This is a genomic window from Methanofollis sp. W23 (assembly GCF_017875325.1).
Lineage (GTDB): Archaea > Halobacteriota > Methanomicrobia > Methanomicrobiales > Methanofollaceae > Methanofollis.
In genome coordinates this window covers 173014-288356 of the sequence record NZ_JAGGMN010000001.1, presented here as the reverse complement: position 1 = coordinate 288356, position 115343 = coordinate 173014, and the positions used below count along the sequence as shown (strand labels likewise).

Annotated in this window: 87 protein-coding genes and 1 tRNA gene (1 of these 88 running past the window's edge); 40 read left to right on the top strand and 48 right to left on the bottom strand. The window is 59.2% G+C overall.

The window, feature by feature from the left end; all coding sequences use genetic code 11:
* Positions 1–159: 159 nt before the first annotated feature.
* Complete coding sequence (locus J2129_RS01175) at positions 160–3840, bottom strand: NosD domain-containing protein (protein ID WP_209628838.1); 3681 nt, start codon at positions 3838–3840, stop codon at positions 160–162.
* 717 nt (positions 3841–4557) lie between these two features.
* Here J2129_RS01175 and J2129_RS01170 point away from each other — a divergent pair.
* The 15 genes from J2129_RS01170 (at position 4558) to J2129_RS01090 (ending at position 25966) form a co-directional block, all read left to right on the top strand.
* Entirely contained in the window at positions 4558–5580 is a 1023-nt protein-coding gene (locus tag J2129_RS01170; protein WP_209628836.1) for an asparagine synthase-related protein, read from the top strand.
* 701 nt (positions 5581–6281) lie between these two features.
* Positions 6282–6554, top strand: coding sequence for an Asp-tRNA(Asn)/Glu-tRNA(Gln) amidotransferase subunit GatC (gatC, locus tag J2129_RS01165; RefSeq protein WP_209628834.1), 273 nt, complete (start codon positions 6282–6284; stop codon positions 6552–6554).
* Positions 6555–7853 (top strand): Asp-tRNA(Asn)/Glu-tRNA(Gln) amidotransferase subunit GatA, encoded by a 1299-nt coding sequence (gene gatA / locus J2129_RS01160; RefSeq protein WP_209628832.1) that lies wholly within the window; start codon positions 6555–6557, stop codon positions 7851–7853.
* Positions 7850–9292, top strand: coding sequence for an Asp-tRNA(Asn)/Glu-tRNA(Gln) amidotransferase subunit GatB (gene gatB / locus J2129_RS01155; protein ID WP_209628830.1), 1443 nt, complete (start codon positions 7850–7852; stop codon positions 9290–9292). Before gatA ends, gatB begins: the two co-directional genes overlap by 4 nt.
* Before the next feature lie 3 nt (positions 9293–9295).
* Positions 9296–12115: a DNA topoisomerase I gene (locus J2129_RS01150; RefSeq protein WP_209628828.1), complete on the top strand. Its 2820-nt coding sequence runs from the start codon at positions 9296–9298 to the stop codon at positions 12113–12115.
* Between the two features lie 12 nt (positions 12116–12127).
* Complete coding sequence (locus tag J2129_RS01145) at positions 12128–12817, top strand: phosphoglycerol geranylgeranyltransferase (RefSeq protein WP_209631211.1); 690 nt, start codon at positions 12128–12130, stop codon at positions 12815–12817.
* A gap of 14 nt (positions 12818–12831) precedes the next feature.
* Entirely contained in the window at positions 12832–13548 is a 717-nt protein-coding gene (locus J2129_RS01140; protein WP_209628826.1) for an RNA methyltransferase, read from the top strand.
* A gap of 28 nt (positions 13549–13576) precedes the next feature.
* Positions 13577–14146: a dCTP deaminase gene (gene dcd / locus J2129_RS01135; protein ID WP_209628824.1), complete on the top strand. Its 570-nt coding sequence runs from the start codon at positions 13577–13579 to the stop codon at positions 14144–14146.
* A gap of 53 nt (positions 14147–14199) precedes the next feature.
* A complete protein-coding gene (locus J2129_RS01130) occupies positions 14200–16032 on the top strand; it encodes a threonine--tRNA ligase (protein WP_209628822.1) in 1833 nt (610 codons plus the stop codon).
* 350 nt (positions 16033–16382) lie between these two features.
* The gene (locus J2129_RS01125) at positions 16383–18815 is read left to right on the top strand and encodes a S8 family serine peptidase (RefSeq protein WP_209628819.1); all 2433 of its coding nucleotides are present in this window, start codon (positions 16383–16385) and stop codon (positions 18813–18815) included.
* The gene (locus tag J2129_RS01120; protein ID WP_209628817.1) at positions 18812–19540 is read left to right on the top strand and encodes a hypothetical protein; all 729 of its coding nucleotides are present in this window, start codon (positions 18812–18814) and stop codon (positions 19538–19540) included. Before J2129_RS01125 ends, J2129_RS01120 begins: the two co-directional genes overlap by 4 nt.
* Positions 19541–19547: 7 nt before the next feature.
* Positions 19548–21467, top strand: a complete 1920-nt coding sequence (locus J2129_RS12965; RefSeq protein ID WP_245320536.1) for a PKD domain-containing protein — start codon at positions 19548–19550, stop codon at positions 21465–21467.
* A gap of 111 nt (positions 21468–21578) precedes the next feature.
* The gene (locus J2129_RS01100) at positions 21579–22721 is read left to right on the top strand and encodes a radical SAM protein (protein ID WP_209628814.1); all 1143 of its coding nucleotides are present in this window, start codon (positions 21579–21581) and stop codon (positions 22719–22721) included.
* 156 nt (positions 22722–22877) lie between these two features.
* Positions 22878–24767, top strand: coding sequence for a HAMP domain-containing sensor histidine kinase (locus J2129_RS01095; RefSeq protein WP_245320535.1), 1890 nt, complete (start codon positions 22878–22880; stop codon positions 24765–24767).
* A gap of 26 nt (positions 24768–24793) precedes the next feature.
* A complete protein-coding gene (locus J2129_RS01090; RefSeq protein ID WP_209628812.1) occupies positions 24794–25966 on the top strand; it encodes a cation:proton antiporter in 1173 nt (390 codons plus the stop codon).
* On the opposite strand, the gene J2129_RS01085 is transcribed toward J2129_RS01090, so the two are convergent.
* Both J2129_RS01085 and J2129_RS01080 read right to left on the bottom strand, forming a co-directional pair.
* Positions 25932–26378, bottom strand: coding sequence for a CBS domain-containing protein (locus tag J2129_RS01085; protein ID WP_209628810.1), 447 nt, complete (start codon positions 26376–26378; stop codon positions 25932–25934). The genes J2129_RS01090 and J2129_RS01085 overlap by 35 nt on opposite strands.
* Positions 26379–26383: 5 nt before the next feature.
* Complete coding sequence (locus tag J2129_RS01080) at positions 26384–27583, bottom strand: FkbM family methyltransferase (protein WP_209628807.1); 1200 nt, start codon at positions 27581–27583, stop codon at positions 26384–26386.
* Positions 27584–27739: 156 nt separating this feature from the next.
* On the opposite strand from J2129_RS01080, the gene J2129_RS01075 reads away from it, so the two are divergent.
* Complete coding sequence (locus tag J2129_RS01075) at positions 27740–28471, top strand: radical SAM protein (RefSeq protein ID WP_209628805.1); 732 nt, start codon at positions 27740–27742, stop codon at positions 28469–28471.
* Here the strand turns inward: J2129_RS01075 and tcmP are convergent.
* Complete coding sequence (gene tcmP, locus J2129_RS01070; protein ID WP_209628803.1) at positions 28468–29445, bottom strand: three-Cys-motif partner protein TcmP; 978 nt, start codon at positions 29443–29445, stop codon at positions 28468–28470. The two genes, J2129_RS01075 and tcmP, sit on opposite strands and share 4 nt — an antisense overlap.
* Before the next feature lie 627 nt (positions 29446–30072).
* Here tcmP and J2129_RS01065 point away from each other — a divergent pair.
* The 4 genes from J2129_RS01065 (at position 30073) to J2129_RS01050 (ending at position 32765) form a co-directional block, all read left to right on the top strand.
* On the top strand, positions 30073–30261 hold the full coding sequence (locus J2129_RS01065; RefSeq protein WP_209628801.1) for a type II toxin-antitoxin system HicA family toxin: 189 nt from the start codon (positions 30073–30075) through the stop codon (positions 30259–30261).
* Positions 30262–30266: 5 nt separating this feature from the next.
* Positions 30267–30479, top strand: coding sequence for a type II toxin-antitoxin system HicB family antitoxin (locus J2129_RS01060; protein ID WP_209628798.1), 213 nt, complete (start codon positions 30267–30269; stop codon positions 30477–30479).
* Between the two features lie 357 nt (positions 30480–30836).
* Entirely contained in the window at positions 30837–31355 is a 519-nt protein-coding gene (locus J2129_RS01055; RefSeq protein WP_209628796.1) for a winged helix-turn-helix domain-containing protein, read from the top strand.
* A gap of 198 nt (positions 31356–31553) precedes the next feature.
* Positions 31554–32765: a C39 family peptidase gene (locus J2129_RS01050; protein WP_209628794.1), complete on the top strand. Its 1212-nt coding sequence runs from the start codon at positions 31554–31556 to the stop codon at positions 32763–32765.
* 267 nt (positions 32766–33032) lie between these two features.
* Here the strand turns inward: J2129_RS01050 and J2129_RS13095 are convergent, their stop codons facing one another.
* On the bottom strand, positions 33033–33572 hold the full coding sequence (locus J2129_RS13095; protein ID WP_281069779.1) for a MarC family protein: 540 nt from the start codon (positions 33570–33572) through the stop codon (positions 33033–33035).
* A gap of 134 nt (positions 33573–33706) precedes the next feature.
* A tRNA-Gln gene (locus tag J2129_RS01040) sits at positions 33707–33779 on the bottom strand.
* Positions 33780–33880: 101 nt separating this feature from the next.
* On the opposite strand from J2129_RS01040, the gene J2129_RS01035 reads away from it, so the two are divergent.
* Positions 33881–34714, top strand: coding sequence for an MBL fold metallo-hydrolase (locus J2129_RS01035; RefSeq protein ID WP_209628792.1), 834 nt, complete (start codon positions 33881–33883; stop codon positions 34712–34714).
* Positions 34715–34735: 21 nt separating this feature from the next.
* Here the strand turns inward: J2129_RS01035 and J2129_RS01030 are convergent, their stop codons facing one another.
* Positions 34736–35266 (bottom strand): type 1 glutamine amidotransferase domain-containing protein, encoded by a 531-nt coding sequence (locus J2129_RS01030; RefSeq protein ID WP_245320532.1) that lies wholly within the window; start codon positions 35264–35266, stop codon positions 34736–34738.
* A gap of 86 nt (positions 35267–35352) precedes the next feature.
* Here J2129_RS01030 and J2129_RS01025 point away from each other — a divergent pair, with 86 nt between their 5' ends.
* Positions 35353–37797: a plasma-membrane proton-efflux P-type ATPase gene (locus J2129_RS01025; protein ID WP_209628791.1), complete on the top strand. Its 2445-nt coding sequence runs from the start codon at positions 35353–35355 to the stop codon at positions 37795–37797.
* Positions 37798–38220: 423 nt separating this feature from the next.
* On the opposite strand, the gene xerA is transcribed toward J2129_RS01025, so the two are convergent.
* Entirely contained in the window at positions 38221–39147 is a 927-nt protein-coding gene (xerA, locus tag J2129_RS01020; protein WP_209628790.1) for a site-specific tyrosine recombinase/integron integrase, read from the bottom strand.
* 2080 nt (positions 39148–41227) lie between these two features.
* Here xerA and J2129_RS01015 point away from each other — a divergent pair.
* The 5 genes from J2129_RS01015 to J2129_RS00995 all read left to right on the top strand — a co-directional run bounded on the left by J2129_RS01015 (position 41228) and on the right by J2129_RS00995 (position 47975).
* Positions 41228–41764, top strand: coding sequence for a DUF5806 family protein (locus J2129_RS01015; RefSeq protein WP_209628789.1), 537 nt, complete (start codon positions 41228–41230; stop codon positions 41762–41764).
* Between the two features lies 1 nt (position 41765).
* Positions 41766–42521, top strand: coding sequence for a molybdopterin-guanine dinucleotide biosynthesis protein B (mobB, locus tag J2129_RS01010; protein ID WP_209628787.1), 756 nt, complete (start codon positions 41766–41768; stop codon positions 42519–42521).
* Positions 42522–42539: 18 nt separating this feature from the next.
* Complete coding sequence (gene glmM, locus J2129_RS01005; protein WP_209628785.1) at positions 42540–43922, top strand: phosphoglucosamine mutase; 1383 nt, start codon at positions 42540–42542, stop codon at positions 43920–43922.
* 238 nt (positions 43923–44160) lie between these two features.
* Positions 44161–47697 carry a hypothetical protein gene (locus J2129_RS01000; RefSeq protein WP_209628783.1) on the top strand — a complete coding sequence of 1179 codons (3537 nt, stop codon included), beginning with the start codon at positions 44161–44163 and terminating at the stop codon, positions 47695–47697.
* Positions 47698–47702: 5 nt separating this feature from the next.
* Positions 47703–47975 carry an acylphosphatase gene (locus tag J2129_RS00995; protein ID WP_348632329.1) on the top strand — a complete coding sequence of 91 codons (273 nt, stop codon included), beginning with the start codon at positions 47703–47705 and terminating at the stop codon, positions 47973–47975.
* On the opposite strand, the gene cas1 is transcribed toward J2129_RS00995, so the two are convergent.
* Positions 47966–48907 (bottom strand): CRISPR-associated endonuclease Cas1, encoded by a 942-nt coding sequence (cas1, locus tag J2129_RS00990; RefSeq protein WP_209628779.1) that lies wholly within the window; start codon positions 48905–48907, stop codon positions 47966–47968. The genes J2129_RS00995 and cas1 overlap by 10 nt on opposite strands.
* Before the next feature lie 1913 nt (positions 48908–50820).
* Here cas1 and J2129_RS00985 point away from each other — a divergent pair.
* Positions 50821–51831: an arginine deiminase family protein gene (locus tag J2129_RS00985; protein WP_348632274.1), complete on the top strand. Its 1011-nt coding sequence runs from the start codon at positions 50821–50823 to the stop codon at positions 51829–51831.
* Here J2129_RS00985 and arcC read toward each other — a convergent pair.
* A complete protein-coding gene (gene arcC / locus J2129_RS00980) occupies positions 51818–52753 on the bottom strand; it encodes a carbamate kinase (RefSeq protein ID WP_209628775.1) in 936 nt (311 codons plus the stop codon). The two genes, J2129_RS00985 and arcC, sit on opposite strands and share 14 nt — an antisense overlap.
* A gap of 570 nt (positions 52754–53323) precedes the next feature.
* Complete coding sequence (lysS, locus tag J2129_RS00975) at positions 53324–54853, bottom strand: lysine--tRNA ligase (protein WP_209628773.1); 1530 nt, start codon at positions 54851–54853, stop codon at positions 53324–53326.
* Between the two features lie 79 nt (positions 54854–54932).
* Between lysS and uvsE the strand changes: the two genes are divergently transcribed.
* Positions 54933–55934 carry a UV DNA damage repair endonuclease UvsE gene (uvsE, locus tag J2129_RS00970; RefSeq protein WP_348632273.1) on the top strand — a complete coding sequence of 334 codons (1002 nt, stop codon included), beginning with the start codon at positions 54933–54935 and terminating at the stop codon, positions 55932–55934.
* Between the two features lie 438 nt (positions 55935–56372).
* Here uvsE and J2129_RS00965 read toward each other — a convergent pair whose 3' ends face one another.
* Both J2129_RS00965 and J2129_RS00960 read right to left on the bottom strand, forming a co-directional pair.
* Positions 56373–57161, bottom strand: a complete 789-nt coding sequence (locus J2129_RS00965) for an SdpI family protein (protein ID WP_209628771.1) — start codon at positions 57159–57161, stop codon at positions 56373–56375.
* Positions 57162–57170: 9 nt separating this feature from the next.
* Positions 57171–57431, bottom strand: coding sequence for a hypothetical protein (locus J2129_RS00960; protein WP_245320531.1), 261 nt, complete (start codon positions 57429–57431; stop codon positions 57171–57173).
* A gap of 303 nt (positions 57432–57734) precedes the next feature.
* Between J2129_RS00960 and J2129_RS00955 the strand changes: the two genes are divergently transcribed.
* From J2129_RS00955 to J2129_RS00945, 3 genes are read left to right on the top strand one after another with little or no spacing between them, the layout of a single operon-like run.
* Entirely contained in the window at positions 57735–59027 is a 1293-nt protein-coding gene (locus tag J2129_RS00955; RefSeq protein WP_209628766.1) for a phenylacetate--CoA ligase, read from the top strand.
* Positions 59028–59056: 29 nt separating this feature from the next.
* Positions 59057–60331, top strand: coding sequence for a phenylacetate--CoA ligase (locus J2129_RS00950; RefSeq protein ID WP_245320530.1), 1275 nt, complete (start codon positions 59057–59059; stop codon positions 60329–60331).
* A gap of 1 nt (position 60332) precedes the next feature.
* The gene (locus tag J2129_RS00945; protein WP_209628761.1) at positions 60333–60767 is read left to right on the top strand and encodes an ACT domain-containing protein; all 435 of its coding nucleotides are present in this window, start codon (positions 60333–60335) and stop codon (positions 60765–60767) included.
* A gap of 204 nt (positions 60768–60971) precedes the next feature.
* On the opposite strand, the gene J2129_RS00940 is transcribed toward J2129_RS00945, so the two are convergent.
* The 5 genes from J2129_RS00940 to hxlA all read right to left on the bottom strand — a co-directional run bounded on the left by J2129_RS00940 (position 60972) and on the right by hxlA (position 72692).
* A complete protein-coding gene (locus J2129_RS00940) occupies positions 60972–61769 on the bottom strand; it encodes a hypothetical protein (protein WP_209628759.1) in 798 nt (265 codons plus the stop codon).
* A 14-nt stretch (positions 61770–61783) separates the two neighbouring features.
* The gene (locus J2129_RS00935; RefSeq protein WP_209628757.1) at positions 61784–62716 is read right to left on the bottom strand and encodes a dockerin type I repeat-containing protein; all 933 of its coding nucleotides are present in this window, start codon (positions 62714–62716) and stop codon (positions 61784–61786) included.
* A gap of 91 nt (positions 62717–62807) precedes the next feature.
* Positions 62808–68267, bottom strand: coding sequence for a NosD domain-containing protein (locus tag J2129_RS00930; RefSeq protein ID WP_209628755.1), 5460 nt, complete (start codon positions 68265–68267; stop codon positions 62808–62810).
* Between the two features lie 548 nt (positions 68268–68815).
* Complete coding sequence (locus tag J2129_RS00925) at positions 68816–70891, bottom strand: S8 family peptidase (protein WP_209628751.1); 2076 nt, start codon at positions 70889–70891, stop codon at positions 68816–68818.
* Between the two features lie 514 nt (positions 70892–71405).
* On the bottom strand, positions 71406–72692 hold the full coding sequence (hxlA, locus tag J2129_RS00920; RefSeq protein ID WP_209628749.1) for a 3-hexulose-6-phosphate synthase: 1287 nt from the start codon (positions 72690–72692) through the stop codon (positions 71406–71408).
* A gap of 99 nt (positions 72693–72791) precedes the next feature.
* On the opposite strand from hxlA, the gene gpmA reads away from it, so the two are divergent.
* On the top strand, positions 72792–73541 hold the full coding sequence (gene gpmA / locus J2129_RS00915) for a 2,3-diphosphoglycerate-dependent phosphoglycerate mutase (protein WP_209628747.1): 750 nt from the start codon (positions 72792–72794) through the stop codon (positions 73539–73541).
* A 701-nt stretch (positions 73542–74242) separates the two neighbouring features.
* Here gpmA and J2129_RS00910 read toward each other — a convergent pair.
* From J2129_RS00910 to J2129_RS00870, 9 genes are all read right to left on the bottom strand, one after another.
* A complete protein-coding gene (locus J2129_RS00910) occupies positions 74243–76960 on the bottom strand; it encodes a DUF3344 domain-containing protein (RefSeq protein WP_209628745.1) in 2718 nt (905 codons plus the stop codon).
* Between the two features lie 741 nt (positions 76961–77701).
* A complete protein-coding gene (locus J2129_RS00905) occupies positions 77702–81331 on the bottom strand; it encodes a DUF3344 domain-containing protein (RefSeq protein WP_209628743.1) in 3630 nt (1209 codons plus the stop codon).
* Positions 81332–81351: 20 nt separating this feature from the next.
* On the bottom strand, positions 81352–82566 hold the full coding sequence (locus J2129_RS00900; protein ID WP_209628741.1) for an ABC transporter permease: 1215 nt from the start codon (positions 82564–82566) through the stop codon (positions 81352–81354).
* Complete coding sequence (locus J2129_RS00895) at positions 82563–83228, bottom strand: ABC transporter ATP-binding protein (protein ID WP_209628739.1); 666 nt, start codon at positions 83226–83228, stop codon at positions 82563–82565. The genes J2129_RS00900 and J2129_RS00895 overlap by 4 nt, the downstream gene beginning before the upstream one ends.
* Positions 83225–84184, bottom strand: a complete 960-nt coding sequence (locus J2129_RS00890; RefSeq protein ID WP_209628737.1) for a DUF3344 domain-containing protein — start codon at positions 84182–84184, stop codon at positions 83225–83227. Before J2129_RS00890 ends, J2129_RS00895 begins: the two co-directional genes overlap by 4 nt.
* Positions 84171–85946, bottom strand: a complete 1776-nt coding sequence (locus J2129_RS00885; protein ID WP_209628735.1) for a DUF3344 domain-containing protein — start codon at positions 85944–85946, stop codon at positions 84171–84173. Before J2129_RS00885 ends, J2129_RS00890 begins: the two co-directional genes overlap by 14 nt.
* Before the next feature lie 540 nt (positions 85947–86486).
* Positions 86487–87023: a hypothetical protein gene (locus J2129_RS00880; protein WP_209628733.1), complete on the bottom strand. Its 537-nt coding sequence runs from the start codon at positions 87021–87023 to the stop codon at positions 86487–86489.
* 132 nt (positions 87024–87155) lie between these two features.
* Complete coding sequence (locus J2129_RS00875; protein WP_209628731.1) at positions 87156–88112, bottom strand: nucleoside recognition protein; 957 nt, start codon at positions 88110–88112, stop codon at positions 87156–87158.
* A 1-nt stretch (position 88113) separates the two neighbouring features.
* The gene (locus J2129_RS00870; protein ID WP_209628729.1) at positions 88114–89436 is read right to left on the bottom strand and encodes a cobyrinate a,c-diamide synthase; all 1323 of its coding nucleotides are present in this window, start codon (positions 89434–89436) and stop codon (positions 88114–88116) included.
* Positions 89437–90242: 806 nt separating this feature from the next.
* Between J2129_RS00870 and J2129_RS00865 the strand changes: the two genes are divergently transcribed.
* Positions 90243–90443, top strand: a complete 201-nt coding sequence (locus tag J2129_RS00865; RefSeq protein ID WP_209628726.1) for a hypothetical protein — start codon at positions 90243–90245, stop codon at positions 90441–90443.
* Between the two features lie 541 nt (positions 90444–90984).
* Here J2129_RS00865 and J2129_RS00860 read toward each other — a convergent pair.
* The 13 genes from J2129_RS00860 to cobT all read right to left on the bottom strand — a co-directional run bounded on the left by J2129_RS00860 (position 90985) and on the right by cobT (position 102505).
* The gene (locus J2129_RS00860; protein ID WP_209628724.1) at positions 90985–91554 is read right to left on the bottom strand and encodes a cobalt-precorrin-7 (C(5))-methyltransferase; all 570 of its coding nucleotides are present in this window, start codon (positions 91552–91554) and stop codon (positions 90985–90987) included.
* Entirely contained in the window at positions 91551–92570 is a 1020-nt protein-coding gene (locus J2129_RS00855) for a cobalt-precorrin-5B (C(1))-methyltransferase (protein WP_348632272.1), read from the bottom strand. The genes J2129_RS00860 and J2129_RS00855 overlap by 4 nt, the downstream gene beginning before the upstream one ends.
* On the bottom strand, positions 92560–93186 hold the full coding sequence (locus J2129_RS00850; protein WP_209628722.1) for a precorrin-8X methylmutase: 627 nt from the start codon (positions 93184–93186) through the stop codon (positions 92560–92562). The genes J2129_RS00855 and J2129_RS00850 overlap by 11 nt, the downstream gene beginning before the upstream one ends.
* Positions 93176–93907 carry a precorrin-3B C(17)-methyltransferase gene (cobJ, locus tag J2129_RS00845; RefSeq protein ID WP_348632271.1) on the bottom strand — a complete coding sequence of 244 codons (732 nt, stop codon included), beginning with the start codon at positions 93905–93907 and terminating at the stop codon, positions 93176–93178. The genes J2129_RS00850 and cobJ overlap by 11 nt, the downstream gene beginning before the upstream one ends.
* 19 nt (positions 93908–93926) lie before the next feature.
* Positions 93927–94799, bottom strand: coding sequence for a cobalt-precorrin 5A hydrolase (cbiG, locus tag J2129_RS00840; protein ID WP_209628719.1), 873 nt, complete (start codon positions 94797–94799; stop codon positions 93927–93929).
* Complete coding sequence (gene cobM / locus J2129_RS00835; RefSeq protein ID WP_209628716.1) at positions 94796–95512, bottom strand: precorrin-4 C(11)-methyltransferase; 717 nt, start codon at positions 95510–95512, stop codon at positions 94796–94798. The genes cbiG and cobM overlap by 4 nt, the downstream gene beginning before the upstream one ends.
* Before the next feature lie 2 nt (positions 95513–95514).
* Positions 95515–96123 carry a cobalt-factor II C(20)-methyltransferase gene (locus tag J2129_RS00830; protein ID WP_209628715.1) on the bottom strand — a complete coding sequence of 203 codons (609 nt, stop codon included), beginning with the start codon at positions 96121–96123 and terminating at the stop codon, positions 95515–95517.
* Positions 96123–96653: a precorrin-6Y C5,15-methyltransferase (decarboxylating) subunit CbiT gene (cbiT, locus tag J2129_RS00825; RefSeq protein WP_209628713.1), complete on the bottom strand. Its 531-nt coding sequence runs from the start codon at positions 96651–96653 to the stop codon at positions 96123–96125. Before cbiT ends, J2129_RS00830 begins: the two co-directional genes overlap by 1 nt.
* An 808-nt stretch (positions 96654–97461) precedes the next feature.
* The gene (locus tag J2129_RS00820; protein ID WP_209628711.1) at positions 97462–97980 is read right to left on the bottom strand and encodes a nitroreductase family protein; all 519 of its coding nucleotides are present in this window, start codon (positions 97978–97980) and stop codon (positions 97462–97464) included.
* Positions 97981–98937: 957 nt separating this feature from the next.
* A complete protein-coding gene (locus tag J2129_RS00815) occupies positions 98938–100143 on the bottom strand; it encodes a TraB/GumN family protein (RefSeq protein ID WP_209628710.1) in 1206 nt (401 codons plus the stop codon).
* Positions 100136–100678 carry a YkgJ family cysteine cluster protein gene (locus J2129_RS00810; protein ID WP_209628709.1) on the bottom strand — a complete coding sequence of 181 codons (543 nt, stop codon included), beginning with the start codon at positions 100676–100678 and terminating at the stop codon, positions 100136–100138. Before J2129_RS00810 ends, J2129_RS00815 begins: the two co-directional genes overlap by 8 nt.
* Entirely contained in the window at positions 100666–101220 is a 555-nt protein-coding gene (locus J2129_RS00805; RefSeq protein WP_209628708.1) for a GMP synthase subunit A, read from the bottom strand. The genes J2129_RS00810 and J2129_RS00805 overlap by 13 nt, the downstream gene beginning before the upstream one ends.
* A gap of 274 nt (positions 101221–101494) precedes the next feature.
* Entirely contained in the window at positions 101495–102505 is a 1011-nt protein-coding gene (cobT, locus tag J2129_RS00800; protein ID WP_209628707.1) for a nicotinate mononucleotide-dependent phosphoribosyltransferase CobT, read from the bottom strand.
* 37 nt (positions 102506–102542) lie between these two features.
* Here cobT and J2129_RS00795 point away from each other — a divergent pair, with 37 nt between their 5' ends.
* From J2129_RS00795 to J2129_RS00785, 3 genes are all read left to right on the top strand, one after another.
* Positions 102543–102995, top strand: a complete 453-nt coding sequence (locus J2129_RS00795) for a phosphatidylglycerophosphatase A (RefSeq protein WP_209628706.1) — start codon at positions 102543–102545, stop codon at positions 102993–102995.
* A 570-nt stretch (positions 102996–103565) separates the two neighbouring features.
* A complete protein-coding gene (cobS, locus tag J2129_RS00790; protein ID WP_209628705.1) occupies positions 103566–104282 on the top strand; it encodes an adenosylcobinamide-GDP ribazoletransferase in 717 nt (238 codons plus the stop codon).
* A gap of 44 nt (positions 104283–104326) precedes the next feature.
* Positions 104327–105199, top strand: a complete 873-nt coding sequence (locus tag J2129_RS00785; protein ID WP_209628703.1) for a 4Fe-4S binding protein — start codon at positions 104327–104329, stop codon at positions 105197–105199.
* Here J2129_RS00785 and J2129_RS00780 read toward each other — a convergent pair.
* A complete protein-coding gene (locus J2129_RS00780) occupies positions 105177–105476 on the bottom strand; it encodes a hypothetical protein (RefSeq protein WP_209628701.1) in 300 nt (99 codons plus the stop codon). The two genes, J2129_RS00785 and J2129_RS00780, sit on opposite strands and share 23 nt — an antisense overlap.
* A 175-nt stretch (positions 105477–105651) precedes the next feature.
* Here J2129_RS00780 and tuf point away from each other — a divergent pair, with 175 nt between their 5' ends.
* The 3 genes from tuf to J2129_RS00765 are packed head-to-tail and all read left to right on the top strand — an operon-like array spanning position 105652 to position 108853.
* Positions 105652–106929 (top strand): translation elongation factor EF-1 subunit alpha, encoded by a 1278-nt coding sequence (gene tuf / locus J2129_RS00775; RefSeq protein ID WP_209628699.1) that lies wholly within the window; start codon positions 105652–105654, stop codon positions 106927–106929.
* A gap of 19 nt (positions 106930–106948) precedes the next feature.
* Complete coding sequence (gene rpsJ, locus J2129_RS00770; RefSeq protein WP_209628697.1) at positions 106949–107257, top strand: 30S ribosomal protein S10; 309 nt, start codon at positions 106949–106951, stop codon at positions 107255–107257.
* Between the two features lie 6 nt (positions 107258–107263).
* Positions 107264–108853 (top strand): flippase activity-associated protein Agl23, encoded by a 1590-nt coding sequence (locus J2129_RS00765; protein WP_209628695.1) that lies wholly within the window; start codon positions 107264–107266, stop codon positions 108851–108853.
* A 1753-nt stretch (positions 108854–110606) separates the two neighbouring features.
* On the opposite strand, the gene ndk is transcribed toward J2129_RS00765, so the two are convergent.
* The 7 genes from ndk to J2129_RS00730 all read right to left on the bottom strand — a co-directional run.
* Positions 110607–111056 carry a nucleoside-diphosphate kinase gene (gene ndk, locus J2129_RS00760; protein ID WP_209628693.1) on the bottom strand — a complete coding sequence of 150 codons (450 nt, stop codon included), beginning with the start codon at positions 111054–111056 and terminating at the stop codon, positions 110607–110609.
* 5 nt (positions 111057–111061) lie between these two features.
* Entirely contained in the window at positions 111062–111253 is a 192-nt protein-coding gene (locus tag J2129_RS00755; RefSeq protein ID WP_209628691.1) for a 50S ribosomal protein L24e, read from the bottom strand.
* A 5-nt stretch (positions 111254–111258) separates the two neighbouring features.
* Positions 111259–111465 carry a 30S ribosomal protein S28e gene (locus tag J2129_RS00750; protein WP_209628689.1) on the bottom strand — a complete coding sequence of 69 codons (207 nt, stop codon included), beginning with the start codon at positions 111463–111465 and terminating at the stop codon, positions 111259–111261.
* Between the two features lie 13 nt (positions 111466–111478).
* Positions 111479–111847: a 50S ribosomal protein L7Ae gene (gene rpl7ae / locus J2129_RS00745; protein WP_209628687.1), complete on the bottom strand. Its 369-nt coding sequence runs from the start codon at positions 111845–111847 to the stop codon at positions 111479–111481.
* Positions 111848–111947: 100 nt separating this feature from the next.
* Positions 111948–113921 (bottom strand): DUF2298 domain-containing protein, encoded by a 1974-nt coding sequence (locus J2129_RS00740; protein WP_209628685.1) that lies wholly within the window; start codon positions 113919–113921, stop codon positions 111948–111950.
* A complete protein-coding gene (locus tag J2129_RS00735) occupies positions 113911–114882 on the bottom strand; it encodes a lysylphosphatidylglycerol synthase transmembrane domain-containing protein (protein ID WP_209628683.1) in 972 nt (323 codons plus the stop codon). The genes J2129_RS00740 and J2129_RS00735 overlap by 11 nt, the downstream gene beginning before the upstream one ends.
* A protein-coding gene (locus J2129_RS00730) for a glycosyltransferase (protein ID WP_209628681.1) crosses the window boundary here: on the bottom strand, positions 114866–115343 show its 3' portion. The gene runs 239 nt beyond the window's last position; the window shows 478 of its 717 coding nt (coding positions 240–717); the start codon falls outside the window, past its right edge — the gene reads right to left on this strand; the stop codon is at positions 114866–114868. Before J2129_RS00730 ends, J2129_RS00735 begins: the two co-directional genes overlap by 17 nt.

Below are 115343 nucleotides of genomic sequence, written 5' to 3'. Positions count from 1 at the left end.
CCATATGCTTGAGCCAGAGGTTCATGCCCAATTCTACTCTCAATGCCACCAGGGTCCATCTTTCCATGTGAACTTCCAATCTTCAAACCATCATAGAGAGAACCAGCAATGTTGCCGGCGTCCCGGCACTGGCATCCTTTGCGTGCAGAAAAAATGAAGTTACCTTAGCCGCTGTGCCAGAATAAAAGCAGCACCTGTAGCGAAGAACACTATTCCAGAAGGCATGGGGGTCTGGTGCGGGGCGGTCGTCGGGGGGGCGGTCGTGGCCGGGACCGCGGTCACGGTCTCGGTCGGGGTCACGGTCGGCGCAGGCCCGGACTCATCAACCCCGATCGCGAAGAGCGAGAAGCCCGAACTCCTGGCAGTGAAAGAGTAGCAGAATTTGTCCTCGCCTGTCCTCTCTGTCAGGAGTGCGTGCCACGCCCCGTCGTGGTAGCGGTACAGCACCACGTCATCCGGCCTGGCGCCCTGCGCCTTGAGCCATGTCTTTGGAACGGTGAAGGCGAGGTCGGCGCTGGCGATCGCCTCGTCAGTGGTGTGGTAGAGCGTCACCTCGTCGTATTCATAGACCGCATCTGCCGGGGCCTTGATGTGGTTCGGCTTTGCGATCGGCTCGACGGTGACCAGGATGTGCGAGACCAGTTCGGCGGCCGTCACTTCCACCTCGGCGATCGCCGCGTCGCGGACTTCAAAGGAAGCGTGGCCGCTGGCGGGGATATGACTCGCCGCACCGGCCGACGCAGGGGATCGCCCGCCGCCCCCGCCGCTGCTCACGCCTGTCCCCTCCACCGTGATGCAGTTCTCCCGCACCGTCGTGTTCGAGGCGTACGGGTTGCTGACATTCAGGGAGACGGTGTAGGTGCCAGCCTTCGCGTAGACATGCGTGGGGGTGGCCTCGGTCGAGGTGGTGCCGTCGCCGAAGTCCCAGAGGCGGGTGGAAACGCAGCCCGTCGATGCATCGGTACACACCACCGTGAGGGGAGCCTTCCCCCCCGCTGGCGTCACGGTGAAGTTCGCCGTCGGCGGATCAAGGGTGGTCACCGTCTTTGTCACCGTGTCGCTCCCGAAGGCGTTCGTGACCGTCAGGCTCACCTGGTGGCTACCGTTGGTCGTGAAGGTGTGGGAGGGATGGACAAACTCGACCGCGGGAGTGTTGTCCCCGAAGTCCCAGTGATAGAGGCGGGGGTTGACCCCCGAGCAGATTTCGGTGAACTGCACTTCGAGCGGGGTGCTGCCGCCGGTCGGTGCAAAGGTGAAGTCTGCGGTCGGAAGGCAGGTGTGGAGCGGGAGGGAGTCGGTGCACCCGTTCCCGAGGTCGTAGCCCTCGTCGCAGATCCCGTCACCGTTGAGATCTTTGTGGGTCTCCGAGAACCCGGTGCCCTCAGGCGTCAGCCAGAGGTTGCCGCCAAGGAAGGGGCCGCCGCGGATATTTTTCCGGAAGGTCTTTGTGGTGTTCCAGCGGGTGCCGGTCAGACCGGTGTCTGACCAGATATTGATGTTCTTTGTGTTGTTGAAGAGATTGTTGGCGATCAGGGAGGAAGAGGCGGAGTTAACCTCAAGTCCGGACCCTGTAGTCCCGGTGAGGGTGCTGTTGGTGAGCGTGACCGTCTCGCTATTGGACAGCCTGAAGCCGCACTGGTTCTCGTGCACCGTGACATTCTCAATGACGACAGAACCGGAATTTGACACCACGATCCCGGGACCACTGTTTCCGAGGGCGGTGTTGTCCTTCAAGGTGGTCGTTGCACCCGTGCACCCTGAGACCACGAAACCAAACTCATTGTCAGAGCAGGTGTTGGCGACGACTTCGCTTCCCTGACTCCCCGCCCAGAGGGAAATGCCGGTATTACCACAGTCATGGACGATATTGCCAGAGATCACGCACTCAGGACAGATGTTATAGAGATGGATCCCGCTATCCCCACTTCCGGCCACCCGGTTATCCAGGATCCGGCACTGGCCCGACGAGTAGAGATTAATCCCGGTCGTCCCTCCAGAAACGGTACACCCCTCCACGGTGCAGTTCGTCGCATAAAAGAGAAAAATCCCTTCCGGCCCGCCGGAGACCGTGCACCCCCGCACCACAGCGTCGTCGGCACTGACCACGATAGGCGTGGTGTCTGCGGCGCCGTTCACGGTGAGGTGCTCGATCGTCGCACCGGCGGCGCCGGCGGTGAGGGAAATGCTGCCGTTCACCGTCGCGCCCTCGCTCCCCCTGAGGGTGAGGGTTTTGTTCACGTTCACGGTCTCGTCATAGGTGCCGGACGGGACGACGACGACGTCGCCTTTGGAGGCGGCGTCCACCGCGCCCTGGATGCTGAAGGGCTCGATGGTGACGGTGCGGGCCGTGGTGTTCGTGCCGAACTCGTTGGCGACGGTGAGGGTCGCCTGGTAGGTGCCCGCGGTATCGTAGATACGGGTGACGTTCCGGGTGGTCTCTGTCTCATCGCCGAAAGCCCATGACCACGAGGTCGGCGTGCCCACCGAGGTGTCGTTGAAGAAGACCGGTACGCCGATCATCACGCTCGACGGAATGATGGTGAAGTTCGCCGACGGCCCCCCGTTCTGGAGCGGGAGGGAGTCAGTGCCGACGACCATTCCATCTTTATCCGTGATCGCATACCCCTCCTCGCAGATCCCGTCGAGGTCGAAGTCGGCATGGGTCTGGGAGAAACCGGTGCCCTCGGGGGTCAGCCAGAGGTTGCCGCCGAGGAAAGAACCGCCGCGGATGTTTTCACCGGCGGCCTTCGTCGTGTTCCAGCGGGTGCCGGTCATGGTGATCCTGGCCCGGACCCCGATATTTTTCGTGTTGTTGAAGAGGTTGTTTGCGATGAGAGAGTCTGTTGTGGTACTCTCGACATACAGTCCGGTACCAGTTCCGGTGATGGTGCTGTTGGCGAGCGTGATATTCCCGACAGAGGAGAGGCAGACACCATATTCCCCGCCCCTCACCGTGACATTCTCAACGATGACAGAATCCGTACCGGTTAGATAGACTGCCCTATCTCTGTTTCCAAGGACGGTATTGTCTTTCAGGATGGTGGTCTGGCCGGTGCAATCCATGACCACGACACCATAGATGTTTTCGGAGAAGGTGTTGGCGACGACCACAGAGCCTTCGCAACCGCCCTGGATTTGAATGCCTGCATAACCACAGTCCTGGACGGTGTTCCCGGAGATGACGCAGTCGCGGCACTTGTTCAGGAGTGCGATCCCAAGACTTCCACACCCGGTCACCGTGTTGTCCAGGATCCGGCACTGGTCTGAGGATGAGTAGAGGTAGATGCCAGTGTCGGTGATGGTGTCGTCCAGGACGCATCTCTCCACGGTGCAGTTCGTCGCTGATTCGATATAGATCCCGGATCTCGCGCTGGAAATCGTGCACCCCCGCACCACGGCGTCGTCGGCCCTGTTGACATAGATGGCCATGGAGTCCGTGGCCCCGTTCACGGCGAGGTTCTCGACCGTTGCACCGTCGGCGATGATCGTGATCCCGCCGTTCACCGTCGCGCCCGCCTCGCCCCTGAGGGTGAGGCGTTTGCCCACGTTCACGGTCTCGTCATAGGTGCCCGGATGTATGAGGATGACGTCGCCCGCCGTCACCGAGGTGTTTGAGAGCGCCGCACCGATGGTGGTGAAATTGCAGCCGTCGCTTCCGACCGTCCAATCGGTCGCCGCCACCGGTGGGGAGGCGAGGGCGAGGGCGAGCAGGAGTATGCCGAAGAAAGGGGCGAGTGCGGTACGGTTGATTGTCTCTGAAAATCGTCTGAAAAAGTGTTGGTCATTCGTAGAGGTTCCCTCCTGGAAATGGTAGAATAGAGACAGATAATTATAAACCATATATCAAATATGAAGCTATCGATTTTTTCGGCACATAAAAACAAGTATCCACAATACTCGCCCCAGGATTATCCACCCAATATGCGCCACCCCTCGTTTCTAACGATATCCACTGATCCCCCCTATCACGGTCGCGCTCCAGGCAATAACTGATACCAAAACCTGGTTCTATGACAATTTCTACAAAACCAAAATAACGGCCCTGTAGAATCGAACATGAACCTGAGGCTCCCGCATATGGGATGAACATGATCGTGGGTCTCCAGGGTGTGTGGATTGTGGATCCGTGCCCGCCGCCTCAGTGCCGCCCCCGGCTCTCCTCTCTCCGTGAGGGGGGCCGATCATTCTGAGAGCGTTTCTGTAGTTCGTATATCAGGTATGGAGTATCCCGGAGAGGAGAGATCATCATACAGACCTCCCGGGTTCATCGTCAGGATCATTTTCATGGGAACCCTCTCCCTTTGTGTGGAGGGATGTGTGTCATCTACCTTCCCACCTCTTCAGGGGGCGAGTGCCGTCCTTGACCCATCATGTCGCGGGGGGTTCGGGGGGCGGCACGCCCCCCGACAGAGAGATATCCAGAGGATTTCTACAGCGCGGTTCGGTTCTACTCCTGGGGCACTCCCCCGATCACGAGCACCCAGGTCTTATTCTCTCTTCCATACCTCCGTCCCCATCCGCGGGTATCTTATCGGCCGGCGCCCAACCGTAGCGGCAATGAGTCGCAGAGGAGCGGATGGCAGGAACGGGTTTTCCCTCGACGGGTGGGTGGAGAGGGACGGGCACCGCCTCTCTGAAGATGAGGTGCGGGCGGCCGTCGGAGCCGACCCCTTCGCACCCACCTGCTTTGGCGGGGAGTTTTTCCTGAGGTACGGGGAGTGGGCGGCGCGGGACCACTTCGGGATCAGGGACGGCCCCGCACCGGCCGGCACGCTCACCTGCGGCGGCGAGGTCGTCGGTACCGTCGATCAGGTCCACCCCCCCGGCAACCTTGAGGCTGCGATCCTCACCGCCGTCGAACTCAGGGCGACCGACAGGACCGCCGTCGCCCTCTCCGGCGGGGTGGACTCCGCACTCGTCGCCGCCCTTGCAGAGAGACCGGCCGTCGTCGTCGGGCTTGAAGACTCTCACGACCACCGCCTGGCCCTCGAGCTTGCCAGTGCCTGCGGGATCGAGTGCGAGGCCGTGACCGTCACCATGCCCGAGGTCGAGGAGGCACTCCGCGAGGCCGTCGGTCTCCTCGGTGCCCCAAACCCGGTCGACGCCTCCATCGCCGCGACCGAGGTCTTCGTCGCGAGGTGGGCGCGGGACCAGGGGTACCCCCGGGTGCTCACCGGCCAGGGCGCCGACGAACTCTTCGGCGGGTATGCCCGCTACCTTGAAAGCCCTGACCTCGCCGCCGCACTCGAACACGACCGCCTCGACCTCCCCCGCCAGGTGGCCAGGGACCGGGCGGTGGCCTCCTCTTATGGTACTGCATTCTCGCCCCCGTACCTCGACCTGCGCGTGGTGGCGGCGGCCCGCGCCCTCCCTGTCTCCTCCCTCATCAAGGGAGAGGTGCGCAAGTTGCCCCTGAGAACGATCGCGGCAGAGCATATCCCTAGAGAATTCGCCATGGCAGAGAAGAAGGCGATGCAGTACGGCAGCGGGATCTGGAAGACGATCCAGAAACTTGCCCGCCGCAACGGCCACCGCCGGGTCGGTGACTACCTGAAAATGCTGGGTGGAGAGGAACGCTGAACAGAACAGGGTTTCCAAGAGGCCCTGCGGACTCGATATCCAGGTTGTGGAGATATCCCAAAACGGCCCTGTAGAAACCCTCAGAAACTCTTGGTGTGACCGTAACTCAATTGCCTTCCCCCATCTCTCGCGCCGGGGGCGAGTGCCGCCCGCACCCCGGGGACCACGATGGGGTCGGGAAGACAAAATCAACGACCAATGAGAGGGACGCTACCGTCCTCGACCTATCGTGGCGCAGCAAGCCCCCCGGAGAGATGGTTGTCCAGAGGGTTTCTACACAGTCGTATCACGAGATGCCCCCATCAGGATCTCAGTCGTTCGTTCCCTCACGCCTGGAGAGATTCACCCCCACGACACAATGATGAAGACAGGAGCGACAAGGCCAGGTGCCGGTCTCAGGTCTCCCTTGCGCGGGGGCGACCAGATGACAGTCCCTCCTCCGAAGATAAATCAGTCCCAGAGATTCAAACAAACTCATCAAATCCATTCATTTCCATGAGTGCATGCGGCACCGCACCTACCATTCGCATAGCGGGCACTTTTATTACCATGTGAGATTCAACCTTCAGAGTAAAAGGGAAATATCGGCTTGAACGTATTTGTTTTCCCCAGTACAAAAAATAAATCCGGCTGCTGGCCGTATCATAATGGTTATAAAAAGTCGGTACAAGGGTACTTATCTGACATGGGTAGGGACATGCATGGTTTCTGAAACAGAGGTAGCACATATCGCAATACTCGCAGATATCGGGATCTCGAAAGAAGAACTCTCCGAGTTTACCGGACAGTTCAACGCGATCCTGGAATATTTCGACCTCCTCGACCAGGTGGAGGTCGGTGAAAGACCTGAGGCAGGGACGACCAACGTCTTCAGGGAGGACGAGGTCGTCGCCTCTCTCCCCCTCGACGACGCCCTGAAGAGCGCCGGGGAGTCGGAAGACGGGTACATCAAGGCCCCACGGGTGGTGCTCTAAATGGGAGTCGTCACCTTCGACGCCGAAGACCGCTGGAACGCCTTCGTCACCGTCTGTCAGAAGGCAGACCACCAGGACGACGGACCCCTTGCCGGGGTCAGGGTCGCCGTCAAAGACAACATCTCCACCGCCGGGACACAGACCACCTGCGGTTCGGCGATCCTCAAGGGCTACATCCCCCCGTACGACGCCCACGTCGTCACCCTCCTCAAGGAGGCCGGGGCCGCCATCGTCGGCAAGACCAACATGGACGAGTTCGGGATGGGGACCACGACCGAGTCGAGCGCCTATGGTCCGACCACCAACCCGGTCGACGAGAGCAGGGTGCCTGGCGGGTCGTCGGGCGGGAGCGCCGCGGCCATCGCCGGCGGCCTCGTCGACATGGCCCTCGGCACCGACACCGGCGGGTCGATCCGGTGCCCGGCCGCCTTCTGTGGGATCGTCGGGCTCAAACCCACCTACGGCCGGACCTCCAGGTACGGGCTCATCGCCTATGCCAACTCGCTTGAAGGCGTCGGACCGATGGGGCGGACCGTCGGAGACGTTTCACGACTCTTCTCGGCCATCGCCGGCCACGACCCCCGCGACGCCACCTCCCTCGACCGCCCGTACGACCACACCCCCACCACTGAGGTGAAGGAGCTGCGGATCGGCGTGCCGGCCGAGTTCTTCGGCAAAGGCGTCGACCCGGCCGTCGCCGCACAGGTGCGAGCGGCCATCGAGAGGTTCACCGAACTCGGCGCCGAGGTCGTCGAGTGCACGATGCCGAGCATGCAACATGCCCTTGCCGCGTACTACGTCACCTGCACCTGCGAGGCCTCCTCGAACCTGGCCCGCTTCGACGGCGTCAGGTACGGCCCTGGTGTGGATACCATCCGCTCCTGGCACGACGCCTACCAGGACCACCGCAAAGAAGGCTTCGGCGCCGAGGTCCGCCGCCGGATCATGCTCGGAACCTTCGCCCTCTCTGCCGGATACTACGGCAAATACTACGGCAAGGCCCAGGCAGCCAGGAAGAACGTAAGAGACGACTTCGCCCGCCTCTTCGCCGACGTCGACGTCGTCGCCGGCCCGACCATGCCGACGACCGCCTTCAAACTCGGCGAGAAGAGTGACCCTCTCTCGATGTATCTCGCCGACATCCTCACCGTCCCGGCCAACCTCGCCGGCGTACCGGCGATCTCGGTCCCCTGCGGCACCGTCGACGGCCTTCCGGTCGGGCTGCAACTCATCGGACCACACTTCGAGGAGGAGCGGATCATCGATGCCGCCGCCGCCTTCGAGGAGGTGCAGGCATGAGCACGCAGCACACCGACGTCATCATCGGGCTCGAGATCCACTGCCAGTTGAACACGCAGACCAAACTCTTCTGCGGGTGCTCGACCGACTACAAAGAGGACGGCCCGAACACCCACGTCTGCCCGGTCTGCCTCGGGCTGCCAGGGGCAATGCCGATGGTCAACAAAAAGGCCATCGAGTATGCCCTCAGGGTCGCCAAGGCCCTCAACCTCGAAGTCCTCGAAGAGTCGGAGTTTGCCAGGAAGAACTACTTCTACCCCGACCTCCCGAAGGGCTACCAGATCACAATGTACGACCGCCCCCTCGCCGAGCGGGGCATCCTCGAGATGGAGGACGACGCAGGCAAGGAGAAGAAAGTGCGGATCACCAGGATCCACCTCGAAGAGGACCCTGGCAAACTCGTGCACATGGGCGGGGCAGGGCGTGCGAGGTACACCCTGGTCGACTACAACCGGAGCGGGATCCCGCTCATCGAGATCGTCACCGAACCTGACCTCAGGTCGCCGAAGGAAGCGCGCCGGTTCCTCACCAAACTCAGGGCCACCCTGGAGTACCTCGGCGTCTTCGACGGCGAGCGCGAAGGTGCCCTGCGTGTGGACGCCAACATTTCCATCAAAGGCTCTGAGCGGGTCGAGGTCAAGAACATCACCTCGTACAAGGGCGTAGAGAAGGCGCTCACCTTCGAGATCACCAGACAGAAGAGCCTCATCCGCCGCGGCGCCCGCGTCGAGCGCGAGACCCGCCACTTCCATGAAGGCCGCGGGATCACCACCTCGGCCAGGACCAAGGAGACCGAGACCGACTACCGCTACTTCCCTGAACCCGACCTCCGCCCGCTGCGGGTGCGGGACTGGGTCGCAGAGATCTCTCTCCCTGAACTCCCTGACGCCAGGCGCGACCGGTTCATGCACCAGTACGCCCTCTCCCTCAACCACGCAAAGACCCTCACCGGCGACCTCCGTCTTGCCGAGTTCTACGAAGGGCTGGCCGCAAAGGCCGACCCGGTGCTCGCCGCCACCTGGACCGCCGACACCCTGCTTGGCGAACTGAATTACCGGGACATGTCGGTCACGAAGGTGCCCCTCGACCACTTCGCCGACCTCGTCAACCTCGCTGGCGCAGAAGAAGTCACCGACCGGGTCGCCGTCGACGTCCTCAGAAAACTCCTCGACGCCGTCCTCGAAGCACGGAGCCCGAAGATGCCCTCTGAGTATGTCAGGGAACAGAACCTGGGCAAAGGCGACGCCTCAGCCTTCGCCGCCGTCGTCGACGAAGTGATCGCCGAGAACGAACAGGCGGTCGCTGACTACCAGGCCGGAAAGACCACCGCCCTCAACTTCCTGCTCGGGCAGGTGATGAAAAAGACCAGGGGCAAGGCCGACCCCAGAGAGATCACGCCGATGATCGCGGCCCGCATCTCCACCGAGGAGGGGAAGTAGGCCGTGCGCCTCATTGTCGCAGAGAAGAACATCTCGGCGCGGCGGGTCGCGGCCATCCTGGCAGAAGACCAGAAGGTCACCACCAAGAAACAGGGAGGAGTGGACACCTACTCCTTTGGCAACACCACCGTCGTCGGGCTGAAAGGGCACGTCGTCGAGGTCGACTTTGAACCAGGGTATGCGAACTGGCGTTCGAAAGAGCGCCCCCCAAGGAGCCTCATCGACGCCGGCACCGTCAAACGCCCGACCGAGAAGAAGATCGTCGCCCTCCTCCAGAAACTGGCGAAGAAGGCCGACCAGGTCATCATCGCCACCGACTTCGATACCGAGGGAGAACTGATCGGCAAGGAAGCCCTGGAACTGGTGCAGGCGGTCAACCCGAAAGTGCCGATCTTCAGGGCCAGGTTCTCGGCCATCACCCCGCAGGAGATCAGGCGGGCCTTTGCCGCCCCAACCGAACTCGACTTCGCCCTGGCCGCGGCCGGCGAGTCGCGCCAGATCATCGACCTGGTCTGGGGGGCCTCCCTCACCAGGTTCATCTCCATCGCCGCCAGGCGAGGAGGGGCCAATATCCTCTCGGTCGGCCGGGTCCAGAGCCCGACGCTCGCGATGATCGTCGACCGCGAACGAGAGATCGACGCCTTTGTCCCTGAGCCCTACTGGATGCTCACCCTCCAGACCGAGAAGGACGCCACCCCCCTCGAACTCCGTCACACCACCGGGCGGTTCACCGACCGCACCGAGGCGTTCAGGGCAAAAGAACAGACAAAAGAACCGCTCACCGTCACCGAGGTGAAAGAGGGGGTCAAACACGACCGGGCCCCGACGCCCTTCGACACGACCGCCCTCCTGGTCGCCGCCGGCAGGATCGGGATCTCCGCATCAAAGGCGATGCGGACCGCCGAGGACCTGTACATGAACGGGTTCATCTCGTACCCGAGGACCGACAACACCGTCTACCCCAAGACCCTCGATCTCGACGAGGTGCTCGGGATGCTCGCCAAAACGCCCTTCGCCAATGAGACAAGATGGGTAAAGCAGCACCGGCGCCCGATCCCGACGAGGGGCAAGAAGTCGAGCACCGACCACCCACCTATCCACCCGACCGGCGCGGCGACAAGAGATCAACTCGGAGAAGAACGGTGGAAACTCTATGAGCTCGTGGTACGACGGTTCCTTGCCACCCTCTCTCCGGACGCCGAATGGACCACCACGAAGGTGAACTTCGACGCCAGCGGCGAACCCTACACCGTCACCGGCGGACGGCTGAAAGAGGAAGGATGGCGGCGGGTCTACCCATACAGCAAGGCGACCGAACGGTTCATCCCGGCCTGCACGGTCGGCGAACGTCTTCCCATCCTCTCGATCGACCTCGAAGAGAAAGAGACCCAGCCTCCCCCACGCTACACCCAGAGCCGGCTCATCCAGAGCATGGAGGAACTCGGGCTCGGCACCAAGAGTACCCGCCACGAGGTGATCCAGAAACTCATCTCCCGCCGCTACGTCCAGGACGGGCCATTGCGCCCCACCCTCGTGGGCAAGGCGGTGATCGAGTCGCTGGAGGCCCATGCCGACACCATCACCAGGCCCGACATGACCAGGACGCTCGAGACGCACATGCAGCTGATCAAGGAGCGCAAAAAGAGCCGGGAAGATGTGGTCAACGAGTCCAGGAAGATGCTCAGTTCGGTCTTCGACGATCTCGAAGCGCACGAAGAGCAGATCGGTGAAGAGATCATCGGCCGCACCGTTGCAGAGCGGACCATCGGCCCATGTCCGGTCTGCGGCAGAGACCTCCAGCTCCGCCAGGCCCATGGAGCCTCGCAGTTCATCGGGTGTTCGGGCTACCCCGAGTGCACCTTCAACATCAGCCTCCCAGGCGTCATGTGGGGCAAGGCCATCAGAGTCGAGAAGGTCTGCGACCAACACGGCCTCAGCCATGTCAGGCTGATCCGAAAAGGCGCACGCCCCTGGGACATCGGGTGCCCGCTCTGCTCCCATATCGAGTCCAACGAAAAGACGCTGCGCCTGATGCCCTCAATGACCCCCGACCTCCTTGCCGGCCTCCAGGCCCAGCACATTTACACCGTGCCCGAGATCGCCAGGATGGCCGCAGACGACCTGGCAGGACGGCTCGGGATCAGGACCGACACCGCAGAGACCCTGGTCGCCGAGGCAAACGACGTCCTCGACCTCCTCCGCCGACGTTCAGAGATGAAGAAGTTCATCCGTGCCGAAGTCCCGCCGCGCCGCCGGCGGAGCCATGCAAAGATCACCAGGCAGTTGATCGAGGCCGGCATCGACGACATCCATGCCCTCGGATCGGCCGACCCCGCCCTCCTGAAGAAGGCCGGACTCTCCGACGAGGAGACTGACCACCTCCTCAGCACGGCACGGGCGGTCAGGAGCACGCGACGGCTGAAAGAGGCCGGTCTTCCGGCGGTCAGCGTCAAGAAATACGTCGCCGCCGGGATCACCGGCCCGGAGGACTTCGCCACTTTCCACCCGGCCTATATCAGCGCGGTCAGCGGGGTGCGGGTGGAGACCGTCTGGAAGCATGCCCGGGCCGCCTGCGACGCGGTCGGCCAGGCACCCCCTGAGAAGATCACCCAGAAAAAACTTGAAAACGGGAAGAAAGAACTCCTCCAGGTGCCGGGCATCGGCGAGGCGACGATCGAGAAACTCTACCTTGCCGGGGTCACCGACGCCGCCGCCCTCGCCGCCGCCGACCCGGAAGAGGTCGCCAAAAAGTCAGGGATCGCCCTCGAGAAGATCAGAGACTACGTGGCATCTATATCGAGAGAACGCAAAACAAAGAAGTAAGACGTGAACCGCATGCATATGGACTGGAAACACTGGAGACACGTAACCAAACTCGATCCCGACAAACACCTCGACCAGGCGGTCGTCGACGAGGTGGCGACCTCAGGGACCGACGCCATCCTCCTCTCAGGCACCCTCAACGTGACCCGCGAGAACCTCGCCGAACTCCGCGAGCAGGTGCAGGGCTACGGCATCCCCCTCATCGTCGAGCCCGCAGACCCCGAAGGCGCCGTCTTCGACGGGGTCGATATGCTCTTTGTCCCGAGCGTCCTCAATACCCCGGACGCCAGGTGGGTCGTCGGCAAACACCAGCAGTGGGCCCTCAAGGACCCGGCGATCCCCTGGGACCGGGTCGTGCCTGAGGCCTATATCGTCCTCAACCCGGCCTCGGCCGTCGGGCGGGTGACAAGGGCAGCCTGCGACCTCTCTCCAGAGGAGGTGGCGGCCTATGCCAGGTGCGCGGAGCACTATTTCCGTTTCCCGATCGTCTACATCGAGTACTCGGGCACCTACGGCGACCCGGCGGTCGTGCAGGCGGTCTCAGAGACGGTCGAGGACGCCGTCCTCTATTATGGCGGCGGGATCAACTCGGGCGAGCGGGCCGCGGAGATGGCGCAGTACGCCGACACCATCGTCATCGGCAACGCCGTCTACGAGAAGGGTGCCGACACCCTGAAGGCGACGGTGAAGGCCGTCCAGTAAGCAGGGGGCGGTCCATGCCAGAGGTCGAGATCGTTCTGGTCCAACCCCTCTACGAAGGGAATATCGGTTTTGCGGCGCGGGTGATGAAGAACTTCGGGTTCACCCGCCTCGTCCTCGTCGACCCCTGCGAGATCGGAGACGACGCCATCGCCCGCTCCTCGCATGCCCGCGACGTCCTGGAACACGCCGAAAGAAAGAGCCTGGAAGAAGTCTTTGCAGAGAGCGACCTGGTCGTGGCCACGACCGGCGAACTCTCCAAGTCGGTCTGCACCTCGATGCGGATGCCCTATTATGCGCCGAACGAACTACGCGAGATCCTCAGCGATGTCGACGGACGGGTGAGCATCCTCTTCGGGCGGGAAAACTGGGGACTGAACAACGAGGAGGTCTCACGCTGCGACCTCATCTGCACCATCCCGACCTCTGAGATCTACCCGATCATGAACCTCTCCCACGCCGTGGGTATCGTCTGCTATGAACTCGCCCACCTCCCCCGCGGCACCTACCGGGTCGCGGGCAAGACCGAGCGCGAGGCCCTCATCGATCACTTCGGGACATTTCTTGCGCGCATCGACCACCCAGACTTCAAACGACAGAACACCCTGCTGATGCTGCGCCGGATCTTCGGGCGGACGGCACTGACCACCCGTGAGGTCTCAACCCTCCACGGCATCCTCCGCAGGGCTGAGTGGCACATCGACCACGACATGCCCAGGCAGGGAACACCTTAATTCTCCCAGAGTGCGTACCTCTTACGCAATGATTCTTGTCGACTGGCAGATCGAGGACCGGATCAGACGGGGGCAGATTGGAATCGACCCCTATGAGCCCTCCCTCATCCAGCCCAACTCCCTGGACATCAGGCTCGGGGACCATTTTGTCTGGTACGAACCTGGAGACGACGTCATCGACCCCTACGAGAAGGGGAGTGTCACCGCACAGGTCCAGGAACAACACGCCGATTCGATCGTCATGCAGCCCGGCGCCTTCATCCTTGCCGAGACCCTTGAGGCGGTCGCCCTCCCCGACAATGTGGTCGCAAGCATCGAGGGCAAAAGTTCCATCGCGCGCCTCGGGATCGAACTCCACCAGACCGGCGGCTGGATCGACGCCGGGTTCAGGGGGTCGATCACCCTTGAGATGTGCAATGTAAACCAGCGCCCCGTCAAAATGTACGCCGGGATGCCGGTCGGACAACTCGTCTTCTACACCACCGAGCGGGCCGACAAACCCTACAACCTCAAGAAGGACGCCAAGTACATGGACCAGCGCCAGGCGACCCTCTCGCGCTATCACGAGAACGAGCGCAACGGGTGTTTGAAGGAATAAATAGTGGGACTGAAAAATATATACCGAGACCCAGAGACAAAAAGGGGAGTTATATGCGGCTTCTATTAATACACTCTGACCATATCGACTACAAGGCGCAGAAGAAGACGCCGGTCGCGGAAGAGGGCGCAGTCCTTGAGGACGCCCTTGACGAGGCCCTCGTCGCCTTCTGTGCAGTTGAATCAATTGATGAAGAGGACATCGAGGATGTCGTCGCCCAGGCGGTCGGGGAGATCACAAAGACCGCCGAGAACCTCAAGACCGAACGGGTGCTCGTCTACCCGTACGCCCACCTGAGCGCGGACCTCTCGAAGCCCGAGACTGCCAAGAAGGCCATGAAGGAGATCGAGGAGAGGCTGAAGGTCACCGGGCTTACCGTGAAGCGCGCCCCCTTCGGCTGGTACAAGGCCTTCACCCTCTCGTGCAAGGGCCACCCCCTCTCTGAACTCTCCAGGACCATCGTGCCCGGCGAGAGCGAAGAAGGAAAACCGGCCAAGAAAGAGGTTACCCACACCTTCTTCGTCCTCACTCCCGAGGGAGAGCGTCTGGACGCCGAGGCCTGCTGCGACGACTCGCCCTTCGGTGCGCTCGTCAAGAAAGAACTCGGCAAGTCTACTCCGGCCGGCGGCGAACCGATCCATATCGACCTGATGCGTTCCAAGGAACTCGTCGACTATGAGCCCGCCTCAGATGTCGGCCACTTCCGCTGGATGCCGAAAGGACGGCTCGTCCGCGACCTCCTCGGAGACTATGTGCTGGGGCTGGTCCTCGACTATGGCGGGATGCCGGTCGAGACCCCGGTAATGTACGACCTGGCCGACCCGGCCATCTCAGAGCATGCCGCCAAGTTCGGCGAGCGGCAGTACCGCTTCAAGAGCGGGAACCGCAACATGATGCTCAGGTTTGCCGCCTGTTTCGGGATGTTCTCCTTCATGCGGGACATGCACATCTCCCCCAACACCCTCCCCATGAAGATGTACGAGCTCTCCACCTACTCGTTCAGGCACGAACAGCGCGGCGAAGTGCTCGGGCTCAAGAGGCTGCGGGCCTTCACGATGCCGGACATGCACACCCTCTGCCTGGACATGGACAACGCCCTCGCGTGCTTCGAGGAGCAGCTCAAGATGGGCTGGCAGACCGGGCGCGACCTGGAGACTCCCCTTGTCGGGGCCTTCCGCTGCACCCAGGACTTCTGGGACGAGCACGAGGACTGGGTCAAGAGGATCGTGAAAGAGTCAGGCGTCAGGATGATCATCGAGATCCTCTCTGAGCGGGTCCACTACTGGATCGCCAAGGTCGACCTCGCTGCGATCGACGGGCAGGGGCGCCCTATCGAGAACCCGACCGTCCAGATCGATGTCGAGAGCGCAAAGCGCTTTGAGATCTCGTACCGCGCCGACAACGAAGACGTCCACCCCCCGATCCTCCACTGCTCCCCGACCGGTTCGATCGAGCGGGTGATCTGTGCCATGCTCGAAAACACCGCCTACCAGACAGTGCCCCGGCTCCCGACCTGGCTTTCCCCGACCCAGGTTCGCTTTGTGCCAGTGGCCGAGCGGCATGTGGCCTATGCCGAAGACCTCTGTCAGCAACTCACCGCCGCCGGGGTCAGGGCCGATGTCGACGACCGGGACGAGTCGATGAACAAGAAGGTCCGTGCCGCCGGGACTGAGTGGGTTCCCTATGTGGCGGTCATCGGCGACCGCGAAATGGAAGAGGGGAACCTCACCGTCACGGTCAGGGCACTCTCCGAGCCGAAGAAGCCGCATAAAGAGGGGATGACCGTGGAGGCACTCACCGCCGCGGTGAAGGAAGAGTGTGCCGGCAAGCCGTTCAGGCCGATCTATACCCCGAAAAAACTCTCCCAGAGACCACGGTTCATCTGAGGGCGTCTCTTCCTTGCGAAGGGATCAGCCCACCTTCATACTTTTTTTCAGAAAGACGGGTCGTTTATCAGGGTCATGACAAAAGAGAAATCTCTCTGTACGTCGCTGTCTCGAAATTTCCTGTGAAATACAAGCCCGTCTTCACACCTGGAGCGAGATAAACTATAAATAGTATTTCCTCTGGTATAGTCCTCACTGGATGGTAGGCCAGAGCACAACGCCTATTCAGTCGACACGGGGATCACGTAGTCCATACTGAGGTCACAGAGAGGGATCCCCATCAGCAGACCAGCAGTAGGTCACCTTCCAGTCCACGGAGAGGCCATGAAGGAAGGGGGTGGCCTGTGACCGTGAGGTATGCACGAGTGGGGGCATTCGTTGTCGCGATGCTACTCTTCTGCTGCCCGGTCCAGGCCCAGGGCACAGGCCTTCAGGAAGGGACTGTAGAGGAGACTGCGAGGGCTCCAGACGGAGACAGGAGTCTCCATCTCTTAATGAAAAACGAGAGCGGGACATTCAAGTCCGGACTCTCCTCTGCAGAGGAAAAACTCCCGACCGAACTCGTGCAGCATGCGCGGGCGGGATACGGGTCAGCCATGACCACGCGTGCCGCACCGCCCGCCAGGCCCACGACAGAGTTCGTCCCTGTACTCCCGCAGTCTTCAACCACCCGCGCCGACGACGGGGTGCTCCAGGTCTATCTCTATATCTGGCTCAAAGACGGGGTGTCGACCGAGGTCGTCGACCCCTATGTCAGGGAGGTCACCGACCGGGACGAGGACCGCCATGTCGCGGCGGCATGGGTGAGGGTCGACCGGCTCAAGGATCTTGCGTCCCTTGAAGACGTCAGACGGATCGAGAGCGTGACTCCTCCGGTGGTCTATACGGGACCGATCTCAGGTGAGAGCGATGCCGTCCTTGGGACCGCGGAGGTGCGTGCCGAGACCGGATACGGCGGCGAGGGGATGAAGGTCGGGATCATCTCGGACAGTGCCGACCAGTGGCAGGAGGCCGCGGCCTCTGGCGACCTCCCGCCCTCGGTCCGTGTCCTGTACGACATCGACGGTATCGACGAAGGTACGGCCATGCTCGAGGTCGTTCATGACACCGCACCAGGAGCAAGCCTCTATTTCCACAGCGGTCTGCCCAACAAGATCACCTTTGTCTCGGCGGTCGCGGCACTGGCCGAGGCCGGGTGCGATGTGGTCTGCGACGATATCGGGTGGTTCGACGAACCATACTTCGAAGACGGTTATGTCGCCTCGTACGTCCACGAGGCCGTCGAGAATGAGGACCTCGTCTATGTCTCGGCGGCAGGCAATGATGCGCTGGGGCACTATGAAGGGGATTTCAGGGATGATGGCCACGGCTATCACCTTTTCAGCGAAGAGAGCACCCTTATCAGGGCCGTGGTCGATCCGCCCATCGACGGGATGCAGACCACCCTGCTCCAGGTCGTGCTCCAGTGGGACGAACCCTGGGGGCATGCGTCAAGCGACTACGACCTCTTCCTGGTCACCAGAGAAGGAAACCGTTTTGTCGAGATCGCGAACAGTTCGAGAGTCCAGGACGGCGACGATGTCCCGATGGAGGAGATCATGGTCGAGTACTTCGGCGAAGCGCCGGGTGAGGTCTATCTATCGGTCGCCCTCCATGAAGGCGAACCGCGTACTCTTGAAATGTTCGTCCTGGGCGGCGGGTTCTTCGACGACCCTGCCGCCACACCTGGGGACTCCGTCTTCGGGCACCCGGCAGTGCCAGGGGTGGTCGCCGCTGGGGCGGTCAGGGCCGACGACCCGACCGAGATCGAGTTCTTCTCGTCTGAGGGACCGGCAACAGTGACCAGGCCCAGACGCGAGGTACGCTCAAAGCCCGATGTCTGCGGCGTCGGGATGGCGCGTGTCAGCGGCGCGGGCGGGTTTGGAAAAGCGTTCTATGGGACAAGCGCCTCGGCCCCTGCAGTTGCAGGAGCCGTCGCCACCGTATGGGGCATCCACAGGGACAGGACTCCTGCCGAGGTGCGCGAGGCACTTTATGAATCGGCCGTCGACCTGGGAGACCCTGGATGGGACCCGGTCTATGGCCATGGGAGGGTGGATGCACCCGCGATGCTCAACGCCCTCTCCACACCGTCGACCAACGTCTCGCTCTCTTTTGTCCCTGCCACTGCAGAGATCGGTGCAGGGGAAGAGACCGAGATCGACCTGACGATGGACCAGGTACCCGCTGCGCTCCTGGAGTACGCCATCACCCTGACCATCTCAGACCCGGCGGTCGGGGAGGTCACCGGCGTCTCGTTTCCTGCATGGATACAGGACAAGACACACACTCCTCTGCCCGACGACCGCGTCAGGATCAACGCGACCGGCAATCCACCGCGCGCCCAGACCGGCGGCGTCGCCCTCTGCACCCTGACAGTGCAGGGCGAGGAGGCCGGGACCACCGCCTTCACGGTTGGTCCGGACCCGGTGGTGACCGGGCCCGGCGGAGAGAGGTATGTGCTGGAGACCACTCCGGCACGCCTCACGGTGATGTCCGCCCATGTCAGGCCCTTCCCGCGGCCTGACGGCGGTACCTATCCTCCGCCCACCGACCAGGACGGCGACGGGCTCTACGAAGACCTCAACGGGGACGGCGTTCTCACGACCGAGGACGTCGAGGTCTATGCCGGGAACCTGCAGTTCATCAGGGACCGTCAGCCCATCGAAGCCTTCGACTTCGACAGAGACGGCCGGGTCGGGTTCAGTGACGTGAACACACTCTACAGAATGGTGCAACAATGAAGGGTCCAGGATATGTCATCTGGCTGATCGCGCTTGCCAGCCTTGTTGCGGCCTGCCAGGCCGCTCCCGTACTCAAAGTAGGAGAAATTGGAGAGATACCGGTAGGAGGGAGTGCCGAGGTTCCCATCACCCTGGAAGGGGTCGAGAACGGACTTTCAGGCTACAACCTCACGGTCACGCTCTCCAACCCCGAGTGCGCCGAGATCTCGGCGGTCTCGTACCCTGCATGGGCCTCACTCCACCGCGGTGGGGAGGTCCCTGCTGGAGAGACCTGGATCGAGGCGGTCGACGTGGGGGGCACGGCAGAGGGGAACCGCACCAATGTCGACCTTGGCAGGATCACGCTCAAGGGGGTCAAGAGGGGACCGACCGACCTGGTGATTGCCGCAGTCAGAGTCCAGGACGATACCGGGACCAGTTACGAGATCTCCGAGGTGAAAACCGGCCTTGTGGTCGGGTCTACGCCGGGAACGCAGGCAGGAAACTCCGGGCACTCGGGGAGTGCAAGCGGCAGTAGCAGCAGCGGTCCTGGCGCGGTGGCGACCTCGCCGGCGCCGACGCTACCTGAAGAGAGCACCCCGGCCGAAACAACGCCTGCAGTGTCGTCTCCCGTGCCCGCGGCCCCTGAAGAGACAGCCCCGGCACAGGGAAGTGCGCCTTTCCTGGCCGTCCTTACCATTGCGGCCCTGATTTTCGGATCCATATTGAGGGAGAAGAAGGAGTGAAGAAAAGATGAACGTGAAGCGTATTATGCCGCTTCTCGGCATCATGATCCTCTGTGCCTTCGGGACACAGGGAGCCCTGGCGCAGGACCAGGGGAATGAGAACGTCTCGATCATGCTCATGCCCGAGTCGGCCGAGGTGATGCTCAACGAGACGACAGATATTGCAGTGATCCTGGAGACGGCCCCGCAGGGACTGGCCGGTTTTAACCTCACCATCACCATTGAAGACCCAGCGATCGGCGAGATCGTCGACCTGAACTTTTCGGACTGGGCGTTCTCTCCAGAGAACGGTTCATTGCCTGCAGACTCTGTCTGGGCCCAGGCACTCGACCCCGAGGGGCTTGCAGGTGAATCGAACATCACGCTCTGCACCGCCACCGTGCGCGGAGACGCCGAAGGGATGAGTGCGATCACCGTTACGCCTGAAACGATCGAAGGCGTCAATGGCACACTCTACAATGCGACAGTCGTCCCTGGCGAACTGAATGTGACCGGTAAATCCCCGACGCCTGCCGGACTTGCGGCCGAGTTCGAGGCCGACATGACCGCCGGCGTCGTCCCGCTCAATGTCACCTTCACCGACCTTTCAACCGGGAACGTGACGACGTGGGCATGGGACTTTGGCGACGGCACCAACTCGACCGAGCAGGACCCGGTCCATACCTATGAGGAGGGCGGCATCTACACCGTCAGTCTCACTGTCTCTGACGAGACAAACGAGACCGACACCATGGTCAGGGAAGACTACATCATGGTCAGCGGCGGCCCGGCGCCGCCGGTCGGGCCTGCGGCCGAGTTCGAGGCCGACACCACTGAGGGCGAGGCGCCGCTCAATGTCACCTTCACCGACCTTTCAACCGGGAACGTGACCACATGGGCATGGGACTTTGGCGACGGCACCAACTCAACCGAGCAGAACCCGGTCCACACCTACGGGGATGACGGGGTCTACACGGTCAGTCTCACGATCTCGGACGAGACAAACGAGACCGACACCATGGTCAAGGAAGACTACATCAATGTCTCAGGCGTCGCACCGCCGCCGGTCGGACCTGCGGCCGAGTTCGAGGCCGACACCACTGAGGGCGAGGCGCCGCTCAATGTCACCTTCACCGACCTCTCGACCGGGAACGTGACCGCGTGGGCATGGGACTTTGGCGACGGCACCAACTCGACCGAGCAGAGCCCGGTCCATACCTACGATGAGGGCGGCATCTACACGGTCAGTCTCACCGTCTCTGACGAGATGAACGAGACCGACACCATGGTCAAAGAGGGCTACATCAACGTCAGCGAGGTAATGCCTGTCGGAATCTCGTTCAGGCCGTCCACTACCTCTGTCCGGGTCGGAAACACAACCGATCTTGACATCGTCCTCGCCTCGGCAGAGGAAGGGCTTGCCGGATACTCACTGAACCTGAGCGTCAGCGACCCGGCCGCCGCAAACATCACCGCGATCACCTTCCCTGACTGGGCAGGATTCAACGAGACTTCGTTGTTCCCGAACTCCACCGCATGGATGGAAGCCGTCGATCTCGATGACGCCGTCCGTGCAAACGCCACTGAAGTGGTACTCGGGACTGTGACCCTCGAAGGGGTGAGAGCAGGGACTGCCGAACTCCAGGTCGAGGTGCGGGTGATGGACGCGGACGGCGGCGCGGTACTTGACCCGCCGACCACACCGGCCAGCATCACCATCACCCCGCCGCCGCCGTTCCCAGGGTATGAAAACGCATCCACCGACCCGAATGGGGACGGGAAGTACGAAGACGTCAATGGGAATGGTATCATCGACTATGACGATGTCGTCGTGTTCTTTACCGACATGCAGTGGATCGAGGAGAACAACCTGGTTGCAATCTTCGACTTCAACAACAATGGCGAACTCGACTACGACGATGTGGCGACACTTGCCATGATGGTCTAAAAATACCACCATTTTTTCCAGAGCACAAAGAGGGTGCCGGAAAAAAAGGGGGGGGGGCGAACGCCCAGGAGCCTGGGCCATCGACCATGAAAAAAAAGAGGAGACTACAAAATGGTTCAGAAACGATGGATCAAAAGAACGGTGGGGAAATCTGAGATCTACTATGACCGGACGTCCGGGGCCATCCACACCTACCCGCCCCACGACATGGAGAGGGACGAGGTCTGGGTGCCGCCGGAAAGTCACCCGCTCGCCCCGCTCCGCCTGTATTATGACCCGACGTACCGGTGCAACCTCTCATGCCGGCATTGCATTACAAGGTCGTCGCCGACAGCAGACGCCTCTGGAGAACTCACTCTCAACCAGGCCTGTACGCTTCTTTCAGAATGTGCACGGGCGGGAATCCTTGACGTCGCAGTGACCGGGGGAGAGCCTTTTGTGTACCAGGAGATCTTCCCGCTCATCGCTCAGATCCGCAATTGCGGCATGAACGTGATGATCTCGACCAACGGGCTGCTCGTCTCAGAGAAGGTGGCGGCCAGACTGGCACGACTCGGCGTCCTCGACGTGCGGGTCAGTTTTGAGGGAGCGGAGGAGATCAACGACAATGTCAGGGGGAAAGGAACGTACCAGAAGGCATTACGCGCCGTGAACAACCTGATCAAGACCGGGAACCATACGGTGGTCAGGCTTACCCTCTCTGGCCGGAGCGAGGACCATCTCGAAGACCTTTTCGCCGACCTGGCCTCCGCCGGCGTGCATGAAGTGAAGGCGTCGGCGATCAAAGAGGTGGGCCGTGCCGCCGACCCTGAGAACGCCGATCTCCTCGGCTATACCGCCGACCTGGAGAGTGCACAGCGCCTCCAGGATCTTGGGGCGCTTTTTGGCATCGAAGTCCAGCTCTCCTCCGACGACTTCCCGCTCACGCCCAGAGAGGCCAACGATCATAAACTCAGATTTGACGAGGGTGCAAACTGCGGGGCCGGGTTTGCGACGGCATATGTCTCACCGTACGGGGAAGTGCTCCCCTGCTCCTCGATGCCGCACGTCTCCTTCGGGAATGTCGCCTCTGAACGGTTCATGGAGATCTGGACCGGGGAACGCGCGCGCCGCTTCAGGGAACTGGTCGCGACCTGCGGGACGCAGCTCATCTGCAAGGCCCCGTGCTTCTCGGCAGAAAACCTCGACCTGGCGATGCGCCCGAGATCAGGCACATTTTCTCAGAGTTCCAGCAAGATGGCGAACAAGCCATAGACCCCTTTTTTCAAAAAATAGAGGGACTATAGATCCCTATTCCATTTAAAAAGTGATTTATCATCAGATTGAGTACCCTCTTCTAGAAGTGCAGGGGTGCCGACCAGACGACCTGCAGGAGAGCCTGATGTCCAGATGAGGAGAGAGTTCCCTTCCTTGAAGTGTCGCAAAGAACGTCCATTCAACCAGTACCTGATGGCGTTCTTCATCCTCTTCATCGTCACCGTCATCGCGATCCTCTCCTCTGTCTCCTATATCGAGGCAAGAGACGAACTCGTCGAGAAGAACCTCCTTCTCCAGGAAGAGACTGAGAAGAGTATTCTCCAGTGGATGACTCTCGTCGACGCCGGCCTGAAAAAATACGACGACAGCCTCAACGAAAAGATGCGGAACGGCTTCAAGGGTTTCCTGGAAGAGTACGAGCGTTCTGGCCGCGACCCCTCACAAATGAACCTCTGGAAACTGAAAGAAGATCTCGGCGGAGAGATGGACCTCTACATTGTCAATGCCGACGGGGTCATCGAATACTCCACCTATGAAAAAGAGGTCGGCCTGGACTTCAAGGAGGTCCCATACTTCTACGAGTACATCACCGATCTTCGCGAGGCAGGCACCTTCTCGGCCGACCGGGTGGTACGTGAACAGTCCACCAGGAAAGTGCGGAAATTTGCCTACATGCCCACCCCCGACCACCGCTACCTCTTCGAACTTGGGTTGGTCACCGACATGCTCAAAGACCGCAGTCTTGACCTCTCCTATGTCGAAACCGGCGAGAACCTCAAGGAACTCAACCCCGACCTGACGACGGTCAGGTTCTTTGACACCATGGGCAATGTCGTCGGGAACAAGAGTTATGTGATGCCCCCGCTCCAGCAGGCGCGGGTGGAACGTGCGCTTGCAGAGCGGGCCGGGGCGACATACCAGGACTCCGCCCACCTGACCGAGGTCCATTACCTCTTCCTCGATCTCCAGGACCCCGACTATGCCTCTGACATGAGCGTGGTGATCGAACTCACCTATACGACCGCCCCTCTCCAGCAGAAACTCAACACCCTCTTCATCTCGCAACTGACGATCTCCCTCCTTGCCGTCCTCCTCAGCATCGTCCTTGCCTATGGCGGGAGTCGTTACATCTCCGGCCCGATCTCTGAGGTGGTCGAGGACATCGACCAGATCGCACACGGCGACCTCGACCACACGATCCGGCAGACCAAGGGGATCGAATTTTCCAGACTGGAGAACGCGATCAACGCGATGGTCCTGGTGCTTAAAGAGAATATCAGACGCACCCATGAATCTGAGGAGGCACTGAGACACTATTCCGAGAACCTGGAAACGATCGTCGACCAGAGGACGGCCGAACTCAAAGTGGCAAACGAAGAGGCGAACCTCTACCTGGACATCATGTCCCACGACATCAACAATGCCAACGCCGTATCAATGGGATATACCCAGCTCCTGCTCCTGAAACTTCCCCAGACAGAGAGAGAAGACGTGGAGCGGATCAGGCAGAGCATTCTCAGGAGTTCAGGGATCATCCAGAATGTCGCGACGATCCGGAGGATCCACCAGGAGGATATCCCGCTCAGGACCGTGGACCTGGACAGCGTGATCAGGGAAGAGGTGGGCCATCACCATGAGGAGCAGGTGAGATATGAGAGGCGCAAGAAGGTGCTGGTCCGGGCCGACGCCCTCCTCCCTGAGGTCTTCTCCAACCTCATCGGGAACGCCCTCAAGTTCATGGAAGAGGACGGCACGGTCTGCATCAGGGTCGAGGACAGGGAAGACGAGGTGCTGGTCTCGGTGGAGGACACCGGCCCTGGCATCCCTGACCCCATGAAGGAGTCGGTCTTCAACAGGTTCAAGAAGGGAGAGCACATGCAGAGTGGAAAGGGGCTCGGGCTCTATATCGTCAGGTCGCTGGTGGAGCGCTACGGCGGAACGGTCTGGGCCGACGACCGGGTGAAGGGTGCCCCTGAGAAGGGGGCGGCGGTGCGCTTCACCCTGCAGAAGGTCCAGGATAGGGAAGAGGGGCGGCAGGCATAAGGGAGGGGAGGGCGATCCCCTACCAGATGGACCCGCTGGCCCAGGTCATCCTCATCCTCGTCGCCGCAAAGGCTGGAGGCGAACTCCTTGAGCGGATGGGATATCCGGCGCAGGTCGGGGAGATCGCAGCCGGGATCATTCTCGGCCCCTCGGTGCTCGGGCTCGTGACCTTCGAGGAACCGCTTGCCTTCCTCTCTGAGATCGGGATCATCGCTCTCCTCTTTGTCAGCGGGGTGAGGCTGAGCCTGAAGTCGTTTGCCGCCTCTGAGAAGGCGGCGGTCTCGACGGCCTTCACCGGTGTCGTCCTTCCGTTCGCTCTCGGGTGGGGCCTGGGGGTCTTGATGGACTTTTCTTTTCTTGAGACCTTCTTCATCGGGACTGCCCTCTCCATCAGTTCGATCGGGATCTCGGTCAGGAGTCTTATCGACCTCCGTAGCCTGGAAACCCCCTCAGGGGCGACGATCGTGGGGGCGGCGGTCATCGACGATGTGCTCGGGGTCGTCCTTCTCGCCGCCCTCATCGCCGTCGCCTCAGGGAGCGAGGGGTCGTTGCTGTACACCCTCATCGGAGGGAGTGTCTTCATCGCGGGAAGTGTCGTGGTCGGGCGGCGGGTGCTCCCGGTGGTGCTTGCCAGGACACGGGGCGCCCGCACCCATGAACTGGCCTATACGGCGGCGATCGTCATTGCCCTGCTGATGGCCTGGCTCGCCGATTTTGCCGGGCTCCACTATTCTATCGGGGCGTTCATGGCCGGGATGATCCTGGGCGAGGAGATCAGGAGCGATCGGTCGCTCTTCGACGGGATCGCCGATTTCGCCTTCGGATTCTTTGTCACCATCTTCTTTGCGTCCATCGGGCTGTTAGTAGTGGTGACTCCCGAGACGCTCCTCTCCCCCTTTGTCCTCCCGCTCATCCTCCTCGCCTTTGTCGGCAAGGTGCTGGGGGGGTTCCTCGGCGCCGCACCCTTCATGGCAACCCGTGCCGAGGCACTGGTCGTCGGGTTCGGGCTCTTCCCGCGGGGCGAGATCGCCCTGGTCGTCTCTCAGATCGCCCTCGCCGCCGGGGTCATCGACCATAGCCTCTTCTCGGGGTTCACGGTGATGGTGGTCGTCTCGGTCCTCCTCACCCCCGTCCTGATGGCCTGGGGGTACAGCCGGGTGCCGTTCAGAGATGACCGGCCACCCGCAGGTGCGAGATGACCATGCAGGCCTCAAGGCGGCCGACGGCGACGCCGCGCTCGTCGACGACGACGAGGGCCGGGTAGCGGTAGCGTTCCATCGCCTCGATCGCGTGGCGAAGGGTGGCCGTCGCCGGGACCGAGATGTGGCGGCGGGTCATGATATCGGCGGCCACCGCCGTCTCCCGTCTGAGAAGACACTCGATACAGCGTTCACGCCCCCTGCTCCGCACGCCCACCACCGGGCCGACCGAGGCAAGGAGGTCGAGGGCGGTGATGAACCCGAGGAAGTGGCCCTCAGGTCCTGCAACGACGAGGTCGGTGCACCCGAGCCTGGAAAAGGTCTCGAAGACCTCAGGGAGGGGGGTGTCAGGGAGGACGGAGAGGATCTCCTCGTCCATCACCGTGGTGACCGGGACCTCGGCGGGGTGCATGCCCATCACCGCACCGTCGCATAGAGAACGCTCTCGTCAGGGCCGGGGGTGTAGTGGCGGAGGTACATCCTGTACTCAGGCACCAGGGAGGCGAGGTACATCGGAACCCCGGTGAGGTCGTCTGCCCGGTGGTAGACCGAGATGGCGAGGTCTGGCCGGAACTGTCTGATGCTCTTCTCGGCCCCGGCGAGGGCGGGGAGTTCGGCGCCCTCGATGTCCATCTTGATGAAGTCGACGCGGGCAAGTTCGGTCTCTTCGACATAACGGTCGAGGGTGGTCACCGGCACCTCGGCCCCGCCCCCGGCACTCTGCCGGAACATCCTCCCGCTCCCTGAGAAGGTGAGGGTCATCTCCTTATCCCAGAGTCCAAGGGGGACGGTGACAACCGAAGAGGAGAGATCGTTCTTCTCGACCACCCGCTCGATCACCTGCCTGTTCGCTTCTGCCGGTTCGAAGGCATGGACCTGGCCCGTGGAGCCGATGAACCTGGAGAACCAGACCGCGGTCTCCCCCCAGCATGCCCCGGCGTCGACGACGACGTCGCCTGGCTGCGGTTCGCAGACCCCTTCGACCCGGTACTGCTCCTGGAGCCAGATGGTGTTGAAGACGTAGGCGTCGGAGTGGACGATGCTCCCCTCGTAGTGGTAATACCGTCCTGAGCGGTAGCGTTCGGTCTCCCGCTGCAGCCGCCAGAACTCGTCGCGCGCGATCGGCGGCGGGCAGAGGTCGAGCGCCCCGTTACCAATGAGGGCGTAGGCGACGCGGTAGCCGACGAGCCAGTCGAAGATCTCTTTCGAGCGCTCGTCAGAGAGGAGCGCCCTGACTCGATCGTATTTCGCCGGGTCGCCGACCGCCCCGGCAAGCACCCCGACCGACTCCTTGAAGACTTCAGGGTGACGCTCCCTGAACCCGAGTTCGAGCGGCGTCCCGGCCCAGAGAAAGAGGGCGTTGATCTTTTCGACCGCCGCCAGGGCCAGGCGGTCGTCCTTCCCGTTCTCTGCCCGCTTCCGCTCCCAGACCTCGTCGAGGGTCCGGCGTACCAGTGCCTCGGTGCGGCTCTGCTGAATGGTGTGTGTCGGGATCTCGATCCCCCCGCGCCGGAGAGAGACGTGGGAGAGGATATAGATTGTGGCGGGGTGGGGATGGATAGTATTCCTTGCAGTTGGTGACTGCGGGATTGAAGAAGAGAATCTTCGTGAGATCAAGCAACGCCGTGGTTATTAATTCTCATACGAATACACTTTCACACCGCACGGAGCTTTTAATTTTATATGTAGAGCCGAGCATAAGATCAATAAAATATATACACAAACAATTCGGCTGACAGGTTAGGATGAGTAGTGTCTGATAGGTTAGGATGAATGACAACTATTATTTATGAAAGTAAAGGAAGAGCACGCGAATATTCAGAGTTAGCAGCAAACCTCTATCGCGGGTGTGATCATGGGTGTGTTTATTGTTATGCTCCTCGCGTAACCCGACAAAAAAAAGAAGCGTATATTAAACCAACAGTAAGGGAAGGTGTAATCAATAAATTTCTAAATGATGCAATTGAATTAGAAAATAAACACGAAAAAAGATATGTCCTTCTTTCTTTTACAACAGATCCCTATATGCATCTTGATGAGAGGTATCAACTTACCCGAAAAGCGATACAAATTCTGTTAAACCACAATCTCAAGGTTTCAATACTAACAAAGGGTGGGCTTAGATCTCAGAGAGACTTCGATCTTCTCGCATCTCAACCTGAAAATACAATGTATGGTGCCACACTTGTTTTTACTGATGAAAAAATGAGAGAGACCATTGAACCTTATGCTGCACCAACAGATGAGAGGATCATGATGCTGAAGGAAGCTCATGAAATGGGAATATTTACTTATGTCTCATTAGAGCCAGTATGGGATCCAAAGCAGAGTTTAAAATTAATAGACACTACTCATGAATATGTTGATTTGTTTAAAGTTGGTAAATTAAATTATCATCCACAGCAACAAAATATAGATTGGAAAGCGTTTCGTGAAAATATAATTCATAAAATGGAAGAATATGGAAATGATTACTATATAAAAAATGATTTAATGAAATACTAAAATAATTTGGTCTGCCCAGGAGGTAACCTCTCTTCTGCTACCATTCGTCTTGCATCTTGTTTCCATTGAAATAATCTCGCATTGTATTCCTTCATTCCATCTAACCGAGATAAATAGTATGCAGCATCATTATCTAAACATAAAAACAAACAAAATACAATGGCGGATTCATTTTTGGTATTTATCTCTACAATAATCGGAGGTTTCTGATAATATTGTGAAAGCCTTTGAGCATATATTTCTACAATTGCCTGACGATAATTCTTCCCTTGTTTTATTAATTCATCAAATTCAGGGCGCCATTCATATTCCTTCATACCGAAAGCAGCACTAACAATATGAGGATTAATATCTACATTCCTTTGAAGATCAGATGTCATCAAATTAATAATCAATTCGGGTTTTTTTATTTGCTGGCCCTTTGTTTTATGTGGATAAGGCCTCTGAAGTTTAGCGATTCTTTCAACCACCCCCCAGGGTAGATCCTTCGCTGCACATGGATCAAGAATCCATAATGTAGGATATCGAAAAATATTACACCTGTCTCCAAATTCTATTGCTTCTTCAACTGCTTCTTCGATCAGACATGATGTAATTATTGTTTTGCTATCATTTTCTCCTCGTATTTTTTTTGATAATTCCCTTAAATTGTTTTTTTGTTTTTCACAATATTCCTCAATTTGATTATAAGTATTTAAAAATAAATATCGCCCATTTTTATAATCTTCTAGACATTTCGCTGATAAAACTGATGAACCGTCCCAAGTTGACTCAGGAATATTATGTTTTTCAGCATCTTCACAATAACACATACCAGTACCGGCATAAAGATCAAATATGTCTAGGGAAGGAGGGTTATGTTTCACTTTTTCTTTCCAGATATTTAAATAAGATTCAATAAATGCATGTTTTTTCCAGGTATGCCATTTTACAGGATTATATAATATACCTTCATCATCTTGATAGAACTCCATGTTTCACCTCAGTTTCAACGCAAATATCTTCAATTATAATACATTCAGCCTTATCGATGTACAAATAATATAGATCTATAGAATTAAGATAATATTTTCGATTTGATTTTCATGAACGCCCTTTTCAAAGTTCCAATTCATTCGATCTATGAAACCCCACAATTTTATTGAAGTAGCACCTCTGTTCTCACCGGACGAGTATGAATGCAACGCTCTTCTTCTCATTAGTGGAGTTCCAACCCAAGATCCCCTCCTCAAGACAGAGATGACAGAACAATCACAATTCTCATACTCAACCCCATCATCATCACAATCAAGGTTGCTCAAAATCCAAATCGACTTCTATTCAAGACACGTGGTCTTCCAGCGGCTTCACACACCAGTAATAGATCTAACTGCAACGAATTCTCGAAGACATCAGGCGAAGGGGCATGATCGCTGTCCCTACTCTCACACGCCATCGATACTCTGGAACAGGATACTTCAGCCTCCAAGTGCAAAAAAGATCGAATCGACATTATATTCTACAAATAACCAGAGTGTATCTGGAATGCAGAATAGCAGATCATTCTGTTTGAAGAATCACAATCCAGCACCACGAATTGCCCCCGCATATGATGAACCCCCATGAGAGTACGAGAGGTCATTTCCCTGATAGAGGCAGACGGGTGGTACCTGGTCACTACCAGAGGGAGCCACCGCCAGTATAAACACCCAATAAAGCCGGGGCGGATCACCATCGCCGGTCATCCCTCAGAGAATCTTGCCCCGGGAACACTGAATAGTATTTTAAAACAGGCAGGACTAAAGGGGTGATGGAAATGTATCGATACCTCATCGTCATCGAAAAGACGGAAGGGAACTATTCGGCATATTCTCCCGACCTCCCCGGTTGCGTAGCGACAGGGAAGACGCGGGAGGAAGCAGAGGAGAAGATGCAGGTCGCCATCGAGATGCATGTCAGGGGACTGATCGAAGACGGTCTCCCGGTGCCTGAGCCGCAGTCCTTTGCATCCTATGTGACCGTGCAATAGCTCGCACGCAAAGACCCATTCAAACCAGACCCGGCGGTCACGTGAAAGGAAAGATCTCTTTTTTCAGGGCTGTTGTTTTGATCAGGAGAGAGTAGCCATCACCACCAATGACTGACTGGAACATAGTGATAATATGAGTATCATCCTTATTTTTGTGGAACTTCCCCTGGGTCTGCTCCACCGGGCCCTGTAATGATGTGGGGATTTTTTACCATCCACACCCAAATTGATTTTTCAACACAACCGTTCTGGTGGGAGTAAGTAGTGAAGATATTTCTGAGTCTGATCCATTCCTAATTATCGCCACCCTCCGCCAAATCAAAAACATTATGAGAAGCCATTACCTATACAGCATAAATGCTCCCGCAGAACATCTTGCTCAATAGAGAGACCCTTGAAGTCCTTGCATCTGAGCAGCGGGTGCAAATTATGAAACATCTCGATGAAAAACGGATGACATTGACCGAACTGTCACAGGAGATGCAGTGTGCCAAATCGACAGTTCATCACCATGTGGAAAAACTCATGGCTTCAGGGCTAATTACTGATATTGATGAAGGGCACCGGTGGATATACCTCGAACTGACGTTAAAGGGACGCATGATTCTGCATCCATCTGAGAAGACCAGGATCGTTCTTCTTCTTACTTCGATCCCGATCACATTCTCCGGAGGGATCGTTCTTCTTACAGTCTATCTAAACCAACCGGTGCGTTATACTGGGGATGTATTTCCGCTCTGGAATCTATCAGATCTCACCTTTTTGGTGGGGGGCATCGGACTCCTGGGATCAAGCATCCTTCTTGCCACATATATTATCTTCCGAAGAATAGCCATTTTAAAATCCTCAACAGAGAAAACACCCAACACCGACTGAACCATTATCGCAAGATATTTCATTTTAAGATATAGAAGCCAACGGTGTATTTCTTATATCTCCTTTGAGACTGTTCGATCAAAATCGAACCTATTTGATACCCTTTTCTAAAACCGGGTTGAAAGGCCCTGTTGAGTACTCTAGATGTGCTCACCAATGCCTGCTCACTGTTCTCAGGTGTGCAGGAGGATGTGTTTCATGAAAAAAGCCCTCTTCGTCTGTATCAGCATCATGCTGGTAGCATGGAGCTTTACCGCCCCTGTAACCGCAGTCGATGTCGAGAATGTAGTAAAGAATTATGTATCGATGGATCAGGCCAGAACAAACGCACATGGTGTTCTCCTCAATTTCGTCCCCATGGGGCCGCTCTCTGATAGCGAGGCGTGGAAAGAGGCCACGATCAATGAAACCCCCATCACGATCTATGATCCAAATGGCCTGAAACTTTACTACCTCTTCGCGGTAGAACAAGACAGAACACCGATCGGCGAGATCAAGGTTTCTGCAAGCAAAGTGCTCAGGTCACCAGTACCTTCAGTCAACCTCAAACCCCATACATGGGATTTTGACCAGGCCCAGGAGGTTGCAAAAAAAATTGCAGCAGAAAAGTATCCACATCATACAATCACGTCGATAAAACCTGTAGATTATGCACCCTCACGTATTGGAGCAATGGCTGAACTCTCCGGTCCAGCAAACGATTCATATGAGCGAGTCGTGGTTGATGCCCATACGTTCACTCTTGTTCCAGAAGATCTGCCTCCTGAAGCAGAAGGCCGTTATGGAGCGGTGTGCGTTGAGTCGCTCTATGATACCATCCCGGACAAGGTTGTGGATGAGTATGTCGCACAATGGGATGAACAACACGAGGCTATTCAATCAATGATAGCAGAAAACCATGAATACAACTCCTCTTGCGCTTATATCACTAGTGATGGCGCTGCATACAAGGAACTGAGTGGTTTCTCACTCTTTGGACAGGAAGAAACATACTACTGCGCGCCTGCAACAGGCCAGATGATAGCAGACTATTTTGGAGTGACCCACACTCAGGATCATATTGCTGGTGAGATGGGCACCACAACATCAGGAACACCACCTGGGAGGATGGTTGATTACTTCAGTGGTAGTGCTCCTGATGGATTGGACCGAACGGGATCCGAGGTTGATGGATCGCCCACATTTTCTGAGGTCTGGCAGGAAATATACCATTATGATAGACCTGTCGCAAGTGGAGCGAAACGGGGTTCTGTTGGACATATGCGTGCATGTGTAGGCTACCTTGTTACAAGCACACCGAGAGCAAATTGGCAGTACATCTTTGATCCCCTTCCTGTAAATGAGGGGAGTAAAGTCTGGGAGGATACTGCAAATGTAGAGTATCTTGATAATGTCTATGTAGGTTCATAAGATTTAGATCATAGGCACGGTTATTGTCATTTTCATCAATTAAAACTCCTTTTTTATTCTCTTCTCAGTTGCTCTGAGTGGATCGTTCAGGGTGTAAGGGGATCCTTGCCCTTTCTTGTCAAAACAGAGTGACAGGCAGAAACACAAAACTTCGCCGCCCCCACCCATCTCCGTCGTGGGGGTGCGGGCGACAGTGGTGCGCAGTCAGTACACACCAGTCGCATTCCAGAGAGCGATTTTAAAGATCCCAAATTCCCACCCCCAGGTTTAAAGCCCAAAATACCTCATAACCCCGCCAGGAAGAATCTGAACCCCGAGCGTGGCAAGAACAAGACCACCCGGGCGCAACAACAACTCCATCGTCCGGTCGCTCACCTCCGAGATCAACCCGCCGAGATAGTCCATGGAGACGAAGATGATGACGGCCACCACCCCGACGCCGATGAGCGTGGCGATGAGGGGATCGATCTGATCGCCCTGGTAGGCGAGGGTGATGGCCGTCGTGATCGCACCCGGGCCGGTGATGAGGGGTATCGAGAGCGGCATGATGAGGCTGCCTTCGTCCTCCGCGGTCCCTCGTCCCCGATGTCCTCCCCTGCGTCTTGGAGGGATAAGGTTTGTGGGGAGGATCAAATGGCTCACAAAGTTGGTCGTCGCCAAGACCTTCCGGGCCACCGAGGATTCTCCGAGGATATCAGGATAGGCCAACTTCTCCTCCCCGGAGGAGGTCAGAGAGGTGTTGAAAAAAACATGGATTCTTGCGAGTAGCAGAGGCCGCTCGACCACCTCATGAACCCCAGAGTTCATACCGGCCCATTATGAATCCCTGATTTCATAATCTTCGCCGCCGCCAGACTCCAGAAATTCAAAGATCCTTCGGACAACGACAACCGAACCGGACGACAACGCACCTGTTCAGATCCCCACCAAAAAAAGTCCAGTACCCCCGGGCGGATTCGAACCGCCGTCGCCGGATCCAAAGTCCTGCATGATTGACCACTACACTACGGGGGTCTGCTTCCGGTCGCACTGCTCCTGCTATCCAGATGGCAGGCCTTCTATTTATTGGACTGAATCCTATTTATGCTCGTTCATCCCCTGGCAGGTGCACCTCGATGCAAGTCCTCTTCCTCGGCGCTGAGTCCCTGGGTGCCCGTTCGATGGCGACCGTCGTCCTGACCGCCGAGCGGACGGTGCTCATCGACCCAGGCGTCGCTCTTGCCCCGAAACGCGGTGGCCTCCCGCCCCACCCCCTTGAGGCCGAGGCGGCCGAACGGGTGAGGGCGGCGGTGCTCGGGTGGCTCCCGCGGGCGACCGACGTCGTCGTCACCCACTTCCACGGCGACCACATGCCCCTCGCCGACGCCGACCCTTTTCAGATCCCTCTCGCCGCATTTACTCCGCCAGAGAGGTGCCGGGTCTGGGTGCCAGGCGAGAGCGGGCAGTCAGGACGGTCGCGGGGACGGCGGCGGGCTTTTGCAAAAGCCCTCGGTCGCGCTCTTCCGGCCGACGAGGGTGAGGACGACGGCGTCATCGCCTGCGCCGGACCCTTTCCCCATGGCGGAGGGAGCGGCCCGGTGATGATCGTCGCGGTGCAGGAGGGGAACGAATGTTTTGTCCACGCCTCCGACACCCAGCTCCTCTCTCCTGAAGCGGTCGCGAAGATCCTCACATGGCGGCCGACCGTCGTCTTCACCTCGGGCCCGCCCCTGTACCTCCCCTCGCTCACCTGGGAGGAGGCCGACCGCGCCCGCGCCCATGCCGCCCGCATCGCGAGCACCGCACGCACGCTCGTCATCGACCACCACCCTCTGAGAAGTGTCGAGGGGCGGCAATGGGCCGAAGACGCCGGCGGGATCTCGGCCGCCGCGTACATGGGGATACCCCCAAGGCTCCTGGAGGCGCGGCGCCTGGAACTCTGGGAGCACTCGCCTGCGGACCGGTATTGATCACCGCAGAGGCCCTGACAGTCAGGCAGATTGTGTGATCATCACCCCGACTATTTTCAGCGACTCTTCGATGAAGGCCGGGAGGTCTGAGGGCCGCCTGCTGGTGACAAGGTTCTCGTCCACCACCACCTCGGCGTCGACAAACTCTGCGCCTGCGTTCTTGAGGTCCTGCACGATCGAGCGCCACCCGGTCACCCGACGCCCCTCGATCACCTGAGCCGTGATGAGGAGTTGGGGTCCGTGGCAGATGGCAAAGACCGGTTTCTCACTCTCCATGAAGGCGCGGACAAACTCGACCGGGCCGTCGTAGGCCCGCAGGTGGTCCGGAGAATATCCTCCCGGGATGAGGAGGGCGTCGTAGTCGCCAGGGTCGGCGTCCGCGACCGCCCGCTCGATCCGCACCTTCGTCCCTTCTCTTTTTCCGGTGACCGCGCTCCCCTTCTTCAGCCCGAGGTGGACGACCTCGTGGCCCGCGGCACGGAAGGCCTTCACCGGTTCGGTATACTCGGAGTCCTCAAACCGCTCCCCGATCAGGACTGCAATACGACTCATGATGATCTCCTGCCCGACATGGCGGCGCCGTGCCGTGCAGACGAGGATGGGAGAGGTGATATATAACACATCGTTGAGGGGGGGACATGGGCAGGGGGAACGTCGCCGATATTGCAGACGACGAGGCCCGATCAGCGTCGGTGGAGGAACTCCAGAGGCGGTTGTCGACCAGGCCTGAGGGCCTCACAACAGAGGAGGCAGCGCGGCGCCTCGAACGCACCGGCTACAACGAGATCCCCGAGCATGAGGTCGGCCCTCTCCGCCGTTTCCTCGCCTACTTCTGGGGCCCGATCCCATGGATGATCGAGGCCGCCATCGTCCTCTCTGCATTGCTGGGTCGTCTGGATGATCTCCTGGTCATCCTGGTCCTTCTCCTCGTCAATGCAGGGATCGGGTTCTGGCAGGAGGGCAGGGCCGACAACGCCATCAGGCTTCTCAAGCAGAAACTTGCCCTCAAGGCGCGGGTGCTCAGGGACAGCGACTGGATGAACGTGCCTGCCCGCGAACTCGTTCCCGGCGATATGATACGGCTCAGGCTCGGCGACATCGTCCCGGCAGATGCAAAGATCGCCGGGCAGGGATATCTTGTCGTTGATGAATCGGCACTGACCGGCGAGTCGCTGCCGGTCACAAAAAAGCGCGGCGAAGTCGCCTATGCAGGGACCGTGATCAGACAGGGGGAGACTGAAGGATTGGTTTTTGCCACCGGGCTGAAGAGTTTCTTCGGGCGGACGACCGGTCTTGTCGGCGAGGAGGTGCCCCCGAGCCACTTCCAGAAGGCGGTGATCAAGATCGGGGACTACCTCATCGCCCTGGCCGTTGCCCTGGCCGCCGTGATCCTGATCGTCGCCCTCTTCCGCCACGAGAGTCCTGCAGAGACCCTTCAGTTCGCCCTTGTGCTGACGGTGGCGGCGATCCCCGCGGCCCTCCCTGCCGTCCTGACGACCACCCTTGCAGTCGGTGCCATGGCACTCGCCAGGCGCGAGGCGATCGTGAGCAGGCTTGTCTCCATCGAGGAGATGGCAGGCGTCGACATCCTCTGTGTCGACAAGACCGGGACTCTCACCAGGAACGAACTGACCGTCGCGGAGGTGGTGGGTCTTGAGGAATTTTCAGAGGACGAGGTTCTCCTCCTCGCCCGTCTTGCCTCACGGGAGGAGGACAACGACCCCATAGACAATGCGGTGATCGCACGGTTTCGAGACACAGGCGGCAAGAGAGATGCCGCGGCTGTCAGGGTGACAGAGTACATCCCATTTAATCCAGTCGACAAGCGCGCGATGGCAACGCTGGAAGCGGAGGACGGAACCCAATTTATGGCGGCAAAGGGTGCGCCCCAGGCGATTCTCGCACTCGTCGGCGGCGGGGGCGTCGATGTGGAGGGCCCTGTCGCCGCCTTTGCCGGGCGGGGCTACCGGACTCTTGGGGTGGCGCGGGCCGATGCTACAGGGGAGTGGCGCTATGCCGGACTGATCGCCCTCTACGACCCGCCGCGGGACGACTCAGCAGAGACGATCAAGGAGGCGAAGGCGATGGGGCTGCAGATCAAACTCCTCACCGGCGATCACATCGCCATCGCCCGGGAGATCGCCGCGAAGTTAAACCTCGGGACCAGGATCGCCGGGGCATCCACCCTCACAGAGGTCAAGGAAAAAGAACGCGGCCAGATGATCGAAGACTCTGACGGTTTCGCCGGGGTATACCCTGAGCACAAGTACGAGATCGTCGCCGCCCTCCAGGAGGGCGGGCATATTGTCGGGATGACAGGAGACGGGGTGAACGACGCTCCCGCCCTGAAAAAAGCCGACGCCGGGATCGCGGTCGCCGGCGCCACCGACGCGGCGAAGTCCGCGGCCGATATCGTCCTGACCCTACCCGGGATCTCGGTCATCATCGACGCCGTCACCGAGAGCAGAAAGACGTTTCAGAGGATGTCACACTATGCCATCTACCGGATCGCCGAGACGATCAGGGTGGTCTTCTTCATCACGGCATCGATCATCGCCTTCAACTTCTATCCGGTAACCGCCTTGATGATCGTCCTTCTCGCCCTCTTGAACGACTTCGCCATCATGACGATCGCCTTCGATCGTGTCGTCGTGCCCTCGGGCCCAGTCAGGTGGGACATGAGGACGCTTCTTGGTATCTCGACCATCCTCGGGATATATGGTGTCTTCGAGTCATTTGGTCTTCTTTACCTTGGGAAGGAGGTGCTGATGCTCGACCCCGAGGTCCTCAGGTCATTTGTCTATCTGAAACTCTCGGTCGCCGGACACCTCGCCGTCTTCGCCGCACGGACGCGGGGACCGTTCTGGTCAGTGCCACCGGCCGCACCGCTCTTCCTGGCGGTCGTCGTCACCCAGGCGGTCGCGACGCTCATCACGGTCTACGGGATTCTCATGCCGCCAATGGGGTGGGGTCTTGCCGCCGTCGTCTGGGTCTACGCCCTCGCCGGTTTTTTCCTCCTTGACTTTATCAAACTCCGTGCGTACAGCCTGCTCGAACATACGGGGATCGTCTTCAATCGATGAGAGCATCAGTATAGCATCATATGGTTTATTGGGGGCAGAGGGCCAGTCCCGGGCCGTCAAAACGCAGAGAGAAGATCTGCAAAGCCCAAAAATTCCAATTCAATTGTATGCGTATAACGCCACGAGAGGCGAGAGGGGCCTTGCGATACCTGAGCGACACCGTATCCAGAGCAAGATTTATACAGCACCCAACAGGGCGCGAGACGGCAGGAACGATCCTCACCAATTCTCCAGTCTTAAAAAAGAATATCCAGCAACGAAAAATATTCATCCCGTGTACTTGAGGCGTGTTCTCGCCCCATGCTCATTCTACAGAGCCATTTTCGTCGACTGCTGGAGAAATCCCCTTGATGAATCTCTCTGGCGGGAGGCGTGCCGTTCGAAAATTGGAAATTATCTCAAGCTCGCTGGCGCTCGCACCCCCTACCGTCGGCGGTCGCCACCATTGGAGAGCGGGAAATATTCCTTATAGACCCGCCTGCGTTCGTCGATGTCAGTGTGTAGATAGATCTCGGTCGTCTTGATGGAGGAGTGGCCAAGATTTTCCTGGACGACACGGAGGTTGTGCGAGCGTCGGTAGAGTTCAGAGGCGTAGGAATGTCGTATTTTATGCGGCGTGATCCCTTCAGGGGCGTACTTCTGGAAGATCCGCTGGACCGTCCGCGGGGAGATGCCCTTGCCCTGTTGCCCCTCGAAGAGTGGTCCTATGATCGCGTTTCCGATATAGTCCTCGACCTCTGCAAGCGTCTCGTCGTCCACGAAGACCGTTCTGATCTTGTCGCCCTTGCCCCGCACCCTGATGGTCCCCTCGTCAAAGTCGATGTCGCCGATGTCGATGGTGCAGAGTTCTGAGACGCGAACGCCGGTGGCGTAGATCAACCGCACGATCAGACGATCCCGTTCGTCGTCGATCGACCTGAGGAGGCGCATCACCTGGTTGTGTTTCAGGTATTTCAGTTCCTGGTTCTTGATCCGCGGGCGTTCCACCGCGGGCATGGGGTCGGCCCTGACCGCACCCTGCGCATAAAGATATGAATAAAATGACGAGAGCGATGAGATCATGCGGTGGAGCGTGCGAGGTTTATAGGCATGCCGCCCTGCGAGCCAGGTGAAATAATCGGTCACCACCGAGGTGGGCACCTCAACGTCGGCCTCAAGAACCTCAAGCGGGAGATCATGTTCGTCGAACTGTGGCATATCGCCCACAGGAGCATGCCGGTATGCCCAGACATAGTGGGCGAAGCGCCGGACTGTCTCTGCATAACTTCTGACAGTTCTCGGCGAGTAATTTCGCATTCGAAGGTAGTTTTCGAACCTTTCCAGCCACTCAGAAAAAGAAGCCTCCTCCATCAATTATTTTGTCTGTTTCGACCGTATTTAATTTTGTCGCAGAATATACATTCTGCGACAGTGTCCCGGCACAGGATCAGAACCCACACACGACAAGATCCCATGCAGGAGGATAACAAAGAACACCTGTCCAGAAGAGCACCGCACAGGTGCGGGGCAGGCCCCATATAAATGACCTCCATAAACCCACATAAAATCCCTTTTTGCCACCATAGAGGATCTGTACATTATAGCTCCGACAATGAAGCCATCTTCGTGCTGATATACTCGCAGGAAATCGATTGGATCCTTACCCCCCCATATGAGAATATTTCAGAGATCAGTTGCCCGGCCAGACACCAGAAGGCCCGGCACCTGCCACATAGCCAAGGCAAAAATGCATGCCAACATCGCCGATGAATAGATCAGAGGGGGCCTTCATCACCTTCTCGCATCTTCTTGCCGGGGGCCAATAGTCCCTGGCCATATCATGTAGTAGGAGGACCGGATGCGATCCCGGGTGTGATCGAGAGGGAAGCACGCGAGTCAGAGGACCCCCACAAAGACAGACCCGACCCATAGAAATCCTCGACCATCGCACCGCCCCAATCATCCGCACCCGGGGAACCACGCCCCCGGATGGGAAGATCATGATTTTGTAGAATTGAGCACGACCCCTGGGCCCACACATACAGGATGAAAATATCATATCAGAACTGGATCGATTCCTGACCCACATCCATTTTGTTCGAGGAGCGGACCAAAGTCGAGCATCATGCCACCCCTCGGCCATCTTTGATTTAACGATTCTATCGGCTTCAACATGATATGGCAAGTTCAAACGCCCATGCAAACCAGAGGAGAGGGCCGCCAGGATCAGTATCATGGAGCATATCCCACAACTCTCTTAGAAATTCAAAACGCTCTCCGCCGCCCGAGGGGCGTACCGCCCCAGACACATGCGACGAGGAAGGCGGCTCGTAGGGGGGAGGGTCCTTGTTCCCCCTTCGGAGCAGGACACCCCGGGGGGATCCCCACACTCTCGTCGGGGGCGCCGCGCCCCCGGACCCCCAGAACGACGATGGGGCCGGGAAGACTCAATCAATGACCATGAAGAGCAGATTGCCATCCTCCGCCCATCTTTGCGCGCGAGTTCGGAGGGCGGCACACCCCTCACCTCCCCCAGCGTGAGCGCGACTTCAAATGCCGTTCCCCACCCTCTTGTCACTGGCCCCCCGGACAAAGATTGGGCAGGAAAACAAACGCAATGGACATGGTGGAGAGGAGTTGCGGTACCCGCCACCATAGAAAACACCCCAGAGAACTTCCACAGAGTCGACCTTTTACGGTCCCTGAATTTTCATCATATCCGCCACTGCGGCAGGACCGCATCCCCAGCGTCTATCCTGACCGAAATAACAGGATAAAAGGACGATGGCCCCAGGGGAGCCGCAAAACCCCTCGACAACATGATCTGCCCGTGGAGAGACTGCAGGGCCATGCCATCTCTGAGGTCATCCCCCCACTCTCCCCCTTCCCCCTCGCAGGAGAGAGCAATGGATGTGGGGGGCGTGCCTCCCCTCTTCATTGCCAACCATGCGTCCCCCCACCACACCAGGAGCGAATGCCACCCCGACCCCCGGAATGGTGATTGGAGCGAGAAGGCAGAACGGCGATCGTGACGACAGGATGCGAACCCCAGTCAATCTTCGTCGGCGGAGGACCAGGGGAGCGGCACGCCCCCCCGTCAGAGTGATTCATCAAGAAGATTTCTACAGGGCCGCAAAAACAGGATCTTCCCCCCCGAAGAAAACGACATCCCTAGCAGAGGAGATGGAGGGCAAGGCCCCCCACCCCACTCTGCCCTAAAGGAGTATCGAGCAAAGGTGCTCCACCACATTTTGAAGGTTTAGAAGGGATACCCAGAGGCGGTTCCGGGCCCCATGAAAGAGAATAGGCCCAGAAGTATATAATATGAGGGGACGCGGCGAGAAAGTGTTCGCAGATCCATACACCATATGATGCTATATGTAGGCAACGCCTGCGGTGGAGAGGAGAACCAGTAATCTTGATACCAAGGCACACCAATGCGGTACTGAAAATGGGAGATCCAGAAGACCGCACCGAAGAGATCAACAAATATCGCAAGTTCAAGAAGGTCGAAGGCTCCACCTACCGACAGGTCAACCAGTTTCTCCGCAGATACACCTACTTCACCGCGCGCGAATGGTCCATCGCCCGCCTCTGCGCAGACTTCCAGACCACGAGCGGGGCGGAGATGACCTTCATCGGTGCGAACCTCCCTGAACTCGTCCCATTCATGACCGAGCCCTACACCCCTCAGGCAGTCAACCAGGCCAGAGACGCCTTCAAGAAGAAGGTGAGAATGGCCGGGGCGACATTCCTGTACGGCGCGATGTGCGGATTTTTCACCCCTGAAGAACTCGACGACCTCCTCTTCGAGTCCAGTGAAGTGGCGCGCTTCCTGATGGAAGTGGAAGGCACCACCCTCGACATCGACGACGAGATCGAACAGGAGGACAAAGTCTCAGAGGTGATGAAGAGCGTCTCCAGAGAGTCTGCCAGACTCCTGCGAGAACGAAGTCGCATCATAGAAGACACAGACAAAGAGGAATAACATGAGAATCATCCAGATCGTTGGCAGTTCAAACTCAGGCAAGACCACCTTCATCGAAGCGCTGGTCCCCGCCCTCAAGAAATGTGGATCAGTTGCCGCCGTCAAACATCTTGCCCATGACCGCTACACCGTCGAAGAAGGGAAAGACACCACCAGGTATGCCAGGGCAGGCACCACCTTCTCGGTCGGGATCGACGACGAGAAGGCAGTGACCATCCGCGACACCCCTGAACTCACAAAGATACTTGAGGGACTCTGCAACGCCGGGACCGAGTATTGCGTCATCGAAGGATTCAAGACCATCCCCTTCCCGAGGATCGTCGTCGGCGATCTTGAGAGCAACGACGTCGTCCTGAGAGACCCGACCCCCGCAGAGGTGATCGACCACCTCGACACCTTCGAGGAATTCTATACGATGGAAGGGATCGTCAGGGAACTGAAACGCTCACACCCGCTTGCACGGGCCGGCGCCATCCTCACCTTCAACGGGATCGTCAGAGAACTGACCGGCGAGGAGCGGACCGAGTACATGGACTTCGGCCCTGAGGTCGACGCCATCGTCGAAGAACTCAGGTGCAAGGCCGAAGAGACCCCCGGCATCATCGGCGCACGCTTTTACCACAGGAAAGGCAGACTATACGCAGGAGAAGACATCACCTACTTTGCGATCCTTGCCGAGCACCGGCAGGAAGCCTTCGCCGCCATGAGCCGCGCGATCGACGACCTCAAGAGCAGGGTCCACGACGCGAACCACTAAAAAAAAGGAGACGAGAAGATGGGAGTCAAGACACGAGTGCAGAAACAGATCTTTGGGACAAATGGTGTGCGGGGAGTCGTCGGCGAAGCGATGACCCCCGACCTCGTGATGCGGATCGGCATGGCCCTCGGCACCATGCGGAAAGGGACGATCGCGGTGGGGAGAGATACGAGAACTTCGGGAGAAGCTCTTACTTCGGCAGTCTCGGCCGGGTTGATGGCGGCCGGGTGCGAGGTCGTCGACTGCGGCGTCCTCCCCACCCCCGCCCTCCAGTACCTGGTACGCGAACACTTCGACGGCGGGGCGATGATCACCGCCTCCCACAACCCCCCCGAGTACAATGGCGTCAAGGTCATCGAACCGGACGGCACCGAGATGGGTGACGAAGAGACCCTGAAGCTCGAAGAGATTCTCTTTTCAGAGAACTTCACCCATGCCCCATGGGACCATGTCGGCTCCAAGCGGTCTGAACCCGACCTGAAAGAAGAGTACATCAAGACCATCGTCTCCCATTTCCCGCCAGGCATCGGGGCGGGCATGACCGTCGTGGTCGACCCTGGATCCGGCCCGGCCGCCGCGACCACGCCACCGATCCTTGCCCGCCTGGGATGCACCGTCCATACCATCAACGCCCAGATGGACGGGAGATTCCCCGGGCGGTTGCCCGAGCCGAGTCCTGAAGGACTTGCCCCCCTCTCCGAGATGGTCAGGGAGACCGGCGCGGCCTTCGGGGTGGCCCATGACGGCGATGCCGACCGTGCAGTCTTCATCGACGACAGGGGCAGATATATCGAGGAGAACCAGGAGTTCGCCCTTATCGAAGACTTCGTCTGCCAGAAGGGGAAGGGCCTGGTCGTCACCCCGGTCTCCACCTCCCTCCTCTGCGAGGAGATCGCCGCCAGGCACGACTGCTCAGTGGAGTACACCCCTGTGGGGAGTATCTATGTCGCCAGGGAGATGCGCACCTTCATCGCGCGTGGAAAAGAGGTGATATTCGGCGGAGAAGGAAATGGGGGGCTCATATATCCAGAACACCAGTTCTGCAGGGACGGCGGCATGACCGCAGCCACGATGGTCGGCCTCCTCCACGCAAGAGACCACCCCCTCTCCACTCTCGTCGACGCCCTGCCTGGATTTGAGATCATTAAAGAGAAAGTACGGACGCAAGAGGCAGACGCAGTCATCAATGCCCTGAAACAGAAGTATGCAAACGAGAACCCCGATTGCAGGGACGGGATCAGGATCAACCGGCCAGATGCCTGGGCGCTCGTCCGGCCTTCAGGGACCGAACCCATGATGCGGGTGGTCGTGGAGGCAAGGGACAAAAAAGGGTGCAATAGCCTCTTTTCTGAGATCATGGAGGTTGTCAGGGCCTCAGCCAGCGATCTCGGCAATGAGTGAAAATATTCAAAAATAATTATTATCCTTTTGATCAGATAATTGCCCCACATCAGCGTATGGCTTATCCAACCCCAGTACCTCACCCAAGCAATAGGTGAAATATAGTTTGATTTGTTTTATCTAAAAATATCTCTAAAGTCACCATAGGGTAACTTTTTTAAGTATTGTAGGATTATATTTTCAGGTAGGATGCGCCTTGCCTGAAACAGCTGCAGATCTTTTAAAGAGGATCCACCGGGTGGTCGAGAAGGGAGACCAGGAGGAGATCGAGGAGTTATTATCTGATATCTCACAGATTCCAAGGCGAAAAGAAAAGAAAGAACTCCTCGACAGAACCTATACAACTATCGTGGATACGGCCTTCAAGGAAAGACGGCCGGAACTAACAAGAATGCCCCTGGAACTCCCGAGAAAGACCATATTCAAGCACGTCACACATGCCGCCGAGATCTATACCGAGACCAAGGACCAGACCTGGCTCCAGGCCGTCTTTGACCTCGCCAATTCGCTGGACCGAAAAAGTTCACAGTCCGTGATCCTCTCAGAGGTGACCAAGAGTCTCATCGAGGCAGGGGTGGACAGGGCCGATCCCGACCTTATCAAGGCGGGCATGGAGGTATACCATGAGATCAGCTTCAGGAAATACCGGTCTGCTATCCTGATGGATATCGTGCCTCTCCACATCGTCTGGAGCATCACGACCAGGGACACCATGCTCCTCACCGAGTCACTCGAGCTCATCGAAGGCATCGGCGACATTTCCAAACGCTCGCTCCTCCAGAGCGAGGTCACCAAAGCGATCGGCAGGATCGGGGTTATTAAAAGAGATTTCGACCTCATCATCACCGCCTTGCGAAGCGCCGCCGAGATCAGGCAGAAGATCAGGCGGACAAACTGTTTTGCCTCCATCATCAACCAGGCCTGGAAGTCGCCGCTCAGCTCCCAGATCTCAGATGTCAACGCGGTACTTCGGACACTTTCAGACCTTCAAAACGAAGAACTCTCCGAGATAACCGCCGCACTGACTGAAGAGATGATCGCCAGGGCCCACGACAAGGGCGCCGTCATCTCCACCCTTGAAGAAGTGGAGAAGACCTATCCATTCGCCCTCCAGGCGATCATTGAGGAACTGCTCAGTGCAGCCGAACGGTCCGGCGACCCCTACTACTTTGAAGCTGGCCTCAGGTTCAACACCATGCTCGGGCCCGACGAGGAGGTCCAGATCAAAGAGGTGGTCAAGGCAGGAATTGCCGTGGTCGAGCGGACCGGAGAAGCACGATTCATCCTTGAGATCGTGCCCCTCGTTGAAGAAGCGGTCTCAGGCCACCGTGCATTCACCATCTACCTGACCCTTGTCCACACCCTCCTTGAACGAGGGGCATTCTCCCATGCCATCGACATCTATGCAAAGATCCCCTCGTTCAGCGAGATCACCCAGGTGGGAATGCAGTTCTGGGACACCTCGGTGATGCTGGTCAGCAACGGGGTGATGCGCGACCGGGTCGACCAGGTCAAGAGTCTGGTCTTCGAACGGATGGACACCAGCACCAGGGAGAGCCTGATCCAGCGGAGCATCACCCATATCAGCAAAGATGTGGACTTCAACGAGATCGTGCATCACATCTCCTCCCTGGTGGCCCTTGCCGGTCTCCATCGGCACCGCGATGAACAACTTCTCACCGCGATCAACCAGCTCATCGAACGGCGGTTCATCGACCACCTTGACCCGTCCTACCTCATCGAGATCGCCAGACAGATCAAGACTCCCACAATCAGCAGCATCGCCGTCGCCACCATCGTCGCAGACATGGCGGACTTCGGTGTTGCGCACCGCAATCGTGACGTCCTACAGCGCGCGGTCGGCCTAACCTGTGAAATTAGAGGACAAAAAGGCAGGTCAGAGGCGCTGTGCAGCGTCATCGACCGCGCCACCGACCTTGCCGTGGTGGAAGGCGACCTCACTCTCCTCAAGAGGATGCGCGGATGGACCGATCCCCTTCTTGAACGGGAGTATGGACTGTATACGACCGGCAATATCGTGAGGGGCATGGTGAAGTACGGGATCGATACCATGGCACCCCATGCCCTGGAGAATGCCTATGATATCGCGGTCGAGATCGAAGACCCGTCCCTCCGCCAGCAACTCTTCGAAGATATCACCGAGGGATTCATCAGGGTCGGGTGCCTGATGATGGCAGAACCCCTCACCGCAGAAGACCCGATCATCCTGAAGAACAGGATGGAGGTCTTCAACCGTTCCTCAGAGATCCTCAGGGAGACCATCAACGAGCGGCGCTACTCGATCAGGCTTGCACGCGGGATCGACATCATCACCGAATACCTGAACAAAAACCGGAACCCCTACTTCGCCATCCCCATGGTCATGCTCCTCCTTGAGATCAAGAGCCAGGTAGAGCAGGACGCCATGGTCATGCGTATCGCGGCGGAGTTCGAGGAATATGTCGACGACCTCCCCTCCACCGACCCCTACGAGATGATGGCCTACCTGCTCCAGCGGCTCGAATATGCAAAGACCTCCCCTGAAGTGATGGAGCTGACGCGCACCCTCCTCATTCATATCGAAAATCCATATACGCGCTATTCGGGGATGTGCAACCTTGCCGAGAGTTACCTCCAGGCCCATGACGTGGAACGGGCAGGCACTCTTCTCAAGAGTATTCATAAGGGAGCCGGGGCGATGGATATGCCGCATGAAAAAAGCCTCATCCTCTCAGACCTGGCCGGGCTCCTAGCAAAGGTGGATGTTGAGGAGGCATATACCTGCTTTAACGAGGCAAAAACCCTTCTCCCATTGATAGACTTTGAAATGGGAGGAGTCGTACGTAAACATCTTGTCTTCTCCCTGGTCAGCCTCCATGCCATCAGATCACAGGAGGAAAATGTCGGCGAGGTCATCACCCTCATCAACGAGATCATCGACCCTGTCGACTTCGTCAACTCGCTTGTCTCCGCCTTTGCGATGGTGACCGAAGGAGGGCGGACACATGAGGTCATGGAACAGATCTATGGCGGTATCGAGGAGATCCCGCTTCCATACGACCGTGCCTCAATGCTTCTTTCAGTCGTGCCGCTCGCAGAAAAGTATGGAGAGGCGCAGGACGCTTTATCCATTCTCCAGGAGGCTGATGCCCTTACCGCAGAGATCAAGGTTCCTGTCATCGCGGCGATGGTGAAGAAAGGCATCAGTCACATGTACTTCATGCTCTCTGCAGCGGAGAACAACGATGAACTCCAGTCAAAAGGGCTTGAAGTCATCAAGAGCATTGAAAACGAGGTGATCAGGCACCGGGTCTTCGAGCAACTCGGGATCGGATCTGAAGAGCAGATCACCGATGCCGCATACAACCGTCTCATCGACGCGGCACATGAGGCCCTTGCCGCTCGTACCAATCACCCTGACACTTCGTCCCTTGAGTACCTTATCGAGGGAATCTCCGACCGTGCGCAGAGAGCGCGCTACTGTTTCGAGCTCTATGTCCTCTTCCGCGATGCAGAAGCGGAGCGAACCGCCGAAAGTCTCCTTCTTATCGGTCTTGATGAAGCAAGCATCATCAGGCCGCTCTCAAGGAGAGTATATGTCCTCTGCGATCTCGCCCTCTCGCTCCATGAGGCAGGAGAGCGCAAGAAGAGCAGGGACATCATCGGGATGGCGGTGAACGCGGCGACAAATATCAGGCAGGACGACCTGCGTGACGAGGTCTTCAATGAACTTGATGTGGCGATCCGGATCCTCCAGGAGGGACGGGCGGTTTGAAGACCGTGCTCATAAAAGTCTCAGGCAAAGTCCAGCACGTCGGTTTCCGGGCATGCACAAAAAGAATCGCGACCAGTTTCGGGATCGGCGGGAGAGTCGCAAACTGCAGGGACGGGACCGTCGAGATCACCGCCACCGGCGACCAGGCGATCCTTGAAAAGTTCGTCGCCATGCTTTATGAATGTCCGAGGGCGGTCATCACCGAGATCGAGACCGAAGACCTTGACCCCCTATTTTATTCCGACTTTATGGTCGTGCGTGAGATCGGTCACGAATAGACCGGAGAGAAGGGTTCCCCATCTTCCAGGGCGCGGACAAGGTTCCTGACCACGGCATTTATCTGCTCTTCTTCAATGGTCTGGTGGAGCACCGAGAGGAGTCTGTCGGTCAGGGTGTCTGAGAGGAGGCACCGCCCATTCCCGCGTTCATACTCCTCCTGCCCGAGGCCGTCACGGGCGATCGCAAAGACCGGTTCATCCACCATCGTCGGCTTGAACCCGTCGATGACGTCATAGACCAGCCCCCCGGCGCCCGGAGTGAGCGCCCCGAGATCAGGGTCCATGCTGGCGGCAAGGAGGGCCACATTTGCCGCACTGTAGAGAAGGGCATATCCAAACGAGAGCATCGCATTGACAGGATCGGTATGCGGCCGTTTTGTCCGCCGGTGAAACCCCAGTTCAGGAGGGAGGGTGCGGCCCATCACTTCATAATACATGTCGGTGTTCATCTGATGGAGCCGGCGGAGTTCGTCCATCTTGATGAGGAAGGGGTATTCCTCGCGCGAACGATGGAGAAACTCAAGTTCGCCTTCATAGAGGAGGTCCCAACTGTGGGCATTGCCATACCGTTCAATAGTGAGGAGACGCTCGTTTATCGCATGTTCTACGAAGGTCAGGGCATAGGTGTGACCAAATGTCTGTTGTTGTACACTTTTGAGTCTTATCGCGGCATCTCCTTCCCCAGAGGGGGTAAAAACACCGGCCAGCTGGCCATCTGCATCAAAGATCGAGACCATGGCACCTTGCCTGAGGAGAGAGACAAGAGCCGAGGTGTGGATGGTGTGCCCGCCGATGACAATCAGGTGACCGACATTCCTGACGTCATATTGCCTTTCTTCATTTCTTTTCCTGACTGTCAGGGTTGACCGGGTTGCTTTTATATGCCCGCCAAAACCAGCGACTGTCACCCACACATGATCCCTCTCAGTCATATGACCCAAACACCATTCCCTCGTATTGTAGTCCTTGATTGATCTGGCATCTCACCATAGATGAATAGATCGATTATATCTGGAAATGAAAGACCTTTGTTGATTCTAATTCGTGAAGACATCCAAGAACTCCCCAGATCTTCCTGTCGATTGCAGAGAGTAGTGGTCCTGTGAATGATTCTGTACATATACAGAGGGTATCCCGAAACATTCTGACCTTCCCCTACGCTCCTGCCGGGAGCGAGTGCTCTCCCTGGTGGAGGAGGACGTGTAGAATTTCTGGAAGGATGCACTTCAGTTCGAGGAGATGGTTACCCCATGAGAGTTCTGGGATATGCTCAGAGGGTATCCCAAAACTCTCCTGCCTCTCTCTCTCAGAAGATCAAGAGAGATGATGGTGGAGAGGTTCCCACCTCTTCGTAGCGCACACATGCATCCATGGCCTCCCCATATCCTCGCGTCGGGGCGCGTCCTCCCAGAAATTATGAACGCCTATCTTCCACCGGTGTGGGAAGGTACGCCGCTCTAAATGGCCGCTCCTGATCGTCGAATCTTCATCCTCGTCTCGCTGCTCCAGGGGAGGCCATTTGATGATGTTCGCCTGTGGTGTCATGCCCCGAAGGAGGCACACAGATCAGTGCACGAACAGGAGACCCATGATCATTACCATCTCGTATGCCTTGGCCCAGGATTCATGCCTGATTCTACAGAGCCCGGGGATTCACACACTCCAGAGACCCACGAGAATGTTTGACTGTGAGAACATATCCCACAGCTCCCTGGGAGGGAGGCGAAGAGTCGATCATGAAGAGAGAATGCGGTCCCCCGCCACTCTTCATCTGCGGGGGTTAGGGGAGCACTCGCCCCCCACCGCACCGGGATGAAGAGAGGGAGAGAAAGGCAGAGGCCCGATCATTCAGGAGATGGATCTGCAATCAGGGACTCTTGAAGAGACCTGGCGAATTCAAACCAGTATGAAAACCCAGAAAGATGATCTTCGCGATTATGGTCATGGGAAGACCTCTCCACTTCCTGGCATGAACGTGAATCAACCACCTTCCCATTTAGTCGCGTCAGGGGTTACCGTCTTCGACCACTCGGGCGGGGGGGTGACCAGAGGCGGAACACACCCGCAAGAGAGAACCATCAAGAAGAGTTCTCCAGAGGTGATCCTGTGATGGTGCAACACATCAGATCATCACGCTCCCCCCCATCAATCACCCAGGAAATCTGAGGAGTGGCGCGCCCTGACCCCTGGAAATGATCAAGAAGACTGCGAAAGAACTCCATCTTGAGACTCTGTAGAACGTGACATGAACCCGGGGCTCACGCATACGCGGTCGAACATTGCTCTGCCCGACACTTTTTATCCTCGCAACAGGCATCAGAAGGATACTGTGTATATGCCACCTCCTGGCAGTCTTTGTTCGTGAGGTGCCCTGAACGAGTATAGGGGTTTGAAGGCACAATGGAAGGACATGAAGAGGAGGTGCCATCCACGACCTATCCTTCACGCGGGGTGGTCCGGCGGTCCGGCGGGCGAGCCCGGGCCTGGTCGCCGAGGCCTCTCCAGAGAGCGTCTCCATAGCCGATCTTGAAGATCTTACAGAGCCGGTTCAACGGTTTTTATTCACGTTCAGACAGAATACTCCCCATCTCTCCGGGCAACACAAACCATAAATACTACCGTTGTGGTTAGGGGACATATGCGTGCCAGGGCCCACGCCGAATGGCACAGACTGCATGATGTGCTCATGCACAATCCAGGGATTGAAGTTTTTTTTGCGCTGATATCTCCAAAAAATCACCTTTATGAACGTTATTTTAATCTTGAATCCGCCACGAGGGAACATAAGAGACTCTGTGAGATATTAAAGTGTGAATTCAATGTAAAAGTTCATTATCTAACCAAAGTGGTTCTCGAAGGGGTGGAGCACCCGAGGTACCGTACAGCACTCCTGGAACTTGCCGGAGAAGGAAACCAGGAGGCAGAACCTCCTCTCTCCTCCAGGGATAACGAGCACCTTCTCGCCCTTGCGATCCTGGGGGCCCGCCAGAACGGAGGGAACGTCACCCTGGAGGGTACGATGCACAACCTCTATTTCATGCGTGACCAGCAGGTCTGCACCGACCAGGGGATGGTGATGGGGCGGATGGCAACACCTGAACGGCAACGTGAAGGAACCCTCACCAGGATCGCCCTCTCCGCCCTGGGCGCAGGCCCGGTGGGGCTGATCAGGCGCGGCCATCTTGAAGGAGGGGATTTTATACCGGCCGGAACCTTTGCCCTCCTCGGATATGGTTCCAGGACCGACCGCGAGGGTGCCGACGCACTCCTCTGGTCGGGTTCGGGCTTCGAGGAGGTGGCAGTGGTCAGGGAACCGGTCCATCCCCTCATCAACGGTGCCGACCCGATGGTGAGCATGCACCTCGACACCTACTGTAACCTGGCAGGAGACGGTGTTGTGGTCGGGAACCAGGCACTTCTCGACCGTGCAGAGGTGCAGGTGCTCGCCAGCGATGGAGGGAGGTATCGCCCGACTGGGTGGGAAGGGAGTCTTTCTGAATACCTGAAAGAGAAAGACTTCTCTATCGTCCCGGTCACCACCCTTGAGCAACTCTGTTATGCTCCTAATTTCCTCTGTGTGCGTGACCGTGAGTGCATCGCGATCGATACGGGGCTGGTCGCACAGGCGGTGATCAAGAGACTGCAGAGGCGGGCGACTTCGAGACCAGGAATATACGGCCGTCTCCTTGCAGAGGTCGAAGAAGACTACCGGAAACTCAGACAGGATGCTGAATTTTTCCCGTTCAAGAAAGAGGTCTATGCCGAAGGATTAGAGATGGTCCCCATCGACCTGCACAATGCCACCGGGGGGTACGGCGGGGCGCACTGTATGACCTGCCCAATCAGGCGGGGGTGACCTTCGTCCCGGCCAGACCGGCACCCGCATCTTCTGCGGCGTCGAGGTGGGCGATGACCGCTATGCCCCCGGTTTTCTCCACGAACCTGACCGCAGCCTCGACCTTGGGGGCCATCGTCCCTGTCCCGGCCTCGCCGCGTGCAAGGAAATCCCGCGCCTCTCTGGAGTCCATGCTCCTGACCAACTTCTCATTCGCTCCTCCATAGTCCAGGTACACCCCCTCCACATCGGTGAGCATGAGGAGGAGGTCGGCACCGATGATGGAGGCCAGGTGTGCTGCGGCACGGTCCTTGTCGACGACGGCCTCGACACCCCTGAGTCCTCCTGCGGTCCTGACGACCGGGACGCCCCCCCCGCCCCCGGCAACGACGACGGCCCCGGTCTCGAAGAGCACTTTCACCGGTCCGGCCTCGAGGACCGCTGCGGGTTCTGGAGAGGGGACGACACGCCGCCATCCCCTCGCTGGTTCTTCCCGGAAGGTCCAGCCTTCGGCCTCACCGAGAGACCTGGCCTCGGCGCGGGTGTAATAGGGTCCGATCGCTTTGGACGGCACGGCAAAGGCGGGGTCGGCACTGTCGACACAGGTCCTGGTCAGCACAGCCACGACCGGTGCCCTGACTCCCAGGGCCTCCAGGCGGTTCTGCATGCACTGCTGGACCATATACCCAATCATCCCCTGGCTCTCTGCCCCGCAGACGTCAAGGGGCATCCTCGGCACCGCATCTCGCGCGCATTCGTTCTGGAGGAGGATGTCCCCGACCTGCGGGCCATTCCCATGGGTAATAAGGACGCTATGACCGGCGGCGACCATCCTGGCAAGGGGGGCGACCGCAGCATCGATGTGACCGAGTTGCTCGGTTGCCGTCCCTTTCTCACGATACCTGATGATGGCGTTCCCGCCGAGGGCCGCGACGATCTTCATCCTCTCTCCCTCGGAGAGGGGATGGAATAGACCTTCCGGTCAGGGGGAGCACCCTGGTCTGGATGGAAATACGCCTGGATGTGCCCGGGATCCAGAAACAGGCGACTCAATCCCTGACCAGATCAGAGTGATCAAGACATGTCAGCAGAACAGGCATTTTATCAGGAATGAAGGATAAATCATGGCCCCTATCCGGCCCCCAGAGGGTGATATGATTGAGAGAGATGCCCCGGGTCAGATATTTCGCGGTCCACGGCCTGAAGGGCGTATGAACCGGCTGGAAATCGACGCGATTAAAGGGTGGATCGGCCTTGTAGAAACGCTCCGGATGGGTATCTCTACGGGAAAGTAGGCGGCAATTCTGATCGGCGTGCCTTCCAAGACCATCATGCCTGGGGCGAGTATCGCCCGCACCCCAGGGATGAAGATAGGGCCGGGAAGGCACACTCAATCGCTATGAAGAGCGTAATGCCGTCCACCCCCCATCTTCACTCGGGGGGACTGAGGGACGGCACGCCCCCCGCCTAAGATAAAAGTCCAGAGGGTTTCTACAAAGCCAAAAAAAGAGATTTATTCCTGCTTTTCATCCTCTGCAGATCCTTCACCATCGCCGTCGCCGTTCTGCGAAAGCCTGCGCATCGACGGGAAGAGAATGACCTCTTTGATTGAGTCGTTGCCGGTGAGAAGCATGACCAACCTGTCGATCCCGATGCCGACCCCACCGGTCGGGGGCATCCCGTAGCCGAGGGCGTTGATGAAGTCGTAATCGATCATCTGCGCCTCAAGGTCGCCGAGACGCCGTTTCTGGTCCTGCGCCTCAAACCGCTCCTTCTGGTCAAGAGGATCATTCAATTCTGAGAACCCGTTTGCAAGTTCCATGCCGTTCACGAAGAGCTCGAAGCGCTCGGTAAAGCCGGGCTTGGAACGGTGGCGCTTGGCAAGCGGTGAGTTCTCGACCGGGAAGTCGTAGATGAAGGTCGGCTGAATAAGTTTGTCCTCACAGAAGTGCTCGAAGAAGAGCGCGAGATAATCGCCGTGAGTCTTTGCCGCCTCCCACTTCTCCATATCTTCCTTCTCGGCGATGGCCGCAAGTTCCTCCACCGGAGTGGCAAAGACGTCGATGTCGGCATATTCCTTCACCGCATCCTCCATGGTGAGCCTCCGCCAGGGGCGCTCGAAGGAGATCTCGGTCCCGTCGAAGGTGATCGACGCCGTGCCGCAGGTGCCGAGGACCAGGTGAGTGACGATCTCCTCGGTGAGGTTCATCATGTCCTTGTAGTCATGATAGGCGGCATAGATCTCAACCATCGAGAACTCGGGGTTGTGATGCGTGTCGATGTCCTCATTGCGGAAGTTCTTTGCAATCTCGTAGACCTTCTCGAACCCGCCGACGACAAGCCGCTTGAGGTAGAGTTCAGGGGCGATCCGCAGGAAGAGTTTCTGCTCAAGGGCATTGTGGTAGGTCGTGAATGGCCTGGCATTTGCCCCACCATAGACCGGCTGGAGAGTCGGGGTCTCGAACTCCAGGAAGTCCCGGGAGTTGAGGAAAGTCCGCAGTTCGGCGATGGCCCTGCTCCTGAGCCTGAACGTCTCCCTGCTCTCCGGGTTCATGATCAGGTCGAGGTAGCGGTGGCGGTACCTCATCTCGGTGTTCTTGAGCCCATGGAACTTCTCAGGCATGGCGCAGACCGACTTGGTCAGGAGATGGTAGGTGCTGACCCAGATCGTGATCTCGCCCATCTTGGTCCTGAATACCCGGCCGGTGATCCCGATGACATCGCCGGCATCGACAAACTTCTTGAACCGGTCAAAAGGTTCGTCGCCGATGTCGTTTTTCCTGACATAGAGTTGGAGCCGTGCAGAATCGTCACCGACATCGACAAAGATCGTCTTGCCGTGACGGCGGATGCTGTAGATCCGGCCGGCGGTCGTGATCTCTTCTTCGCTCGGGTCGTGGCCGATCTCGGCGTATCGTTCCCTGATCTCTGCCAGGGTCACCTCTCGCTCAAAGTGGGCCGGGTACATGGGGAGTCCGGCCTCCTGGATCTCCTGGTACTTGGCGAGTTTTGCCTCATCAAAACTGATCTGTGAATCGCTCATGGTAACCTATCCCGGGTACAGGCACCCGGGCGCGCGGACGCGTCCAGGTGAAATCGTGCTCTTATATTTTTTCTATCCTGTGCTCTTAAGGGTATCATCCCTGCCGTTCAGGCAGGGGGGCACGGCATGTGCTCACCCCTTCCAGCAGGTATATACCTCCGCCCTCCATCTCTCCCTGATGCGGATCGGGTACCCTTGTGTGAACACCGGCATCGGATGCACCTCTGCCCGGACCTTCAGGCTGAAGTCCTGGAGCGAGGAGCGGTTCCTCTCCACGGTTGCAGAAAATCTCCGGTGCCTTGCCCTGATCCTGGAGTACAACGCAGCGCACGACCTTCTCTTCTTCAGGGTCACCTCCGACCTCGTCCCCTTCGCCTCCCACCCGGTGAACACCCTTGACTGGCCTGAGATCTTTGCAGATGAGTGTGCCGGGATCGGGAATTTTGTCCAGGACCACGGCATGCGCATCTCGATGCACCCTGACCAGTTCACCCTCCTCAACTCCCCTGACGAGGGGGTCACCAGGCGGAGTGTCGCCGAGTTGATGTATCATGCGGCGGTCCTTGATGCGATGGGACTCGACACCACCGCAAAGGTCCAGGTCCATGTCGGCGGGGTCTATGGGGACAGACCGACGGCGATGGCACGGTTTATCGAGCGCCACCGTGCCCTCCCCACCGGGGTGAAGCGGCGGCTTGTCGTCGAGAACGACGACCGGCTGTACCCCGTGGATGACTGTCTTACCCTCCACCAGGGCTGCGGGGTGCCGGTCGTCTTCGACACCCTCCACCACGAGTGCCGCTCCTCAGGGGAGGAGGTAGGCAAGGCGCTTGCGGCGTGCGCGCGGACCTGGGACCCACGCAAGGACGGCGTCCCGATGGCCGACTACTCCTCTCAGGCGCCAGGGGCGCGGCGCGGCCGGCACGCCGCCACCCTTGACGAAGCTCACTTCGCCGCCTTCCTTGCGGCCTCCCGTCCCCAGGACTTCGACCTGATGCTCGAGATCAAGGACAAAGAGCAGAGCGCTCTGCGCGCCCTTGCCCTCGCGGCCGGGGACCCAAGAGTGAGAACGCGTCTCTGAAACCCTCTGGAGGGGTGCTTCCCGCCGAGATGATGGAGGAGGAAGACGTGAGATTGGAAGGATCGCCCATATCCCAAAACTCTCCTGGGGCAAATATCTCCTCGAACTGAAACGCATCCTTCCGGGTTTCTGAACCATCCTCCACCAGGGGACCAGGTCTCCCTGACCCCCCGCGCCACGAGAGGTCGTGGACAGCAATCCCTCATCAGGGAGTTCGAATATGCCTCCCAGGCTCAATCTTCATCGCGGGGGTCCGGAGGCGGCGCCCTCGGCGAGAGCATGGGGGAAAGCATCTCGATCTGATTGGCCGCCCCCAATCGTCGAATCTTCACCGCTGTCTCGCAAAGGGAGCACTGATCCATGCACATCACAGAAGCCAACAGGAATTTCCATCGCGTATGCTTGAGTCAGGGGTTCATACCCGATTCTACAAAGCCCTCATCTCATCTCTGAATGACCCACGACCCTCAGATACACCTGCCTGGAATACCAGACCAGATAGATGCAGACGGCGATCAGGATCAGGACCAGCAGGACGAACCCGTACACCTCTGGGGCCAACGCAGTGAGCAGAGTGAGAACTCCCGCCACCTGGAAGGCGACCCCGGCCCGTTCATGCGTAATCTCCCAGACGCGTTCGTCTGCAAGTGTCCATGGCGTCCTGATCCCTACAAAAGAATTCTGATTCAGTCCCTTCTTTATGAGGGCCCCCATGGCGATCTCCATAATGCCAAAGATCACCGCCAAAAAGGCGGGCATCGAGACCTCGGTCCCTTGCGCCCACAGGATGGCGACGACATGGACCGCAAAGAGGAAGAGAGCGATGACCAACCCGACGGCATCGTACCGCCACCTTGACTCCCCCGCGGTATTCACCCGCACATCCAGAACAGGCACCACGAAGAGGAAGAGCACAGCAACACCTGCAAGGAGGAGGGGCAGCAGGAATATACCCCAGAATGCAGGGAGATAGGCGTCGACCTCGCCAGCGGCGTCCCAGTGCGAGGGGATCTCTTCGGGCACCGTCGGGTACACCGCGATCCCGAGGAGAAATGCAAGGACGACGACTCCGATCATTCCCAGGCGAGACCATCGTAGCGTCGGCAGACCACTTTTGCCCCCTCTCGCGGCATTCTGATCAGGTTTTCCGGCCTGGGCTGCCGCCACCATCTCCTGATTCGGACACCGGCCCATCAGCTTTCCTATCATCTCGGCTATCCGGTACATCAATCAGATCTACTCTTTCACCGTTCTGAAGATTTCGTCCGCCACCTCTGTCGGATTCCTGTTTTCTGGAAGAGTGATGTTCATCTCCCGCACAAAGTCACTGAGAAAGAGCATGCATTCGTCATGGCGGGGACAGCCGGTGCAGTCGCCCTCATGCTCGTACCATACCTGTATCCCATGCGTTTCTGAGACAAAGATGACGGCATCGACCCCAAGAGGCACCGACCGCCAGACCAGGACACCGAGGAGATCCCCTACTTTTCGGTCCATGGTACGGAGGCCCTTCGAGATTGCCGGTCTGGAGACCGTGAAATGATCTGCAATCGCAGTGTTCGAGAGACCGTTCCGTCTCAGGTTCCAGAACGCAAACTGTCGCTCACCCTGCCTGAGGCACACACGTCAACACACCGATGGCGACAATATATAATACATTTCGGAGACCGCCACATGCTGCCACCTGCCCGGGTGGGGCCGTGCCATGTCATACCATGACAAGGTTATTGGGGGGCGACGACCAACATTTTCAGTATCATCTCAGGGCGGAGCGGCCGCCTGGCAGAGGATAGGGTACACATGTTCTGGAACAAAGAAATGGAGACGGTTTCCCAGACCGACCTCGAAGCACTGCAGCTCTCCAGGCTGAAGTGGACGGTGAACCACGTCCAGAATGTCGAGTTCTACCAGAAGAAATTCAGGGAGGCCGGGGTCACCCCGGCCGACATTCAGAGCCTCGACGATATCGTAAAGATCCCCTTCACCACCAAAAAAGAGCTCAGGGACGGGTATCCCTTCGGGAACATCGCCGTGCCCCTGAAACAGGTGGTGCGGATCCACACCACCTCAGGGACGACCGGCAAACCGACGGTCGTCGGGTATACCAGACAGGACCTGGACAACTGGTCTGAGCTCATCGCCAGGAACCTCACCATGATCGGCCTGACCGACGAGGACATCTTCCAGAACGCCGTGAACTACGGGCTCTTCACCGGCGGGCTCGGCTTCCACTACGGAGCGGAGAAGATCGGAGCCACGGTGATCCCGAGCGCCACCGGCAACACCAAACGACAGATCGAGATGATCGACGACTTTGGTGTCACCGCGATCCACTGCACCCCGAGTTATGGGATGCATCTCGCCGAAGTGGCCGAGGAGATGGGGGCGTCCCTGGACTCCCTGCGGATCGGGGTCTTCGGCGCCGAACCCTGGTCTGAGAACATGAGAAAGGAACTGGAAGCGCGTCTCGGGGTGGAGGCCTTCGACTCGTACGGCATGAGCGAGATGTACGGGCCTGGCGCCGCCTTCGAGTGCCCTGAACACGACGGGCTCCACCTCTGGCATGACTTCTACTTTGCCGAGATCATCGACCCCGAGACCGGCGAACGTCTGCCAGACGGTGAGAAGGGCGAACTCGTCATCACCCCGCTCGTCAAGGAGGCGATGCCCCTGGTCAGGTACCGCACCGGCGACATCACCCGCATCATCCCTGACGACTGCCCGTGCGGCCGCGGCAAGCGCCTCGCGCGGATCTCCGGACGGGCCGACGACATGCTGGTCATCAGGGGGATCAATGTCTTCCCGTCCCAGATCGAGCACACCCTCTTCTCTATCCCTGAGGTGGGAGATCAGTTCATGGTATATGTGGACAGGATCAACCATCTTGACGAGATGACAATCGAGGTGGAGATGAACCGCGAGAGTTTCAGCGGCGAACTCGCCGACCTTGCCGGCCTCCAGCGGAAGGTGACCGGGGCGATCAAGGAGAGCCTCAACCTCAGGACGACGGTCAAACTTGTCGAGCCGGGATCCCTCCCGCGCTTTGAGGGGAAAGCCCGTCATGTCGTCGACAGGAGGGGAGAGATCTGGTAAGACGGATGTGGGATCCGAGAGCAGAGGAAATGCCGGTCGAGGAGTTAAAGCGGCTTCAGTACCGCCTTCTCAAGACGCTGGTCTACCGGCTGTACAGTTTCAGCGACTTCTATCATACGCGGATGCGCGAGGCGAACGTCCATCCTGACGACATCAGGACGCTCGCCGACATCACCAGGCTCCCGTTCATGTACAAGCGCGACCTGCGCGACCACTATCCCGACCACCTCTTCACTGCCACGCAGGACGAACTCGTACGGTACCACGTCTCCTCAGGGACGACCGGCAAGCCCACCGTCGTCGGCTACACGGCAACCGACCTGGAGAACTGGACGGCTTCCCTGGCCCGCTCGCTGACAGCGTGCGGCCTGGGACGCGGCGACGTGATGCAGGTGAGTTACGGCTATGGGCTCTTCACCGGCGGCCTGGGGATGCATTATGGGGCCGAGCGGATCGGGGCGACGGTCCTCCCGTCGAGCACCGGCAACACTGAGCGGCAGATCGAGTTGATGCAGGACCTCCATGTGACGGCCATCGCCTGCACGCCGTCGTACCTCGTGCATATCGGCGAGACAGCCGAGAAGATGGGGGTCTCGATCAAGAACGACACCGACCTGCGGATCGGGGTGCTGGGCGCTGAGCCCTGGTCTGAGGCAATGCGGACAAAGCTCCAGGATTCCCTCGGGATCAGGGTGTACGACATCTATGGCACCTCAGAACTCTCTGGACCAATGTTCACCGAGTGCACCGAGCAGAACGGGATCCATATATGGGGCGACCTCGCATACCCGGAGATCATTGATCCCGAGACCGGCGAGCCGCTTCCTGCCGGCGAGAAGGGCGAACTGGTGATGACGGTCCTGAAAAAGGAAGCCCTCCCGATGATCCGCTACCGTGTCGGGGACGTGACCGTCCTGAACGACGAACCCTGTGCCTGCGGCCGGACGTCGCCGCGGATCATGCGCATCCAGGGACGGGTCGACGATATGCTCATCGTGCGCGGGATCAATGTCTTCCCATCACAGGTCGAGCACGCCCTCATGGAGATCCCTGAGGTGGTCGGGAGCGCCTTCCAGATCGTGGTGGACCGGAAGGGCGCCCTCGACTCGATGCTGGTGCGGGTAGAGATGAGTCCTGAGGCCTTCTCTGACAAGATCACCGACCTGATGCAGATCAGAGGGAAAGTCGCCCACATTCTCAAGAGTTCCCTCAATGTCGCCGCGCAAGTCGAACTGATGGCCCCGGGCGCCCTCCCGCGCTTCGAGGGGAAGGCACAGAGAGTGATTGACCGGAGAGTGTACTGATATGGCAGAGAAGAAGTATCTCATCAAGCAGATCTCGATCTTTTCAGAGAACAAGCCTGGCCGCCTGGCGGCCATCGCCAGGGCCCTCCAGGAGGCGGGCGTGAACATCCTGGCCTTCTCCATCGCGGAGGCGAACGGGTTTGGCGTCGTGCGGGCGCTCGTGAACAAACCTGAACTCGCCCACACGACCCTCACCAGCCTCGGGTTCATGGTCTCATTCACCGACGTGATCGCCGTGGCAATGCGCGACGAACCGGGCGGGCTCTTCGAGATCGCCAGGATCCTGGGCGAGGCCGGGATCAATATCGAGTATTCGTATGCCTACTCTGGCAAGGACGGAGCGGTGCTCATCCTGCGGGTCGACCAGGTGGAGGAGGGGGTCAAGAAGATCCTTGCCGCCGGCGGGACGCTCCTGGACGTGTCACTGTTTCAGTGAATCTAACCTATTCTTTTTTCGACTCTGGTGAAGTCCTCTTCAGAAGTGAACTATAGTGGGGGAAGATTCTCCAGGTCCAACCCGCACCAGATAGATCCGGGGACGGCACCAACCCCTTCATGATCATCCCTCTGCTTCTCCCCCTTCGTCCTGGAGGGCTTCGAGGTCTGGCTAAAAGGAACTCCAAAAAAAGAGAGAGAGAGGTCAGTCCCTGCGGCCTGCCAGGAGGAGTGCCGCACTCATCGCACCTGCAAGGGCGGCGACGACGCCGAAGCCTGGACTCGGTGCCGGTCTCGTCGGGGTCACGTTCGTCGGTACGGCGGTCTGCGCAGCCGTTGGGGTGGCGGGGGCGATGGTCCCCGGCACCTGGGTCGGGATGATCGTCTCATTCACGGCCAGATACTCGCTGCTCGGGGCGAGTGTGGTGGGGGGAGAGACTGGCGTCTTCACGCTACTGCCGCCATGGGAACCACCGGGCGAACCGCCACTCGTACGGCCGGGTTTTGAGGGGGATCCCGGGTCTCTTTTGGTGGTGATCGTGCCGTTCACGACAGCATATTTCGCATAGACCGCATCGCCGGGAGTGCCGGCAGACCCATTCTCCGCAATACTCTCGACCGTCAGGTTCACGGGCGCGGATGTGCCCGACTTCTTCGGGACGCAGTCCACAGAACAGAGGGTTAGGTCGCCGGTGACACCGTTCAAGTGGTAGAAACTGATCTTTGCGACATTATCAACAGTATGCACCGCCAACACCCCTCCATCGACAGGATTGGTCGTGTTCGCAACAATGGTGACATCTGATGCGTCAGTGGTGATGCTGATATCGCATGCATCGAGTTTCTCTGCGCCGGTAACAACGACCGGCACAACGACTTTCTCACCGACAGGTACAGGTGTCGTCGGGGTATTCACGGTAATCTCAGCGGCACCGACCACGCCGGCACTGCCCAGAAGAAGCAGGACCAGCGCGACCAGCACCATCGAACGTATGAATTTCATCGTCTTCCTCATAATCAGGATCTCTGGTGGAAATGTTCGTCCAGTATGCCGGCGGCATATTCCGCCACCTCACGTGCATCAGCCTGATCCAGGAGCCCGTCGCGATTCACGTCGCCGTAGAAGACACCCATTTCATCGAGTGAAGAGAGGTCTCTTGCATGTCTCGCAATATCCCGTGCATCTGCAGAGTTCGTGATCCCGTTGGCATTGACGTCTCCTGAAACTCTCCCGGTGAAGGTCAGATCGAGCTTTGCAACGTCGCCCAGGTCTCCAGAGAGAGTAACATTGCCGTCTTCGGCGACGCTGACATTTGCCGGGGAGACCGCCACCCATGAGCCTTCGACACACTTCCTCACCGCCAGATCGCTCAGGAAGACCGTCTTCCCACCATTGGAGGCATAAGGTGCATGCACAATTGCGCCAGGCACCATCTCATACCTATACCTGGCAGGAGTCCGTGCACTCCAGGTGCCGTTCTTTATCGTGTCGGTTACCACCTTCCTGAAGGAAAAGATGCCCTCACTCTCACGGGCAAAGTCCAGGTTCTGATAACTGGCGCTGTATTCGGAGTCATGCAGTCTCATCAGAACAGATCTGGGCTCAGAGGAACGGGTGGTGTATGCGACCGAGACCAGGGGTTCACCAGCAGGTACCGTCACTGTCCCAGGGAAGATGAGCGCCACCGAGAGGTTCCCGTCATCCGCATGGTAGTTCACATACCCCCCGATCCCGTCGGAGATGTTCGTGACCCCGGTGATGTTGAGATCGTCAGGATCGTACGAAAGCCTGAAGCCGATCCCTTCAGTCCCTATTATCTCGTCGGTTGCGATCGTAAACACCCCTGGCCCGGTCTCAGCCACCGAATCCTGCACTGAGATCTCTGCCGCGCATGCCGCTCCGCAAACCATCGTCAGGATGCAAACCAAGAGCAGGCATATCTTTGTCATTGCCATTCCACCTCACGAAAAAGGGGGACGGTTTTCAGATCAGAAAACCAGTCTCTGTCATGCTGTTTTCCTGTCATGCTACCTTGCCTGATCATACCCTGCGGCCTGCGAGCATGGCTGCTGCACCTGCCCCTGCAAGAGCGGCGATGAAGCCAAAGCCTGGAGTCGACGCAGGTCTGGTTGCGGTCGGGGCTGGCGTGCCAGCGGTCACCGGGGTCGCGTTCCCCACGACCTCAGAGACTGAAGAGGGGGAGGGGATCGTGGGGGTGACCGTCATGGTGGTGGTGTTCGCGGCCACCTCTCCGCTGTTTGCGCTCACGCTCTTCCCATACACGACGGCGACCGTGCCGGCCTCAGGAACCTGCGCCGAATAGTACGTCATCCCCTTTTCTTCCCTGAGATAGTGGGTGGGCCGGACTGTCCATTCTCCCTTCTTGAAGTGAGCGAGGGCAATTTCGTCCTTTGTATGCCCTGCACTCCGGCATATGCCGTCTGGAACGCAGAAGGTGATGTTTACTCCGTTCGAAGTGGATGCACCCCGTATGGTGACAGTGGCAACCTGGTAGTACTCCTGCTCTGGCCTGACCGCGGCATCATCATCGACGAGGACAAGCGCTCCCGATGCACCGGCACCCAGAGACACTGTCCTTATCATGCCATTGAAATGAGCAATTCCATCAGCATCACAGACAGCCGTCTCCTGGTCGTTCCATCCATCGTCACTCCCGGAAGAATGGTCGGAATAATTCGGAACAGCCTTCGGGACGGCACGCACCACGGTGAACACCGAGAATCCCGGCGTCTTCACTTCGTAATGATGCACGCCTGCTTCCGTTTTCACCCAGGTGGTCGGCAATGCCTCCCATGCCCCTGACACCGTGTTGAAACGATACACCCTCACATTGTATTTCTCGTTCTCCGGGACCGTGCTCGTCGGGACACAGAGGGTGATCACTGCGCTGTACTGGAGATGCTTCTCGTCCTTGAGGTTCTCAGGCGTGATGTTGAAGGAGAGGAACGCATCAGAGAGACGACCCATGCCCGTGGCAAATTTCGGAACTTCTCCGCTTGTTGGGGTTACCATGGCCACAGTAAACCTGGCATCGCCGTCGAGATCCTGCTGGTCGACAGAGATCTCCGGAAGGAGAGTCGAGACGTCAGGGGAAACCGGATCGATCTCTGGCTTCACCGGGTTTACGGGCTCTGGAGGCGTCGGGACTGAGGGGGTGGCGGTCACGACCGCCATGCAGACGACCGACCCGGCGGGGTACTGCTCTGCATCAGCGCCACCCGGTGTCACGGTGAGTCTTATGCCGCTTACCCCGGGCGTGGTGAAGACGACCGTCGTCTCCATCGCATGTTCGGATGAGAACGTGCCGAGATCATCCCCGACAAACTCCCAGACATAGGTCGCGTGTGCCGGGTCCTTCAGGTCGGGGACGTCGGCCCGCAGGGTGACGCTGGTGTCGAGAGCAAAGGTCTCGCCGTCATCGATATTCTCGATCCCGATCTTCAGGGCGGAACGGCCCACCACACCTTCCCACCTCGAAGTGCCAGCCGTCTGGCCATCCCTGTCAGTGACGGTCAGGGCGACGCGTGCAGGCCCTGGAGAGGCGAAGGTGTGCTCAGCCTCTGTCTGAGGAGAGGGAGAAGTCTGCGTATCGGTGCCCGCGGCATCGGTAAAGGTCCAGGTCCACTGGCCATACCGGTCGATGCCGATGCCGGTGTAATCTGCGATAAAGACCGCCGGCAGGCCAAGGACCACGTCCCCGTCTGCAACTGAGAGGGCAGGGTCAAGAGCCAGGTCTGCGGACTGTACCAGTGGGTAATGATCGCAGACCCCTGGCACGGGTTCATACCTATTTGCCGGGTCTTCCCCGAGATACCCGTTGACCGCACAGTTCATCTCAGAGTATCCGTCCGTGCCGTCAGGAGAACCCCACCAGTTGCCCGCGTGATAGGCCCCGCCGACAACATTCTCTCCCCTCGTCGGGGGGACATTCCAGGCATACGCACTCGCGGCGCTCCCACGAACATACGTCTGGGTGGCGAAGAGGTTGTTGGCAACCAGACCGCTGCCGGCGTCGACCTCGACGGCACATCCTCTGGCACTGGAGATCCTGTTGCCGGTGATGGTCGCAGGAGTGGCGGCCCCTGATGATACCGCGATCCCGACCATACACTCCTGCACGGTGTTCCCTGAGATCTCGCCCGTACCTGAGATGCCGGTATCGCAGTCCGTAATACTGTTGCCCGCGGCCAGTCTGAGAGTCTTGACCGTGGAATCGATACCGATCGTGCAGTCGGTCACGGTATTGTCGAGCACCCGGACCGTGGCGCCCTCGATGTCAGGGTTGTTTGTTCCAGGCTTCACAAAGATACCGGAGTGGCGCATGGTGGCCACCGTGTTTACAGAGATGGTGGTGTTGCCGTCCTTCCCGGTAACATAGATGCCATGTCCTCTGCCGTCCTGTATTTTGTTTCTTGAGATATTTGCGCCGCCAGCACCGTCAGAGAGAGTATTGGAGTAGTAGATGCTGTTCTTGGTGGCGCCACAGACGATGTTGTCAGTCACCCTGGCATGGTCATAGGCGATGATGGACTCATACCCGATGCCGCCATAGGCACAGTTTGTCAGGATGTTCCCGTCGACAACGCCGTTTTTGACATAGATACCATATGACTTGGTATTTCGCAGGGTATTGTCGATGATCGAGACGTCTGTCCCTTCAGTTCCCTGCACCATGATGCCGGTGTACCCACCGTCGATGTAGCAGTTTCTGACCGTTATGTTCCGGAATTGTGTCCTGGCCTTGGTCGAGACAACCGTGCGCCTGGTATCGGCGGTGACCAGGATATCGCGCCCGTCCAGGACGACGTCATCGCTCTCGATACTGACGCGGTGGGGCTGGGCCCCGAAGTAATAGTATCCAGGCGCGGTAATGGTGTATTTCCCGCTGGCATACGAATATCCCTCACCCCCGCTCTCGATGAGTTCCACCCCGCCGATCGGGGGCAGTTCGACGCTGCACAGGGGGGCCCTGTCATAGACACCGGTCGTCACCTCGAAAGGCGTCTGCGAGTACCCGGTCTCTGAGGTCGTCGTGTCCGACCATCCATTCCCGGTGGCGTTCGTCCAGTAGTTCCCTGCGATATACTTTCCAAGGACAATGTTCCGCCCTGACCGATCGTCAGGGGTCTGGTTCCAGGTATAGGAGGCCGCCGCCTGACCGCCGACATAGGTCTCTGCGTTGAAGAGATTGTTGTAAACCGATCCTGTCCCGCCATTGATCTCAAGGGCCGTTGCCTCTGATTTGATTACATTTCCAGAGAGCGTCGCCCTGCCGGCCCATTCTGAAGGGACAGCGATCCCGGTGGTCGTGGAGGTCACGGTGTTCGACGCAATCGAGACGTCCTCTGCCTCACGGGTGACCTCGATGCCGACCGGCGCGATCACAATATTCCGGGAGATGATACCGCTCCCATGGATCCCGACCGCCTTCGTGGTTACCGAGTTGTCAGTGACGGTCGCATCGCCAGTGGAGATCCCGCACCGAGCACTGCCGCTGATGGTGTTGCCTGAGATGACGATATCTTTTCCAGTCACATTGATCCCGACATCACCATATTTTACCTGACAGTTCTTGACGATGATATTTGAACGGTTTTCAGCAAAGATACCGGTCATGCGCGGGGTTTTTCTGTTGAAGACCATGATGGAGCAGTAGCCACCGTCGAGGGTGACGTCATCTGATGCGATGATCACCGGTTTAGCATGACCCGAACTGACAAACCAGTACTCGCCAGGGGCGGTGATCGTATAGGTCGTGGTCGTCCGGTCATAGGTATACCCGGCCCCTCCGGTGATCTTCAGTTCTCCTCCCCCTGATGCAGAGACACCACATAGGGGCATGGCATCACAGACGCCAGACCCGGCAAGAACCTCAAATGCCTCTTTGCCGAACCCTTTCACCGAGGAGTGGGTATCCGAGTACCCACTGGTGCCGTCCGCCGACCCCCACCAGTTCCCTGCAATCCATTCTCCGCCGACAATGTTTCTCGCAAAGACCGGGGCCTCCGCATTCCATGCATATTTCTCGACCGCATCCGTCCTGACGTCTGGATGGAAGTATGAAGAGGTGTTGAAGGCGTTGTTGTAGATCCTGGAAGAGCCTGGCATGCCGCCGGTGACCGCAAGCGCCGGGCCATTGGCATTCAGGCGGTTCTCGGTCATGGTGAGGGCAGAGACCGAGTTCAGTCTCAGACTCACAGTGGCACTCGTGCCGGTGATCGTGTTGTTCCTGATGACGCTCTTCGAACCAGACCTGACCCCCGAGTTCATGGCAAAGATACCGTACCCGTCAGCCTCAGTCATCCCACAGTCGGTGACCTGATTGTCAGTCAGAGTCAGGTCAGATAATCCTCCGTTCAGGAAAATACCATACCCACTCCGTGTGCAGTTGATCCCTGAATCTCTGACTGTGTTGCCCGTGACCTCGGCGCCGGCAACCGACTGGATCCCATATCCTCCAGGACTGTCCTTGCCGCAACCGATCACCACATTGTCTCTCACCGATCCGTCTTCAGTCCTGATGCCAAAACCGAAGGCAAGTTCGCTTGTGCCATTGCTGAAACCGCTGTTGATGACCGTGTTCTTCTCAATCGTTGTGCCCGCCGAACCGGAGATGCCGTTCCCGATATTCTCACCCCCAGCACCGATGGTCTTGCCAGAGTCGGTGACCGTGTTGCCAGAGACGATGCCGCCGTTGGCATAGATGCCGGTACCTGAGACCTCCTCGGCACCAGACGTCGTGACCTTCCCACAGTCGGTGACCGTGTTGTCAGAGACCGTAAGACCGGTCTTCGCATAGATCCCATACGAGCCTGTACGCCCGTCGCGGCTCTCGGCAATCTTCCCGCACCTGGTGACGGTGTTTTTCGAGACACTGCCGTCATAGCCCATGACCAGTATCCCGTAACTCCCCGGTCCCGGCGTGGTGCTGACCGCAGGAGTACCGCAATCTTTCACCGTGTTCGAGGTGACCACAACCTTCTGGGAGGCCGCGTAGATGCCCTGGCAGTTCGTACTCCGGAGCGAGGTGATGGGTTCGTCACCGCAGTCTGATATGATATTATTGCGGATCGTGGTGGTCCTGAACGCCATTGAACGGACGCCTGTGCCGTTAAATCCTGTGATGTTCCCAAAATTCTCAATCGTCACAGAAGACGTGCCCTCAGTGACCTGCACGCCGTACTTCTGACCGGCAGCATGCTCAGGGTCTGGCCTGAGGGTATGGCCGTTGCCGTCCAGCACAACGCTCCCCTCAGCCGAGATCTGGACCGTCCCTACCACATCCTCGTGCAGCGTGTAGGTGCCAGGGGTGGTGATCGTGCAGACACCGTCTATGAAGGCACTCTGGGTGATCTCAGACGGAGTGACTGAGAGAACAGATACACCAGCATCACTCTGCCCGTCCAGGACTCCAGGGGGGAGATAGACCTCTTCACCGGAAATATTCCCTGACTCTAATACGTGATCGACCTCTTGCATTTCCTCTGTTGCTGCAACAGAGATGCAGCACAGTATCATTACCGCCACAATGAGCAGCACAATCCATCGCATATGTTTCATCAAATCACAATCCATCGTGCAGGACGCATCAATATCACACAGTCAAACATTATTGCAACATGGTGCTAAATTATATGATATACGTAACACGTGATCGGATATATAACCTATAGATTCAAATCGTACATCTGAGAGGTAAGACATCCTCTTTACCGTATGCAGAAATCCTCACAGGAAAGATACACAAATAAGTCCATGAAAGGCCCTGTAGAAAACCTTGAGAGACCTCCTCACGACCGGGCAGCAGGGGGGACGCACATCCGCACCGCCTCTTGATCCAGCCCATCACAGGGGACAAACTGAGAGAGTCGAGAGAATTTTCAATTTTCGAGATGCAACCAGAAGGAGCATAAGAAGATCGAATCTCTTCGAGGGCCGGCCCCACAAAAAATCATTTTTCACAGTCAGGACAGCACGTGGCACTCGATTCAAAAAAGTGGGAGAGGGATGCATGGGGGTACGGGAGTTCAGTCTAACATCACACCAACCACATAGCGGTCTGAGATGTACTGTGCGTCGGCGAGGTCGACGACACCATAGGGCTCGACATAATCGGCACGAAGGTCGGGTTCAGATTCGGTGTCCCGGGCCAGGCGATACACATACGCAACATCCCCGATATCAACATCAATCCCATTCTCATTGAGGTCGAAAGTCGAGGAATTTAGAGTCGACCGCGCCATCAGCACCGCCCTGGTTGCGTTCACTCTCCCACCAGAGGAGACTTTCCCTTCAAGAGAGGGGAGGACGTCCACCGAGTCGATCAGGATCTGCTTCGTCTCCTCCGCGGTCAGACTCTGGTTCACCGACTTTATCAGGCCTGCAACGCCCGAGACCATGGGCGTCGCCATGGACGTGCCGCTGTAGTATGCATATCCTTCATCTGGCTCTGTATATCTGGTAATGGCAAAGCGATCAAGCCAGGCAAAGCTGTCAGGGCTCCTGGAATAATAGAGATACCCGATGTAGAGGGGTGCGCCATCAAGCATCGTGGCATATCGGTCCAGGCCAACCGTTCTTGAGACGACCGCCCGGTGCGAACTCCCGGTAACGACGTCGGCGATATAGCAATCGTCGCTCTCGATCATATCATTATACAACGCATAGGTGCTGAAATCCCTGGAGGAAACAAGGATCTGAAGTTTGTCGGTCCCCTCCTTGAGGGTGTATGCAGTGACAAACTCCAACTCGGCGTCCTCCAGATCGCAAAACGAGGCGTTGAAGTAAGTCAACGAGACATTCACTCCAGACACTCCCATCGCGTACCGGTCTGTCCCGCTCATGTAGCCCCCGCTCCAGTTTGCGCTCTCCAGATATGAGCATGTCTTCCAGTCATTCACTGACGACTCAGTGATCTCGTCTTCATATGCCGCCGGCCATTGTGGGACTGTGGAGAGGATCCCGACGCCCGGTGCCGCGACATGGACACTGATCGCCCCATAATTGGAGAAGATAGCAAATTTATCCTGGTTGTCCAGTGCAGCGACCGACAGAATATTGGGGCTGTTGTAATTTGCCGGGTACATGGGGAGGGCGTCGTTATCGGTGCCGTCATTGCCTGCGGCACAGACCACCAGGGCCGACGAGGCCCTGATCGCATCCCGGTATGCCTGGCTCCCTTCGGCACCGCCAAACGAGCAGCTGATGATATCGGCCCCCATCATAGTTGCATATTTGATGGCGGCAATGGAGTGATAGACCGTCCCGTACCCCTGGGTGTCAAGGGCGCGTACAGGCATGATCTCTGCCTTCCACATCACCCCAGCGACACCGGCACTGTTGTTCCCGACACCGGCGATGGTACCTGCACAGTGTGTCCCGTGCCCATTGAAGTCCATAGGATCCCAGTCGTCATCTACAAAGTCCCAGCCATAGACATCGTCGACATACCCATTCTCGTCGTCGTCGATGCCGTTATCCGAGATCTCACCAGGATTTTTCCAAATGTTGGCCGCGAGGTCGGTGTGGGTATACATGACCCCACTATCGATGACGGCAATGGTCACATTGGATGAACCGGTGGTGATGTTCCATGCCTCAGGGACCTTCATGTCGGCACCTGGCGTCCCGGCCTGACCATTGTAGTAGATCAGCATGCCATCAAAACTCTGGCCGTCCTGCAGAACCTGGCCGGTGTTCTTCATACCCCACAATTTCTCGAAGTAGGGGTCGTCCGGTTCCTTCAGGGCGTGCACATAATAGTTCGGTTCGGCATATTCGACGTTGGAGAGTCTGTTATAGTAGTCGACAGCCTCTTCGACAGAGACATCTTCAGGAAGTTCAACAACCTGCATGCCAGGCACAAGGTCGCTCAGATCGTCGGCCACGTCTGCACCGAGTGCAGAATGGGCATTTTCCGAGACAGAACAGAGCGCAGGGCCATCCTCTGCCTGGACAACGAACCGTACAATGACTGTGTCAGGTTGGTACAGGGAGGCATCAGGCACGACATCGTCGCTGAAGCCTGTAGCCTGTACCAGAGTGACAAGAGACAGGAGGGAGATGAGGACCAGAAGAGCGGGGAATATCCCCGATGTTCTCATTGGAGGATTTAAAATCATATTCACGTCATTATAGCTCATAATACCTGTTCATTAGGTAAGCGGCTTTAGCATATAATCGTTCTTTTTTTTCACACGACCTATTACTTAATCACTTCCAGGTATCACGAAACGTCCTGCATCGATCGGGTCTGAAAAGAAAATCTCAGCAGGGTTTGACACACGAGATCGCGGCCCTGTGGATCACTCATGAAATAGTGCTTCCAGTGAGACTATACGCGGATCCCCAAACGATCTGAGGCTTGAGCACACTCACTCAAACCAAAGGCATATCTCCCGCCGGGAGGCTGTGCTCCTAAAAACTCGAGAATCTTTGATTTGCCATGGATGCATATTTGAGCGAAGAAGAGGTGAGAGTCTCTCCACCATCATCCATCTCTTTCTTCTGTGATCCCAATCTCTTGTCTCCACCAACACCGATCCATAACAGAATGCCAGGGACAGAAATGATCCAGAATAAATCTCATAAAAAAGGGAAGAGGACTTCAGGCGCCCCTCACTTCTTCTCCCACTTATACAATTCCTGCACCTGCGCCAGGGTGCTCCCGCGCTCGATCTCCTCGCGCACGCGGTCCTCCATCTTCTTCACCTCAAGGGCGCGGCGGGCAATCTCGTAGGCCCGCTCCTTCGGGATGACGACGGCGCCGCTCTCGTCGACGATGATCCAGTCGCCAGGGCTGACATGTTGGCCGCAGCAGGTGATCTCGGCATTGATCTCGCCAAACCCTTTTGCCTCGCCGGCGTTCGGGACGCAGGCACGGGCAAAGAGAGGATACTTCATCGCCCTGATGTCGTCGACGTCCCGCACAGCGCCGTCGATGAGGATGCCGCTGATGCCCTGGATCTTCGCCGAGTGGGTGGCGAGTTCGCCCCAGGGGGCGATCTCTGTCCTGCCGTCATTGTTGATCACGAGGATGTCGCCAGGCCTGCAGAGGTCGATCGCCTCCACGGGTTTCGCCCAGTCCCCACCAAAGGTCTGGACCGTCACCGCGGGGCCGACGGCCTTCACGCCTCTCGTGAGCGGGAAGAGACCGCTCATCGCCCCTTTCCGATGCATCGCATCGGTGACATTGGGCGCCGAGACAGCCATCAGGAGTGCCCTGATCTCCTCGTCCAGGCTCTTCTTCTCTGGCTGCACCAGAGAGGGGTCATCGAGCGCAGTCCTGATCTTCTGTGCCGAGTCCTCGACGTCCCCTGACTTGACAATCCATCCACCGACGATGACGATCTCGGCCCCGGCCTCCACGGCCTGGGCGGCGGTCGCGGCGTTCAGCCCCCCGGCGACCGCCAGCGGAATCGAGACTTCGCCGGCGATGGACCTGAGAAGCTCGACCGAACTCTTCCCTATCATCTGCTGGTCGATCCCGACATGGGCATTGATGATGTCCACCCCCAGGCCTTCGAGGTCCCGTGACCGCTTCACGGGGTCGGCCACATTGATCAGGTCGGCCATGATCCGCACCCCATAGAGACGGGCCGCCCGCACCGACTCGGCGATGACCGTATCGTCGGCGTCGGCCAGGACACATACAATGCTTGCCCCGGCCTTGGCCGCCATCTCCACCTCCATCGTCCCGGTGTCGGCGATCTTCATGTCGGCCACGATCTCATGATCAGGGAAGGCTTCACGGAGTTCACGCACCGCCGCCATCCCCTCGCTCTTGATGAGTGGCGTCCCCACCTCGATCCAGTCAGCACCGCCGGCGACCGCCTCGCGGGCGATCTGGGCCGCACGGTGGAGCTCGAGGATATCAAGCGCCACCTGGAGTTTTGGGCGTGTCATGGGGAGGAGATTGGGCCGGAGACCTGTTAAGAGTTGCTCAGGCAGGGGGCGTCAGACATAAGAGATCTCCGGGCAAACGATTCAAGACAAGGAGATATCATGATCAAACTCGTCCTCTTACGCCATGGCGAGAGCCTCTGGAACAAGGAGAATAAGTTCACCGGGTGGACCGACGTCGACCTCTCTGAGAAGGGAGTCGCCGAGGCCCATGAGGCAGGGAAGGCCCTCAAAGATGCCGGGTTCACCTTCGACCTCGCCCACACCTCGGTCCTGAAGCGTGCCATCCGCACGCTCTGGATCACGCTTGATGAGATGGACCTGATGTGGATCCCGGTCCGCCGGTCATGGCGGCTGAACGAGCGGCACTATGGGGGTCTCCAGGGCCTGAACAAGGCCGAGACCGCAAAAAAATTCGGCGACGAGCAGGTCTTTGTCTGGCGCCGGAGTTACACCACCCCGCCGCCGCCCCTGGAGGCCGAGGACCCGCGCTTCCCAGGTCACGACCGCCGATATGCCGAGGTGCCCGCCGACGAACTCCCGGCGACCGAGTGCCTGGCCGATACGGTGAAGCGTTTCCTCCCGCTCTGGGAAGAGGAGATTGTCCCAGAACTGAAGGCCGGGAAACGGGTGCTCATCGCCGCCCACGGCAACAGTCTCCGCGCCCTGGTCAAGCACCTGGATGGGGTCTCTGACGACGAGATCGCCCGGGTCAATATCCCGACCGGCATCCCGCTCATCTACGAACTCAACGACGACCTCACCCCCATCCGCCACTACTATCTTGCCGACGAGGCGAAGGTGAAGGCGGCGATCGAGGGCGTGAAGAAGCAGGGCGCGGCGAAGAAATAATCTTTTTTTTTGCGGTGTAGAATTTTGCATGAGGCAAGAGCACGCCTCAAGCATACGGGATGAAAATTTCTTGTCGCTTACTCTCTCTTTTCAAGACTGGAGACTTGATGGAGACCTTGTTCCATTGCCGCCCCCACCAATCTTCATCGTGGGGGGTCCGGAGGGGTTCCCCCGGCGCGAGATGGCAGGGAAATTTTGACGATGGGGGGTGGCCGTTCTGATCATCATGCCTTCCCACACCACCGTGCCGGGGGCGCTGCCCCCGGACCCCCGTGAGGGCGATAGGGACGGGAAGGCACCCCTGATTATCCTGAAAAGGCGACGACCGTCCTCCTTCATATCTTCTGCAGGGGGACCGGGGGGCGGCAAGCCCCCCCGGCGGAAGAGCCGCACTCAAAATTTCTGGAAAGGAGTGTTTCAGTTCAAGCCTCAGAGAGTTTTGGGATATGTTCTATAATAATTCCGATTGGTTTCCGATGTGTGGATCCATGCTCCCTCTTCTGAGTTGGACACCACATGGGACCACCACTTCATTGCCGCCCCCGCCTATCCTCTCGCGAGATGGCAGTGAGGCAGTGAAGATCTTGCGATAGGAGGCTGCATGGCTGATCAGCGTGGCCTTTCCCCCCGGAAAAAAGTCGATCGTTCTCCTCCACGCCGTTCACAAAAAACGAGGAGGACCATTCCTCCTGAAAAACTCTTCACCGACGCTTCATCAGAAGCAGCAGGCCGAGTGCTGCAAAGGGCAGCACCGCAGGGAGGGGGGTGGCTTGTGTCGTCGGCACCGTGGTCGAAGTGGTGGTCGCCGTCGTCACCGGCAGGGTCGCGGTGGGGACAGGTTCGGTCTCGGTCGGTTCGGCACCGTCATCACCCTCAGCATCCTCAGGACCTGCTTCGGTGTCGACGATCTTTTCATCGCTCTTTTTCTCACCCTGATCTCTCGGGACCGGATCCCAGTCTCCACCATCGCTGCTCCACACCCGGTGCTGGGAGACCACCAGGATGGCGGCGGCGACATCGAAGTAGTCGTCCTCTTCACTCCTGAACTGAGCGACCGGATTCCTGCCGACATATTTGGTCACGTCATGCTCTGCGATCCCGATGTGCGAATCCCCGGTATGGTTCCAGACGTCGGTCCAGGTGCCATCACCGAAGAACAGCGTGCCTTCCGCTTCGGCGCCCGGGACAACGGTGATCAGGCGGGCCGCGTCCACTCGGTAACCTGAGGCTAGGGCAACGTCGAAGGGAGCGTAGGCTGTTGCCTCTTCTGGCGTCGTGGCATATTTCTCCTTCGCGGAGAGGATGTCGTAACCTGCATTGAAGAGGATCTGTTTCTTCCCGGCAGAAGAATCGGCATAGACGACGATGAGCACCATGCCGTTGAAACAGACCTTACTTTCAGCCGGTCTGGTAAGCACAGCGGCATTGCTGGTCCGGTTAAAGTGGTTGCTCACGTCATACACGACCATCCCGGCGGGATTGTCATAGAACCCATGCATCTTCTGGTCGCTGAAATATGCCGTGGACTCGACCTCCTCGCCGTTGAAGGTCAGGGAGACATTCTCTGGGACCACCTCTTCGACGTCCCAGGTATAGGCCATGCCGAGGAAGGCGGAGTCCACGACCGCACCCTCAGGTATGGGGAGGTCAGCGGCAGTCCAGTTGGCCGTATACCCGGTCCAACCGCCCCTCCCACTCTTATACACCGAGTCGCCGGTGGAGTACACAAGGTCGCCGGTGACGGTCACCGTCTCCATGGTCGTGATGTCATCGCCGTCGGTGTACCGCTTCCCTTTGTAACCGTTGTACACGACGGCCTTCTCGATCGTGAGCATGTTGTCCATCTCGTCGGACTCGTCGATTTCGCCGGTGGAGTACACGCTCACGCTCACCGTCACCCCATCGTCAAGGGCGCGGATGGTCTCGTCGGTGACGGTCAGGTCGAGTGTCTCACCAGCGGCAAGGAAGGGGACGGTCACGTCCTGCACCTCACCATCGATCTCAAACCTGACGATGAAGGCACCGAGGTCGGCGGTGCCGTTGTTCTTCACCGTCGCGGTGATGGTGTTCGGTTCGTTGGCAAAGATCTGGCCGGCATTCGGTTTGACGGCCGCGACTTCGAGGTCGGCAGTGCCATAGTCCAGGACAAGGATGGCAGCGGCCGCATCGAAGTAGTCGTCCTCTTCGCTCCTGAATGCCACGACCGGGGTTTCATTGAGATATCCAGTAACGAACCGGTCGTCAAGCCCGATATTCGAACTCCCGGCATAGTCCCAGACGTCGGTCCAGGTGCCGTCACCGAAAAGCAGCGTGCCTTCGGACGCAGCGCCTGGGGCAATGGTGATCAGGCGGGCGGCGCCCACCCCGGCACCTTCAGGCGCGGTGAATATGAAGGGAGCATAGGCCGTCGCCTGTTCGGGCGTTGAGGAGTACTTCTCCTTGCCCGAGATGATGTCGTAACCTGCATTGAGGACAACCTGCTTCATGCTCGCGTCGGGATCGTTATAGACAACGATGAGCACCATGCCGTTGAAGCTGGCCTGGCTCTCGGCAGGCCTCGTGAACACGGCGGCGTTGCCGGTCCGGTCAAAGTGGTCGCTCACATCATAGACCGCCATCCCGGCGGGGTGATCATAGGAACCGTACATCTTCTGGTCGCTGAAGTGGTCCGGGGCGCCGGCATCGGCACCGTTGAAGGTCATGGAGACGTCGTCAGGGACGACCTCTTCGACGTCCCAGGTATAGGCAACACCAAGATAGGCGGATTTCACGGTCGCGTTCTCAGGGAGAGCGAGATCAGCACTGGTCCAGTTGGCGGTGTACGCAGTCCAACCGCCTTTCCCGCTCTTGTATGCAGAGTCGCCGAAGGAGTACACAAGACCACCATTGAAGGTCTCGGATGTCAGGGTCTTGAGATCGTCCCCGTCAGTGTACCGCTTGCCCCTGTAGCCGTTGTACACGACCTTCTTCGTAATAGAGAGGAAATTTTCTCCTGGAGTGGCGGGGTCGATCGCACCATCTGGATCGACGGTGACCGTCACCGTCACCTCGTCGTCATAATTCCTGAGCACTGGATCAGTGACCTCGATCCTGGTCTCGTCACCCGCACCAAGGCCCTGGACGTCCACCATCTCTTCGGTGTCATTGATCTGGAAACGCACCTTGAAATCAGGTGCGGCCGCGGTGCCGTTGTTCTTCACCGTCGCGGTGACGGTGTTTGGTCCAAGGGCGAAGAACTCATTCCCTTTTCCCATGTTCGGGGCCACAAAAGAGATTTCAAGATCTGGTTGCAGGGACTCTTCGGTAGTGACCGCCATCTCCTTCTCCGCACTCGCTGCCGGCACCAGGACGAGGGCCAGACAGAGCAAGACAGAGAGAAAAAGAAGGGGGACCTGGACAAACCTGTCATTTCGTTTCACTTCATCATCTCACATTCATTTTCAAGTACATAGTTTGAACAAATGTACCATTATTCACGACTTTTGTTACTAAATTTATAAATTTACCTACAAAATGTAACCGATGAAAAGATATATCTCAAAAAATGATTGTCCGGCTTTGTAGAAATCCTCTTGATCGTTCTCTTCGCGGGGGGGTTGGCCACCCCCCGGTCCCCCCGCGTGAAGATAGGTGGCAGACAGCAATGTCCTCCTTATAGTTTTTGATGGTGCCTTCCCGGCCCTATCGTCATCCCTGGGGTCCGGGGGCAGAGCCCCCGGCCGAAGAAGGGGGAAGGCGGATACATCACGCTCACACCAGGATACGCAAGGGTTTCTACAAAACCGATTATCCATAATTCTTCAGGATGACCCCCAGAGCCTCTCTGCAGGGGGATAGCAATCAAAGGCTTCCAGCCCTCTCATCTCGCTCCGCCCCCATCCTGAAAATCAAAGATTTTCGGTTCTGTAGAGATCCTCTTGATGAATCTTCTGGCTGGGGGCTGGCCGCCCCCTCAACCCCCCACCACACGATTAGTCGGAGATCGCAGAATCCTCTTCAAGGACATCGAATGTGCCTTCCTGACTCCATCGTCATCCCGGGAATCTGGCAGCACTCGCCACCGGTGCGAGCGTGGGGGGAAAACGGATGAGTCACGCTCATACCAGGAATGAATGAAGGTTTCTACAAATCCCAAAAAAGAAAAATTAAGTTAGGGGCGCCTATTCCGCTCCGTCCACGAACGAGCAGAGTACGGTCCTGCCAGGAAGGACGGTCACGTCCTGCTCCCGGGCGGTGTTCCCGTCCTTCACCTTCACCTCATAGGTGCCGATCTTCATATATTCAAAGATGTAAGGAGTCTTTTCTCCGGTGTTCTTGCCATGCAGATATATCCGCGCTCCCTCCTGCGGCGTGGTGACCTGGAGAGCACCACAAGAATAGCCCTCCAGTTGGAACGAGACCGCTGCGTCCGCAGGTGTGCTCTGGCGGTCGACGAGCGGGATCCTCTTTTCCTGGGGGAGATACCCTGGCCGAGAGACCCCGATCAGGTGCGAGCCTTTCGAGAGATTGGTGACAAGATAGGGAGTCGCGTATCCGGTCACAAACCCGTCCACCAAAATGTCAGCCCCAGAGGGGTCGGACTCCACCATCACCCCGGCACCAGGCTGTTCAGAGGATTCGATCCAGAGGTCGGCGCCGTCATCAAGACACCTGAGGATCTGGAAGGTGAAGTAGCCCTGGTCGTCGCGGAGAGAGAGATAGGAACTGGACCCCTGGACCTCCACTTTGCCTGGAATTTTTGCATTGCACCGTCGACCGTCGACAGAGACCTCAACTCCTTCAAAGTGTTCTGACCTGACATTCAGGGTGTGGGAAGCCGTTTTCTCTGCGGTAAAGAGGAGGGGTGTCACCACACCAGGTTCGACCGAGCACTTCTTTTTGTCCACCTCGAACTGACCCCTTTTCCCCTTCACCTTCACTGTATGAAGGCCCGGCTTCACCCCACAGATCAGATAAGGTGTCTTCACCGGCAGTGTCCGGCCGTCAAAGACGATCTTCACCCCGTCAGGCTTCGAGTCCACCAGGATGCACCCGGTACCGTCACGTTCGGTGTCGGTAAGTTCTTCAGAGAGGACAGGCGTCCCGGCTTCGAGGTCAACGGAAAGTGTCTGTTCACCCGCGAGGTCGAAGACCGATTCAAAGGCCGGGCACCCTTCGTGGTCAAGCCTTATAGTGTGACGACCCGATGTGAGGGGGCCGAGGGTGCAGGGTGTGGTCCTACCGATGTATTCTCCATCAAGTGAGATGAGGGCGGATGAGGGTGTGGAGGTGAGGGCAAGCATGGCGTCTTGAGGGGTTAGAGGAGCCACGCTGATGGTCGGGACCGGCGCCTCTTTCTCCTCCACCGTTCGGGCCTCCGGGTCAGGGGCCTGATCTTCGACCTGGAACCCGAGTAGACTCAAGAATGCCGACCACAATGAGAACAGCCAGGATAAGAACGGGTTCTCCTCCTCTTCATCGACTGCAGTGCGGTCAGCGTCTGTGGAGGTCGGCGGGCTATCCAGTTCAGACATGCCCCCAACCGACGACGGCGTCGAACCAGGTGCAGGGGTCGCCGACGACGAGGGGGCGCCCCGCGTCAGGACCAGGGCCACCACCCGGTTCTCCATATAGTCGCCCTTCTTCCCGGTGTCGACGCTCCGGATCGCGGCCGACGATTCGCCCTCCTCAAGATAGGGCCTGACGTCAAAGGTGGCAGTGCTGACCACCGACGACCCCCCCTGGAGGGGGTTCTCCCATTCGGCCCCATTGAAGATGACCACATGCTCCTCTCCCTCCATCCCGGTCGCTGCCGTACTCGCGACGATCATATGGGCGGCGGAGACCGTCTCGGGTGAGGGGATGCCGGTGAACCTGGCCGTGGTGGAGGCCTCCTCAGACGTGATCCCGGCACCTTCGTCGGCACGGAGGGCGTCCGCCCCTTCCGCCACCCAGTACTCCCTCAGCGGCGCACCAGGTTCCTCAGAGAGTGTCAGGAGGGCACACCCGTACAGGGCAAAGGTCGCCCCCTCCTTCCCGGTGTTGGTGACCGCGACCGCGAGGTCGTGGTCGTCAAGATAAGGGGTAACATTGTACGCCAGGGTCTCGACCGGATAGTCGTAGGCCCCCTCCCCCTTCTGGTCGCTGTACCGCCGGTCTATCGGGACCGGCGTCCCGTCCACGCTCACCGCGGCCTCTGCCTGCTGGCCAGCGCGCTGCTCCTCGTCATGTCCCCAGGTGGTGAAGAGGTACAGGCGGCCCCAGGTGAGACGGGCGTCCGCCGACGGGTCGAGGGGGACGGTGAAGGTCGCGCTGTCGCCGGGAGCGAGCAGACCGGTGTACGCCCCGGCGGTGGTCAGGCTGAGATTACCGGCGACCGCACCGCGGGCGACCACCCCGAACTGACCGCCGGCATACCCGGTGCCTTCATCATCTGCCCCGTCGTCCCCGCCGTCGTCAGAACCTCCCCCGCCACCCGGCGAGGAGGAAGAAGCGGTAAGGGTGGCCGCGACCTCGGCCGTCTCGCCCTCGACGACCACCACCTCTTCGGTATAGTCGTCATAGCCGGCACGCTTGAGGATGATGGTGTGTCCACCGGCCGGAACCTCTTCAAGGAGCGTGTCGGTCGTGACCCCGGTCTCTTCGCCGTCAAGATAGACCGCCGCCCCGACAGGTTCGGACGAAACGCTGATCGAACCGGACGGCCGCTCCAGGACGAACGTCAGCGTCGCGGTCTCACCTTTCTCGACCTCGACCTCCCGCTCCTCAGGGACCGGGTAGCCTTCCATCTCCACCCTGACGGTATGGGTGCCGGTCTCCAGGCCTGAAACCGTGGTGTTGGTCTCCTCCTCCTGCTCCTCGTCGTCGATATAGACGAGCGCACCGGCGGGAACCGAGTTCACCGCGATGGCCCCGACATCGCGCTCGGCGTACCGCACCGTCAGGGTCGAGAGGAAGATCTTGTAGAAGGTCTCCGAGTCCTTCCGGTCATAGGTGAGGGCAACATCTCTGCCCGGTTCGAGGAGGTCGAGGACATCCCAGCGCTCAGACCCGAAATATGCGCCTTCCGACCCATCGCCGTCCAACGTCTCGCCGCCGAACCGATAGATCCCATTCTCAGAGGCGAGGTACAGCACCGAGAGCGTAGCCTCGTCCCCTTCGGTCTCCAGTACGCCGGTCCCGAACTCGGTCTCGCCGACGTACGGTTTCCCGTTCTCGTCGGTCTTGTACGAGTCGGTGTCATGCCCCTGGTTGATCCAGTAGTGCACCATGTCGCCGTCACCGTCGTCATAGGCGGCGACAAGGGCGACGCACTTGATCCGACCGTCGAACTTCGCGTCGATCTTCTCGGTCGCGACTTTCACCTTCAGGCCGTCATCCCGGATGCAGGACGTCACGTCATACCATGCCAGGTAGTCGCTCGTCACCCTGGTGCAGTGATCGTTCACCCAGACAGGGCCATCACCATCATCGCCAGGGAAAACGTACTCGACATTCAAGTCATCGGTGTACCGCGGCCCTCCGTCCACAGAGACGGTCACCGTCCCGGCATAGTTCTCCTGCTGGTTGCCGCAGTAGACTGCGACATAGAGCCTGGCCCATTTCACCTCGGCCCCGGCAGGGAGACTGAAAGTCTTCTCGGCTGAAGTCGCAAATCCCGGGTAGGCGTCGATATACACCCCGCCCGAGACCGTTCCCTGCTCCTCGGTCGAGAGTGGGATCCCGCCGACATAGGAGTCGGCCGCCGCCGCCGGGAGCAGGAGGAGAGCAAGGATACAGAACAGCACTCCGAATCGTTCTTTTCTTTTCATTCTCTCTTTCATCATCTCATCTACCCCCTCGACCTGATCGCCTCGACCGGGTCCTGCCTGGCCGCAAGCAGCCCTGGGTACAGTCCAGAGAGCACCGAGAGCGCCACCGCCGCCACGACCCCGAGGAGGAGGAGTGGCGGCGTGACCAGGGTGATCGACGATCCCGCAAGCCCGGCAAAGCCCTCGCCGAGGGCGGAGACGAGCAGGGGTTTGCCGACCGTCTCGATCACCCCGGCGAACCCGAGACCGAGCACGTCGCCGACGATCCCGCCGACCAGCCCGATCGTCGCACATTCCATGAGGACCAGGGCCAGCACCTCGCGCGGCGAGGCCCCGACCGCCATGGCGATCCCGATCTCGTGCCGACGTTCATAGACCGAGGTGACCATCGTGGTCATGATCATCAGCGCCCCAACCACCAGGGAGACGGCGGCAAAGAACGCGAGGACGAGGATCACCAGGTCCATCAGGCGGTTCACCGCATCGATCTCCTCAAAGGACCCCTCGACCCCGAGGCCCAGCGCCTTCACCTCGGCCACGACCGGGAAGACGTCGGCGGTGGTGGCGGTCCTGACCAGGACGCCGTCATAGGTGCCCGACCGGTCCCGGACCCCTTCCAGATACGAGAGGTCGCAGACGAGGGTGGTGTCCAGGGCGTCGCCTCTTTCAGCGAGGACGCCGACCGGGAGAAGCGTGACCCGCCGGTCTTCGGGCGACCCGGTATCGGCGTACTCGCGCACCAGCACGGTCATGGGATCGCCGACCCGCACGCCCTCGTACCGGCGCAGGCTCTCGGCGAGGTCGGCACCGAGCACGACCTCGTTGGTGCCGGGTCGCGGGGCAAGGCCCTGTGCATAGGAGGACGAGACCACCGCCTCGAAGGGTCCGGCGTCGACCCCCATGACCGCGAGATAGGTCTGCCGTTCAGAGGCGAAGGCGTCCCTCAGGATCGGGGCGGTGGCGGCGACACCCGGGATGCCGGCGACGGCCTGCGCCCTGGAAGGCGTCACGAACTGGACGACCCCTCCCTGCTGGCCGGCCGTCACCTCGAGGAGGGTGAGGTCTGACTGCGCCTCGATCGCACTGATCGCCTGGGCCCTGATCCCCTCGCCGAGCGAGACCGTGCCGATGACCGCGGCGATCCCGACGGCGATCCCGATGATGGTCAGGCACGCCCGCATCCGTTTGCGCGAGACCTGCCTGGCGGCAAGAAGGAAAAAGTCGAGGACCTTCATGCGACCACCTGCCCGTCCTGCATCACGACGACGCGGTCGGCCTCGGCCCCGACGTCCGGGTCATGGGTGACGACGAGGAGCGTGGTCCCGTCCTCCCGGTTGATCTCCCTGAGGAGACCGATGATCTCCGCGCTGGTGACGGTGTCGAGGTTCCCGGTCGGTTCGTCGGCGAGGATGATGGAAGGGCGGCCGACCAGTGCCCGCGCCACCGCCACCCGCTGCTGCTCGCCGCCGCTCATCTGATGCGGGTAGTGGCCGCGCCGGTGCGCCAGGCCAACGCGCTCGAGGAGGGCGGCGGCCCGCGCCTCCCGCATCTTTCGATCCTGATAGTTGAAGAGGAGCGGGTAGGCCACATTTTCCAGGGCCGTCATCGTCGGGATGAGCGAGAAGTCCTGGAAGACAAAACCGATTGTCTGCCGGCGGAGGGCGACCAGGGCGGTGCGGTCGGTATAGTCAACCCCGGCCCCGGCGATCCTGACGCTGCCGCGTTCAGGGTGATCAAGGCCGCCGAGGATGTTCAAGAGGGTGCTCTTCCCGCTCCCGCTCTTCCCGAGGAGTGCGACGAACTCACCGCTCTCGACCCGGAGGTCCACGTCCCGCAGGGCCTCGACGGCAGGGGGGTAGCGTTTGCCCAGGCCCGTCACCTCGATCGCGGCGGTCATCGCATCTCCACCTCCAGGACGGCGTTGGTGAACTGGAGGTAGTCTCCATGGTCCTGCACCTCGACGGTGTTCCCTGACGAACGGAGCCAGGGGGTGACGTCCCGCCGGTCGGTGCCCACCTGCCGTTCTTCGTCGGCATCGAAGGCGTCGATCCAGGTCTTGCCGTTGGCCGAGGGGAAAACGAGGTCGATGATGGACTGGATAAAAGACGGCAGACCGCTCTCGCCGCCGCGGTTCATGGCGATGCGGTTCTTCTCGGGGAGGTCGGCGGTGGTGTACCCAGCGGAGGGGGCCGCCAGGAAGAGGGTGGCCGACTTCACCCTGCCCGTATCGATCTCGCCATCGAAGGTCGCCTGCGCCGTGGCCATCTCAGGGGTGATGCCATAGTTGCTGTACAGGAGGTCGGCGCCCTCCTGCACCCAGAGCATCTTCTCGGGGGCGGCGGGATCTACGTAGACCAGCAGCACCGCCGCACCCTGCACGACAAAGGTGGCGTTTCCTTCGGCCGCGTTCGTCCCGGTCACCGTGAGTGGGCGGCCCGAGGCGAGGGTGGGGAGGGCATAGACATCGACGCCGGAGAAAAAGTCGTTCTTTGAGACAAAACCCTTGGAGTCGGTATAGCGGGCGACCCGCTCGAGAGGCGTGCCGTCTACCGCGACGTCCACCGCCGGATAGACCGCGGCCTGCCCGTCTTTGCTCCATGCCCAGTAGAGGTACAGGCGGGCGAACCCGACCTCAGCACCCTCGGGGAGCAGGTCCTCGTACGCGACCGTATAGGTGGCGCCGGGTTCGAGGGTGCCCGAATAGGTGCTGTTACCCAGGGTGTAGAGGTACCCGCCATGGACGGTCTCCGCATACACCGGGGTCAGGGGATGGTCGGCGGCATAGGTGGCCGAGACCGGGACGACGACCACGGAGAGCAGGAAGAGGGTCAGCGCCAGGTCACGGGAACGCATACCGACCCTCCGCTGCGTTGTTGTTCGTGTCGCTCTCCTCGATCACCCCGTTCTCGTCGGCGACGACCCTGAGGGTATGGTCGCCGGACGTGGTGGAGAGCGGGACCTTCAGGTGTTCGGTGCCGCCGGCCGCAAGTCCGGCCTCCAGAGAGAGTGCGGCGACCTTCTCGCCGTCCAGGTAGACCGTGACCTGGAAGGGCGCGGCGTCGCTCCCGCCGAGATTCTTCACCTCGACCGGGACTTCATACTGCTCATACGCTCCGGCGGCGCCGGCCGGCACCACCGTCACCGCGGCGACGAGGAGGAGCACGAGGAGACATGTCCCTCTCGACTTCCTGCCCGCCGCAAGCGCGGCGACCCCGAGTGCCCAGGCCGCGAGCGGGAAGGGGAGAGGCGAGGAGGTCGGGGCCGGGCCAGCGCCGTCCGCCCGATACGGTTCGCCGACGTCGACCGCGAGGTCAGGGAGCGCCCCGACCGTCGCACTCCGGGCGACATGGTTGTCGCCGGTGTCCCGGTCGCCCGCCGTCGAGACGGCGGCGGCGATCTCGTGCCGCCCCTCGACGGCGTCCCAGGTGGCGTGCACTGTCTGGACACCGCGTGCTGCCGGGACGACCGTCTCTTCCGCGATCACCGCACCGTCCACCGTCCACCGCACTGTCACCGGGGCTTCGGGCGGCGACCCGGCATTCCTCAGGACGGCCCGGAGGTCGGCAGTCCTCCCGGTGTACGCCCCCGAGACCGCGAGGTCGCTGAGAGAGAAGTCAGGGGCCGGGGAGGCGTCGGCCGGCTGTACCGCGAGGACCGCCAGGACCGGATGGAGATAGTCCTCGCCCTCAGGCGTCGCCCCGGTGGACGAGATCGAACCGTCGCCGTCGAGGTCTCTGCCCCGTGCAATAGTGAGGGTGTTGGTCTCGCCCACCAGGTCGGTCACGTCGAAGGTCTCGGCGTCGACGTACCTGGAGCGCGTCCCTTCGCCGCCGTCTGCATTGAAGGAACACTCGTCGCCGATGTCGCGAGCGCCCGGGAGATACTCGCCGCCGGCCACGCTCCCCAGGTCATGGCCGTTGAAGGTGGCGTAGTCGGGCTGTCCCTTCTGGGTGGCAAGGAGGAGGAGGGAGAGGCGCGCCCAATCGACCTGCTCTTTCACCCCTCCGAACGAGATGGAGGTCTCGTCTTTTCTGGTCTGGAGATCGCCGGCCCACCCTTCCCCATGGAGGTTCTCGTTGCCCTCCGCGATCCAGTAGCAGGTGAGAGGGCGGGCGGGGTCTTCCTCGACGGCGACGACCTGCAGGGCATAGACGCGGCCGTCCAGGCGATTCCCGGTCTCGCCCCGACTGGTCGTGACCGTCACGGTGTTCTCGCCGGGCCCGAGCAGACCGGTGAGGTCCCACCCCACCCAGGCAACCCCATGGCCTGAGATGAGGGCGGCGGCGTCGACGTCGTCGACACCTCCGAGGGAGACGCGGACCGGCGGCCGGTCGTTCACCGTCATCTCCACCCACCCGGTGTACCGCTCATTCCCGCCCCAGACCCCGCAGTAGGCACGGGCACATCTGGGAGTCTGGTTGAGGGAGAAGGTGCATTCGACCGGCGGGATGGCAAGTCCATAGGTCCCGAAGGTGCGGAAATCCCCCTGCACCTCCCCTTGCGCCGTTACGTCGAAGGGGACTCCCTCAAAATCGTAGAGAGCCGAGGAAGGTCCGATCAGAAGGAGGGCGAGAAAGATACATATAATGGAATTGTAGCGCAATAGGTAACACATATATTCTAAATTGTAATCTCAAATAATATCTAGGTTCTTCTTTATCTAACATAGTCTAATGAGAAAATATAAGAATTCGAATTTTTAAACTAAAGACCCTACAGAGATCGCATGAACAGGGATCTCTACCAGGGATGGGCCGACGCTCTTCCCCTCACGACAAAGTTAGACAAGAGCGGGGAGAAAATGTGATCCTGCCCACTGCTCAATCATGATGAACGTGATCAAGAACCCTTCAACACATAGCTCTTTAGAGGATCTTTTCAGTTCCTGTGTACGCGTGACTCACTCCCCTTCCCATAGTCTCTTGCCGGGAACTCTGCCCCAGGATCCCCAGGACCACGATGAGCAAGGAGGTAAGCATAGATGACCACGACAAAGGGGTTACAGTCCCTGACCTATCGTGGTGTGGCACGTCCCCCGCCAGAAAGATCCATCCTGGAGGGTTCTATAAAGAGCCCTTTCTTCAATTTTCAAGAGAAAAAATAAACCAAGGGGGTTTGTGCATACCCGTCCCTCCTGATGGACGTGCTTCACCTATCACATCGTCTGATACTGACGCTTGATAAGATGCATCCCCCCGTCTTCCAGGTAGTTGTCAAGGAACACATTCTGCACCAGTTCCCATCCCTCAAGTTCGGTTTCCTTTCGTTCGGTCGGGAAATAGAGCCAGAGGTGTTCTTTTCCAACCCGGAATAAACAAAATCTCCTGCCGTCCTTGTAAAAGGCGACCAGACCCTTCCCGCGCCGTCCGAGCGGACGTGCAAGCGGGTCAAACCCAATGGTGAAAGAGACGTCCTCACCCAGGGCCAGAGTCCTGGTAAAGTGATCAAGGGCGACCCGACGGTAGACCGGGTGGTCGGGAAGGTCTGCTCCCTCAAACCCCTCCGGGTCGTTCGAGTGGACGCCGCCATTGTAGGCTTCGTAGAAATCGAGCAGACGCTCGATGACGTCACTGAATGAGTCGCGCACAGAACCCAGGGCGCGCAACCGTGCATACTCGCGGTCCCGCACCCTTACGGTCCGTGTCCCGGTCACCTTTCCGGGAACAAAATGCTCCATCGTTGCTCCAGTCATAGGATCTCCCCCGTGCACCACCGGCCCTGCTCTCCGGTGATGCATGCAGGATCATTGTCTACAAGTATTATATATTTTTTCATTTGTATGAACAATGATTACTATTATCAATATTAGTATGAGCGATCTGCATTAAAAGATCATGAGTACAATGAAAATCGTGACGACCTTGGCCGCCATACTCGTCCCATAGGTCTTTATCGTAACCTTCACCCCCTCCCGCCCAAAGAGGGAGAGGTACAGGGGGGCGGAGTACTTGAAGTAGATGAGAGTGATCACCGCCATCGAACCGATGATGAGAGTGACGAGCGCTTCTTCCAGATCGAGTACACCCTCTGCAAGGAGCGAACCGACGACCGCATAGCCTGCGGAAAAATGGGTGGCATGAGCAACGATGGCGGCGATGCTCTCGCCGGGTATCCCGACCAGCCCGAAGACCGGGCCGAAGATCGCCGCGACCGCCGTCACTGCGCCGACCGCATAGAGCGCAAAAAAAACCAGAGTAGCAAGGACCGCGACCGGGACGATGCGGCGCAGGGAGGGGAGGGCCCTGGCGACGCCCTCCCTGAGGGTCTCCCGATCGAATCGAACCGGGATCGGTTCGGGAGGTTGGGCCAGAGTGCCCTCATCCCCCCTTCCTACAAAGAGGCGCATATAGATCACCGCACCACCGACCTGGATGAGAGTGGAGAGGAGATTGAGGAGGGTATAGATCACGCCGACGACCGGACCGAGGAGGACCACCGCCGTCGGGAGATGGACCCTGAAGAGCGACTCCCCCAGCACTGTCGGGAAGGTGCCCATCAGGAGGGTCGGGACCACCTCCCCCTTGCGCACCTTCCCTTCGTTAAGAAACTGCGCCAGCATCGCCTTGCCAGCAGTGGCATTTGCGACCATCGTGAGGAGGACAACAGAACAGGGTTCTGAAAGTGCCGAGAGCCTGGAGATCGGCCGCGAGAGAAAACCAAGACGGGAGAAGATCCCGGTCTCGGTGATGATGCTGGCGATGAGGATGCCGATAGTGATGAGAAGCGTCGCCCTGAGCAGGTATGCTCCTACCGTACCAAGCGAGAGGGCGACCTCAGGCATCTCACCGACCCCGCTGCCGCCGCTCCATGGCCCCGACAAATGCCGAGGCAAAGGTCTCGTTCAGATAGGCGTGGCTGTAGCCCGCCACCACCGCGTGCTCGCAGAGCCCGTCACGGCCGTCGGCGATCCCCTTCCCGCGCCTGAGCGAGAGCGCAAAGCGTGCGTCTGCCGCCGGGTCGACTGAGGAGTAATGGAACTCATGGCCGCGGAATCCCACCCCCGCCTGGAGGAGAGGGGAGGCCCCGGTGGCGGCGGCTTCCACATAGCCAAGCGCCTGAAAACGCCCGTGCATCCGCGCCTCCGCCGGGAGGACGCCTGCCATCCGGTACTCCTGGCCGTCGGCCTCCAGTCCCTCACAGAGATAGACCAGGCCGCCGCACTCGGCATAGACCGGCATCCCGTCCTCTGCGGCCGCCCTGATCTGGGAGGTACAGGCGGAGGCCGAGAGCGCTTCGGCATGGAGTTCCGGGTAGCCGCCGCCAAGGTAGAGTCCGTCGACCTCAGGAAGGGAGTCAGTGAATGGGGAGAAGAAGATCAGGTCGGCCCCTGCCCGGCGGAGGAGGTCAAGGTTGTCCTGGTAGTAGAAGCAGAAGGCGGCGTCGCGTGCCACTCCGAGGCGGACGCGAGAGGATGCGTCGGCACCGCCCGGAACAGGCATTGCCGCGGGGGCCGAAGCGGCCGAGGCGATGAGGGCGTCGAGGTCACAGTGCGCCTCGCAGACCTCGCCAAAGGCGGCCATGCTCGCCTCTCCTGCCATCGCAAGCCCGAGATGGCGACTGGAGACGGCTTTTTCCCTCTCGGTCGGCACCCAGCCCAGGGCCGGGACCGAGAGTTCCTCCTCGATCATCTCACGGTGGCGCGGGCTCCCGACCCGATTGAAGATCACACCGGCGAACCGGACGGCGGCATCGTAGCCAGTATAGCCGCGGACCAGGGCATGGACGCTCCTCGACATCCCGCCGACATCAGCGACCAGCACCACCGGGGCTCCGAGGATGCGAGCGACATGGGCCGTGGAACCGAGGTCGCCACCCTCAAGCCCGTCGTACATCCCCATCACCCCTTCGATGACCGCAATGTCGGCCCCTGCCGAGGCCGCCAGAAAGGTCCTGGCCACCCCGTCCTCCCCCATCATGAAGGGATCGAGGTTGCGCGAGGGACGGCCGCAGATGGCGGTGTGGTGCGAGGGGTCGATGAAGTCAGGGCCGACCTTGAAGGGCTGGACCTGCAGACCTCTCGCCTGCAGGGCCGCCATGATGCCAGAGGCAAGGGTGGTCTTTCCGCACCCTGAGTGGGTGCCCGCGATGACAATTGCCGGGATCATGATGGAGGATCTTTGGGAGAAGACAAAATGAAGATATGGCCCGTGCCGGCAGTCAGAAAAAGCGTCGTCCCAGGCCACATTGGGCTCGAGTGAGACAACAGTATACTTCTGAAGCCCGGCAATGCATGACATGGAGGTCCCAGAGAGGCGAGTGAAATGACCATCGTCAGATTTTGCAGGGCCGGTCATAAAGAATGAACAGATCAGAATAGGATCATCATCCTCACCCCATATATCCTCGGCTCCATCGTCGGCCTTACCGGGAAAGGTGCATATCAGATCTATGTACGTGAGGTCGATGAACGCGAGGCCAGAGACGGGACCATCGTCCACAACTCTATGCCAAAGGGCCGATCGAAGACCCAGAAGAAGCCAAAGAATTTATCGAGAGGTTCACGTGGGGGACCGCTGAGGGGCCTGACCGGTACGTCGAGTACCGCGGGAACTATTACTGGATCAATGTGCAGATCTCGTGAGGGGAACGCCGGTCTGAGGGTCAGTCTTGAAATATTATAGAGTTGGAAGTAAAGATTCTCTTCTTGTGGTCCCCCACGACAAATGAAGGTTTCTACAGAGCCATAAATTTCTCATCACTTGCTTTCTCTCTCTTTTCAAGACAGGAATACCGGTGGAGACCTTGTTCAATCACCTTCCCCCACCTATCCTCATCTTGGGGGTTCAGGGGGGTGCAACCCCCTGGCGCAAGATGATAGTGGATATTCAGGATTGGAGGGAGCTGATCACCCATAGGGAGACTATACCTCTACCGTATCGACTTAGAATGGATTAAATGAGTTAAAAACACCATGAAAACCTATAAGAACAATATTCAGGATCATTTTCATGGTAAACTCTCACCTATTCTTGGTATGGGCGTGATTCAATCGCCTTCCCAGATTGATCGTGTTGGGGGCACGGCTCTGCCGGACCCCCGGAAGGAAGAGAGAATCAGGAAGGCAATATCGATGGACCTGAAGAGAGTGTTTCTGTTCTTACCCTTATCCTGATGCAGGGGTTGGGGGGTACGACAGGAGAGAATTGAGAAAATTTCTAATTTTCAAGCCATCAAGAAGATTGGAAATCTTCGATCGGTCGAGAAAGGCGGAAGCTTTCGAGCGGCACGCCTCCCACCAGAGAGAACCACCTATAAAAATCTACAAAACCTAAATTTGGCCCATATATAGCGTTTTTCATCCAGAAACCGTAGATATGGTCTCGAAAAATCGCGCCGATTTCCGGCGAGACTCACGGCCCGTAGAGGAGCGGACTGCGGGAAGATGGGGGAAACATCTCTGCTGATAATATCGACCACTAGAGGGGGCAGGATACCTGCAGCATTTCTCGGCAATTTATGAAACACCTCCATATTTTCGAGATCACAAAAGACCCGGATCTGGCCCTGAATATATGGCCCTGATCCCGAAATAAAGACAGATCTGTCGAGTCTCCCCCTGACCATGGCGGCCCCCATCACTCTTCCTCGCAACACTGGAATTGTATAGGAGAGAGCGATGAGGAAAGTATCCCTCATTTCTCTTCGATATGCCTTCAGCACCCGGCGACGACCACAAAGAGCCCTGACACCGGCGACGGGGGTCTGGCCGCGGTCCCGAGAGCGATCCGCTCTTCAGGGTAGCCGAGGTTCTCGCAGACGGCAAGTCCGGTCTCTTCAGGCAGGGCCGCCGCAAGGCCCTGGACCGAAAACTCAGGGTCGGCGATGAGGAAGACGATCCGGCCGCGGCCGACCTCCTCTGCCGTCTCTCTCACCGCCGCCGCGTGGTCCTTGCCATGGGCGGTGACGACCGCCGCCTTCACGAGGGAGAGACCCAGACGGGCGAAGGCGACCTGCATCGAGGAGATGCCTGGCACCACCTCGCCGCCCAGGTAGCCCAGGCCCGCAAGCATCGGGTCGCCGGTCGAGAGGACGACGGCGTCGGCCGGGAGGGCGCGGAGGGCTCTGTAATCGGTGATCTCGTGCACCTCACATCTGTCCCTGATCACCGGTCGTGCGAGATCGATCGCCCTCGCCGAACCATAGATGAGTGTGGCACTTGAGATAACGCAGGCCGCTTTGTCGGTGAGCATCCCTGGACCGCACCCCACGCCGACGACCTTCATCCCGAGTCCCCCAGCACCGTGCCGCCCCTGGCCACGACCACCACCTGCACCTCAGGGTGCGCCGCCTTGAACGAGGCAAACGTCCTCTCCATGACACCCCGCCACGCTGGCGTCCCGGTCAGTTCCTCCACCGTCGCACACCCGGTCCCGGCAAGCACCTCAGGGTCCATGAACTTCATGACCAGTCCAGGGAGCCCGCAGACGACCACCTCACCCTTTGCCACCGCAAGGGCGTCGGCGAGGTGCACCCCGACGAGCACGACCTCATGCTCTGGAAAGAGGAGGCGGGAATAGCGCAGACCGAGCCTGCCGGTAGTGAGCACCACCCGCTCGGCGTCTTCCACCCGTCCCAGCGCCGACTCTGAGAGGTGGTCGTCCCAGGGTTCCACGAGGCCGGTGGACCCGAGGACCGAGAGCCCGCCCTCCACCCCGATGCGCGGGTTGAGGGTCTGTGTCGCCACCGCAGCGCCTTCAGGGATGGAGAGGCTGACCCGCACGCCAGGGAGGCCGACCGATGCCGCGGCCGACCTGACCCCCGCCTCGATCGTCTCGCGGGCCGTGGGACTGACCGCCGGCGCTCCGGTGCGGTACCTCGGGGTCTCGCGGGTGAACCGCCCGACCCCTTCGCCGTACTCAACCTCCACCCCTGACTGGACCTGCTCTGCCAGGGCGACAAACTCGAGGCCTGCGGTGACATCTGCATGATAGTCGCCAGAGTCCTTCCTGGCCTCGCCGCGGCCGCCGACGCCCTTTGCCTGGACGACGACCTCAAGCCCGCATGGCAGGAGAAGCGTGACCTCGTCCACCGGTCCGGCCAGGGAGAGGACCGCCGCCCGGCATGCCGCCGCGGCCGTCGTGCCGGTCGTAAACCCCCGGCGCAACACCGAGCCGTCGGCGGTGAGGACGCCAAGGCCGGATGCAGCGAGGGCGAGGGCATCGGGATCGGTACAGCGCCCGATCCACTCTGCAAGATAGACGAAGCCGGTCACCGGGTCGGCGATCCTCTCATGTCTCACGCGTCCGCTCCACATACATCGTGACGATCTCGTTCATCGCCGCGACCGCCGGCGGCGTCCCGCCCCGCGTCCCCTGCGTCGAGATCGAGGGGATGTCGAGAGTGCGCAACTCCTCCTTGGACTCCGCGGCATTCACAAACCCGACCGCCATCCCGATGACCAGTGCGGGCCGCACGCCCTCCCTGACCATCTCGCAGAGGGCGAGGAGCGACGAAGGAGCGTTCCCGATCACCACGACCGCACCCCCCAACTGATCACGGAGGGCGAGGAAGCCCGCGGACGAGCGGGTGATCCCGCGCGCCGCAGCGATCTCCTGCCCATAATCGAGGGCGCAGAGCACCTCTGAATGGTGCTCCTTCTTCCTGATCCCCATCTGCACCATATGGATGTCGGTGATGATGGGGGCGCCCTGCTCCAGGGCTGAGAGCCCAGCCTCGACCGTATCGCCGCAGAACCGCACCAGGTCGGCCATCACGAAGTCGCCGACCGAGATCGCACACCGCTGCCTGATCCGGTCTTCAGGCGTCTGGTCGCCGATCACCTGGCGGGCCAGGGATCTACTCGTCCGCGAGATCGCATACCCTTCGGGGGTGTCGGCGCCTGGATCAATATACATATTTCCTCCCATATCCTCTCGGCGTGAGCATCCCGCCGTCCTTCATCCTGAAGGTCTCGATCCCGCCGACGATGACGAGCGTGCGCATGTCGACGGCCGAGTCGTCCTCTGCCAGGGCGCCGAGGCTTGTCACCTCTGTCTCCTCTCCGTCGCGGTAGGCGTTTTGCACCAGCCCCACCGGGGTTTCAGGGGAGCGGTGTTTGAGGGCGATCGCAAGTGCCCTGGAGAGGTTCTTCGGCCTGCCATGGCTCTTCGGGTTGTACAGGGCCACCGGTACACCCATCTGGAAGGCGAGGTCGAGTCTTCTCTCGATCGTCTCCCATGGGGTGAGGAGGTCTGAGAGCGAGAGGGTGACATGGTCCCCGGCGAGGGGGGAACCGAGGAGCGAGGCCCCGGCGCACGAGGCCGTGACGCCAGGCACCACCTCATACTCCACCGACGCACCTGCCCGGTCCATCACCTCGAGCACGATGCTCGCCATCCCGTACACTCCTGGATCGCCCCCGCTGACCATGACGACCCGATGGGTGCGGGCGAGGTCAACACACTTCTGCGCCCGGTCAACCTCCTTACCCATCGAACTCTTGATCACTTCCTGGCCCCCGAGGAGGGGGGCGATCTGTTCCAGATAAAAGGCATTGCCGATGACATACTCAGCGTCGCGGATCGTGTCCGACGCCTGCCCTGTCATCTGCGCAATCCCACCCGGGCCGATGCCCACAATAGAGAGTTTCCCTCTTTTATCGTCCGATTGCAACTGTCACATCCCCATAGACTTTTTTCTTCATTATCAGTTCGCCGCGACGTGCAAGCGCAAGCACCGCCGGTTCAGCCACGCCGGCAAGCCCGATCAGCCCGGCCCGCGAGGGCGAAGGGGGCGTCTGGGCGTTGAGCGTCTCGTCGCCGAGGTACAGGAGGATACCCCCCAGCGCGGCGACCCCATCCCGCAGCCCGGGCTCGTCGGATTTCTTCGTGGTCGTGGCATAGACGAGCACCTCGTCGGCCCCGATCCCGGTCGTCCTGAGGGCCGCCCTGACCGCCGCCACGACCGCCGCGGCCAACGTCCCGCGCCGGCACCCGATCCCGACGACATATTCCCCACCCTCCACCAGGACCGAGACGCCCGGGGAGGCGACGACGACCGCCGGGCCTCCGACGGTATAGACCGGAACCTCGCCGTCGAGCATCGCCGCGTTCACCGGAAGAGTGGAGGCCGGGTTTGCGATCTCGCCCCCGACCGACGCCGCAACGCCCTCGACGCACGGGCGGCCCAGGGCTTCGGTAGCGGTCGAGATCACCGGGACCGCACCGGTCTTCTCCCCGATCTCGCGGGCGAGATCGTTTGCCCCATGGTGCCCGCCGAGGACCGGGACTGCAAACCCCAGATCAGGGCTGACCACCACCACCGCCGGGTCCTGCCACTTGGTGGTGAGGAGAGGGCCGCACTTCCTGACTGCGATCCCTGCCGACATCACGGCGACGATCGCCTCGTAGGCGGCGAAGGCCTTTTCAAAAACCTGTGGGGAGTACGGGAGAAACTCGCCGCCGAGGGCGTCGGCGACCAGGTGTCCCTCCTCTTCAAAACGCCTCAGCGCAATGACTGCCGTCTTCATCCGTAGAGGTCTGAGTTGGTGTAGTCAGATGCGGCGGCATTTACCACGTCCCCGATGATGATCAGGGCCGAGCGTTCGATCCCGGCCGCCCGCGCCTTTGCCGCAAGGTCGGCGACCGTGCCACGCACCACCTGCTCGTCAGGCCAGGTGGCATGATAGACGACCGCCGCCGGCGTCTCAGGCGGGCACTCGACCTTTGCGAGCACCTCCTCCATATGCGCAGTGCCGAGGAAGACGATCATCGTCGCCCCGGTCCGCGAGAGTTCGGCGATCTGGTCGGCCTCCAGCGTCGCCCCTGCAGGCCTGGTGATGACCACCGACTCTGATACCCCACGGAGGGTGTACTGGGTCTTGAGGGCCGCCGCCGCCCCGAACATCGAGGAGACCCCAGGGACCACCTCGACCTCGATCCCGGCCTGCTCCAGTTCGGCGATCTGCTCGACGATCGCCCCATACAGGGACGGGTCACCGGAGTGGAGACGGACGACCTTCTTTCCAGCCCGCGCCGCATCGACCATCACCTTCACCATCTCAGCGAGTTTCATTCCCCAGGAGTCATACTTCTCAGGCGCCGGCGACCTCTCGACCAGCGCCGGGTTCACGAGCGACCCTGCATAGATGAGGACATCGGCCTGCATCAGGAGGGCGTTTCCCTTCACCGTGATCAGGTCCGGGTTCCCGGGCCCGGCCCCGACAAAATAGATCTTTTCCATCGTCACCGCCTCGCAAAGAGTACACTAAAATAACTGCTCTTCTCAGGGAGTTCATCGCCCTGATAGACCTGTTCGCCGTCCATATACATCCGCTCCACCAGGACAAAGTCGGTGAACCCCTCGGCACGGAGACGTGCGGCCGTCTCCTTGGGGTGCGTCACCTTGAGGAGGAGACGGCTCTCTTCCTCAGACCCGTCGCTCACCCCGATCCCGCCTGAGACCGGGACGTCCGCGACCGAGGCAAAGGCGGTGATCGCGCTGATGCCTGGGACGGTCGCGCACCTGACCGCGGGGTGACGTTCGGCGAGGACGGCCGAGAGCCTCCCAAAGGTCCCGTAGAAGTTCGGGTCGCCGAGGATGCAGAAGACGCAGAGCCCGTTCGCCGCCGGTCCCGCCACGGTATCGGCGTTCTTCTCCATGCACCGTGCGATCTCGACCTCGTCCCCGGTCATGGGGAAGGAGAGAACCTCGACATCGGTGCGGTACGGGGCGATGATCCTGGCGGCCACCCGGCCCGGGACATAGACCACCTCGGCCTCCTGGATCAGACGCACGGCCTTGACGGTCAGGAGTTCAGGGTCGCCAGGGCCGATCCCGACGCCGACCAGCATCAGGCCACCTCCCCGATGACAAGCCAGACAGGGTTGGCCGGGCGCATCATCATCCCCTGCCCGAGGGCGTGAGAGTGTGCCACCTGGAGGGAGATGACCTCCTTGAAGATCCCGAGAGCCTGCATCGTGTCCACTGCCCGGTGGAGCGTTTCGAGGAGGACGCAGTCGACAACCACCCGGCCGTGCACCTCCCCGGCAAGCACGCCGAGCACGCGTTCAAGGTCTTGCGACCCCCCGACAAAGGCGGCGTCAAGGGGACCGCACCCCTCAAGGACCTCGGCGGCCTCGCCGCAGACTGTCTCGATGTTCTCGACACCTGCCGTCTCCGCCGCCTCTCTTGTGCAGGCCGCCGCCTCGGGCCGACGGTCGATGGCAACCACCCGACCAGCGGTCCTGGCCGCGGCCACAGCGATTGTCCCGGTCCCGCACCCGACATCTGCAAAGGCACATCCAGGCGCAAGCCTCAGGTGCCAGAGGGCGACCGCTGCCACTTCGTCCTGCGTCGGTCCGCCTCGAAGTCCCTTATCCATGTATGTAAAATTCACTTGCACAGACTAATTAACATTTGTTCAGCGGCGTAGTCGCCTTCCTGCATGCTCGCACCTGGACGCTGTCCCCCGGGCTCCTGGGGGAAGTGAGGGATAGGAAGGCACAGTGATATCCTGAGGGGTCTCCCCGCCCCGGACTCACACAGAGAAAGGAGCGGACCGCATGCCAGGTCTCAGGTTGTTCCCTCAATCCTTCTGACCCTATTGTCATCCAGAGGAACAGGGGGAAACGAGTATTAGAATACAGTTTTGTAGAGATCCTCACCCATTATGGGTGCACGCGTGACTCACCCCCCTTCCCATAGTCTCTTGCCGGGGGCGCTGCCCCCGGACCCCAGGGAGCAAGATAAGCCTGGGAAGGCATAATCGACGGATATGAAAAGGGGATTGCCGTCCACCGCCTATCGTGTGGCGAGGGTCCGGGGGGAGGTGCGAGCGACAGCGATATTGAGAATATCATCCAGAGGAATCCTACAGAGCCCAAAGATCTTCTCGATTTCTTCCTGTCGTCCCCCCATACCCTCCGCATCAGGAGAGAAGAAGGGACAGCAACCCCCTCATGTTCGTCTATTCTGCCTTCTCATCCTTCGTCATCCAGGTGGAAACGAGCGACAGCGATTTTGAGAAACAAGAAATGTTTCGAGAGCCCCCGGCGCGAACACGAGGGAAGGCGGTTGGGCCACGTCTTTGCCTGGAGATACAAGAAGTCCCCAGGTCTAATCACCGATACTCTATGATATGAGCGGATCCAAAGAAATAAAAACAAAAAAAGGGACGGGAAACCCAGAACTCACTCCTGCGAATACTTCTCCTCAAAGACGATGTCATCAAGAATCTTCTTATCGGCGATCTTCACATCCATCGGATACCCGGCCGGGAGGAGAGAGACAAGAGTGTACTCCTCCGGGACGTCAAGGAGTTCGCGGACTGCCTCGGCATACTCCTTCTTCTCGCCCGCCACCCAGCACGAACCCACGCCATAGGCCCAGAGTCCAAGGATAAGTTGGACCGTAGCCGCAGAGCAGTCCTCAAGATAGTACTCTGCGTCCCTCTTGCCAAAGACTGCAAAACAGATCGGGGCATCCTTGATGAATCTCCCGTGGTCGGCGAGGTCGGCGATCTTTTCGAGGGTCTCCTTCTCCTTCACCACCCCGAAGAGCCAGGGCTGTTCGTTCCTGGCGGTCGGAGCAAGATGAGCACATTCGAGGGCATTTTTGATGATCTTCTCCTCGATGGGGTCGTCCTTGTACTTCCGGATAGAATGACGCGTCTTAAGGATGGTAAGCCCAAGATTCGGACCAAGATACATGTTCCTCACTAGGGAGTGAAAATGGATAATCTTTGCGAAGAAAGAAGGGGTTTGTTGGGGTTTGTGGAAGAACTCCTCGGGATGGATTTCCTGTCAGGAAACGGGCTTGAAGAGAGGTGATGAACGGCATACCCCCTTTATGACCATCCATTCGGCTCTGTAGAGAGCCTCCCCTCTTGTGGGGAGAATGCGTGTCGCTCGCCGTCCGGTCTCTTCAGCGGGGGGAGCGTTGCCCCCGGATCCCCGGGATGAAGATAGGGCTGGGAAGGCAAAATCAATGGACCCGATGAGAGAGATGCCTCCGACACCTCTCGCTCGCCGGGGGGGGTCGAGAGGCAGCCAGGCCCCCGCAGAGATAGCCATCAAGAGGAATTCTACAGAGCCGAACTCTCCCTTAATCTTACGTCGGGATTCTCGTCCCCGGACCCGCCGCGCGAAGAGAGAGAAGGACGGCAACACCCTCATTCAGCACCTGAACGATATCGTGGGACATTCAAGCGATAGAACACATGATCATCATAAAGGCGATCCAACAACCTTTACCCCTATCGTTTGTGGGGGAGGAGATAACCCCCTCTTCATGTTCATCTACCATGCCCTCAGACTTCATCGTCATCACAGGGGTCTGGGGGATGCGAGTAATAACAAGCTTGAGAAGATCTTTGATCTTCGAGAGAGCCCCCGGCGCGATCGATGAAAATGATAGATGAGGGAGTCGCGCTCAACCAGGAATTGGTACGGTCTTCTACAAGGGCCAGAGCCTATAAAAGAAAATTCGGCTCTGTAGAAAACCTCACCTTTTCTTGGCTCAAGCATGATTCAGCCGTCCTCCCCCTATCTTCGTGCGGGGGGTTTGGGAGGGGTGAGCGGAGCGAACTTGAGAAGACCTGCAGGTCTTCGAACGGCACGCCCTCTGGCGAAAAGAACCATCAGGATAGTTTCTACAGAGTCGAAAATTCAGAGGTGAAGCAGCCCCCCCAGCCACTCCACAAAGTTCCCAAAGCCCTGCGGGATGATCACCGTGGGATCGATCCCGAGGATCGGGGCGATGAAGAGGAAGTATGCAAACGTCCCGATGGTCGACCCGACATTTGCCAGAGCGGCGACGAGCACCACCCTGAAGATCGGCACCTTCCGCATCTCAGTGAAAGTCTCGGCATCCATGATCTGCTGAAAGTCGGCGGCCGAGGGTTTCCTGACCTTCGCCTCCACGATGGCGGCAAACCACCCGGCAGCCATCAGGGGGTTGAGAGAAGTCATCCATGCCACCCCAAAGGCCGTGAGGGCAGAGAGCGGGTGGCCCCCGGCGGCGATGGTGCACCCGGCGGCGAGCACCCCATTGATCACCACCCAGTACAGCACCGCCCAGGCAAGCACCTCGATCCCAACCCCCGCAAAGGCGATTGAGATGAGGAGGAGGGCAAAGAGGGCGATGACCAGGACGCCGATGATCTTTCCCCAGGGATAGCGCTTCTTGGGGGCAGCAGTGAGTGCCGCCTCAGGCGGAAGGAGGTCTGGCGAAGAGAGGTAGCGCCCCACCCCCCGCACATGCCCGGCACCGACCACGGCCAGCACCTTCTCGTACCTGGTCGAGAGTTCCAGGACCCGGCGGGCGATGAAGGCGTCGCGCTCGTCGATGAGGGCCCTGGCCCCGTTCGGCGAGAAGTTCCTGAACTCCTCCAGGGCCATCGAGACGACGTCCTGTCTGGTCAGGGCGTCGATGTCGACCTTCTCGTCCGCTCCTCCCGAGACCGAGACTGCAAGGGCGTAGAGCATCTTTATCTTCTCCCAGAGGCTCATCCCTTCCCAGAACCTGGAGAGAGTGATCCTGATGTCGCGGTCGATGAGGCCCAGGGGCAGGCCGCGGCTCTCCACCTCGTCGATGGCCGCCATCATCTCGGCACCTGGTTCGACGCCGACGTCCATCCCGATCTTTCGCTGGAGATAGGCAAGCGTCCACTGGAAGAGGAACTGGGAGAAGTTCCCGCCTTTCAGCACCTCGTCGACCTTCGGGGGCGGCGCCCCGTTCCTGAGAGCCTGGTAGCGCCCGGCGTCGAGTTCCACCCCGACGATGTCGGGCTCGAACTCCTCGATCGCGGCGCGCACCTCGGCGATGCTCTTCTCAGAGACATGGGCCGTGCCGACCAGTCTGATCTCACCCATGGACCGGCCACACCCCCTCGCTGTCGACGACCACACTCTCCCCTGACGGGGGAGAAGTCGTGGAGAGGACGCGTCTGATCCCCTCCTCCTCGGCCACTTCGGCTGCCTGCCGCGCAAGGAGTGCGCGGGCAATGGCACGCCCCTCTTCCATCGTCATTGCCCCCCCGATCCCCGGACACTCAGAGACAATGAGGCGGTCGTCCTCCAGCATGAACGGATAGGTCCGGCAGATCCAGGGGCGAGCGGCATACACCCGGCACTTTTCGCCGTCCAAGAACCGGCAGTGCCCCCCCTCACGGCTAAGGCACCAGTCAAAGGTATACCATGAGCCTTCAGAACCCTCAAGGAACTCCGGGTACGGCTCTGCAACCTCGTCGCGGGGAAGACCTGCAGCCTTCGCCACCTGCCGCACCTCGCCAGGGGAGACGATGACCAGGTTCGAGCCCTCCGAGATCTCGCTGCAGCAGGCCCCGCAGCGCGTGCACTGGAAGCCCACCTCCTTGATCTCCACGGCGAGTTCGTCTACTCCTCGCATATACGCTCAAAGTTCCTGAAGAGCAGGTCTCCGTCCTCGGTATGACTCACCTCAGGGTGCCACTGGACCCCATAGATCCGGTCTTCCGCCGACCCCATCGCCTCGACCGGACAGATATCAGAGTGTGCATAGACGGTGAAACCCGCAGGCACCTCTTTTACCTCGTCGGCATGGGAGGCCCAGACCTGGATCTGCCCAGGATACCCGGTGAGGATCTCGCTTTCCCCTGTGATCTCGACATTGACACCGCCATACCCGCCATGGGCGCCAGGCCCGACGGCGCCGCCCCGTGCGGTCGCGATGATATGGAGACCAAGACAGACCCCAAGCACCGGCAGGCCCAGGTCGAGGTACTTGGCACAGTTCCCGGCCCGCTCAAGCGAGGGGCCGCCGCCCAGGATGATCCCCCGGCACCCCGCGGCGACCTCTTCGGGCGGGGTGGTGTTCGGGACCATCGCCACCTCGATCTCCATATCCCGCAGTTTACGGTGGATGAGGTGGTTGAACTGCCCATGGTTGTTCACGACAAAAATGGGACGCATCAGAAAGGTATGGGTGGGTGAGGGTATAGCCTTTTTTATAGGGAATCTGGGCCGCGGTGCGCTGGTCCTGGAGATCTCCTCATGGTCAGGTGAAGCACGAACTCCTCCTGAGCGAAGAAAGGGCCAGGATAACTCTTCTTCTGGAGGAATACCCCTCACCTATGCCAGGAAGGCACACTGTCGACCATGACGAGGGTGCCGCTGTTCCCCCCTCTTATCGTGTGTTGAGGGCCCGGGGGTGCAAACCCGATAAGGACCCTACACGACCGGTGCATTATCTGAATGATATGACCGTGGAGAGGATGGCCGCCCTGATCTCCTCTTCCGAGTATCCCATCACGCGGGCAAGGAACATGGCGCCGCCAGCACCCATCCCTTCCTTCACCTCGCCCTCGCAGTACCTGCCGATCCCCGCGTCGCCGATGGTCCCAAAGTCCGGGTCCACATAATAGGCCTTCGCCCCCACTGCGGCCACGGCCTCCTCGAAGTTTGCCGAGGCATCGGTGCGCACATACTCGGTCGTGGCAAGCGGGACCATCTGCCTGCCAAGCCCCTTGAGCACGGCATCGACGGCAAGCATCTGGGTGCCTCCGGCAAAGACGAGCGTGCCTTCAAAGGTACTCGCGATCCCCGCGGCCACCGGCATCATGGGGTCACCCCCGATCCGCACCACGTCAAGGGCGTCGGTCACCCCTTCACGCTCTACCCGGTCTACCACAGATCTACAGATCTCCTCCTTCAGGTGCACGGGGTTCTCGACAAAACTGCTCGAGACCCTGGCCTCGTATCCGAGGGCACGCAGGACACAGAGGGCAGTCGTCGTCCCGCCAGGCACACACTCCCCGAGCACCAGGAAGTCGGCGCACCTGGAGAGGAGGCGGCCGACCCGCTCGCCGGCCAAAAGAAGATCTCCGGCCGCAGGGACGGCGTCGCCCTCGCGCGGGTCGCCGCCCGGTGCCCCATAGACATCGACGCATGGCACCGTCGGAAGGTTGAAAAGTCCGGCATTCACAAAGACCGGGTCGATCCCGGTGAGCGCCGTCATCGCCCTGGTGATCACCGCCGGCGTCGGGCACCCGGTCGGGGTGTTGGGTTTGAGCGGCATCGAGGTGATCGCCCCGGTGGTGATCATCTCGGCGTCGAGGATCGGGGTGTAGACCGTCTTTTTCGGGGACGGCCCCGCACCCGACACCCCGGGCACCATCGAGAGTGCAGTATTTCCAAGGACACTTGCAAAGAGCGGTCGTGAATACTCAATAGAAGGAGACTCTGAGAGAAATGTCATATTAATGTATATATTGAGCCTGACCAAAAATTCTCCTATGTTTGAGATCGAAGCGCGGCTCAAAACAAAAGGGATCACCACCGAAGCCATTGTCGACGCCGGGATGGGGCTCTATGTCTCCCACGGGATGAGCCCCGACGAGGCGAGGGGACGCCTTGAGAAGAAGATCCTGACGTCATACCAGGACCCGAACGTTTCCTCTCTCCTCCTCGGCGCCATTCTCCTCGAAGAAGAACTCTATGAGAACCGGAACGACTCCGAGATCGCCGACGATCCTGTCTTTCTTCTCTCCGACGAGATCATCGGGATGGCCATCGCCGAGATCATCGGGGGCACCTATGCCCGTTTCGAGTTCACCCGCTATGACCAGAACAAACCAGGCATCCTTGGTGAACTCGGACCGTTCCTTGACGACGCCGTCGCCGGGCTCATCGCCGGGAACACCTCGCGGCTGTACAGTGAGAGTTTCGCTCCTGGAGATGGAGAGTAGGCCAGCGTTGTAGAAATATTCCTTTTCATACCAGTTCATCGACCGCACCGGGGGTGCACTTCCTGACCCCCGGCGATGAAGATTGGCTGAGGATTGCATCCTGTCTTCATGGTTTTTTGGCCTGGAGAAACCCTCAGGATGGAACTCTCTAGCGTGGGGCTAGCCGCCCCCCGCCCCCGCACCACGATGGGTCGAGGACGGTACCCCCTCCGTCATGGTCATCTATTCTGCCTTCCCGTTCTCATCGTGGTCCCGGGGGTCCGGGGGCAGAGCCCCCGGCACAAACATGAGGGAAGGCACGTCGATCAGGCGTGCCGCCCTCAATCGCAACATCTTCCCTGGAATCTCGCACCGGGGGGCGAATGCCCCCCGGACCCCCCACGACGAAGAGAGGTGGGGCCGGCGATGGAACAAGGTTCCCACCGGTTCTTCATTCTTGAAAAAGAATGATCCAGCAACGAAAATTATCATCCCATATGCGTGAGACATACTCCCGCTTCCTGCCCACTTCTCCAGAACCCAGAAAAATCACATGTCTTATTGTATCATACTTCAAACCCAGTACACTAAATGGCTCTTGACGCCCTCAGGGCACTCCTCCAGTTCTGCACCATCCTCCCCCTCGGACGACCCGCAGACTTCGACGCCTTTGCCAGGTACACCTGGCTCTACCCCCTCGCGGGGTATGTGATCGGCGGGATTGCCGCAGGCGTCGCGTTTCTCCTTGGAAATCATGCCGCCGTCGCCGCGGTTGCCGCCATTGCCACCGCGATCATCGTCTCAGGAGCCAACCACTTCGACGGCCTCCTCGACCTCGGCGACGGCCTGATGGCCCATGGGAGCCGAGAGAAACGGGTCACCGCCCTCACCGACCGGCAGATCGGCGCGGGAGGAGTAGCATGTGGACTCCTCACCACCCTCATCGCGGTCGAAGGACTTTCCGCCGCCTGGTCGGTCCCCTTTGTCGTCCTCACCGCAGAGGTCTGCGCAAAACTTGCGATGGCCTGGATCACCACGCTCGGCGCTCCTTTCCACGACGGGATCCACGCCTATCTCCATAGCTTTGCAAAGAAACGCTTTGTCATCTACGCCCTTCTCCTGGTCCTCCCCCTCTTCCTCCTCCCCCTCGGCCCGGCCCTCATCGGCAGAGCACTCCTCGTGACCGCTCTCGTTGCGGTCCTCCTCGTCTGCCTGGCTACCCATCTTTTCGGAGGAGTTAACGGCGATGTCGCAGGGGCGTCCAATGAGATCACACGTGCGGCCGTCGCCCTTGCCCTTGCCCTATGAAGGGCATACACACCTATTTATGCTCCTCATCTGACCTATTCAAGATGACCAGAAATCAACCGATATACAAAAGGGGCGGCGTGATCACCGAACGCAACCCTGATTTCTGCGCGGTGCGACTCAGGATCCCGGCAGGAGTTCTGGATGCCGAGAAACTCGCCGGTATCGGTAAGATCGCAAAAAAATACAGTGACGGAGAGGTCCACCTCACTACCCGCCAGACCGTGGAGATCCCGCACATCGACCCCGACCACCTGGAAGAGGTCGCCCATGACCTGAAGGAGAACGGGACCCCTCTGGGATCAGAGTATGACGAGATCGTCAATATCATCGCCTGCCCGGGTACCGAGGGGTGCAAATACTCCAATATCGAGACCTATGGTCTGGCAAAACGGATCGACGAGAAGGTCTTCGGACGCGAGATGCCGATCAGGGTGCGCATCTCCCTCTCAGGATGTCCCAACGCCTGCACAAGCCCGGTCCTCAACGAGATCGGGATCGTCGGACGGATCCGCCCGCTCAGGATCGAAGGGATGTGCACCGGGTGCGGGACCTGTGCCAGGTACTGCAAAGAAGCCGCGATCATCATCAAGAACGGGATCTCAGAACTGATCCCTGAAAAATGTGTCCAGTGTGGGATCTGTATCTATTCGTGTCCTTTCGACCTCCTGAAGTCAGAGTACCGTCACTACCTTATCACTATCGGCGGACGGCGCGGGCGGCACCCCAACCCTGGCCGAGAACTCATCACCGTCGAGAGCGAGGACGAGGTCGTTGCGGTCATCGAACAGGTGGTCACCTGGATCTACCGGAAGGCGTGGAGCGGGCGGCACCTGGCCGACCAGCTCGACGAACTCGACTTCGAATCCTTCCGCACAGAATTACAGGCAAAATTCAACGGCGATACATCGAAGTAAACCCGACTCCCTCTTTGTCATTGCAGGAGATCGCTTCTCCATCGCGAACCAGGGAGTTGAACATCATCGCGGCGTTGAGGAGTTCTTCATCAAAGCCCGCCCCCCTGGGCCCACTGACCATTTTTTGCGGCGGCGAAGGGAGCACCCGTCTGCCCACCTGGACGCCATTGCAGTGCTTACAATAGGCGCAGTGGCTGTACACCGAGACCTCGCCAGTAGCGCAGGTCACCGTGACACGGCCTTTCTCCTCATCGTGGTGGAATTCCAGAGTTTTCATAGGTCAGTGAGTGTTTGTTTGATTAGGGATTTGAGGGTGTCGATACATGCGTATCCCCCTGCAATCCCGGAGAGAACAGGCGAATCAAAATGGTTTATATAGATCAATGCCCAATATATGATACTCGCTTCAACCAGACTGTGTATGCAGTCCCATACATGAGTGGAGGATAACTATGGCAACTGATAAACCACACATGAACCTTGCTGTTATCGGGCACATCGACCACGGTAAGTCCACTACCGTCGGTCGACTTCTGTTCGAGACAGGAACCGTACCTCAGCACATTATTGAGGGCTTTAGAAAGGAAGCCGAAGCCAAGGGCAAGGGCTCCTTTGAGTTTGCTTGGGTCATGGACAGCCTTAAGGAAGAGCGCGACCGCGGTATCACCATCGATATCGGGCACAAGCGCTTCGACACCGACAAGTACTACTTCACGGTCGTCGACTGCCCTGGTCACCGTGACTTCATCAAGAACATGATCACCGGTGCATCCCAGGCCGACGCCGCACTGCTCGTCGTCGCCGCACCAGACGGTGTCATGGAGCAGACCAAGGAGCACGTCTTCCTTTCCAGGACGCTTGGCATCAACCAGCTCATCATCGGCATCAACAAGATGGATGTCGTCAAGTACGATGAGAAGCGGTACAACGAGGTCAAGGAACAGCTCTCGCAGCTCCTCAAGATGGTCGGGTTCAAGCCTGAAGAGATCCCGTTCATCCCGATGTCCTCATTCGAGGGAGCAAACATCAAGGAGAAGTCCGACAAGACCCCGTGGTACAAGGGTGTAACGGTCCTCCAGGCGCTCGACGCCCTGAAGCAGCCGGATAAGCCGACCACCCTGCCGCTCCGTCTCCCGATCCAGGACGTCTACACCATCTCCGGTGTCGGCACTGTGCCTGTAGGTCGTATCGAGACCGGTGTCATGAAGAAGGGTGACAAGGTCTCCTTCATGCCCGCCAACGTCACCGGTGAGGTCAAGTCCATTGAGATGCACCACGAAGAGATCCCCGAGGCGCTGCCTGGCGACAACGTCGGGTTCAACGTCCGCGGTGTTGGCAAGGGCGACATCCGCCGTGGCGACGTCTGCGGTCCGATCGACGCTCCGCCGACGGTTGTCGAGGAGTTCACCGCGCAGATCGTCGTGCTCCAGCACCCGAGCGCACTCACCGTGGGCTACACCCCGGTCTTCCACTGCCACACCGCGCAGGTCGCCTGCATGTTCACCGAGCTCCTCAGCAAGCTTGACCCGCGCACGGGCCAGGTCAAAGAGCAGAACCCGACCTTCCTGAAGGCCGGCGATGCAGCGATCGTCAAGATCAAACCGACCCGCCCGATGGTCCTTGAGAACGTCAAGGAGATCCCGCAGCTCGGTCGCTTCGCGGTCCGTGATATGGGTTCAACCATTGCAGCTGGCATGTGTGTCGCTGTCCAGGCCAAGCAGATGAGATAATCTGTAGATGGGTGAGGACATGCAGAAAGCCAGAATACGCCTTTCAGGGACCGACTACGACAAAGTTGAGATGGTCTGTGACAGGATCAAGGAGATTGCAGAGAGGACAGGCGTGAATCTGGCAGGGCCTATCCCCCTCCCCACCAAGAAACTGGTCGTTCCGATCAGAAAGAGCCCTGACGGAGAGGGTACTGCAACCTGGGATCGCTGGCAGATGCGGGTACACAAGCGACTCATCGACATCGACGCGGATGAGCGTGCTCTCAGGCAGTTAATGCGTATCCAGGTGCCAAAGGACATTGGCATCGAGATCGTGCTGGAGAGTTGATGCAAGGTGAGCGGCGGTCCAGCTCTAGGATCTGCCACAAAAATCCACCAATTTCTCTCTACTGAGAGAATCTTTTTTTTTATCCTGATACTTGCAGCAGTCCTGCGGTTTGCATGTCTTGACCTCAAACTCTTCCATCATGACGAGGCGATCCATGCCTGGTTCTCATATAAACTCCTGACCGAAGGGACCTATCTCTACGACCCGTCGTTCCATGGCCCGCTCCTCTATTATGTGACCGCAGGGATGTTCGCCCTCTTTGGAGACTCAGACCTGGTCGGGAGAGCGATACCTGCCCTCCTCGGCGTCCTGATCGTCGCCCTGGTCTGGCCACTGCACAAACTCGGCTATCTCGACCGGAGGCAGACGCTGGTTGCGGGGTTTTTCCTCGCGATCTCGCCCAATCTAGTCTATTTCTCCAGGTTTCTCAGGAACGATATCTTCATCCTCTTCCTCACCTTCGTACTCCTGCTTGCCCTCCTCCTCTACTTCGAGAGGGGTCAGGCCAGGTGGGCGGCCCTTGCCGGGATCGCAACCGGACTGGGTCTGGCATGCAAGGAGAATATGCCGATCGTCCTCGGGATCTTCGCGCTCTATATCCTCTATCTCCTCTGGACAGAGAAGGTCGTCCTGCCCTCCCACTGGAAGCGCGACTTTCTCCTCAGCATCCTTCTCCTCGGAGGGGTCGTCGTCCTCTTCTACTCCTCGTTCGGGGTCCATCCCGAGCGGGTGCTGACCTGGGTGCCCGACGCTGTCTCTCACTGGTGGGCGATGCACGAGCAGGAACGGATCGGCGGACCGTTCTTCTTCTATATCATTCTCTTCCTGCTGTACGAACTCCCGATCTTCATCCTTGCCATCGTCGGGATCGGCCAGTTCCTCCACGCCCGAAAAAAACAGGAAGAGAAGGACTCGATGTACTCCCTGGTCAGGACCTCTCTCCAGCAGGCCGGACTTTCGGTCCCCACGTTGCGGACCTTCGACAAAAAAGAGGAATTTTTCCGGTTCTGTATCGTCTGGATGCTCCTCTCCATCGCAGCGTACGCCTACATCGGCGAGAAGGTGCCCTGGCTCATCATCCACCAGCTCCTCCCGGTGGTCTTTGTCGCAAGTTATGCAATGACAAAGAAGAAGGCCCTCATCGCCCTGGCATCTATAATATTCCTGGCGCCGGTCCTCTGGCACGTGGCCTATGTCCCGGCCGACGTGAACGAACCGATCGTGCAGGTCCAGAACTCAGAGGATATGCGCGAGGTGATGGCCCTCATCGACGACTCGAATGCCACAGCCATCGCCTCGGACCGCTACTGGCCCCTCCCCTGGTATTATCGGGGCGACAAATCTGAGAAGATCAGTTATTACGGCCGAAAGATCGACGAGAATACCTTCAGGTCAGGGAAGTTCGACATGGTCATCACCTCTGACGAGGACACGTACGACTCCCTGCCAGGTTTCGAGAAACAGACCTACAACCTCAACTACTGGTTCTCCTGGTACGACAACAAAGACCGGGTTCTGGCATATTATTTCCTGAGAGACGGGAAGATGGGGAACATGCGTCTCGAGGTCTTTGTCAGGAACATGAGCACGGCCTGACGAGATCCTTTTTTTTGGCTCAGTGGAAACCCTCCGGATGGAACTCTCTCTGACAGGGGTTTGGCCACCCCCCGCACTCCCTGCACGAGCAATAGGTCGTGGACGGCAAATCTCTCTCTTCAGATCCACCGGTTCGCCTCCCCGATCCTATCTTCCTCCAGGGGGTCCAGGGGATGCGAGCGTACGCACGTTTGAGAAGATCTTTGATCTTCGATTAAGCTCATGGTGCAGGGATGTAGGAAGACTCTTGCCCCGGCGGAGCGACTCAAAAATCAGAGATTCTTCATTGATAGTTTGAGGCGGATCTCGCCTCATGCCCAATATCTACATCGCCAAGAAAAAAGGGTTTTGTAAGATTGCTCATGAGGCGGGAGCACATCTCCGCATCCTTTATGAAAATCTCTTGTCACTTGCTGTCTCATATCAAGACAGAAGAATCGGTGGAGACCGTGTTCACCGTGTTCACGTCGCCACCCCCCCACCCTATCCTCGTCGTGGGGGGCTCCGGGGGGACGAAGGTAGGGCCGGGAAGGCAGAGAGCGATCGTTCTGGGGGCGATTTTTCTTTCTCCGCATAGTAGTTATGAGGGAGATCTATGTGTTCGAATTCTCGGTCATAACTCCAGAATTGAACATAAGGATCATTTTCATGGTAAACCCTTTTGATCGTTCTCTTCGCCGGGGGGCGGCACGCCCCCCAAACCCCCCGCGCGAAGATATGCGGAGGACAGCAACTCGCCCTTTGTGATCATCGATTCACCTTCCCAGCCCTATCATCATCTCCGGGGATCCGGGCGGCACTCGCCCCCAGCATGATGGTGTGGGAAGGCTCATCGATCAGATTGATCTCCCTCAATCATTGAACGTTCACCATCATCTCGCGCTTGGGGATTGCACCCCCCAAACCCCCCACGACGGAGATGGGCGAGGGCGGCCATTCGATGATCGTCCCCCTCGGTGTCTTGCTCTGAAGCAGGGACAATAGATCAGTGCACGACCCAAAGATCCATGATCATTTTCATCCCATATGCCTGAGCCCAAAGATCATGTTGGATTCTACAGAGCTGAAAAGAAGGCTTTGTAGAAAACCCCATCTGTTGTAGGGAAAATGTGTGTCACCCGCCTTCTTCAATGACCATGAAAAGAGGATTACCGTCCGCCGCCTATCTTCACGCGGAGGGAGAGGCGACCAACCTCCCGGCAAAGAGAACTACCAGGAGAGGATCCCGCTGAAGAGAGATGCGAGACTGACGGTGTCTTCCCCCCTTCGTGAAAAGTATGACCCAACCCTCACCTTTCCTGGTCTTTTCTTCGATCGCACCTGGAGATGAAGAGAGGAGAAGACGGCAATTCCCACACCCAGATCATCGAATATACCACCAGGTGCAAGTGACGGGAAGACATGAGATCGATCTCCACCAGAAGCGATCAAAGAAGAGTCATTTTCTGGCCCTGTAGAAACCCCCACTTATCGTGGGGAAAATGCGTGTCATCCGCCTTCCCATAGCCTCGCGCCGGGAACTCTATCCCCGGACCCCGGGGAGGGAGATAGGGAGGAAGGCATTACGGGCAACTGTGACAGGAGTGCTGCCATCCTCGACCTCCCGTGTCGCGGGAGTTCGGGGGCGGCCAAACCCCCAGCCAGAGAGATTCATTAAGAGGAGTTTCTACAGAGCCCATATTCTCATTCTCTGGAAGCATCGCTGATAATAGAACCAAAAAATGGAGTGGGCCCTGAGTGGCCCTCAAGAGATTTACTCGTACAGGACCGGCTCGTCGATCCTGGTGTAGGTGACGAGTTCGTCCCTGGTGAAATGAATCCCAATCTCCCGGGCGGCGCTTTCGGAAGCGTCGGAGGCATGGATGACGTTCTTGCCGGTCTCCATCCCCATATCGCCCCTGATCGTCCCTGGTGCGGCCTCAGCCGGGTTGGTCGCCCCGACAAGCCTCCTGACGATCGCGATCGCGTCCTTGCCTTCCCAGACCATGGTGAGGACCGGGCCTGACATGACATATGCCTTCAGTGATGGGAAGAAGGGCTTCTCGACATGCTCGGCATAGTGCTCCATCACCGTCTCTTCAGAGAGAGTGGTCAGGTTTGCCGCGACCAGCTTGAGCCCCTTTGCTTCGAGGCGGGAGATGATCGCCCCGACGATGCCACGCTGGACACCGTCTGGCTTGATCATCACAAAGGTCTGCTCCACCAGGCTCACTCCTTCCCGAGAGCCTTGCGGCCGGCCTCAGTCCAGGCGACCTTACGGGGGACACGCCCGAGCTTGGAGTTCTTCTGGCACTTCGTGGAGCAGAAGTAGAAGAGCGACCCGTCCCTGCGGACGAAGAGCTTCCCTGTGCCTGGCTCCATTGCCTTGCCACAGAAACTGCACTTATAGGTGTCGACCATCCTTCTCACCGCCTCGACAATTTCTTCGCTTCGCGCTCAGTCTCAAGGAGCATCAGGATGTCGCCTTCGCGAATAGGGCCGACCGTGTTGCGGGTGATGATCCGGCCCTTGTTTTTCCCGTCAAGGATCCGGCACTTCACCTGCATGGCCTCGCCATGCATCCCGGTGCTGCCGATCACTTCGATGACCTCTGCGGGTGTTCCATCTGCCATTGAGCACCCTCCTTCAGGCCTTCAGTTCGGTGACCTGCTTCGCAACCTCTTCCACAAGATCCTTTGCCTTGCCAGGTTTGACGATGGCAGCGGCCGCCGAGCCGACGTTCAGCCCACTGGCCGCGCCGATCTCGTTCTGCTTGGTGATGAAGAGGTACGGGATCTGCTTCTCGTCGCAGAGTGGTGCGAGGTGCATCACGATCTCTTCAGGCTCGACGTCGCCGCCGATGAGCACGAGCTGGGCGGTGCCGCGCTCAATGCACTTGGTGGCCTCGTTGGAGCCCTTCTTGATCTTCCCGGTGTCCCGTGCGATTTCAAGCGATTCGAGTGCTTTGTTCTGGATTTCTTCCGGAACTTCAAATTTTACATAGGTCTTAGCCATAACTCACCTCATTCAGGAGTGCGTAGTTTTCTCCTTCATCAATCATCAGGTGTGATTGAACAGCCATAGTAGTTCAACAGGGAAACGGATAAATCTTCCTTCACTCCCGCCGATAGATGACCACATCCCCCGACTCAAAGACCGGCACCAGGCCTTCGGTCGGCAGGTCAAGGGCATAAATCTCGCGTTCAAGCCCGCCCACATAGAGGTGGGTCGCTCCATACCGCTTCATCAGGTCGAGGCTCAGGCCCGGCTCCTCATAGATCGTGCGAACGTCGTTTTGCCTCCCTGAGATGAGAGTCCAATTGCTCCGCCACATCTGTTCATGAAACGGCATCCCGAGAACCGTCGGGATCCCGGTATATGCTGAAACACGAGACCCATAGGCATAGTCCTTCTCCACCGCTTCGACAAGGACAATGTCGCCCTCCTTCTGGTTGAGCCATGCGATTCCCGCAGCGTCGCCGGGATGATGCTTCTGGAGCCATGCAGTCCCGTCAAGAGAGGCAGGACCGATACCCACGACCGGGATTGCAAACGGGACGATGATCAGGGCCGCAACGACAAGCGCTCCAAGTGTCCGCCACTGCCGCGCGGTGAACCGGTCGGCACCGCCCCGCCCTGCAAGCCACTGCCCGGCCCAGACCAGGGTGCCGATGCCGATAAGGAGCCATGCGACCGAGTAGCATTTGAAGACCGTGTTCATCCTGAGATAGTCTGCCCCCATATTGTCCTTGAGATAGAAAAACTCACAGAGGAGGACGATGACAAGTCCTGCAACCACGAGTATATCGGCAGGTGCGAGGCGGGTGCGGGTGAGGAGGACGGCAAGGGGGAGCGCGGCGATCGCCGCCGCCGGGTAACCGGCAAGGACGAGGACGACCGGGACCGCGAGGAGGTAGGGGCGCACCCTGAGGTCTGGTATGGTGAAGGCATAGATGAGAGCAAGGAAGAATCCGTGAAAGAGCAGGAACTCGACCGGGTCTGAGGCTGCCGTGACCACCCCAAACCCACTAAACCCGGCGCTGTTGAGCTGGAGATAATAGGGGGCATAGACCGCGACCCCCAGGGGCGGGACGGCCAGAAGAAACCTGGAGTCATGCTCCCGCCGCCAGATGAGATACCCCACACCAAGGGTGATGGGTGCGTACAGGAGAACGTCCCATGAGTTGATCCCCGGCATCGAACCAAGAGAGAGGGCGGCGCACCCGATGACGACCCAGCGTGCCTTCGAGGCAAGGTCGTGCCAGCGCGTGAGGGCATAGACGACCAGGAAAAGGAAGAAGGCCTGGTTGAAGATGTCCATCACGTGCGGGTGGAGGTCGCCCCAGAGAAAGGAGAAAAGGGTGTATTCGTTGATCGTTCCTTCGATGACCCTGCTGCTGTTCCAGAGGAGCGAGTGTGTGGTCCCCTCGAAGAGGAGGTGCTGGACAAAGGCCGGGTTCACAGCGAAGAACACCCCGAGCGGGAGCCATGCAAATTTCGGGATAAGAAGACGACCAATTGCATAGACCGAGACCGCAGCCACGCCGAAGATAGTCGGGAGGGCCAGGTTATAAACGACCGCCGACGGAACCCCCACGGTCACCCCAAGCATCCCCATCAGCCAGTAGCCAAGATAATAATAGATGTCCAGCACCCCGCCTGCAAACCAGGGGTCAGGTGGGGGGACACTCATAAAACGCATTGCCGAGGCGAGAAAGGCGTGGTCCATCGGTTTCTCGGCGTAGGCAATGGCCGGGTCAAGAAACCTGACCGCGAGGAGTATGGTGAAGAAGGAGAGAAAGACGGCGTCCCAGACGAAGGCGCGCCTCAGTTCGTCTGGCCGGTATGCACGCCTGTACAGGGCATACCCCCCCAGGAGGGCGAAGGGGACCAGAGCGACCTGGACCGGGAGCTCGATGAGCGCAGCATACCAGGTCAGCACGCCGAAGAGGAGAAGAGAGGCCGGATATGCGGCTGGATAGGCATAATCCTTGAAGGCCGGCCTGAGGGCAGGCCAGAGAGAGAGTTGGAGTATCTTGACCAGGAAGAGCCAGGAGAGGAGCATAAGAGCCTGGACCTCAGGGCTCACGCAGTTCCTCCTCTGAGATCCCCTCCTTGAATGAACGTCTCATCAGGGCGACCGACCAGTCGCCAAAGAAGTACAGCGCCCCCACCCCACCAAAGAGGGTGACCCCGTTCTTGATGAGATGGTCGACAACCGCGATGACGGTGGCCGTGGCCGGCGCCGTCCCGACAAGTTCAAAGGTGACGGCAAGGGCGAACTCATAGGTCCCGACTCCGCCAGGGGTGATCGGGACCGCCTTGACAAGGTTGCCGACGACGACTGCCAGCACGACCACGGCAAAGGGGATCTGCTCACCAAACATCAGGACAACGATGGCGCAGACCAGGATATCCACGATCCAGATCCCGACCGACGAGACCCCGAGGAGGAGTATGGCCCTGGGGTGAAGGGAGGCCTCCCTGATCTCTGAGAACATCCGAAAGATAATGCCAAGGATCCGGTTCTCTGAGGTCCGGTCGCCCATCACCCAGAGGAAGAGGGCGAAGGCGGCCCCCCCCGCGATCGGGAGGAGGATGAGAGGCAGGTACCATTCAGGCGTTCCCACGACAAAGGGGAGGGCCACCACGCCAAGGATGGCCACCGTCACCACGTCAAAGACCCGCTCCACCACCAGCGAAGAGATGCCCTGCGAGTAGGTCGCCAGTCTCTCGTGCTTGAGAATAAAGATCCTGACCAGGTCGCCGAGTCGCGCCGGGATGATCAGGTTTGCAGTCTGGGAGAGGAAAATACATGCCGTGGAGAAGGAGAGCGACGTCCTGATCGCCATCCCCCTGAGGATAACCTGGTACCGCCACCCGCGCAGTACCCAGGCAAGGATGCAGATGCCGGTGGCTATGGCCAGATAGATCGGCTCGATATGCGAGAGGGTCATGAGCAGGTCGTCCCAGACCCTCCAGAGCATATATGCAAGGATCCCAACGGCGATGACTGTCGGGACAACAATCGCACTAGTCCTTCGCCACATGCAGATGCCACCAGAGCCCAAGGATCTGCGACCCCATCGAGAAGACGTCCTTGAACCGCACCGTCGTCCCTGGCCCCTGCCGCCAGACCACCGGGAACTCCTTGATCACGTAGCCAGCATGCTGCCCGCGGACCAGTACCTCGGTGTCCCAGAACCAGTGAGGGGCGGTTACGTGGTCGAGGAGAGGGAGAACCCGGTCGCGGTTGAAACCCTTGAACCCACACTGATGGTCATGAAGGCGACTGCGGAGGATGGTCCTGACCAGGAAGTTGTAGCCGCGACTCGCGACCTCGCGCCCGCCGCTCCTGATGATCTCAGAGTCAGGGAGGAGACGCGATCCGGTCGCGATGTCGGCCCCCGCCTGGATTGCCCTGACAAGTTCCTTGAGATGCACAAGGTCGGTCGCAAGGTCGACGTCATAATAGCAGACCGTGCTATAGCGCGCTGATGCGATCGCCCGG

Bases quoted from the DNA above. Each gene is read 5' to 3' on its own strand.
- J2129_RS01175 (WP_209628838.1), bottom strand. From the start codon at position 3,840: ATGGTTTATAATTATCTGTCTCTATTCTACCATTTCCAGGAGGGAACC.
- J2129_RS01170 (WP_209628836.1), top strand. From the start codon at position 4,558: ATGAGTCGCAGAGGAGCGGATGGCAGGAACGGGTTTTCCCTCGACGGG.
- gatC (WP_209628834.1), top strand. From the start codon at position 6,282: ATGGTTTCTGAAACAGAGGTAGCACATATCGCAATACTCGCAGATATC.
- gatA (WP_209628832.1), top strand. From the start codon at position 6,555: ATGGGAGTCGTCACCTTCGACGCCGAAGACCGCTGGAACGCCTTCGTC.
- gatB (WP_209628830.1), top strand. From the start codon at position 7,850: ATGAGCACGCAGCACACCGACGTCATCATCGGGCTCGAGATCCACTGC.
- J2129_RS01145 (WP_209631211.1), top strand. From the start codon at position 12,128: ATGCATATGGACTGGAAACACTGGAGACACGTAACCAAACTCGATCCC.
- J2129_RS01140 (WP_209628826.1), top strand. From the start codon at position 12,832: ATGCCAGAGGTCGAGATCGTTCTGGTCCAACCCCTCTACGAAGGGAAT.
- dcd (WP_209628824.1), top strand. From the start codon at position 13,577: ATGATTCTTGTCGACTGGCAGATCGAGGACCGGATCAGACGGGGGCAG.
- J2129_RS01130 (WP_209628822.1), top strand. From the start codon at position 14,200: ATGCGGCTTCTATTAATACACTCTGACCATATCGACTACAAGGCGCAG.
- J2129_RS01120 (WP_209628817.1), top strand. From the start codon at position 18,812: ATGAAGGGTCCAGGATATGTCATCTGGCTGATCGCGCTTGCCAGCCTT.
- J2129_RS12965 (WP_245320536.1), top strand. From the start codon at position 19,548: ATGAACGTGAAGCGTATTATGCCGCTTCTCGGCATCATGATCCTCTGT.
- J2129_RS01100 (WP_209628814.1), top strand. From the start codon at position 21,579: ATGGTTCAGAAACGATGGATCAAAAGAACGGTGGGGAAATCTGAGATC.
- J2129_RS01090 (WP_209628812.1), top strand. From the start codon at position 24,794: ATGGACCCGCTGGCCCAGGTCATCCTCATCCTCGTCGCCGCAAAGGCT.
- J2129_RS01085 (WP_209628810.1), bottom strand. From the start codon at position 26,378: ATGCACCCCGCCGAGGTCCCGGTCACCACGGTGATGGACGAGGAGATC.
- J2129_RS01075 (WP_209628805.1), top strand. From the start codon at position 27,740: ATGACAACTATTATTTATGAAAGTAAAGGAAGAGCACGCGAATATTCA.
- tcmP (WP_209628803.1), bottom strand. From the start codon at position 29,445: ATGGAGTTCTATCAAGATGATGAAGGTATATTATATAATCCTGTAAAA.
- J2129_RS01065 (WP_209628801.1), top strand. From the start codon at position 30,073: ATGAGAGTACGAGAGGTCATTTCCCTGATAGAGGCAGACGGGTGGTAC.
- J2129_RS01060 (WP_209628798.1), top strand. From the start codon at position 30,267: ATGTATCGATACCTCATCGTCATCGAAAAGACGGAAGGGAACTATTCG.
- J2129_RS01055 (WP_209628796.1), top strand. From the start codon at position 30,837: ATGCTCCCGCAGAACATCTTGCTCAATAGAGAGACCCTTGAAGTCCTT.
- J2129_RS01050 (WP_209628794.1), top strand. From the start codon at position 31,554: ATGAAAAAAGCCCTCTTCGTCTGTATCAGCATCATGCTGGTAGCATGG.
- J2129_RS13095 (WP_281069779.1), bottom strand. From the start codon at position 33,572: ATGAACTCTGGGGTTCATGAGGTGGTCGAGCGGCCTCTGCTACTCGCA.
- J2129_RS01035 (WP_209628792.1), top strand. From the start codon at position 33,881: ATGCAAGTCCTCTTCCTCGGCGCTGAGTCCCTGGGTGCCCGTTCGATG.
- J2129_RS01030 (WP_245320532.1), bottom strand. From the start codon at position 35,266: ATGAGTCGTATTGCAGTCCTGATCGGGGAGCGGTTTGAGGACTCCGAG.
- J2129_RS01025 (WP_209628791.1), top strand. From the start codon at position 35,353: ATGGGCAGGGGGAACGTCGCCGATATTGCAGACGACGAGGCCCGATCA.
- xerA (WP_209628790.1), bottom strand. From the start codon at position 39,147: ATGGAGGAGGCTTCTTTTTCTGAGTGGCTGGAAAGGTTCGAAAACTAC.
- J2129_RS01015 (WP_209628789.1), top strand. From the start codon at position 41,228: ATGGGAGATCCAGAAGACCGCACCGAAGAGATCAACAAATATCGCAAG.
- mobB (WP_209628787.1), top strand. From the start codon at position 41,766: ATGAGAATCATCCAGATCGTTGGCAGTTCAAACTCAGGCAAGACCACC.
- glmM (WP_209628785.1), top strand. From the start codon at position 42,540: ATGGGAGTCAAGACACGAGTGCAGAAACAGATCTTTGGGACAAATGGT.
- cas1 (WP_209628779.1), bottom strand. From the start codon at position 48,907: ATGACTGAGAGGGATCATGTGTGGGTGACAGTCGCTGGTTTTGGCGGG.
- arcC (WP_209628775.1), bottom strand. From the start codon at position 52,753: ATGAAGATCGTCGCGGCCCTCGGCGGGAACGCCATCATCAGGTATCGT.
- lysS (WP_209628773.1), bottom strand. From the start codon at position 54,853: ATGAGCGATTCACAGATCAGTTTTGATGAGGCAAAACTCGCCAAGTAC.
- J2129_RS00965 (WP_209628771.1), bottom strand. From the start codon at position 57,161: ATGTACCGGATAGCCGAGATGATAGGAAAGCTGATGGGCCGGTGTCCG.
- J2129_RS00960 (WP_245320531.1), bottom strand. From the start codon at position 57,431: ATGGACCGAAAAGTAGGGGATCTCCTCGGTGTCCTGGTCTGGCGGTCG.
- J2129_RS00955 (WP_209628766.1), top strand. From the start codon at position 57,735: ATGTTCTGGAACAAAGAAATGGAGACGGTTTCCCAGACCGACCTCGAA.
- J2129_RS00950 (WP_245320530.1), top strand. From the start codon at position 59,057: ATGCCGGTCGAGGAGTTAAAGCGGCTTCAGTACCGCCTTCTCAAGACG.
- J2129_RS00945 (WP_209628761.1), top strand. From the start codon at position 60,333: ATGGCAGAGAAGAAGTATCTCATCAAGCAGATCTCGATCTTTTCAGAG.
- J2129_RS00940 (WP_209628759.1), bottom strand. From the start codon at position 61,769: ATGAAATTCATACGTTCGATGGTGCTGGTCGCGCTGGTCCTGCTTCTT.
- J2129_RS00935 (WP_209628757.1), bottom strand. From the start codon at position 62,716: ATGACAAAGATATGCCTGCTCTTGGTTTGCATCCTGACGATGGTTTGC.
- J2129_RS00930 (WP_209628755.1), bottom strand. From the start codon at position 68,267: ATGCAAGAGGTCGATCACGTATTAGAGTCAGGGAATATTTCCGGTGAA.
- J2129_RS00925 (WP_209628751.1), bottom strand. From the start codon at position 70,891: ATGAGAACATCGGGGATATTCCCCGCTCTTCTGGTCCTCATCTCCCTC.
- hxlA (WP_209628749.1), bottom strand. From the start codon at position 72,692: ATGACACGCCCAAAACTCCAGGTGGCGCTTGATATCCTCGAGCTCCAC.
- gpmA (WP_209628747.1), top strand. From the start codon at position 72,792: ATGATCAAACTCGTCCTCTTACGCCATGGCGAGAGCCTCTGGAACAAG.
- J2129_RS00905 (WP_209628743.1), bottom strand. From the start codon at position 81,331: ATGAAAAGAAAAGAACGATTCGGAGTGCTGTTCTGTATCCTTGCTCTC.
- J2129_RS00900 (WP_209628741.1), bottom strand. From the start codon at position 82,566: ATGAAGGTCCTCGACTTTTTCCTTCTTGCCGCCAGGCAGGTCTCGCGC.
- J2129_RS00895 (WP_209628739.1), bottom strand. From the start codon at position 83,228: ATGACCGCCGCGATCGAGGTGACGGGCCTGGGCAAACGCTACCCCCCT.
- J2129_RS00890 (WP_209628737.1), bottom strand. From the start codon at position 84,184: ATGCGTTCCCGTGACCTGGCGCTGACCCTCTTCCTGCTCTCCGTGGTC.
- J2129_RS00885 (WP_209628735.1), bottom strand. From the start codon at position 85,946: ATGTGTTACCTATTGCGCTACAATTCCATTATATGTATCTTTCTCGCC.
- J2129_RS00880 (WP_209628733.1), bottom strand. From the start codon at position 87,023: ATGACTGGAGCAACGATGGAGCATTTTGTTCCCGGAAAGGTGACCGGG.
- J2129_RS00875 (WP_209628731.1), bottom strand. From the start codon at position 88,112: ATGCCTGAGGTCGCCCTCTCGCTTGGTACGGTAGGAGCATACCTGCTC.
- J2129_RS00870 (WP_209628729.1), bottom strand. From the start codon at position 89,436: ATGATCCCGGCAATTGTCATCGCGGGCACCCACTCAGGGTGCGGAAAG.
- J2129_RS00865 (WP_209628726.1), top strand. From the start codon at position 90,243: ATGAAAACCTATAAGAACAATATTCAGGATCATTTTCATGGTAAACTC.
- J2129_RS00860 (WP_209628724.1), bottom strand. From the start codon at position 91,554: ATGAAGGTCGTCGGCGTGGGGTGCGGTCCAGGGATGCTCACCGACAAA.
- J2129_RS00850 (WP_209628722.1), bottom strand. From the start codon at position 93,186: ATGTATATTGATCCAGGCGCCGACACCCCCGAAGGGTATGCGATCTCG.
- cbiG (WP_209628719.1), bottom strand. From the start codon at position 94,799: ATGAAGACGGCAGTCATTGCGCTGAGGCGTTTTGAAGAGGAGGGACAC.
- cobM (WP_209628716.1), bottom strand. From the start codon at position 95,512: ATGGAAAAGATCTATTTTGTCGGGGCCGGGCCCGGGAACCCGGACCTG.
- J2129_RS00830 (WP_209628715.1), bottom strand. From the start codon at position 96,123: ATGCTGGTCGGCGTCGGGATCGGCCCTGGCGACCCTGAACTCCTGACC.
- cbiT (WP_209628713.1), bottom strand. From the start codon at position 96,653: ATGGATAAGGGACTTCGAGGCGGACCGACGCAGGACGAAGTGGCAGCG.
- J2129_RS00820 (WP_209628711.1), bottom strand. From the start codon at position 97,980: ATGTATCTTGGTCCGAATCTTGGGCTTACCATCCTTAAGACGCGTCAT.
- J2129_RS00815 (WP_209628710.1), bottom strand. From the start codon at position 100,143: ATGGGTGAGATCAGACTGGTCGGCACGGCCCATGTCTCTGAGAAGAGC.
- J2129_RS00810 (WP_209628709.1), bottom strand. From the start codon at position 100,678: ATGCGAGGAGTAGACGAACTCGCCGTGGAGATCAAGGAGGTGGGCTTC.
- J2129_RS00805 (WP_209628708.1), bottom strand. From the start codon at position 101,220: ATGCGTCCCATTTTTGTCGTGAACAACCATGGGCAGTTCAACCACCTC.
- cobT (WP_209628707.1), bottom strand. From the start codon at position 102,505: ATGACATTTCTCTCAGAGTCTCCTTCTATTGAGTATTCACGACCGCTC.
- J2129_RS00795 (WP_209628706.1), top strand. From the start codon at position 102,543: ATGTTTGAGATCGAAGCGCGGCTCAAAACAAAAGGGATCACCACCGAA.
- cobS (WP_209628705.1), top strand. From the start codon at position 103,566: ATGGCTCTTGACGCCCTCAGGGCACTCCTCCAGTTCTGCACCATCCTC.
- J2129_RS00785 (WP_209628703.1), top strand. From the start codon at position 104,327: ATGACCAGAAATCAACCGATATACAAAAGGGGCGGCGTGATCACCGAA.
- J2129_RS00780 (WP_209628701.1), bottom strand. From the start codon at position 105,476: ATGAAAACTCTGGAATTCCACCACGATGAGGAGAAAGGCCGTGTCACG.
- tuf (WP_209628699.1), top strand. From the start codon at position 105,652: ATGGCAACTGATAAACCACACATGAACCTTGCTGTTATCGGGCACATC.
- rpsJ (WP_209628697.1), top strand. From the start codon at position 106,949: ATGCAGAAAGCCAGAATACGCCTTTCAGGGACCGACTACGACAAAGTT.
- J2129_RS00755 (WP_209628691.1), bottom strand. From the start codon at position 111,253: ATGGTCGACACCTATAAGTGCAGTTTCTGTGGCAAGGCAATGGAGCCA.
- J2129_RS00750 (WP_209628689.1), bottom strand. From the start codon at position 111,465: ATGGCAGATGGAACACCCGCAGAGGTCATCGAAGTGATCGGCAGCACC.
- rpl7ae (WP_209628687.1), bottom strand. From the start codon at position 111,847: ATGGCTAAGACCTATGTAAAATTTGAAGTTCCGGAAGAAATCCAGAAC.
- J2129_RS00735 (WP_209628683.1), bottom strand. From the start codon at position 114,882: ATGTGGCGAAGGACTAGTGCGATTGTTGTCCCGACAGTCATCGCCGTT.